At 69.5% G+C, this 113,687-nt stretch carries 100 protein-coding genes, 1 other RNA gene and 1 pseudogene (2 of these 102 cut by a window edge); 50 read left to right on the top strand and 52 right to left on the bottom strand.

Going from position 1 to position 113,687, the window contains the following annotated elements; all coding sequences use genetic code 11:
• Positions 1-2,712, bottom strand: the 5' portion of a protein-coding gene (locus CEK65_RS05700) for a DUF2339 domain-containing protein (protein WP_152181050.1). 36 nt of this gene lie to the left of the window's left edge; 2,712 of the gene's 2,748 nt are visible here — the first part of the coding sequence; its start codon is at positions 2,710-2,712; the stop codon falls past the left edge of the window.
• Between the two features lie 258 nt (positions 2,713-2,970).
• Here CEK65_RS05700 and CEK65_RS05695 point away from each other — a divergent pair, with 258 nt between their 5' ends.
• From CEK65_RS05695 to CEK65_RS05685, 3 genes are all read left to right on the top strand, one after another.
• Entirely contained in the window at positions 2,971-4,047 is a 1,077-nt protein-coding gene (locus tag CEK65_RS05695; protein ID WP_017917380.1) for a cache domain-containing protein, read from the top strand.
• 137 nt (positions 4,048-4,184) lie between these two features.
• On the top strand, positions 4,185-4,670 hold the full coding sequence (locus CEK65_RS05690; protein WP_026143952.1) for a hypothetical protein: 486 nt from the start codon (positions 4,185-4,187) through the stop codon (positions 4,668-4,670).
• Between the two features lie 112 nt (positions 4,671-4,782).
• Entirely contained in the window at positions 4,783-5,184 is a 402-nt protein-coding gene (locus CEK65_RS05685; RefSeq protein WP_017917378.1) for a hypothetical protein, read from the top strand.
• 95 nt (positions 5,185-5,279) lie between these two features.
• On the opposite strand, the gene gap is transcribed toward CEK65_RS05685, so the two are convergent.
• Positions 5,280-6,281 (bottom strand): type I glyceraldehyde-3-phosphate dehydrogenase, encoded by a 1,002-nt coding sequence (gene gap / locus CEK65_RS05680; RefSeq protein ID WP_017911669.1) that lies wholly within the window; start codon positions 6,279-6,281, stop codon positions 5,280-5,282.
• Between the two features lie 160 nt (positions 6,282-6,441).
• Between gap and CEK65_RS05675 the strand changes: the two genes are divergently transcribed.
• The 3 genes from CEK65_RS05675 (at position 6,442) to CEK65_RS05665 (ending at position 8,905) form a co-directional block, all read left to right on the top strand.
• Positions 6,442-7,071: an OmpW family outer membrane protein gene (locus tag CEK65_RS05675; protein WP_017917377.1), complete on the top strand. Its 630-nt coding sequence runs from the start codon at positions 6,442-6,444 to the stop codon at positions 7,069-7,071.
• A gap of 257 nt (positions 7,072-7,328) precedes the next feature.
• On the top strand, positions 7,329-7,949 hold the full coding sequence (locus CEK65_RS05670; protein ID WP_152181049.1) for an OmpW family outer membrane protein: 621 nt from the start codon (positions 7,329-7,331) through the stop codon (positions 7,947-7,949).
• Between the two features lie 143 nt (positions 7,950-8,092).
• Positions 8,093-8,905: a S1/P1 nuclease gene (locus CEK65_RS05665; protein ID WP_152181048.1), complete on the top strand. Its 813-nt coding sequence runs from the start codon at positions 8,093-8,095 to the stop codon at positions 8,903-8,905.
• Positions 8,906-8,992: 87 nt separating this feature from the next.
• On the opposite strand, the gene trxC is transcribed toward CEK65_RS05665, so the two are convergent.
• The 4 genes from trxC to CEK65_RS05645 form a co-directional block, all read right to left on the bottom strand.
• Positions 8,993-9,436: a thioredoxin TrxC gene (gene trxC, locus CEK65_RS05660; protein ID WP_152181047.1), complete on the bottom strand. Its 444-nt coding sequence runs from the start codon at positions 9,434-9,436 to the stop codon at positions 8,993-8,995.
• Positions 9,433-9,912: an OsmC family protein gene (locus tag CEK65_RS05655; RefSeq protein ID WP_152181046.1), complete on the bottom strand. Its 480-nt coding sequence runs from the start codon at positions 9,910-9,912 to the stop codon at positions 9,433-9,435. Before CEK65_RS05655 ends, trxC begins: the two co-directional genes overlap by 4 nt.
• Positions 9,913-9,991: 79 nt before the next feature.
• Entirely contained in the window at positions 9,992-13,207 is a 3,216-nt protein-coding gene (locus tag CEK65_RS05650; RefSeq protein WP_152181045.1) for an efflux RND transporter permease subunit, read from the bottom strand.
• 1 nt (position 13,208) lies between these two features.
• A complete protein-coding gene (locus tag CEK65_RS05645; RefSeq protein WP_193314699.1) occupies positions 13,209-14,159 on the bottom strand; it encodes an efflux RND transporter periplasmic adaptor subunit in 951 nt (316 codons plus the stop codon).
• A 397-nt stretch (positions 14,160-14,556) separates the two neighbouring features.
• Between CEK65_RS05645 and CEK65_RS05640 the strand changes: the two genes are divergently transcribed.
• The 7 genes from CEK65_RS05640 to CEK65_RS05610 all read left to right on the top strand — a co-directional run bounded on the left by CEK65_RS05640 (position 14,557) and on the right by CEK65_RS05610 (position 18,971).
• Positions 14,557-14,925, top strand: coding sequence for a rhodanese-like domain-containing protein (locus CEK65_RS05640; protein ID WP_152181043.1), 369 nt, complete (start codon positions 14,557-14,559; stop codon positions 14,923-14,925).
• 4 nt (positions 14,926-14,929) lie between these two features.
• Positions 14,930-15,280: a metalloregulator ArsR/SmtB family transcription factor gene (locus tag CEK65_RS05635; protein WP_152181042.1), complete on the top strand. Its 351-nt coding sequence runs from the start codon at positions 14,930-14,932 to the stop codon at positions 15,278-15,280.
• Positions 15,277-16,107: an MBL fold metallo-hydrolase gene (locus tag CEK65_RS05630; RefSeq protein ID WP_152181041.1), complete on the top strand. Its 831-nt coding sequence runs from the start codon at positions 15,277-15,279 to the stop codon at positions 16,105-16,107. The genes CEK65_RS05635 and CEK65_RS05630 overlap by 4 nt, the downstream gene beginning before the upstream one ends.
• A 115-nt stretch (positions 16,108-16,222) precedes the next feature.
• Entirely contained in the window at positions 16,223-17,002 is a 780-nt protein-coding gene (gene modA, locus CEK65_RS05625; protein ID WP_152181040.1) for a molybdate ABC transporter substrate-binding protein, read from the top strand.
• Positions 17,003-17,011: 9 nt separating this feature from the next.
• Positions 17,012-17,707, top strand: a complete 696-nt coding sequence (modB, locus tag CEK65_RS05620) for a molybdate ABC transporter permease subunit (RefSeq protein ID WP_152181039.1) — start codon at positions 17,012-17,014, stop codon at positions 17,705-17,707.
• 28 nt (positions 17,708-17,735) lie between these two features.
• A complete protein-coding gene (locus tag CEK65_RS05615) occupies positions 17,736-18,353 on the top strand; it encodes an ATP-binding cassette domain-containing protein (protein WP_152181038.1) in 618 nt (205 codons plus the stop codon).
• 60 nt (positions 18,354-18,413) lie between these two features.
• Positions 18,414-18,971 (top strand): flavin reductase family protein, encoded by a 558-nt coding sequence (locus tag CEK65_RS05610; protein ID WP_152181037.1) that lies wholly within the window; start codon positions 18,414-18,416, stop codon positions 18,969-18,971.
• A gap of 45 nt (positions 18,972-19,016) precedes the next feature.
• Here the strand turns inward: CEK65_RS05610 and CEK65_RS05605 are convergent, their stop codons facing one another.
• Genes CEK65_RS05605 through CEK65_RS05595 form a run of 3 tightly spaced genes read right to left on the bottom strand, consistent with a single transcriptional unit; the run spans position 19,017 to position 21,413 of the window.
• The gene (locus CEK65_RS05605) at positions 19,017-19,613 is read right to left on the bottom strand and encodes a hypothetical protein (protein WP_152181036.1); all 597 of its coding nucleotides are present in this window, start codon (positions 19,611-19,613) and stop codon (positions 19,017-19,019) included.
• The gene (locus CEK65_RS05600) at positions 19,610-21,055 is read right to left on the bottom strand and encodes a TonB family protein (protein WP_152181035.1); all 1,446 of its coding nucleotides are present in this window, start codon (positions 21,053-21,055) and stop codon (positions 19,610-19,612) included. Before CEK65_RS05600 ends, CEK65_RS05605 begins: the two co-directional genes overlap by 4 nt.
• Entirely contained in the window at positions 21,045-21,413 is a 369-nt protein-coding gene (locus tag CEK65_RS05595; RefSeq protein ID WP_010340889.1) for a BlaI/MecI/CopY family transcriptional regulator, read from the bottom strand. Before CEK65_RS05595 ends, CEK65_RS05600 begins: the two co-directional genes overlap by 11 nt.
• 200 nt (positions 21,414-21,613) lie before the next feature.
• Here CEK65_RS05595 and CEK65_RS05590 point away from each other — a divergent pair, with 200 nt between their 5' ends.
• The 8 genes from CEK65_RS05590 (at position 21,614) to CEK65_RS05555 (ending at position 33,363) form a co-directional block, all read left to right on the top strand.
• Positions 21,614-23,569, top strand: coding sequence for an acetyl-CoA hydrolase/transferase C-terminal domain-containing protein (locus CEK65_RS05590; RefSeq protein WP_152181034.1), 1,956 nt, complete (start codon positions 21,614-21,616; stop codon positions 23,567-23,569).
• A gap of 363 nt (positions 23,570-23,932) precedes the next feature.
• Positions 23,933-25,054: a phosphatidylinositol-specific phospholipase C1-like protein gene (locus CEK65_RS05585; RefSeq protein WP_152181033.1), complete on the top strand. Its 1,122-nt coding sequence runs from the start codon at positions 23,933-23,935 to the stop codon at positions 25,052-25,054.
• A 132-nt stretch (positions 25,055-25,186) separates the two neighbouring features.
• Complete coding sequence (locus CEK65_RS05580; RefSeq protein WP_152181032.1) at positions 25,187-27,916, top strand: TonB-dependent receptor; 2,730 nt, start codon at positions 25,187-25,189, stop codon at positions 27,914-27,916.
• 250 nt (positions 27,917-28,166) lie between these two features.
• The gene (locus tag CEK65_RS05575; protein ID WP_226980478.1) at positions 28,167-28,652 is read left to right on the top strand and encodes a hypothetical protein; all 486 of its coding nucleotides are present in this window, start codon (positions 28,167-28,169) and stop codon (positions 28,650-28,652) included.
• A 126-nt stretch (positions 28,653-28,778) separates the two neighbouring features.
• Positions 28,779-29,513, top strand: a complete 735-nt coding sequence (locus CEK65_RS05570) for a DUF3348 domain-containing protein (protein WP_152181030.1) — start codon at positions 28,779-28,781, stop codon at positions 29,511-29,513.
• Between the two features lie 10 nt (positions 29,514-29,523).
• Complete coding sequence (locus CEK65_RS05565) at positions 29,524-31,980, top strand: DUF802 domain-containing protein (RefSeq protein WP_152181029.1); 2,457 nt, start codon at positions 29,524-29,526, stop codon at positions 31,978-31,980.
• The gene (locus CEK65_RS05560) at positions 31,977-32,627 is read left to right on the top strand and encodes an OmpA family protein (RefSeq protein WP_017909860.1); all 651 of its coding nucleotides are present in this window, start codon (positions 31,977-31,979) and stop codon (positions 32,625-32,627) included. The genes CEK65_RS05565 and CEK65_RS05560 overlap by 4 nt, the downstream gene beginning before the upstream one ends.
• Positions 32,617-33,363: a DUF2894 domain-containing protein gene (locus tag CEK65_RS05555; RefSeq protein ID WP_152181028.1), complete on the top strand. Its 747-nt coding sequence runs from the start codon at positions 32,617-32,619 to the stop codon at positions 33,361-33,363. Before CEK65_RS05560 ends, CEK65_RS05555 begins: the two co-directional genes overlap by 11 nt.
• A 118-nt stretch (positions 33,364-33,481) precedes the next feature.
• Here the strand turns inward: CEK65_RS05555 and tkt are convergent, their stop codons facing one another.
• The 14 genes from tkt to CEK65_RS05485 all read right to left on the bottom strand — a co-directional run bounded on the left by tkt (position 33,482) and on the right by CEK65_RS05485 (position 50,343).
• The gene (gene tkt / locus CEK65_RS05550) at positions 33,482-35,482 is read right to left on the bottom strand and encodes a transketolase (RefSeq protein ID WP_152181027.1); all 2,001 of its coding nucleotides are present in this window, start codon (positions 35,480-35,482) and stop codon (positions 33,482-33,484) included.
• Between the two features lie 166 nt (positions 35,483-35,648).
• Positions 35,649-36,962 carry a dicarboxylate/amino acid:cation symporter gene (locus CEK65_RS05545; RefSeq protein WP_152181026.1) on the bottom strand — a complete coding sequence of 438 codons (1,314 nt, stop codon included), beginning with the start codon at positions 36,960-36,962 and terminating at the stop codon, positions 35,649-35,651.
• Positions 36,963-37,221: 259 nt separating this feature from the next.
• Positions 37,222-37,992, bottom strand: a complete 771-nt coding sequence (locus CEK65_RS05540) for a hypothetical protein (protein WP_152181025.1) — start codon at positions 37,990-37,992, stop codon at positions 37,222-37,224.
• A gap of 145 nt (positions 37,993-38,137) precedes the next feature.
• On the bottom strand, positions 38,138-39,850 hold the full coding sequence (locus CEK65_RS05535) for a BatD family protein (RefSeq protein WP_152181079.1): 1,713 nt from the start codon (positions 39,848-39,850) through the stop codon (positions 38,138-38,140).
• Positions 39,851-39,891: 41 nt separating this feature from the next.
• The gene (locus CEK65_RS05530; protein WP_152181024.1) at positions 39,892-41,754 is read right to left on the bottom strand and encodes a tetratricopeptide repeat protein; all 1,863 of its coding nucleotides are present in this window, start codon (positions 41,752-41,754) and stop codon (positions 39,892-39,894) included.
• On the bottom strand, positions 41,751-42,773 hold the full coding sequence (locus CEK65_RS05525; RefSeq protein WP_152181023.1) for a VWA domain-containing protein: 1,023 nt from the start codon (positions 42,771-42,773) through the stop codon (positions 41,751-41,753). The genes CEK65_RS05530 and CEK65_RS05525 overlap by 4 nt, the downstream gene beginning before the upstream one ends.
• Positions 42,770-43,237 (bottom strand): DUF4381 domain-containing protein, encoded by a 468-nt coding sequence (locus CEK65_RS05520; RefSeq protein ID WP_152181022.1) that lies wholly within the window; start codon positions 43,235-43,237, stop codon positions 42,770-42,772. The genes CEK65_RS05525 and CEK65_RS05520 overlap by 4 nt, the downstream gene beginning before the upstream one ends.
• Positions 43,234-44,172, bottom strand: a complete 939-nt coding sequence (locus CEK65_RS05515) for a DUF58 domain-containing protein (RefSeq protein ID WP_152181021.1) — start codon at positions 44,170-44,172, stop codon at positions 43,234-43,236. The genes CEK65_RS05520 and CEK65_RS05515 overlap by 4 nt, the downstream gene beginning before the upstream one ends.
• A gap of 58 nt (positions 44,173-44,230) precedes the next feature.
• On the bottom strand, positions 44,231-45,250 hold the full coding sequence (locus CEK65_RS05510; RefSeq protein ID WP_017914104.1) for a MoxR family ATPase: 1,020 nt from the start codon (positions 45,248-45,250) through the stop codon (positions 44,231-44,233).
• 153 nt (positions 45,251-45,403) lie between these two features.
• On the bottom strand, positions 45,404-47,296 hold the full coding sequence (locus tag CEK65_RS05505; RefSeq protein ID WP_152181020.1) for a type IV pilus secretin PilQ family protein: 1,893 nt from the start codon (positions 47,294-47,296) through the stop codon (positions 45,404-45,406).
• 20 nt (positions 47,297-47,316) lie between these two features.
• Positions 47,317-47,856, bottom strand: coding sequence for a pilus assembly protein PilP (locus CEK65_RS05500; protein WP_152181019.1), 540 nt, complete (start codon positions 47,854-47,856; stop codon positions 47,317-47,319).
• Positions 47,853-48,527 carry a type 4a pilus biogenesis protein PilO gene (locus CEK65_RS05495; protein ID WP_017914107.1) on the bottom strand — a complete coding sequence of 225 codons (675 nt, stop codon included), beginning with the start codon at positions 48,525-48,527 and terminating at the stop codon, positions 47,853-47,855. The genes CEK65_RS05500 and CEK65_RS05495 overlap by 4 nt, the downstream gene beginning before the upstream one ends.
• Positions 48,524-49,315 carry a PilN domain-containing protein gene (locus tag CEK65_RS05490; protein ID WP_152181018.1) on the bottom strand — a complete coding sequence of 264 codons (792 nt, stop codon included), beginning with the start codon at positions 49,313-49,315 and terminating at the stop codon, positions 48,524-48,526. The genes CEK65_RS05495 and CEK65_RS05490 overlap by 4 nt, the downstream gene beginning before the upstream one ends.
• Complete coding sequence (locus tag CEK65_RS05485; protein ID WP_152181017.1) at positions 49,315-50,343, bottom strand: pilus assembly protein PilM; 1,029 nt, start codon at positions 50,341-50,343, stop codon at positions 49,315-49,317. Before CEK65_RS05485 ends, CEK65_RS05490 begins: the two co-directional genes overlap by 1 nt.
• A gap of 249 nt (positions 50,344-50,592) precedes the next feature.
• Here CEK65_RS05485 and CEK65_RS05480 point away from each other — a divergent pair, with 249 nt between their 5' ends.
• Entirely contained in the window at positions 50,593-53,019 is a 2,427-nt protein-coding gene (locus CEK65_RS05480) for a penicillin-binding protein 1A (protein ID WP_148830004.1), read from the top strand.
• A gap of 153 nt (positions 53,020-53,172) precedes the next feature.
• Positions 53,173-53,817, top strand: a complete 645-nt coding sequence (locus CEK65_RS05475; protein ID WP_017909856.1) for a hypothetical protein — start codon at positions 53,173-53,175, stop codon at positions 53,815-53,817.
• 172 nt (positions 53,818-53,989) lie between these two features.
• On the opposite strand, the gene CEK65_RS05470 is transcribed toward CEK65_RS05475, so the two are convergent.
• The 9 genes from CEK65_RS05470 to CEK65_RS05430 form a co-directional block, all read right to left on the bottom strand.
• Entirely contained in the window at positions 53,990-55,279 is a 1,290-nt protein-coding gene (locus tag CEK65_RS05470; protein ID WP_026143410.1) for a citrate synthase, read from the bottom strand.
• 290 nt (positions 55,280-55,569) lie between these two features.
• Positions 55,570-55,812 carry a type B 50S ribosomal protein L31 gene (locus tag CEK65_RS05465; protein WP_010341537.1) on the bottom strand — a complete coding sequence of 81 codons (243 nt, stop codon included), beginning with the start codon at positions 55,810-55,812 and terminating at the stop codon, positions 55,570-55,572.
• 151 nt (positions 55,813-55,963) lie between these two features.
• Positions 55,964-56,902, bottom strand: coding sequence for a nucleoside hydrolase (locus CEK65_RS05460; protein ID WP_152181016.1), 939 nt, complete (start codon positions 56,900-56,902; stop codon positions 55,964-55,966).
• Positions 56,903-57,102: 200 nt separating this feature from the next.
• Positions 57,103-59,253 carry an ATP-dependent DNA helicase RecG gene (gene recG / locus CEK65_RS05455; protein WP_152181015.1) on the bottom strand — a complete coding sequence of 717 codons (2,151 nt, stop codon included), beginning with the start codon at positions 59,251-59,253 and terminating at the stop codon, positions 57,103-57,105.
• A gap of 9 nt (positions 59,254-59,262) precedes the next feature.
• Positions 59,263-59,646 (bottom strand): RidA family protein, encoded by a 384-nt coding sequence (locus CEK65_RS05450; protein WP_010341827.1) that lies wholly within the window; start codon positions 59,644-59,646, stop codon positions 59,263-59,265.
• 308 nt (positions 59,647-59,954) lie between these two features.
• The gene (locus CEK65_RS05445) at positions 59,955-62,126 is read right to left on the bottom strand and encodes a bifunctional (p)ppGpp synthetase/guanosine-3',5'-bis(diphosphate) 3'-pyrophosphohydrolase (protein ID WP_017909851.1); all 2,172 of its coding nucleotides are present in this window, start codon (positions 62,124-62,126) and stop codon (positions 59,955-59,957) included.
• 100 nt (positions 62,127-62,226) lie between these two features.
• On the bottom strand, positions 62,227-62,526 hold the full coding sequence (rpoZ, locus tag CEK65_RS05440; protein WP_010343101.1) for a DNA-directed RNA polymerase subunit omega: 300 nt from the start codon (positions 62,524-62,526) through the stop codon (positions 62,227-62,229).
• Between the two features lie 112 nt (positions 62,527-62,638).
• Complete coding sequence (gmk, locus tag CEK65_RS05435; protein ID WP_017909850.1) at positions 62,639-63,265, bottom strand: guanylate kinase; 627 nt, start codon at positions 63,263-63,265, stop codon at positions 62,639-62,641.
• 110 nt (positions 63,266-63,375) lie between these two features.
• A complete protein-coding gene (locus CEK65_RS05430; protein WP_043094881.1) occupies positions 63,376-64,236 on the bottom strand; it encodes a YicC/YloC family endoribonuclease in 861 nt (286 codons plus the stop codon).
• Between the two features lie 107 nt (positions 64,237-64,343).
• Between CEK65_RS05430 and rph the strand changes: the two genes are divergently transcribed.
• The 7 genes from rph to pepQ all read left to right on the top strand — a co-directional run bounded on the left by rph (position 64,344) and on the right by pepQ (position 71,842).
• Positions 64,344-65,069 (top strand): ribonuclease PH, encoded by a 726-nt coding sequence (gene rph / locus CEK65_RS05425; protein WP_017907632.1) that lies wholly within the window; start codon positions 64,344-64,346, stop codon positions 65,067-65,069.
• Positions 65,066-65,455: a VOC family protein gene (locus CEK65_RS05420; protein ID WP_017915364.1), complete on the top strand. Its 390-nt coding sequence runs from the start codon at positions 65,066-65,068 to the stop codon at positions 65,453-65,455. The genes rph and CEK65_RS05420 overlap by 4 nt, the downstream gene beginning before the upstream one ends.
• Positions 65,452-66,063, top strand: a complete 612-nt coding sequence (gene rdgB, locus CEK65_RS05415; RefSeq protein ID WP_152181014.1) for an RdgB/HAM1 family non-canonical purine NTP pyrophosphatase — start codon at positions 65,452-65,454, stop codon at positions 66,061-66,063. Before CEK65_RS05420 ends, rdgB begins: the two co-directional genes overlap by 4 nt.
• A 140-nt stretch (positions 66,064-66,203) precedes the next feature.
• Entirely contained in the window at positions 66,204-67,433 is a 1,230-nt protein-coding gene (hemW, locus tag CEK65_RS05410) for a radical SAM family heme chaperone HemW (RefSeq protein WP_152181013.1), read from the top strand.
• Between the two features lie 75 nt (positions 67,434-67,508).
• The gene (locus CEK65_RS05405; RefSeq protein WP_152181012.1) at positions 67,509-69,890 is read left to right on the top strand and encodes a DUF1631 domain-containing protein; all 2,382 of its coding nucleotides are present in this window, start codon (positions 67,509-67,511) and stop codon (positions 69,888-69,890) included.
• Positions 69,887-70,228 carry a PilZ domain-containing protein gene (locus tag CEK65_RS05400; RefSeq protein WP_152181011.1) on the top strand — a complete coding sequence of 114 codons (342 nt, stop codon included), beginning with the start codon at positions 69,887-69,889 and terminating at the stop codon, positions 70,226-70,228. The genes CEK65_RS05405 and CEK65_RS05400 overlap by 4 nt, the downstream gene beginning before the upstream one ends.
• Positions 70,229-70,516: 288 nt before the next feature.
• Complete coding sequence (gene pepQ / locus CEK65_RS05395) at positions 70,517-71,842, top strand: Xaa-Pro dipeptidase (protein ID WP_152181010.1); 1,326 nt, start codon at positions 70,517-70,519, stop codon at positions 71,840-71,842.
• Between the two features lie 136 nt (positions 71,843-71,978).
• Here pepQ and CEK65_RS05390 read toward each other — a convergent pair whose 3' ends face one another.
• Positions 71,979-73,331, bottom strand: coding sequence for an aminopeptidase P N-terminal domain-containing protein (locus CEK65_RS05390; RefSeq protein ID WP_152181009.1), 1,353 nt, complete (start codon positions 73,329-73,331; stop codon positions 71,979-71,981).
• Positions 73,331-73,876, bottom strand: coding sequence for a YecA family protein (locus tag CEK65_RS05385; protein ID WP_043094872.1), 546 nt, complete (start codon positions 73,874-73,876; stop codon positions 73,331-73,333). Before CEK65_RS05385 ends, CEK65_RS05390 begins: the two co-directional genes overlap by 1 nt.
• A gap of 209 nt (positions 73,877-74,085) precedes the next feature.
• On the opposite strand from CEK65_RS05385, the gene CEK65_RS05380 reads away from it, so the two are divergent.
• From CEK65_RS05380 to CEK65_RS05335, 10 genes are all read left to right on the top strand, one after another.
• A complete protein-coding gene (locus tag CEK65_RS05380; RefSeq protein WP_173003364.1) occupies positions 74,086-76,269 on the top strand; it encodes a GGDEF and EAL domain-containing protein in 2,184 nt (727 codons plus the stop codon).
• 67 nt (positions 76,270-76,336) lie between these two features.
• A complete protein-coding gene (locus CEK65_RS05375) occupies positions 76,337-76,558 on the top strand; it encodes a TIGR02449 family protein (RefSeq protein ID WP_017910437.1) in 222 nt (73 codons plus the stop codon).
• Positions 76,555-76,848, top strand: a complete 294-nt coding sequence (locus CEK65_RS05370; RefSeq protein ID WP_017910438.1) for a cell division protein ZapA — start codon at positions 76,555-76,557, stop codon at positions 76,846-76,848. The genes CEK65_RS05375 and CEK65_RS05370 overlap by 4 nt, the downstream gene beginning before the upstream one ends.
• 98 nt (positions 76,849-76,946) lie before the next feature.
• Positions 76,947-77,131, top strand: a non-coding RNA gene (ssrS, locus tag CEK65_RS05365) — 6S RNA.
• Between the two features lie 159 nt (positions 77,132-77,290).
• Entirely contained in the window at positions 77,291-78,070 is a 780-nt protein-coding gene (locus tag CEK65_RS05360) for a thioesterase family protein (protein WP_152181007.1), read from the top strand.
• 73 nt (positions 78,071-78,143) lie between these two features.
• Positions 78,144-78,737, top strand: a complete 594-nt coding sequence (locus CEK65_RS05355) for a 5-formyltetrahydrofolate cyclo-ligase (RefSeq protein WP_043094869.1) — start codon at positions 78,144-78,146, stop codon at positions 78,735-78,737.
• Positions 78,734-79,204: an EVE domain-containing protein gene (locus CEK65_RS05350; RefSeq protein WP_017915860.1), complete on the top strand. Its 471-nt coding sequence runs from the start codon at positions 78,734-78,736 to the stop codon at positions 79,202-79,204. Before CEK65_RS05355 ends, CEK65_RS05350 begins: the two co-directional genes overlap by 4 nt.
• A 100-nt stretch (positions 79,205-79,304) precedes the next feature.
• Positions 79,305-79,952 (top strand): ribose-5-phosphate isomerase RpiA, encoded by a 648-nt coding sequence (gene rpiA / locus CEK65_RS05345; protein WP_048491766.1) that lies wholly within the window; start codon positions 79,305-79,307, stop codon positions 79,950-79,952.
• A 160-nt stretch (positions 79,953-80,112) separates the two neighbouring features.
• Entirely contained in the window at positions 80,113-80,565 is a 453-nt protein-coding gene (locus CEK65_RS05340; RefSeq protein ID WP_017910443.1) for a DUF192 domain-containing protein, read from the top strand.
• Between the two features lie 118 nt (positions 80,566-80,683).
• On the top strand, positions 80,684-81,529 hold the full coding sequence (locus tag CEK65_RS05335; protein ID WP_152181006.1) for a SirB1 family protein: 846 nt from the start codon (positions 80,684-80,686) through the stop codon (positions 81,527-81,529).
• 272 nt (positions 81,530-81,801) lie between these two features.
• Here CEK65_RS05335 and CEK65_RS05330 read toward each other — a convergent pair whose 3' ends face one another.
• Positions 81,802-82,047, bottom strand: coding sequence for a rubredoxin (locus CEK65_RS05330; RefSeq protein WP_223875626.1), 246 nt, complete (start codon positions 82,045-82,047; stop codon positions 81,802-81,804).
• A 14-nt stretch (positions 82,048-82,061) separates the two neighbouring features.
• Here CEK65_RS05330 and thiE point away from each other — a divergent pair, with 14 nt between their 5' ends.
• Together thiE and hemL are read left to right on the top strand one after the other, a co-directional pair.
• Positions 82,062-82,685: a thiamine phosphate synthase gene (thiE, locus tag CEK65_RS05325; RefSeq protein WP_152181005.1), complete on the top strand. Its 624-nt coding sequence runs from the start codon at positions 82,062-82,064 to the stop codon at positions 82,683-82,685.
• 582 nt (positions 82,686-83,267) lie between these two features.
• Positions 83,268-84,560, top strand: coding sequence for a glutamate-1-semialdehyde 2,1-aminomutase (gene hemL, locus CEK65_RS05320; RefSeq protein WP_152181004.1), 1,293 nt, complete (start codon positions 83,268-83,270; stop codon positions 84,558-84,560).
• A gap of 73 nt (positions 84,561-84,633) precedes the next feature.
• Here the strand turns inward: hemL and azu are convergent, their stop codons facing one another.
• Complete coding sequence (gene azu / locus CEK65_RS05315) at positions 84,634-85,089, bottom strand: azurin (protein WP_017910448.1); 456 nt, start codon at positions 85,087-85,089, stop codon at positions 84,634-84,636.
• A 163-nt stretch (positions 85,090-85,252) separates the two neighbouring features.
• Between azu and CEK65_RS05310 the strand changes: the two are divergent.
• Positions 85,253-85,922: pseudogene (locus tag CEK65_RS05310) on the top strand (HAD-IA family hydrolase).
• A gap of 9 nt (positions 85,923-85,931) precedes the next feature.
• Here CEK65_RS05310 and CEK65_RS05305 read toward each other — a convergent pair.
• Positions 85,932-87,164, bottom strand: coding sequence for an acetylornithine transaminase (locus CEK65_RS05305; RefSeq protein WP_152181003.1), 1,233 nt, complete (start codon positions 87,162-87,164; stop codon positions 85,932-85,934).
• Between the two features lie 321 nt (positions 87,165-87,485).
• Between CEK65_RS05305 and CEK65_RS05300 the strand changes: the two genes are divergently transcribed.
• On the top strand, positions 87,486-88,355 hold the full coding sequence (locus CEK65_RS05300; RefSeq protein WP_017913432.1) for an ion transporter: 870 nt from the start codon (positions 87,486-87,488) through the stop codon (positions 88,353-88,355).
• 4 nt (positions 88,356-88,359) lie between these two features.
• Here CEK65_RS05300 and CEK65_RS05295 read toward each other — a convergent pair whose 3' ends face one another.
• The 4 genes from CEK65_RS05295 to CEK65_RS05280 form a co-directional block, all read right to left on the bottom strand.
• Positions 88,360-88,782, bottom strand: coding sequence for a VOC family protein (locus CEK65_RS05295; protein ID WP_017910492.1), 423 nt, complete (start codon positions 88,780-88,782; stop codon positions 88,360-88,362).
• 115 nt (positions 88,783-88,897) lie between these two features.
• Entirely contained in the window at positions 88,898-90,058 is a 1,161-nt protein-coding gene (locus CEK65_RS05290; protein ID WP_026144674.1) for an ROK family transcriptional regulator, read from the bottom strand.
• Positions 90,059-90,251: 193 nt separating this feature from the next.
• Complete coding sequence (locus tag CEK65_RS05285) at positions 90,252-91,067, bottom strand: NAD(P)-dependent oxidoreductase (RefSeq protein WP_152181002.1); 816 nt, start codon at positions 91,065-91,067, stop codon at positions 90,252-90,254.
• Between the two features lie 133 nt (positions 91,068-91,200).
• Positions 91,201-91,863, bottom strand: coding sequence for a serine/threonine-protein kinase (locus CEK65_RS05280; protein WP_017913428.1), 663 nt, complete (start codon positions 91,861-91,863; stop codon positions 91,201-91,203).
• Between the two features lie 330 nt (positions 91,864-92,193).
• Here CEK65_RS05280 and CEK65_RS05275 point away from each other — a divergent pair, with 330 nt between their 5' ends.
• Positions 92,194-94,206, top strand: a complete 2,013-nt coding sequence (locus CEK65_RS05275) for a bifunctional DedA family/phosphatase PAP2 family protein (protein WP_152181001.1) — start codon at positions 92,194-92,196, stop codon at positions 94,204-94,206.
• Positions 94,207-94,300: 94 nt separating this feature from the next.
• Here CEK65_RS05275 and CEK65_RS05270 read toward each other — a convergent pair whose 3' ends face one another.
• From CEK65_RS05270 to CEK65_RS05255, 4 genes are all read right to left on the bottom strand, one after another.
• On the bottom strand, positions 94,301-94,783 hold the full coding sequence (locus tag CEK65_RS05270) for a protease inhibitor I42 family protein (RefSeq protein WP_152181000.1): 483 nt from the start codon (positions 94,781-94,783) through the stop codon (positions 94,301-94,303).
• 277 nt (positions 94,784-95,060) lie between these two features.
• A complete protein-coding gene (locus CEK65_RS05265) occupies positions 95,061-95,642 on the bottom strand; it encodes an LON peptidase substrate-binding domain-containing protein (protein ID WP_152180999.1) in 582 nt (193 codons plus the stop codon).
• A gap of 28 nt (positions 95,643-95,670) precedes the next feature.
• Positions 95,671-97,110 (bottom strand): UDP-N-acetylmuramate:L-alanyl-gamma-D-glutamyl-meso-diaminopimelate ligase, encoded by a 1,440-nt coding sequence (mpl, locus tag CEK65_RS05260; protein WP_152180998.1) that lies wholly within the window; start codon positions 97,108-97,110, stop codon positions 95,671-95,673.
• A gap of 547 nt (positions 97,111-97,657) precedes the next feature.
• On the bottom strand, positions 97,658-98,221 hold the full coding sequence (locus CEK65_RS05255; protein ID WP_010343370.1) for an adenylate kinase: 564 nt from the start codon (positions 98,219-98,221) through the stop codon (positions 97,658-97,660).
• Between the two features lie 145 nt (positions 98,222-98,366).
• Between CEK65_RS05255 and CEK65_RS05250 the strand changes: the two genes are divergently transcribed.
• Together CEK65_RS05250 and CEK65_RS05245 are read left to right on the top strand one after the other, a co-directional pair.
• Positions 98,367-99,623: a 6-phosphofructokinase gene (locus CEK65_RS05250; protein ID WP_152180997.1), complete on the top strand. Its 1,257-nt coding sequence runs from the start codon at positions 98,367-98,369 to the stop codon at positions 99,621-99,623.
• A gap of 192 nt (positions 99,624-99,815) precedes the next feature.
• Complete coding sequence (locus tag CEK65_RS05245; RefSeq protein WP_152180996.1) at positions 99,816-100,079, top strand: DUF6434 domain-containing protein; 264 nt, start codon at positions 99,816-99,818, stop codon at positions 100,077-100,079.
• 97 nt (positions 100,080-100,176) lie between these two features.
• Here CEK65_RS05245 and CEK65_RS05240 read toward each other — a convergent pair whose 3' ends face one another.
• Positions 100,177-100,659 carry a hypothetical protein gene (locus CEK65_RS05240; protein ID WP_026143977.1) on the bottom strand — a complete coding sequence of 161 codons (483 nt, stop codon included), beginning with the start codon at positions 100,657-100,659 and terminating at the stop codon, positions 100,177-100,179.
• Between the two features lie 314 nt (positions 100,660-100,973).
• On the opposite strand from CEK65_RS05240, the gene CEK65_RS05235 reads away from it, so the two are divergent.
• Positions 100,974-103,001: a sodium-translocating pyrophosphatase gene (locus tag CEK65_RS05235; RefSeq protein WP_152180994.1), complete on the top strand. Its 2,028-nt coding sequence runs from the start codon at positions 100,974-100,976 to the stop codon at positions 102,999-103,001.
• Positions 103,002-103,057: 56 nt separating this feature from the next.
• Here the strand turns inward: CEK65_RS05235 and CEK65_RS05230 are convergent, their stop codons facing one another.
• Positions 103,058-103,564 carry a hypothetical protein gene (locus CEK65_RS05230; protein ID WP_152180993.1) on the bottom strand — a complete coding sequence of 169 codons (507 nt, stop codon included), beginning with the start codon at positions 103,562-103,564 and terminating at the stop codon, positions 103,058-103,060.
• Between the two features lie 198 nt (positions 103,565-103,762).
• Between CEK65_RS05230 and ppa the strand changes: the two genes are divergently transcribed.
• Together ppa and CEK65_RS05220 are read left to right on the top strand one after the other, a co-directional pair.
• Positions 103,763-104,296, top strand: a complete 534-nt coding sequence (ppa, locus tag CEK65_RS05225) for an inorganic diphosphatase (RefSeq protein ID WP_017917485.1) — start codon at positions 103,763-103,765, stop codon at positions 104,294-104,296.
• A gap of 158 nt (positions 104,297-104,454) precedes the next feature.
• Positions 104,455-105,570, top strand: a complete 1,116-nt coding sequence (locus tag CEK65_RS05220; protein WP_148829581.1) for an HDOD domain-containing protein — start codon at positions 104,455-104,457, stop codon at positions 105,568-105,570.
• Between the two features lie 97 nt (positions 105,571-105,667).
• On the opposite strand, the gene CEK65_RS21130 is transcribed toward CEK65_RS05220, so the two are convergent.
• The 5 genes from CEK65_RS21130 to CEK65_RS05195 all read right to left on the bottom strand — a co-directional run.
• On the bottom strand, positions 105,668-106,543 hold the full coding sequence (locus CEK65_RS21130) for a hypothetical protein (protein WP_223875541.1): 876 nt from the start codon (positions 106,541-106,543) through the stop codon (positions 105,668-105,670).
• 66 nt (positions 106,544-106,609) lie between these two features.
• Positions 106,610-109,465 carry a TonB-dependent receptor gene (locus CEK65_RS05210; RefSeq protein ID WP_152180992.1) on the bottom strand — a complete coding sequence of 952 codons (2,856 nt, stop codon included), beginning with the start codon at positions 109,463-109,465 and terminating at the stop codon, positions 106,610-106,612.
• 49 nt (positions 109,466-109,514) lie between these two features.
• A complete protein-coding gene (locus tag CEK65_RS05205; protein ID WP_026144680.1) occupies positions 109,515-110,411 on the bottom strand; it encodes a helix-turn-helix transcriptional regulator in 897 nt (298 codons plus the stop codon).
• A gap of 120 nt (positions 110,412-110,531) precedes the next feature.
• Entirely contained in the window at positions 110,532-112,784 is a 2,253-nt protein-coding gene (locus CEK65_RS05200; RefSeq protein WP_226980477.1) for a winged helix-turn-helix domain-containing protein, read from the bottom strand.
• A gap of 329 nt (positions 112,785-113,113) precedes the next feature.
• Positions 113,114-113,687 carry the 3' portion of an ion channel gene (locus CEK65_RS05195; protein WP_152180990.1) on the bottom strand. The gene runs 92 nt beyond the window's last position, so the window shows 574 of its 666 coding nt (coding positions 93-666); its start codon lies beyond the right edge, outside the window — the gene reads right to left on this strand; it ends in the stop codon at positions 113,114-113,116.

Below are 113,687 nucleotides of genomic sequence, written 5' to 3'. Positions count from 1 at the left end.
CGGCGGCGCCGGCGCCAGATAGCCGACCACCGTACACAACAACCCGTACGCGATGAACGAGGCGATGCCGGCGACGTTGCCGAGGTTGCCGCGGTCCACCAGCAACAGCTTGCCCAGCACCACCGCCATCAGTACCGCGCCGGCCAGCCACAGGCCGCGCTGGCCGCGCCGCGAGCCCAGCACCCAGCCGAGCACGCCCAGCACGCTCCAGACCACGGTCAGGCTGGTCTGCGCCACGCCATTGCCGAGCACGCCGGGCCACGGCACCGCCGCCCAGTAATGCACCGCATGCAGGGTGACGCTGGTGATCCACAGGAAGCCGGCACCGGCCAACAGCTGGGTGCGCCAGGGCCGCAGCAGCGCCGGCAGCTCCGCGGTGCGGGTCCAGCGCACGCCCAGGACCAGCAGCGCCAGTTGGGTCAGTTCCAACGGATTGAGCACCGGCACCCAGGGCAGCGGCGCGCTGCTGCCGGGCAGGCTCAGGCTGTACAGCCAGGCCACCGCCAGCAGGCCGAAGTAGGTGCTCTGCAGCGCGCTGCGGCACGGCGCGAATGCCGCACCCAGCGGGGCCGCCAACCAGTTCCAGCGCCACAGCGACAGCGCCGTCGCCAGCAACCAGGGCGCCAGCAACAGCATCCAGCGCCAGCCGGCGGCGAGCTCGCTGTGCAGCGCGATCCAAGTGCACAGCAGCCCGACCACGCTGGGCCACACCAGCCACCACACGAACTGCGCCGCACGCGCGACGCCGCCACCGCTGTCGCGCAGGCACAGCAGGCTGCGCACGCCGAGCACCGCGAACAGCGCCCAGGCCCAGGCGCCATGCCCGGCGAACGGCTGCCCGTGCACATCGGCCTGCCAGACCGCCAGCGGCAAGGCCAGGGCCAGGCCACCCAGCGTGGTCGCGGCCAGCGCCAGTGCCGGCCAGCGCCGCTGCGCCTCGGCGGCGAGCCAGCCGCTGACCGCGACCCAGGCGAGCAGCACGTCGGCACGCGCGTCGGCGTCGACGAATCGCACGATCTCGGTGACCCCGATCCCGCACCACCAGAACAGCCCCCACACGTAGTAGCCAAGCGCCGGCACGGCGGCCCGCCCACGGCGGTAGCACCAGGCGCTGGCGAAGCCGGCCAGCGCCAGCAGCAGCCCGCTCATGAAGGTGGCGTTGGCCACCGCCTGGGTGTCCTGGGCGATGTCCTCCACGCCCACCAAGAAGCCGAACGACGCCGCCAGTTGCAGGCCGGCGCCGCTGAACTGCGGCAGCCAGCGCCGCTGGCGCAGGCCCAGCCACGCCAACGCCGCCCCCTCCAGCGCGAACACGCTGGCGGTCGCGCGCGCGGACAGCGCCAGCGGCACCGCCAACGTGGCGAACCCCACCGCCAGCACCGCATACGCCTGCCCCAGCACCGCGAAGCTCGCGCGCCGGATCAGCGCCGCCGCCAGCAGGGCATAGATCGCCGCCAGTCCCAGCGCACACAGCGCCAACGGCAGGCCGTCGCCGCGCAGCAGCCCCGCCTGCAGCGAAAACGCGATCAGCGGCGTGCCGAACACCAGGCTGCCGTCGATCAGCGTGCTGCGCGCTGCCTGGCGCCGCGCGTACAGGATCGGGATCAGCAGGTAGAAGGCGAAGAACAGCAGCAGGAACGGCTCGGTGCTGGCGAACTTCTCGGGCCGGTACTGCAACACGCCCCACAGCGTGCCGATGCCGAAGGTGAAGCCGAACCCGAGCAGGTTCAGCACCCGCCACGGCCGGTACCAGGCGATCGCGAACACCGCCGCGTTGAGCAGCGCGTAGTAGGAGAACAGCGCCACATGGTTGCCGCTGCCGGTGGACAGCCACAGCGGCGCGAGGAAGCCGGCCAGCGTGCCCAGCACCGCCAGCGTGCGCGATTCCTGCGCCACCGCCAGCACGCACATGCCCGCGACCAGGGCGATGCTCAGCGCCAGCGCCGCGCCGGCGGGGATCAGCCCGGACAGCTTGAAGGCGGCGAACACGGTCAGCAGCAGCACGCCGATCGCCCCACCCTGCAGGGCCAGCGCGAAGCTGCGCTTGCGCGTGCGCTGGCGCCAGCCGAAGGCCAGGCCGGCCAGCGACGCGGCGGCGATGCCGGCGTAGCGCAGCTCGATCGGCATGCGCAGCCAGCCTTGGTCGCCGGCGTACTTCAGCAGCGCGGCGACGCCGGCCAGCAGCACCAGCATGCCGATCTTGACCGGGACATTGCCCTCGGTGAACCAGCGTTTGATCCCGCCCAACAGCCGTTCGATCGGATCCGGCCCACGCGGCGCGGCGGGCTGGGCCGCCGCGGCGGTGCGCGCCTGGGCTTGCTGCTGCTCGGCGCGTTCGACCGCGGCGGCCAGCGTCGCGAAATCCTCGCCCCTGGGAGGCACCGGCAAGGGCGGCGGCAGCGGCGGCGGCGCCGCTGCGCGCTCGGCGAACGGGTCTGGACGCGGAAGGTCGAGGCCTGCAGCGAACGGCATGTCCTCCGCCTCGACCTCGGACTCGGCGACGGCGGCCTGGCCCTCTGCGACAGCGGCCGCGACATCGGCGCGATCCGTTGCGGCGGCAGGCGTGGCGGCGGCCATCCGCGCCACCTGCGCCTCCAGTGCGGCGAGCCGCTGGCGCAGGCGCGACTGCCCGACCAACGCCACGATCGACAGCAGTGGCAACGCCAGCACCACCAGCGCCGCAAACACCACCAGCACGACCAACTTGTCCATTCGTCTCACATCTCCAAAGGCGGTGGCGCGGCGCCCGTGGCGCGCACCGGGAGCCCGGCGGCGCCGGACCTGGCGCAGATGGTAGACGAGTTCGGCGCCGACATCGGCCCACGGACGGGGCCGCAGCCCAGTCAGCGCAAGGCCCGGCGTTCCGACAAACGGTTTTCACACCACCCTCAAGCCCAGTGCACCGGCGGCCGCTACACCCCTTATCGCGTCGTCCGTCTGCTGTTTTCTCCCACCCCGCAGGCAGCATGAATGAACCTACCCGCCCACCCCGCCGACGCGGGGATCGATGACCATATTCGCGCCGTCGTCGGCTTGTCCGACCAGTTGCTCGGCCAGTTGCGCCGCTCGCTGCAGGGGATCGACGCGATCAACCGCACCACCCACATGATCTCCATGAACGCGCGCATCGAGTCGGCGCGGATCGGCGCCGCCGGACGCGGCTTCAGCGTGATCGCGCAGGAAATGGACGGGCTGTCGCGACGCGTGGCCGAGGCCACCCAGGACCTGGACAAGGTCGCCGCGCGCACCAGCGCGGAGATGCGGCAGACACTGGGCCGCCTGCAGGACGACGTGCGTCGCACGCGGCTCAGCGAGCTGGCCCTGAGCAACATCGACCTGATCGACCGCAACCTCTACGAGCGCAGTTGCGACGTGCGCTGGTGGGCCACCGACGCGGCGGTGGTCGCCGCGGCGCGTGCCGACAGCGATGCCGAGGCGCTGGCCTACGCCTCGCGGCGCATGGGCCAGATCCTGGATTCGTACACGGTCTACTTCGACCTGATCCTGGCCGGAAGCGATGGCCGCATCCGCGCCAACGGCCGGCCGCGGCAGTTCGGCTCGGTCGGCAGCGACGTCTCCGCGCAGCCATGGTTCGAACACGCGATGCGCACGCGCAGCGGCGAGGAATTCGGCTTTCAGGACGTGCATGCCAGCGCGCTGGCCGACGGCGAGCGCGTGCTGGTATACGCATGCACGGTGCGCGACGGCGGTCGCGTCGATGGCCGCGTGCTGGGTGTGCTGGGCATCGTGTTCCGCTGGGACGCGCTGGCGCAGACGATCGTGCAGCGCACGCCGCTGTCCGAATCCGAATGGGGCCGCAGCCGCGTCTGCATCGTCGATGCGCAGGGCCGGGTGCTGGCCGACTCGGCCGGGCGCATGCTGCAGGACCGGATCGACTTCGACGGCCGCGACGCCTTGTTCAAGCAGCCGCGCGGCGCCGTGCTGATCGATCTCGACGGCCGGCCGCACTGCATCGCGCACGCCGCCTCTCCCGGCTACGAAACCTACCGCACCGGCTGGCACTCGCTGATCCTGCAGGCGCTGTAGGAAATATTATTGGAAGGTCAGCCAAGGAAGCATCCAAGGGCGCTTGTCGGCGTCACCTGAGCGTGATAGAAATCGCGCAATCGCGCTCGATACGCTCGTCCATGGATCCAGCACCACTAGAGCAAGGATGTACCGCAATGCACAGGTTTCGTCGCTCCTGCGTTATGCGCTTTCTGTGCGCTTTTGCGCTATTAGGCGTGTCGCCACTCTCTTCTGCCGACATGTTCGGCAAACCCGAAGATATCGCCCGCAGCTGGGTCGGTCACGACGCCGGCGAATTGATGATGCAGTGGCCGGTAGACCGTGGCCTGTACACCTCTGAAAACCCCGAGACTCACGAAACCGCCTATACATACAACTTCGGTGTCGATGCGCACTACCGCACCGACTACTGGACCACGCAGGGCGCAGTCGTCGGCATGACCCCGGGCGGCGGGGGCATGGCGCCCACACCGATCTTCGAACAGAACGAGCACAGCCAGCAGGTGTATGTGCCGGCCGAACATCACTGCGAAGTCACCTTCATCGCAAATGCCGAGGGCATCATCACCCGCTACGACTTCGCCGGCAGCAAATGCGATCCTTACTTCCGAAGCTGGGGCCGGCCAAAGAAAAGCAAGTAAGCACAGCGCAGGTAAGCCAGCGCTTCATCATACCTACAGGGGCAGATCAATGACCGCAAAGAAACCGCTCGTCCGCTTCGCTTGGTCGGCTATCGCATTCACACTACTGGCGATGGCCGCATCCGCGATGGCCTCAGAAGTACGGCACGGCGAGATCGTGGCGCTGGAGCCGATCGAGAACAAGAATACGGACGTGCCTGAGCGCACTAAGAAGATCACGGATGTCGCGTCCAAGCTCGGCGGCATGGCTGGCAGCATTTTGGGTTTGAAAGCCAGCAATGCCAACGTCGGCGCAACGGCAGTGGCCGCTGGCGCCGGCGAAGCCGCAGGCAAGACCGTCGGCGCCAAGATCGCCGGCAATGGCCCGGCGGCGCACTATATGGTTAAAGTCCGCTTCGACAACAAGACGCAAGTGGTGGTCTCCAAGCCCAGTGCCGAGGTGTCCGGGCTGGCGGTCGGCAGCCGGGTCAAAGTGACCGGTAGCGGAGAGGACATGCGCATCGAAGCCGAGTAAGCGCAGCGCCAACGGCAGCCCGGTTCACAACGGCGATAGGATAGACACAAAAAAAGCGCCGCAAGGCGCTTTCTTTGTGGACGACGCCAGGCGGCTTACTTCGCCACCACCTTGACCATTTCCAGGCACTTGTTGGAGTAGCCCCACTCGTTGTCGTACCAGGACACCAGCTTGACGAAGGTGCCGTCCAGGGCGATGCCGGCATCGGCGTCGAAGATGGAGGTGCGCGCGTCGCCGCGGAAATCGGTGGCCACCACCTTGTCCTCGGTGTAGCCGAGGATGCCCTTCAGCGCGCCTTCGCTCTGCGCCTTCACCTCAGCGCAGATCTCGGCGTAGGTGGCCGGCTTCTCCAGTTCCACGGTCAGGTCGACCACCGACACGTCCGAGGTCGGCACGCGGAAGCTCATGCCGGTGAGCTTCTTGTTCAACTCCGGGATCACCACGCCGACCGCCTTGGCCGCACCGGTGCTGGACGGAATGATGTTCTCCAGGATGCCGCGGCCGCCGCGCCAATCCTTGTTGCTCGGCCCGTCCACGGTCTTCTGGGTGGCGGTGGCCGCGTGCACGGTGGTCATCAGGCCGCGCTTGATGCCCCACTTGTCGTTGATCACCTTGGCCAGCGGCGCCAGGCAGTTGGTGGTGCAGCTGGCGTTGGAGACGATGGCCTGGCCCGCGTAGGTGCTGTCGTTGACGCCATACACGAACATCGGCGTGTCGTCCTTCGACGGCGCCGACAGGATCACCTTCTTGGCGCCGGCGTCCAGATGCTTCTGCGCGGTTTCCTTGGTCAGGAACAGGCCGGTGGACTCGATCACCACGTCCACGCCGACCTCGCCCCACTTCAGCGCCGCCGGATCGCGTTCCTGAGTCAGGCGGATCTTCTTGCCGTTGACCAGCAGATGATTGCCGTCGACCGACACCTCCGCCTGGAAGCGGCCGTGCACGGAGTCGTACTGCAGCATGTAAGCCAGATAATCCGGCTCGAGCAGGTCGTTGATGGCGACGATCTCGATGTCGCTGCCGAAATTCTGCACCGCCGAGCGCAGCACGTTGCGCCCGATGCGACCGAAACCGTTGATGCCGACCTTGATTGCCATTTCAGTAGCTCCTGCGGCCGCGCCTGGCGCGGCGGATGGAAGGGGAAATCCCATTCTAGCAGGCCGGCCGCGCCACGCCGGACACGCCGGTTTGATCAGGATCAAGGCGGCATGGGGCGGCGCGCCGGACACTGCGCCCACACCCAACCGAGACTCCACCATGCGCACCACCTCCCCCCTCCTGCTCGCCGGCCTGGCCGCCGCCCTGACCCTGTGCGCCCTGCCGGCGCTGGCGCAATCGCAAGGCGACTGGACCATCGGCATCGGCGCCCACCAGGTCAACCCGAAGTCCGACAACGGCACGCTCGCCGGCGGCACCCTGCCGCTGCGCATCGACAGCAACATCCGGCCGACGGTGACCTTCGAGTACTTCGTGCACCAGGACCTGGGCGTGGAAGTACTGGCCGCGCTGCCGTTCGAGCACGACATCAGCGTCAAGGGCGTGGGCAAGGTCGGCAGCACCAAGCACCTGCCGCCGGTGGTGTCGCTGCAGTACCATTTCAACAGCGCCGGCAAGGTCTCGCCGTTCGTCGGCGCCGGCCTCAACTACACCACCTTCTTCAGCGAGAAGACCACCGGCGCGCTGGCCGGCAGCAAGCTCAAGCTGGACGACTCCTGGGGCCTGGCCGCGCATGCCGGCGTGGACATCGCGCTCACCGACAAGTCGGCGCTGCGCGTGGACATGCGCTGGATCGACATCGACAGCAAGGTCAAGGTCAACGGCAGCGACCTGGGCACCGCGCACATCGATCCGCTGGTGTACGGCCTGGCCTACGTGATGAAGTTCTGAGACGGGCGCCGGCGCCGCTGCGACCTGCGGCGCCGGCGGCGCCGGCGGCAACAGGATCGGCGCCGCTCGCGGCAGCGGCGCCATTCCGGAGCATGGCCGTACCGGATCGACACGCGGGCCGCACACGCGGCCTTTCCGGAGCGCAGCGCGTCCGCCCCGCTTCTCTGGCAGACTACGCGCCACACGGATGTGGATCGGTGCCCGCCGGGCCGACACGGGGTTCGCATCCGCCCACTCGTCGTCCACCGGGGTCTCCCATGCCGCCACGCCTGTTCCGTCGCCTTGCCGTCGCCGCCCTCGCCAGCATCGCCCTGCCCGCCGCGGCGCAGTCGGCCGGCCACTTCACCACCAGCTATGGTCTGCACGGCATGGTGCCGGGGTCGTCCAACGGCACGCTGCGCGGCAGCGACCAGCGCTTCGACGCCGACGTCGCGCCGGCCGTATCGTTCAGTTACGAATACTTCTTCCGCGGCAACCTCGGCGTGGAGATCCAGGGCCTGGTCGGCCAGCAGAAGATCGGCGTTGACCGCGGCGGCGATATTGGCAGCGCCTGGATGCTGTCGCCCACCATCTCGCTGCAGTACCACTTCAACGGCAACGGCGACATCTCCCCGTTCGTCGGCGCCGGCCTCAACTACACCGCTTTCCTCGGCAGCGACGGCAAGGGCGCGTTCGCGTCCAACGACGTGAAGTTCAAGGACACCATTGGTCCGGCGCTGCATGCCGGCGTGGACTTCGCCGTCGGCGAGCGCAGCGCCATCCGCGTGGACGCACGCTGGACCGGCATGCGCAGCGACGTGAAAGTGGACGGCAGCACGCTCGGCAAGGCCAAGCTCGATCCGGTCACCTACGGCGTCGCCTACCTGATGTATTTCTGAGCCTGCAGCCGGGTCGTGTCCTCGGACGCGGCTCGGCGCGGTCGGCGACGCGGTCTGGCACCGGCGTCCGCCGTGCTGAGCGGCAACGCAACAGACCTGACGCGCGTCATGGCCGCGTCGTCGGCGCCGGCTAGAATCGGCGCATGAAAATCTCTCCCTTCGTTTGCGCCGCGCTCGCCGCGGCCCTCGCCGCCGCACCGTCCGCCGCCTTCGCCTGGGGCCCGCTGGGTCACCGCCTGGTCGCCGATCTCGCCGACACCCAACTTACCCCGCAAGCCCGCGCGCAGGTCCGCACCCTGCTGCAGGGCGAACCCGACCCGACCCTGGCCGGTGTGGCCAACTGGGCCGACCAGCTCCGCGAACACGATCCCGACCTGGGCAAGCGCAGCGCGCGCTGGCACTACGTCAACCTGGCCGAGAACGACTGCCACTACGAACAAACCCGCGACTGCCCGGACGGCAACTGCGCGGTCGAGGCGCTGCGCCGCCAGGCCGCGATCCTCGCCGACCGCAGCCAGCCGCAGGCCGCGCGTGCGCAGGCGCTGAAGTTCGTGGTGCATTTCGCCGGCGACGTGCAGCAGCCGCTGCATGCCGGCTACGCCCGCGACAAGGGCGCCAACACCGTGCAGATCCAGTTCGAGGGCAAGGGCAGCAATCTGCATTCGCTGTGGGACAGCGGCCTGCTGCGCAGCCGCGGACTGGACGAACAGGCCTACCTGGCCGAACTGGAAAAGCAGCCGTTGCCGGCGCCCTCGCCGGCGGGCAGCGCGCTGCCGCCGCCGGCCGCGGAGTGGGCCGAGGCCTCCTGCAAGATCATGCTGCGTCCGGGCTTCTATCCGCCCGGCGCCACGCTGCCGGCCGATTACGTGACGACCTGGCGCCCGGTCGCCGAGGCGCAGTTGCGCCAGGCCGGTGCCGACCTGGCGGCAACCTTGAACGCGGCGCTGGGCAAGTAAGCCCGGCGCACCGTATAGGAGCGGCTTCAGCCGCGATGGGCTTTCCTGAGCAAACCCATCGCGGCTGAAGCCGCTGCTACGAGAGCGTCACGCAGAATTCAACTGTGCCCGCGTCCAGCGCACGATCTCCGCGGTGCCGATGGCGCCGCTGTGTCGGCCGAGCTCGCGGCCCTGGCGCAGCAGAAGCAGGGTCGGGATGCTGCGGATGCCGAAGCGCCCAGCCAGCGCCGGCTGCGCGTCGCTGTCCAGCTTGCCCAGGCGCAGCCGCGGCTCGAGCTGCGCGGCCGCGGCGGCGAAGTGCGGGGCCATGGTCCGGCATGGGCCGCACCACGGCGCCCACACGTCCACCAGCAGCGGTAGCTCGCTGCGCTCGGCATGCGCGGCAAACGTCTCGGCGGTCAGTGTGACCGGTGTGGCGTCGAACAAGCCACGATGGCAGCGTCCGCATTGCGGCGCGTCCGCCAGTTTCGCCTCCGGCACCCGGTTGAGCGCGGCGCAGTGTGGGCAGGCGACATGCAGCGGCGCGGTCACGCGCCGGCCTCGATGCTCTTGTCGCCCAGCAGCACGGTGCCTTGCGCATCCTTGACCGTGACCTGCACGTCGATGCCCTGGCGCACGCTCTGGGTGACCACGCAGAACTGCTCGAACTGGGCCAGGATCCGTTCCAGCTGCGCGTAGTCCTGGTTGGCGCCGGGCAGCTGCAGTTCCACCGAGGCCTGCGGAATGCGCCAGAACCCTTCCGGATTGCGCATCGGCGTGGCGGTGATGTGCGCGACCACCCCGGCCGGATCGTTCTTGTACTTGCGCATCGCGAACAGCAGGCTGGCCGCCAGGCAATTGGCGATGCCGGCCAGCAGGATGCGCGTGGGATTGGGGCCGCGCTCCTGGCCCAGTGGCGCGGTTTCGTCGCTCAGCCAGGGCACCAGCGCGGTTTCGTCGAAGCGAATGCGGAACGCGAAGTCCGTGTCCTGCTCCAGGGTGACGCGGATCGGATCGCCGATGGGCATCGTGAAAACTCCACTTCGCAGAAAAGGATTTCCGACTCTACGCCGGCACCGGTAACGGCGTGTGGACGCAGCGTTGTGCTCACGCCGCCGCTTCGCGCCGTGCCAGCGGGTAGTACAGCAACGGGATGACAAGTAGGGTCAGCGCCGTGCTGACCAGGATGCCGAACAGCAACGCCACCGCCAGGCCGTTGAAGATGGGATCGTCAAGGATGAACAGCGCACCCAGCATCGCCGCCAGGCCGGTCAGCACGATCGGCGGTGCGCGCACCGCACAGGCCTCGATCACCGCCTGTTCGGCGCTGCGCCCGTGCGCCAGGGCATGACGGATGAAGTCCACCAGCAGGATCGAATTGCGCACGATGATGCCGGCCAGGGCGATCATGCCGATCATGCTGGTCGCGGTGAACTGCGCGCCGAGCAGGGCATGACCCGGCATCACCCCGATCACCGTCAGCGGAATCGGCGCCATGATCACCAGCGGCAGCAGATAGCTGCGGAACTGCGCCACCACCAGCAGATAGATCAGCAACAGACCCACCGCGTAGGCAATGCCCATGTCGCGGAAGGTCTCGTAGGTGATCTGCCATTCGCCGTCCCATTTCACCGCGAAGTCGGCGGTGTCGGTCGGCGGTGCGATGAAATACTGCTGCAGCGTCTGCCCATCGAGCCGGTGGCCGCGCAGTTGCCCGACCAGGTCGAACATGCCGTACAGCGGGCTGTCCAGGCGCCCGGCTTCGTCGCCGGTGACATACACCACCGGCCGCAGGTCCTTGTGCGCGATGCTGTCGTCCCAGGGCAGGCGCTGCACCGTGACCAGTTCCGACAGCGGCACCAGTTGCCCATCGCCGCCGCGCACGCGCAGCGCCAGCAGGCGGGTACTGGCGGCCTGTGCGGCGCCCGGCAGGCGCAGCCGCACCGGCTGTGCCACCTTGGATGTGCCATCGTGCAGCCAGGTGACGTCCAGCCCCTGCACCGCCGTGGCCAGGGCATCGGCGATGGCCACCTGGCTCACGCCCAGGCGCGCGGCGCGCACGCGGTCGACCACCAGCGTTTCGCGGGTGGCCGCACTCTCCACGCTGGTGTCGACATCGACCACGTTCGGCGTGCGCAGGAAGCGCCGCTCCAGCGCCAGGGCGAGCTGGCGGCGGCGAGGGTGGTCCGGCCCGTACACCTCGGCCACCAGCGGCGCCAGCACCGGCGGCCCCGGCGGCACCTCCACCACCTTCAGCGAGGCCCCATACCGGCGTGCGATCGCCGCCAGCGGCGGCCGCAGCGCGCGGACGATGGTATGGCTGTGGCGTGTGCGCTGGTGTTTGTCGATCAGATTCACCTGCAGGTCGCCGACGTTGTTGCCGCTGCGCAGGAAGTACTGCCGCACCAGGCCATTGAAGTTGACCGGCGCCGAGGTCCCGGCATAGCCCTGGTAGTCGTGCACCTCGGGCGTGCGGTCGAGCACGCCGGCCAGATCCACCAGCAACGCATCGGTGTCCTGCAGGGCGCTGCCTTCGGGCAGGTCGACCACGATCTGCAGTTCCGACTTGTCGTCGAACGGCAGCATCTTCAGCACCACCCACTGCAGCCCGACCAGGCCCACCGCGGCCAGCAGCAGGGCGGCGATGCCGGCGAACAGCCAGCCGCGCCGGCGCGCGCCGCGGACAGGATCCAGGAATGGGTGCAGCAAGCGCCCGAACAGGCGCTGCAGGCGCGGTGGCGCGTCGCCCCGCGCGTGTGCCTGCGCGGCTTGCGCCGGCACATGCCGCTTCAGCAGCTTCAGCGCCAGCCAGGGCGTCACCACCAGCGCGATCGCCAGCGACAGCAGCATGCCGACCGAGGCATTGATCGGGATCGGCCGCATGTACGGCCCCATCAGGCCGCTGACGAAGGCCATCGGCATCAGCGCCGCGATCACGGTGAAGGTGGCGAGGATGGTCGGGCCGCCGACCTCGTCCACCGCCGGCGGAATCGCCTCGCGCAAGGTCTTGCCGCCGGCGCGCAGATGGCGGTGGATGTTCTCCACCACCACGATGGCGTCGTCGACCAGGATGCCGATGGAGAAGATCAGCGCGAACAGCGACACGCGATTGAGGGTGAAGCCCATCGCCCACGAGGCGAACAGCGTGAGCGCCAGGGTCAGCACCACGGCGCTGCCGACTACGATGGCCTCGCGCCAGCCCAGCGCGAACAGCACCAGCAGCACCACCGAGGCGGTGGCGAACACCAGCTTGTGGATCAGCTTTGCGGCCTTGGCCGCCGCGCTGGCGCCGTAGTCGCGGGTGACCTCGGCATGCACGCCCTGCGGCAGCAGTTCGCCGCGCAAGGCCTGCAGGCGCGCGCTCACCGTGCGAGTGAGCGCCGAGGCGTCGCTGCCCGGCTTCTTGGCGATGGCCAGGGTCACCGCCGGCGCGCGCCCCTGCGCCGGGCCGCCGCGCGTGGGCGGCGTGCCGTACCACACGTAGGCCGTGGGCAGGTCGGCACCGGCCTGGATCTGTGCCACATCGCGCAACTGCAGCGGCCGACCGTCGTGCACGCCGATCACCAGCTCGCGCACGGCGTCGGCATCGGCCAGGAACCGCCCGGCACTGAGCGGCACCGCACGGCCGCCGCCGATGCGGTCGCCGAGCGGACGCACCACGTTCGCCCCCTGCAGCGCCTGGCCGAGGTCGGCCACGGTGAGGTCGTAGGCGGCCAGCCGCGCCGGATCCAGCGTCACCGTGACCACCCGCGGCGGCGCGCCGATGCTGTAGATATCGCGCGTTCCCGGCAGGCGCTTGAGGTCGGTCTCCAGGGTGCGCGCGATCGCGCCCAGATCGGCGGGGCTGCGCTGCGGATCGTCGCTCCACAGGGTCACGCTCATCACCGGCACGTCGTCGATGCCTTTGGGCTTGACCAGCGGCGCGCTGGCGCCCATCTGCGTCGGCAGTACGTCCAGATTGGAATACACCTGGTTGTACAGGCGCACCAGCGCGGTCTGCCGCGGCACCCCGACCTGGAATTCGACGGTCAACACCGCCTGCCCGGGGCGGCTCACCGAGTACACGTGCTTGATGCCCTCGATCTCGTCGAGCTTCTGTTCCAGCGGCGTGCTCAGCAGTTGTTCGACCTCGCGCGCATCGGCACCCGGCAGCGACACGAACACGTTGGCCATGGTCACGTCGATCTGCGGTTCTTCCTCGCGCGGGGTGATCGCCACCGCCGCCAGGCCGAGCAGCAGGCCGAGCAGGGCCAGCAGCGGCGTAAGCGGATTGGCCTGGAAGAACGCCGCCAGGCGGCCGGACATCCCGAAACCGGCAGCCATCTCAACGCTCCGCCAGCGCGCGCCGCTGCGCCGCCAGCGCCTGCCCGGCAGCGACCGGATCGCGCACCACCCGCTCGCCCGCGCGCAGCCCGGCCAGCACTTCCACGCGCTGCGCATCGCGCTGCCCGATCCGCAGCTGCCGCAGGCTGAGCCGACCGTCGGCCAGCACATAGGCGGCGCTGAGTTCGCCCCGCTGCAGCAGCGCCGACAGCGGAATGCGCAACGGCGCCGCCTCCGCGGCATCGCCGGCAGCCAGCGGCACCTCGACCTTGGCCGTGGTACCGGGTGCCGGGGCCGGTTGCAGCGCCGGCAATGGCACCCGCACCGTGACGCTGTGGCTGCGCGGATCGGCGGTAGGGAACACCGTCACCTGCGGAATCTGCAGGAGGCGTCCATCGTCCAGCCGCACCTGCGCGCGACGCGCGGCGCGGACCGCGTCCGCATCCGACTGCGGCACCTGCACCTCGATGCGCTGCGCGCCGGGCACGTACAGCGACAGCAAGGCCTGCCCGGCCGCCACCGCCTCGCCCGGTTGCACCTGACGCGCGCTGATGACGCCCGCAAACGGCGCGCGCACCACGGTGTAGTCGGCCGGCTGCTGCGCCTGCGCCAGTTGCGCGACGGCGGCAGCGCGTGCGGCGTTCGCCGCATCGCGGGTGGCGCGCGCCTGGTCCAGTTGCGCGCGCGACACGTATTGCGCCCCGGCCAGGGACGCATAGCGGCGATAGCTGGCCTCGGCCTCGTCGGCGCTGGCCGTGGCGGCACGCACTTGCGCCTGCGCGCTGGTCACGCCGGCGCGCTGTTCCACCGCGCTGAGTTGCAGCAGCACCTGGCCGGCGGCGACCCGGTCGCCCACGTCCACCGCGACGCTGCGCACGCGCCCGCTGGTCTGCGCGCTGAGATCGGCGTACTCCACCGCGGTCACGAGGCCGTCCCAGGAGCGCGACGCCATGGCCGCGGGCTCCGCCGGCACGGTCGCCAGCGCCGGCAATGGCGGTGGCGCGAGGCTTTCGGCTTCATGGCGACAGCCAGCGAGCGCCAGCGCCGCGAGCGCCACGAGCGCGCCCACCAGGGGCGCGCGACCGCTGCCGCGGACCGGCGCAGCGGCAGGTGCGGCAGGTGCGGCAAGCGTTCCGCGCCGCCGTCCAGCACGCCAGGCACAGCGGATCGCCCAACGAAGCACACGCATGATCGAACTCCAGAGGAAAGGGCGCATCCGCGCCGTCGGTGGGCACCCCACCGCGGCAGATCGGGCGCGGCCGCCCGAGGCTGGCCGCGAGATAAATTAGAATTTTCTTATATTAGAGTCAACTGATATGATGGGCGCACTTTCCCGCCGAGCACCCCCAATGCCCGCCTCCTCCGCCCAAGTCCTGGTCGACCGCGCACGCGCGCAGATCCACGAAATCCCTGCCCACACCGATGCCGCCGCCACGCCGCTGCCCGGCGAGTGGATCATCGACGTGCGCGAACCCGGCGAGTTCGCCATGGGCCATCTGCCCAACGCCATCAACATCCCGCGCGGCATCCTCGAATTCCGTCTCGACGCCGATCCGGCGCTGGCCCGACGCGACCAGCCGATCCTGCTGTACTGCGCCAGCGGCGGCCGCTCCACGCTGGCGGCGCTGAGCCTGCAGCACCTGGGCTACACCGCGGTGCGCTCGCTGACCGGCGGCTTCCTGGGCTGGACCGCGGCCGGTGGCCCGGTCGATTTCTGAGCCCATGCCGCGCCGCGCCGCAACCGCCCTGGATCCTGCCGCGATGCGCGCGCACGCCAGCGAGGCGGCGCGTTTGCTGAAGGCGCTCGGCAACGAGAAGCGCCTGCTGCTGCTGTGCCTGCTGGTGGACCACGAGCAATCGGTCGGCGAGCTCAACGCGCGCGTGGAGCTGAGCCAGTCGGCGCTGTCGCAACACCTGGCGCTGCTGCGCGAGGATGGACTGGTGCAGACCCGCCGCGAGGGTCAGACCATCTATTATTCGCTGGTGCCCGGCCCGGTGCAGCACATTCTTGAGGTACTGCACGGCATCTACTGCAGCGCCGCGCCACCTGCCGCCACCAGGAGCGATCGATGAGCCAGCATCCGCACGTCCACGCCTTCCACCATGCCGGTTCCGGCACCTGGAGCTACGTGGTCGAGGATGGGTACGACGCCGCGGTGATCGACCCGGTGGTGGGCTACGACCCGCAGACCGGCGCACTGGACGACGCGCCGGCGCAGGCGCTTGCGTCGTGCCTGGACGCGCGCGGACTGCACCTGCGCTGGATCCTCGAGACCCACGCCCACGCCGATCATGTCTCCGCCGCGCAGTGGTTCAAGCAGCGATGGCCGCAGGCGACGCTGGCGATCGGCGACGGCATCCGCGAAGTGCGCGCCCGTTTCGCGCCGCAGTACGGCCTGGACGCGGACGCGCAGGCGCGCTGCGGCTTCGATCACCTGTTCGCCGATGGCGAGCGTTTCGCGATCGGCAGTGTACAGGCGCAGGTCATCGCCGTGCCAGGCCACACCGGCGACAGCGTCGCCTACCTGATCGGCGATGCGCTGTTCCCGGGCGATTCGCTGTTCATGCCCGACAGCGGCACCGCGCGCTGCGACTTCCCCGGCGGCGACGCGGCCACGCTGTACCGTTCGATCCAGCGGCTGTACGCGCTGCCGGAGGCGACGCGCGTGTTCGTGTGCCACGACTACGGCGCAGGCGGCCGCGCGGTGACCTGCCAGACCAGCATCGGCGAACAGCGCCGCAGCAACATCCATGTGCGCGATGGCATCGACGAAGCGGCCTTCGTGGCCTTGCGCCAGGCGCGCGATGCGACGCTGGCCGAGCCGCGGCTGATGCAGCCGTCGGTGCGCGCCAACATCCAGGCCGGTCGCACCGACGACCTGGTGCCGCCGGCGGCGTGAGCAGGCAGCGCGCCGCCGGCGCGCTAGGATGCGGAGTCGCGACAGCGCTGCGCGACCGTACGCGCGCGCCGCCGCGCCCTGCCGCATCGCCTACCTGCCCTCGCTGGAGTGACCCATGACCCGACCGCTGCGCCGCCTGCTGTGCCTGTGCACCTTGATCGTCGCCACCGCGATCGCGCCGGTCTCGGCGCAGACGCCGCTGACCGTGTTCGCCGCCGCCAGCCTCAAGGAATCGCTGGACGAGGCCGCCAGCGCCTACCAGCGCACCCATGGCACCCCCGTGCAGGTGTCCTACGCCGCCAGCTCCACGCTGGCCCGGCAGGTGGAACAGGGCGCGCCGGCGGACGTGTTCGTGTCCGCCGACCAGGAGTGGATGGACTACCTGCAGCAGCGCAAGTTGATCGATCCGGCACTGCGCCGCGACCTGCTCGGCAACACCCTGGTGCTGGTGGCGCCGGCCGCCAGCAAGGCGCAGGTCGACCTGCGCACACCGGGCGCACTGCTCGCCGCCCTCGGCGCGCAGGGGCGCCTGGCGGTCGGCCAGACCGCCAGTGTGCCGGCCGGCAAGTACGCACGCGCCGCACTGCAGGCGCTGGGTCAGTGGGACAGCGTGCAGCCGCGCCTGGCCGAGAGCGAGAGCGTGCGCAGCGCGCTGATGCTGGTGGCGCGCGGCGAAGCGCCGCTGGGCATCGTCTACGGGTCCGACGCCCAGGCCGAGCCCAAGGTGCGGGTGGTGGCGACCTTTCCGGCCGACAGCCACGCGCCGATCGTGTATCCGGTGGCGCCGCTGCGGGCGAGCGCGCAGGCGAAGAGCGCTGCCGATTTCGTGCGTTGGCTGGGCACGCCGCCGGCACAGGCGATCTTCCGTCGCCACGGTTTCTCGCTCGTCCGTTGAGGCCTGGCGTTGTTCGATTTCACCGCGCAGGAACTGACCGCGATCGCGCTGAGCGTCAAGGTCGCGCTGGTCGCGGCGCTGGCCAGCCTGCCGTTCGCCGTGGCCTGCGGCTGGCTGCTGGCGCGGCGCCGCTTCTTCGGCAAATCGTTGCTGGACGCGCTGCTGCACCTGCCGCTGGTGATGCCGCCGATCGTCACCGGCTACGCGCTGCTGCAACTGTTCGGCCTGCAGGGGCCGATCGGCGGCTGGCTGTTCGAGCACCTGGGCGTGCAGTTCGCGTTCCGCTGGACCGGCGCGGCGCTGGCCAGCGCGGTGATGGGCTTTCCGCTGATGGTGCGGGCGATCCGCCTGGCCCTGGAATCCACTGACCGCCGCCTGGAAGCGGCCGCCGCCACACTCGGCGCCGGCCCTTGGCGGGTGTTCTTCACCGTCACCCTGCCGCTGGCGTGGCCGGGCGTGGTCGCCGGCGGCGTGCTCGGCTTCGCCAAGGCGTTGGGCGAGTTCGGCGCCACCATCACCTTCGTCTCCAATATCCCCGGACAGACCCAGACCCTGGCCTCGGCGATCTACAGCCTGCTGCAGGTGCCCGGCGCCGAAGCCGGCATCTGGCGGCTGGCGGCGGTGGCGCTGGCGATCTCGCTGGGCGCGCTGCTGGCTTCCGAGTGGCTGGTGCGACGCCAGCGCGGCACCGCGGTGGACGCATGAGCAGCGCAACCGCCCGGAGCCGACGCCGATGCTGAGCATCGACCTGCACCTGCAGCGAGGCCGTTTCGCGCGCCACGTGCGCATCGAGGAACAGGCGCGCGTGGTCGCCCTGGTCGGCCCGTCCGGCGCCGGCAAGACCAGCCTGCTCAACGCCATCGCCGGCGTGCTGCCGCCGCGCAGCGGGCGCATCGCTATCGATGGCCGGGTGCTGTACGACAGCGCGACCGGCATCGACCTGCCGGCGCATCGCCGTGGCATCGGCTACGTATTCCAAGACGCGCGCCTGTTCCCGCACATGGACGTGCGCCGCAACCTTGGCTACGGCCGCCACGGCCGCGGCCGGCCGGCGCGCTTTGCACTGGACGCGGTGGTCGAGCTGCTCGGCATCGGCGCGTTGCTCGGGCGGCGCCCCGACACGCTCTCCGGCGGCGAAGCGCAGCGCGTGGCGATCGGCCGCGCGCTGCTGTCGCAACCGTCGCTGCTGCTGTTCGACGAACCGCTGTCGGCGCTGGACGCGGACCGCCGCAGCGAACTGATCCCCTACCTGCAGCGCGTGCGCGACGACGTGCGCCTGCCGATGCTCTACGTCAGCCACCAGGCCGAGGAAGTGGCACGCATCGCCGACGCGGTGCATCGGCTGGACTGACGCCGACATCGCGTTCACCCGGGCCGGCGAGACTGAAGGCCCCGCCACGGCAGACTGCGCATGCGCCGCTACCGCAAGCTCGACTTCCCCACCCAGGACGTGCGCCGCTTCCTCGAGCCGGGCCCGGTGGTGCTGGTCAGTTCGGCGTGGAAGCAGCAACGCGACATCATGACCCTGGGCTGGCACATGGTGCTGGAGTTCTCGCCCTCGCTGCTGGCCTGCTGCATTTCCAGCGCCAACCACAGCTTCGCGCTGCTCCGGCGCAGCAAGCAATGCGTGATCAACCTGCCCACCGCCGACCTGGTCGACACCGTGGTCGGCATCGGCAATACCAGCGGTGCGGACCTGGACAAGTTCGCGCACTTCGGCCTCACCGCGGTGCCCGCCACGCACCTGGCGGCGCCACTGATCGCCGAGTGCTACGCCAGCTTCGAATGCCGCCTGCACGATGGCAGCCAGATCGGCAAACACGGCCTGTTCGTATGGGAGGTGGTCAAGGCGCACGTCGCCGCCTCGCCGAAGCGGCCGCGCACCCTGCACTACCGGGGCGACGGCCGCTTCATGCTGTCCGGCCCGGAGATCTCGCGGCGGCGCCTGTTCAAGCCGGAGATGCTGTAGTTCCCGGCAACGGACGAGGCAGACCGCACACTGCGATCGCGGCGCTCAGCGCGCGCCGCCGACGCGTCCCGACTGCACGCTGGCCTTGCCCTGTCGGACCTCGAAGGTGAACGCGTAGGCCAGCGTCACCGGCACCTCCTGCACCGACTGCGCATCGTCGCAGCGCCCCTCCTGCGCCGGCCGCTGCGCCGGATCGGCATAGGTGCAGATCGCCGCCGGCACGAAGCGCCAGTGCGCGACCGCGTCCTGCACCGCCTGCAGCAGATCGGCCATCTCCGGCTGCGCGCCCGCGCTGCAGTCCGGGCGATCGTTCAACAGGGCGCTGCGCTCCACCATGCCTTGCGCGGACAGGATCACCCGCACGCACACCGTGGTCGGGGCCAACGTGCGGCGCAGCGACGCGCCTGGCAACTGCGGCGTCGGCGCCTGCAGCGGTTGCGGCATGCGGAACACTTCCTGCGGCTGCATCCGATACGACTGCACCGCCGCTGCACCGGGCGCCGCGCCGAATCCTGTTTCCAGCATGCGCTGATCCACCGAGTCGATGCGCTGGGTCGGTTGCGGCGCGTCTTTCGGCACGTGGCTGGCGCAGCCGGAAAGGACCAACGCCAGCAGCATGCCGGTCCGCAAGTGCGCACTCATCGCACGGTCCGCGCCATGCCGCACAGCGGCGCGGCGCCGCCCTTGCCGGAGAACACCTTGTCGCACAAGCTCGCCAAAGTGTCGCCGGCATCCTCGCCCAGGCGATACCAGCGGTAATTCGCAGCATCGGCGACGCCAGCCGGCGCCTCCTCGGGGTACATTTCCACGTCGAACGCGACCGGGATCTTCACGCGGCTGGCCACAGCGCGTCCGTGCGCAGTCGCCGGCGAGAAGCGCCACTTCCAGGCGGCGGTGACCGCGGCAGCATCCAAGACTGCGCTACCGCTGCCATGATCCAGCACGCGCACGCCGCTCGGCGCCCCGTGCGCATCCACGTCGACCAGCAGGACCAGCTTGCCGGAGACGCCGGCACGCACCGCTTCATGCGGGTATTTCGGGGGCGGCATGTCGATCACCTTGGCAGGCCGCGCTCCGGTCCGCGCGGCGACCACCGACGCCTGCTGCACCGATCGTGCCGACGTGCCATCCACCTCGCTCGCGGCAAGATCGCGCGCCACGCCCGTGGCATCTGTTCCAGTTGGCAACGCCAGTGCCATCGCACTCCCGCTCAACGCGGCCAGCGTCACCGCCGCGAGGCCCAGACGACGCCGCCAACCACGCACCGCCGGGCGCCGCAGCAAGGCAATGCGCTGGCACAGGACGCTGCCCGCCTGCCAATGGCAGCCCACCGGCAAGGCCAACGCGTCCAACTGGGTCTGCAGCATCGCCTCGGCGTAGTGCCGGCGCGTGCCGGGATGGCGAACCAGCACTGCGGCATCGCAGGCCAGTTCCTGATCCAGCCGGAAACGCGTGGCGGCCCAGTGCAGCAGCGGATTGAACCAGTACACGCAGCGCAGCACGGCGAGCAGCAGATTGCTGCGGGTGTCGCCGCGGGCGATATGCATGCGTTCGTGCGCCAGCACCAGTTGCGCCTGCGGCGGCGGATAGCGCGCGGCGAAGTCCATCGGCACCACCACTTGCGGCCGCCACGCACCCAGCACCAGCGGCCCATGCAGCGCATGCTCGGCGACCAGCACGCCATCCTCGCCAGGCTGCAAGCGACCCAGGCTGCGCCGGTAGCGGCGCTGCTGCCGCCACAATACGGCCGCCGAGGCCAGCGCACCCGCCAGCCACAACGACAGCAACCAGACCGTGGCATGCCCGCTCGCCGACACGCCGTCGCCTGCCGACATCTGCGCCCGTGTCACGCCGACCAGCACCGCCGGCATGTCCAGCGCCAAGCCCGCCGGCAACGCTGGACGCCAGCCGCTGGGCAACAGTGCCGCCAGCAGCGCCAATGGCACCGCGATCCATAGCGCGTAGGCGATGCCGGCGCCGAACGCGCGCCGCATCGGCACGCGCAATGCCAGCACCGCCGCGATGGCCACGCTGACGACCAGCGCGGTACTCCCGAGGTCCTTCACGATCCCGTCAATGCTCATCGTCCAGCTCCTGGATCAGTCGTTTGAGTTCGGCGATATCGGCATCGCTGAGCTTGCCGCGTTCGCTGAAGTGCGCCACCAACGGCGCGATACGGCCGCCGAACAGGCGGTCGAGCAGGCCTTCGCTCTGTTGCTGCACCCACTGCGCGCGCTGCAGCAGGGGCGTGTACAGATAGCGGCGGCCTTGTTTGTCGGCGCGGATCGCGCCCTTGTTGAGCAAGCGGTTGAGCAGGGTCTTGACCGTGGGTTCGGCCCAGCCGCCATGCCCGGACAAGGCGGCGAACACCTCCTCGGCGCTGAGCGGGTGCCGCTCCCACAGCACCTCCATGACCACGGCTTCCGCATCGCTGATCGACATTTCGTTTACGCCCGTAAATTTTCAATGATTACGCGCGTAAACAAAACGCATGTCAAGCGTTTTTTGCGCAACGACCGATGCCCTGGCGATCGGCATGCCCCCACGCCCGGAGGTCGTCGCCGCCAATCGCGTACGCCGCGGCACCGCGCGTATCGGTCGCGCATCACGATCGACGCAATCGCCGGCACACCCTCTAAGCTATGCCGATGACCGATCACCTCGACGACCTCGACGCCGCTGCCGACCTGATCCTGCAGCGCATCGCCGGCCCGCTGCGCGTGGGCGCACCGCTGGGCCTGGGCAAACCGCATCGCCTGCTCAACGCGCTGTACGAGCGCATCGAACACGATCCGACGCGGCCGCTGCAGATCTACACCGCGCTGTCGCTCAATCCGCCGGCGCCCGGCGGCGGGCTGCAGGGCCGTTTCGCGCGGCCGTTCGTGCAGCGCCACTTCGGCGAGGACTTCCCGCGCCTGCGCTACGTGCAGGCGATGCAGCGCGATGCGCTGCCGGCACACATCCAGGTCGAAGAGTTCTACATGCAGTCCGGCGCGTTGCTGCGCTCGACCCAGGCGCAGCGCAGCTACACCAGCCTCAACTACACGCATGCCGCCGATGCGGTGGCGCAGCGTGCGCCGAACCTGATCGTGCAGAAGGTGGCGCGCGAACCCGACGGCACCCGGCTGTCGTTCTCGTGCAACAACGACATCACCCAGGACACCCTGGCCGCAGTGCAGCGGCGCGGCCTGCCGCGGCCGCTGCTGGTGGCCGAAGTCGATCCGCAGTTGCCGTGGATCGGCGGCTGCGCGGCGGTGGAGCCGAGCTTCTTCGACGTGGTGGTGACGCCGCCGGGGCCGTATCCGCGCCTGTTCGGGCTGCCACGGCAGCCGGTCGCCGATGCCGATTACGCCATAGGCCTGTACGCCAGCACGCTGGTGCGCGACGGCGGCACCCTGCAGATCGGCATCGGCACCCTGGCCGATGCGCTGTGCCACGCGCTGGTGCTGCGGCATACCGACAACGCGCGCTACCGGCAGGTGCTGGCGGCGCTGGATCCGGAACTGGAGCGGCATCCGGCGGTACGCGAATGCGGCGGCCTGGAGCCGTTCGCGGTCGGCCTGTTCGGCTGCAGCGAGATGCTCAACGAGGGCTTCAGGCAGTTGGTCCAGTGCGGGGTGATCCGGCGCAAGGTGCTCGACGACGCGCCGCTGCTGCAGCGCGTGGCCGACGGCACTGCCGATGCGCAGGACCTGCGGCGCCTGGAGCGCGAGGGCGAATACCTGCAGGGCGCGTTCTACCTGGGTTCGCCGGAGTTCTACGCCTGGCTGCGCGACATGGCTCCGCAGGCGCGCGCGGCGATCGGCATGCGCCGCATCAGCGAGATCAACCAGCTCTACGGCGACGAGGCATTGCGCCGGGTACAGCGGCGCGAGGCGCGCTTCTTCAACTCGTGCATGATGGCCACCGCGCTCGGCGCGGCGGTGTCCGATGCATTGGACGATGGCCGCGTGGTGTCCGGCGTCGGCGGCCAGTACAACTTCGTGTCCATGGCGCACGCGCTGGACGACGCGCGCAGCGTGTTGATGTTCCGCGCCGTCCGCAGCGATGCCGGCGCAACGCAATCGAACGTGCGCTGGAACTACGGCCACACCACCATCCCGCGGCACCTGCGCGACCTCTACGTCAACGAGTACGGCATCGCCGACCTGCGCGGCCTGACCGACGAGGACTGCATCGCAGCGATGGTCGGGATCGCCGACGTGCAGGCGCAACTTGCGTTGCTGGAGACGGCGAAGGCCAACGGCAAGCTGGCCGCCGACTTCGCAGCACCCACGCACTGGCAACGCAATCAGGCTGCGCGCGTGCGCGACGCGCTGGCGCCGTTCCGCCGCGACGGCACCCTACCCGACTATCCGCTGGGCAGCGATTTCACCGAGGTCGAGCAGCGCCTGCTGCGCGCCCTGTCCTGGCTGCAGCAGCACACTGCCAGCACCGGCGCCAAGCTGAAGACGGTGGCCAGCGCGGTGCTGGCGCGTCCCGCGGCGGATGCCGCCTGCATGCAGCGCATGGGGCTGGACGCGCCGCGCAGCCTCGGCGAACGGCTGGAAGCGACGTTGCTGGCATTCGGCCTGCAGCGCACGCGCACGCCGCAATGACGCACGCGCGGCAACGGCAGGCAGCCACCCGGCGACGCAGGGTTTACGTGTAGAAACGGCTCGACGCGCCCTGGGCCAATAGCCGCAACGCGCGCGATCGGAAACACCAGTCGCGGCTAAGCCGCTCTCGCAATAACGACAACACTTCGCGCTGAGTTGCGGCAAAACCGCGTCGCCGGCGGTGCTTGTCCAACCAGCCGCAACAACGTGACGAGGGTCATGCACGCATGGGACACCGCACACGATCGTGGCACAGCGCGGTCCATGACACGATTTGGCAACACCCGCGTCAACTCCACTCGGGATGCTGTCGAGATATCGTTACCAAGCGTAGCCACGATGCTCCCCCAACGTTCTGTCCCGATGTCGTCGAAACTCCGCAGCGCGCCAGCTGCGCTGCGCGCCCTGCTGGCGGTGTTGGCGCTGTTGCCATCTGCGCTGTGCGCCGCACCCAGACTTAGCGACCTGCAGTACATCGGCAGCCACAACAGCTACCACGCCGGCTTCGCGCCCAGCGAAGCGGCGCTGTGGAAACGCCTGGATCCAGCGACGTTCGCGGTGCTGGACTACCGGCATCCGCCGTTGACGCAGCAACTGGACGACGGCGTGCGCCAGATCGAACTGGACATCTACGCCGACGCCAAGGGCGGACGCTACGCGCACCCGGCGATGATCGACCAGCTCGCCAAGGCCGGGCTGCCGCCGGCTCCGCCGATCGCCGCGCCGGGCGTGATGCAGCGGCCGGGCTTCAAGGTCATGCACATCCAGGACCTCGACCAGCGCAGCACCTGCCAGCCGCTGCTGGCCTGCCTGCGCGAGGTGCGGGCGTGGTCGCAACGGCACCCCGGGCATCTGCCGATCTTCATCCTGCTGGAAACCAAGCAATCCACCGTGCCGGCGGCCTTCCCCACGGTGCAGCCGGAGCCGTTCGACGGCAAGGCGCTGGATGCACTGGATGCCGAACTGCGCTCGGTGTTCGCCGCGAACGACTACATCAGCCCCGACCAGGTACGCGGCAGCGCGGCCACGCTCAACGCCGCCGTGCTCGCGCAGGGCTGGCCTGCGCTCTCCGCGGCGCGCGGCAAGGTGGTGTTCCTGCTCGACCAGCGTGCGGTCGGCCCAGCCTATCTCGCCGGCCATCCGTCCTTGCGCGGCCGCGTGTGCTTCACCAACGCCGATCCCGGCGCCGACGACGCCGCCTTCGTCGAGCGCAACGACGGCAGCGCCGACGAGATCGCGACGCTGGTGAAGGCCGGCTACCTGGTGCGCACCCGCACCGACGCGGACCTCAAGGAAGCCCTGCGCAACGACACTGCGCGACGCGACGCCATGCTCGCCAGCGGCGCGCAACTGCTCAGCACCGACTTTCCCGATCACGAACCGGCCGCCTCCGGCTACGTGGTGCGCTTCCCCGACGACGCCGTCGCCCGCTGCAATCCGCAGCGTCCGCAGGCCGACTGCCACGGCGTCGACCTGCGCCACTGAACGCCATTGGCCGCGCGACGTCGCGGCCACGCCCCACACGTACGCAATGGAAGGCCTGGGCGATCCGCGCGCCGGCATCGGCGTGTCCGGACTTCGGATCGCAACCGCTGTTTCCCCCAACGAGCCACCCCCATGCTCCCGTTTCATCGCCCCTGCCCCCTGTGCTGTGCCATCGCCCTCGCGCTTGCGCTCTCGCCAACCGCCCGCGCCAGCGACGCCGATGACGCCAGCGCACGCACCACCACCCTGGACTCGGTCAACGTGCAGGCCACGCAGGCCACCGTGCCGGGCTCATTGGACGAACAGCGCCTGTCCAACGGCGTCAACAGCGTGATGAGCAAGCAGCAGATCGATGCGATTCCCTCCGCCGGCATCGCCGACGTGGTCGCGCACCTGCCCGGGCTGTCGGCCTACAGCGACATGCACCTGGGCCAGGCCACCACCGGCGAGAACGCCTACGTCAGCATCCGCGGCCTGGATGCCAGCTACAACAGCTACCGTCTCAACGGCTTCGGCATGCCCGAGACCGATTCGTCCACGCGTGCGATCTCGCTGAACATGCTCGCGCCGTTCGGCATCCAGTCGGTCAAGGTCTCCAAGTCGCCGACCCCGGACCTGCCGGGCGACGCGATCGGCGGCGCGATCGACATGCGCACGCCCAGCGCGTTCGACTTCGATGGCGACTTCTACGGCAAGACCACCGCGCAAGGCCAGTTCAACGCGCTCGCTTCCGACCTCGGCGGCAAGCACACCGGCGGCACGCTGCAACAGGAGCTGGCCTGGAAGTTCGGCGACGACCACGCGTTCGGCGTCTATGCCTCGGCCTACTACGGCAAGAACAACAACATGGCGCAGGCGCCGGCGCCCAACAGCGCGTACTTCCCGGCGGATCCGGCGCAGGCCAAGGCAGTGGATCTGCGCGATGTCGGCCCGCTGCTCAGCGCCCGCTACAAGTACAGCGTCTACACCAGCCAGATCGAGCGCTACGGCGGCAACCTCGCCTTCGACTGGCAGGGCGAGCACACCACCCTTTTCGCGCGCGCCATCTACGGCAGCTACAACGTCACCGGCCAGCAGGACCAATCCAGCGCACGCCTGGAAACCGTCAACAACCAGCCGACGGCGGTGCGTGGCGGCTACTTCAACACTCACGACATCAAGGAAACCCTGGCCACGCTGCAGTTGGGCGGGCAGACCACGCTGGATCGTCTGCGCTTCGATTACGGCAGTTCCTTCGGACGCGGCACGCGCAGCCGCCCGGACTACGTCGCCGCAAGCCTGTACGGCTTCACCCCGGGCAGCTTTGCGTTCGACCTGAGCGACCCGACCTATCCGAGCATCGCCCCGAGCTCGCCGGCCCTGAAAAACTTCTTCTACAGCCTGGATTCGGCGCTGTTCTGGAAGACCCAGGGCCACGATGCCGGCAGCCACGACAACCGCGCCAGCGCGCATGCCGACATCAGCTACCGCGTGGACGGCGACGTGCTCGACGAGGTCAAGACCGGCCTGTCGCTCGATCACGCCGACCGCGGCTCCTACGATCACCCGTTCTTCCACAAGGACGGCAATTTCGTCTACAACGGCCCCTACTTCGGCGGCAGCAACTACGTGTTCCCCAACGCCGGCGGCCCGCCGCTGAGCGCCCTGCCCGGCCGCCTCACCTACGCCGCCTTCGATGGCCACTACGCCGGCCCGTTCAAGATCCTCGACCGCGACTGGGTGCGTGCGCAGGCGGTGCCGTACAAGTACGTCAACGATCCCAATGGCGCCGGCATCTATACCGCCAACGACTACAACGCCAACACCACCTCCAGTACCGAGGCGATCTACGCTGGCTACGCGATGGCCACGCTGCATGTCGGCGCGGTGACCATCCTGCCCGGCGTGCGCTACGAACTGACCCGCTACTCCGCCGATGCCTGGCAATCGAACGGCGACGGCATCAACGGCCGCTTCGTCGGCAGCGGCCGCAGCTACGGCGAGTTGTTGCCGGGCATCAGCCTCAACTATCGCCCGGACGAGCTGACCGTCTACCGCGCCTCGCTGCGGCGCAGCTTCAGCCGCCCGGCGTTCGGGCTGATCTCCGGCGAGACGGTGTACACGGTCGACCCCACCCAGAAGGTCATCGGCATCTCCAAACCCAATCCCGACCTGCAGCCGAGCAAGGCCGACAATGCAGACCTGTCCGCGGAGTTCTACGACCGCAACGGCGGCGTGCTCAGCGCCTCGACCTACTACAAGCGCATCACCGGCTTCATCTACACCTCGCAGTCGGCGACCAGCAACGACAACACGCTCGGCGGCCTGGTCCCGACCGGCACCACCTTCGAGGACGGCGTGCCGGTGACCATGCCGCAGAACGGCGGCACCGCGACGCTGTACGGCGTGGAACTGGCCGGCAGCAAGCGCCTGCAGGATCTGCCTGGGTTCTGGAGCAACTTCGGCGTTGCCGCCAACCTGACCCTGCAACACAGTTCCGCCGACAGCAAGCGCACCGACCAGCCCGAAAAGACCTGGCTGCCGCGTGCGCCCGAGCGCATCTACAACCTGGACCTGTTCTACGACGACAGCCGCCTGCGCGCGGACCTGAGCTACAACTACACCGGCCTGCAACTGCTCGGCCTGACCAGCGACCGGCTCAACTACTACCTGCAGCCGGTCAAGTCGCTGGACTTCACCGCCACCTACCACCTGCCGCACGGCATCGACGTCGGCATCGCTGCCAAGAACCTGCTGAATTCGGCCACGTTCTACGAGACCCAGGGCAAGTCCACCCGCTACATGGCCTACGACCCCGGTGCCGATGGCGCCTACGTGGAAACCGGGCGCGTGTACATGCTCACGCTGAGCTATACCTACTGACGCTGCCCTGCCTCCGCCGCTGCGGCGAGTGCCTTGCGTGCAGACTGCACGCAAGGCATTGGGCAGGATGCACCAGCGCCGCGCCCCGCCCTCAGAGGCCACTCCTGGCGCCGAAGCATCGAGGGGTGCGGCAATCCTCCGCAAGCTGCATCGCGCTTCCTCGGGCTGAAGACCCGGGCATCTAGGGACATTTCCCGATCCCGCACATATCGGCACGCAGCGACAGTGGCTGCGCGACGACCATGTCTGCATGGCGCGCAAGCCGACCATCCATCCCATTGCGAACCAAGGATTCCCTTTTATGAACATGCGCCCATCGCTCTGCGTTCTCCTGCTCGTGCTGTCGACACTGCTGCCCTTTGCTGCGCTGGCCGCTCCGCCCGCCACCGTCGCCAGTTGCGCGGGCATCGCCGCCGCCTATCCGACGGACCTCGGTCCGCGTTGCAACAGCAACTACGCGAAGATCAATCACCAGCCGCAAGACGCCGCACAGCGCCTGCAGACCTACTATGCGCGCGTGGAAGTGCTGAAGATCTTCAGGAAAGCCCTGTTGTGCAATGGCCTGTATGGCGCCGGGGCATCGGCGCAGCAGAGCTTCGGCAGCGGCGAAAACGGCCATCTGCAGGCACTGGCCAATCTCTACCAGAACATGCAGAACGACCCGAACCGCCCCGCGGCGCTGTATACGGCTGCCGATCTGAAAGACATCAAGATGAACAAGCCGCAGTGCAAATGAGGCAACGCATTCGCACCGAACGCCAGGCGCGCTGAGGTCGCTGGCGTCCCCTTGCGGTTCGGCATCGGCCGCCTCCGGGCAGCCGATGTCATTCGCGTGTAAAATTGCGGGTTTTTGACCACTCACATGGCGAAAGCCCCTCCACGGGCGCCCGTCCCGGGCCCGGCCTTCATTCGCCTGCTGGCGCGCCTGAGCGATGCGTCGATGCCCGCGTCCAGCCCTGCGCTGGCCGACCGGCTCGGCCAATGGATCGACTGGAACCGCGCGGTGGCGGTGTCGCGGGCGCTGGACGGCAAACTGCCCGAGCCTGCCGAGGACGCCCCCGAGGCGCCGGAACCGTCGGCCCTGGAGGCCGAATGCGGCCGCGTGCGCGCTGCGCTGGAAGAGAGCATCGCCCTGGACATCGCCAAGGAGACCGGCAAGCCCGTGGGCAAGCGCCAGCACGACCCCGACGCACCGATCGACTACGCGCCGTTCCGCCAGCGCTACCTGGCGCTGCAGCGCGCGATGCTCACCGCCACCGGGCGCCTGCGCGGGCTGCTGCGCGATGCCCTGGTTCCGCTCTCGCCGGACATGGCGCGGCTGGCCGAGGTCGATGCGGTGATGGAACTGACCCTGAGCCCGCGCGAGCAGACCCTGCTGGCGACGGTGCCCAACCTGCTGGAAGCGCATTTCCAGCGCCTGCGCGCCGCCGCGGCGACGCCCGCCCCCGATCCATCCCTCACCGACGTTCCGCCGGCGCCTGCCGACACGGCCTGGCTGGACCTGTTCCGCCAGGACCTGCACAGCGTGTTGCGCGCCGAGCTGGACGTCCGTTTCCATCCCATCGAAGCGCTGCTCGCCGCGCTTCGCAGCCGTTGATCCGATCCTCATGCCCAAGACCCTGCTCCATTCCGTCCTGTTCCTCGCCGGCCTTGCCGTGGTCTGCTGGATCGGCGTCGGCTATCTCGGTTCCAACCCGCTGGGCGCCAGCTTCGCCGCGCTGATCGGCCTGTGCTACCTGGCCGGCATCGCGGAGCTGTACCGCTACCGCCAGGCCACGGCGACGTTGCAGACCGCGCTGATCGAGGTCGAGTCCGCGCGCCACGACCTGGGCGGCTGGCTGCAACGGCTGCACCCGAGCCTGCGCAACGCGGTGCGCCTGCGCATCGAAGGCGAACGCGCGGCCCTGCCGGTGCCGGCGCTGACCCCGTACCTGGTCGGCCTGCTGGTGCTGCTGGGCATGCTCGGCACCTTCCTGGGCATGATGGCCACCCTGCGCGGCACCGGCCTGGCACTGGACAGCGCCACCGATCTGAATGCCATCCGCGCTTCGCTGGCGGCGCCGCTGAAGGGCCTGGGCTTCGCCTTCGGCACCTCCATCGCCGGCGTCGCCGCCTCGGCGATGCTCGGCCTGCTCGCCGCGCTGTGCCGGCGCGAGCGCCTGCAGGCGGTGCAGCACCTGGACCTGCACGCGGCGACCGCGCTGCGCACGCATTCGCTGGCCTACCAGCGCAACGAGGCCTTCAAGCTGCTGCAGACCCAGGCCACGCTGATGCCGAGCCTGATCGAGCGCATGCAGACGATGATGGCGGCGCTGGAACAGCACAGCGCGGTCAGCGGCGAACGCCTGGCCAGCAGCCAGGACGCCTTCCACAGCCGCACCGAGGCCGCCTACACGCGCCTGGCCGGGGCAGTCGAACACGCCCTGCAGGCCGGTGTGGCCGCGCACGCGCGGGCGTTCGGCGACGCGCTGGAACCGGTGGTGCAACGCACGCTGGACGGCGTGGCGCGCGAGACCGCCGCGCTGCAGGGCACCGTCGGCCAGGCGGTGCAGCGGCAACTGGACGGCTTGGCCAGTGGCTTCGCCCAGGCCGCCGAGCAGGCCACGCAGCGCTGGGACAGCGCGCTGGCCGAACAGCAACGCGTCAACGGCGCACTGCTGCAGGAACTGGGCAGCGCGCTGCAACGCGCCGGCGACGGCCTGGAGCAACGTGCCACCACGCTGGTGGAGGCGACCGCGGCACGCCTGCAAGCCGCCAGCGACGACGCCAGGCAGGCCTGGAGCGAGGCGATGGCGCAGCAACGCGAAGCGAACGACGGCCTCGCCGCGCGCCAGGCACAGGCACTGGACGCGGTGGCCAGCCGCCTGGATGCCACCGCCGAAGCTGCCCAGCAAGCCTGGAGCACGGCACTGGAACAGCAGCGCGAGGCCAACGCCGCACTGGTCGCACGCAACGCGCAGGCACTGGACACCGTGGCGACGCGGCTGGACGCCACCGCCGAGGCCGCACAGCAGGGCTGGGACGCTGCGCTGGCCCAGCAGCGCGCGATCAACGACACCCTCGCCACGCACACGACGCAGGCGCTGGAGACCGTGGCGACCCGGCTGGACGCCACCGTCGAGGCCGTGCAACAGGCATGGAGCGCGGCGCTGGCGCAGCAACGCGAGGTCAACGAGGTCCTGGCCGCGCGCAACGCGCAGGCGTTGGACACCGCCACGGCCAGCCTGGAACACCGTGCCGCCGCCCTCGCCGAGACGCTGCAGCAGGCCCATGCCGACCTGCAGGACGCACTGGAAGCGCGCGACCAGGCGCGCCTGCAGGCCTGGACCGACAGCTTCACCGGCATGGCCGCGACACTCGGCGCGCAATGGGAACAGCACGGCGAGCGCATCGCGCAGCGCCAGCAGGAGATCTGCAGCACCCTGCAGGAAACCGCGGCGGCGATGTCCGAGCAGGGCCAGGCACAGGCGCGCGACACCATCGCCGAGATCGAGCGGCTGGTGCAGGTCGCCTCGGAAGCGCCGAAGGCCGCGGCCGACGTGGTCGCGGAACTGCGCCAGAAACTCTCCGACAGCATGGTCCGCGACACCGCCATGCTCGACGAGCGCAACCGCCTGCTGGCCACGCTGCAGACCCTGCTGGAGGCGGTCAACCACGCGTCCACCGAACAGCGCAGCGCGGTGGACGCCCTGGTCGCGACCTCGGCCGATCTACTGGAGCGCGTCGGCAGCCGCTTCACCGACCAGATCGACGCCCAGACCGGCAAGCTCGACGACGCTGCAGCGCAGGTCGTCGCCGGCGTCACCGAGGTGGTCAGCCTGAGCGACGCATTCTCCGGCGCGGTGCAGGCCTTCGGCGAATCCAACGCCGCCCTGCTGGAACGCCTGCAGGGCATCGAGCAGGCGCTGGACAAGTCGCTGACGCGCAGCGACGAGCAACTGGCCTACTACGTGGCGCAGGCGCGTGAGGTGATCGACCTGAGCATGCTCTCGCAGCAGCAGATCACCGAGGAATTGCGTCAGCTCGCCGCGCGCCAGGCGCCCGACCAGGCCGACGCGGCATGAGCGACGAGCTGGAACTCGAGGCCGACAACGGCGCACCGGTCTGGGCGGTGTTCGGCGACCTGATGTCGGTGCTGCTCGGCGCCTTCGTGCTGATCCTGATCGGGGTGATCGGCGTGCAGTTGCAGCTGTCGAACAAGCTGGATGCGGAAATGCGCCAGCGCCAGCGTGAAGCGCAGCAGCGCAAGACCCTGGAACAGGCGCTGGCCGCGCCGCTGGCGGCCGGCCGGGTGACCCTGGTCGACGGCCGCATCGGCATCCGCGGCAACGTGCTGTTCGCACTGAACTCCGATCAGTTGCAGCCGGAAGGCCGCGACCTGCTGAAGAGCCTGGCCGCGCCGCTGGCCGGCTACCTCAAGGCGCGCGACGAGATCCTGATGGTCAGCGGCTTCACCGACGATCGCCAGGTGCGCGAGAGCAATCGCCAATTCGCCGACAACTGGGAACTGTCGGCCGAGCGCGCATTGACCGTGACCCGCGCGCTGATCGAGGCTGGCGTCCCCGCCGATGCGGTCTTCGCCGCCGCCTTCGGCGCGCAGCAGCCGGTGGCGCCGAACGTGGACGAGGCCGGACGCGCCAGCAACCGCCGCGTGGAGATGGCGCCGCTGCCGCGCATGCGCAAGAGCGCCGCGACGCCGCATGCGCCCTGATCGGATCGCCGCCACCGATCGCCTCGCCGCCTGGCGTGCTGAGCATGCCGAGCGGCTGGACCCGCTGCGCTTCCGCTTCCTCGAAGCGCTGGCGCGCCGCACCGAGGCGCAGCAGGGCAAGGCGCGGGAACTGCTGGAGCAGAAACTGTCCGCGTTGCTCGACGCGTACGCCGCGGCACTGGACGCGGCGCCGCAAAGCGCTGGCGATGCCGAGGCCGCAGTGCGAGCGATGCAACCCGGCCCGCTCGGCGCCTTGCTGGCGCAGTTCCGCGCCGCGGCGGTTGCGATCCGCGCCGGCAACGACCACGGCGCCAACCTGGAGGCCAACGACGAAGCCCCCACGGCGACCGATGCCATCGACACAGAACTCCCCGCACCATCGCCCTTGCCCACCGCAGCGGCCGCAGCGGCGCGACTTACCGCACCGCAACTGCCCGCGGTCGAAGACGCGCGCCGGCTGTGGACAGAACTGCGCAGCCGCAGCCAATTGCGGCAGTCGCTGCAACCGGCCCCCGCCGACGCCGGCCCGCTCAACTCCGGCGTGCTGGTGCATCGCGCATTGGCGTTGATGCGCACGCTCTCGCCCGGCTACCTGCAGCACTTCCTGTCCTACGTCGACGCGCTGTCCTGGTTGCAGCAACTGCAGGAGGCGGGCGCACTGGCGACGCCACAGAAATCCGGCAGCGCTGCCGGCAAGCCTGCGACGCCGCGCGGCAAGCCGCGCAAGCGCGGTTGACCCCATCACCGATGCGCATCGCGCCGATTGCGTGGTCGTAGGGGCGGCCCTTTCCTCGCACAGGCAAGAAAAAGGCCGGCATGCGCCGGCCTTTTTCGTCACCTGTCGTGGAACCGGCTTACAGCGCCTTCGCCGCCGCCACCACGTGCTCGGCGGTGATCTGGAAGTGCTTGTACAGCACGTTCGCCGGCGCCGAGGCGCCGAAGCTGTCGATGCCGACCACGGCGCCGTCCAGGCCCACGTAGGCGCGCCAGAACGCGGTGACACCGGCTTCCACCGCCACGCGCTTGCGCACCGCCGACGGCAGCACCGACTCGCGGTAGGCGGCGTCCTGGCGATCGAACACGTCGGTGCAGGGCATCGACACCACGCGGGTCTTCAGGCCCGCGGCATCCAGCGCCTGCTTGGCTTCCACCGCCAGGCCCACCTCCGAACCAGTACCGATCAGGATCACGTCGGGCGTGCCGCCCTCGGCATCGGCCAGCACGTAACCGCCGCGCTCGATCAGCTTGATCTGCGCCTCGGTGCGAGCCTGGAACGGCAGGTTCTGGCGGCTGAACACCAGGCAGCTCGGGCCGTCCTTGCGGGTGATCGCGGCCTTCCAGCTCACCGCCGACTCCACCGTGTCGCAGGGGCGCCACACGTCGTTGTTGGGGATATAGCGCAGCGACGCCAGGTGCTCCACCGGCTGATGGGTCGGGCCGTCCTCGCCCAGGCCGATCGAGTCGTGGGTGTAGACGTGGATCGCATGCGCCGGGATCAGCGCGCTCATGCGCACACCGTTGCGCGCGTAGTCGCTGAACACCAGGAAGGTGGCGTCGAACGGAATGAAGCCGCCATGCAGCGCCAGGCCGTTGGCGATGGCGGTCATGCCGAACTCGCGCACGCCGTAGTACACGTAGTTGGCGTTCGGATCGTCCGTGGCGACCGACTTGCTGGCCTTCCACAGGGTCAGGTTGGAATGCGCCAGGTCGGCCGACCCGCCGACCAGTTCAGGCAGCAGCGGCGCGAACGCCTCGATCGCCATCTGCGAGGCCTTGCGCGAGGCGATGGTCTGGCCTTCGGCGGCCTGCTTGGCGATGTAGGCGTCGGCCTGGGCGAGGAAGTCTTCCGGCAGCTCGCCATGCGAGCGGCGGGTCAGTTCCGCGGCTTCGGCCGGGTACTGCTTGGCGTACTTGTCGAAGGCCAACTCCCACTCGGCCTGGCGCAACGTACCGGCACCGCCGGCGCGCCAGCCGTCGTAGATTTCCTGCGGGATCTCGAACGGCGCATACGGCCAATTCAGCGCCTTGCGCGCGCCTTCCAGTTCTTCCTTGCCCAGCGCGGCGCCGTGCGAGGATTCCTTGCCGGCCTTGGTCGGCGCACCGAAGCCAATCGTGGTGCGACAGCACAGCAGGGTCGGCTTCTCGCTCTCGGCGATCGCCGCCTCGATCGCGGCCTTGACCGCATCGGCGTCCTGGCCGTCGACATCACGGATCACATGCCAACCGTAGGCCTCGAACCGGGCCGGGGTGTCGTCGCTGAACCAGCCGGCGGTGTTGCCGTCGATGGAGATATGGTTGTTGTCCCAGAACGCGACCAGCTTGCCCAGGCCCCAGGTGCCGGCCAGCGAGGCGGCTTCGTGGGACACGCCTTCCATCATGCAGCCGTCGCCCATGAACACCCAGGTGCGGTGGTCGACGATCTGGTGCTCGGGGCGGTTGTAGCGCTGCGCCAGCAACTTCTCGGCCAGCGCGAAACCGACCGCGTTGGCGAAGCCCTGGCCGAGCGGACCGGTGGTGGTCTCCACCCCGGGGGTCTCGCTGCGCTCCGGGTGGCCGGCAGTCTTGCTGTGCAACTGGCGGAAGCGCTTGAGCTCCTCGATCGGCAGGTCGTAGCCGGACAGGTGCAGCAGCGCGTACTGCAGCATCGAACCATGGCCATTGGACAGCACGAAGCGGTCGCGGTTGAACCAGTGCGGGTTGTTCGGGTTGTGGCTGAGGAAGTCGTTCCACAGCACTTCAGCGATGTCGGCCATGCCCATCGGCATGCCGGGATGGCCGGAATTGGCGGCCTCGACCGCATCGGCGGCAAGGAAACGGATCGCGTTGGCGAGTTCGCGGCGGGTAGGCGTCGTCATGAGGGATCTGTCGGAAGCGGGCGCGTGGCGTCGGGCCCACTATTGTCCCACAGGCGGGGATTGGGGATTGGGGATTGGTAGCGTCACCGGCTGGACGCCCGAGATGGCGCAGGAGCGGCTTCGGCCGGTCCAACGCGTGGCCCGTCAGGCCGCGACGCTGCCGCCTCTACGAATCCCCAATCCCGACTCCCGAATCCCCGCCATCCTCCCCCTTGGCCACCATCGTGGTCAGGGCCAGATCGCCGGTCACGTTCAGTGCGGTGCGGCACATGTCCAGGAAATGGTTGACGCCCAGGATCATGCCGATGCCGACCGGGTCCACCCCGACCATCGCGCAGATCAGCGCCACCACCGGCAGCGAGCCGGACGGGACACCGGCGGTGCCGATGCCGCCGAGAATACAGACCAGCATCACCATGCACTGCTGCGCGATGCTCAGCTCCACGCCGAAGAACTGCGCCAGGAAGATCACCGTCACGCCCTCGAACAGCGCGGTGCCGTTCTGGTTGGCGGTGGCGCCGACGGTGAGCACGAAACGCGAGACCTTGTGCGGCAGCCCCATCTGGTCGGCCACGCGCAGCGCGGTCGGCAGGGTGGCGTTGCTGGAGGCGGTGGAGAAGGCCATCACCGTCGCTTCGCGGGTGGCGCGGAAGAACCACAACGGCGAGCGCCCGGCCAGGCGCACCGCCACGCCGTAGCTCACCACCATGTGCAGGCCCAGCGCCAGCACCACCACGCCCACGTAGGCGCCCAGCCGCACCAGCAGCTCGAAGCCGAACAGCGCCGCCAGGTTGAACATGAAGCAGGCCACCGCATACGGCGCCAGGCGGATCACCAGCCCGATCAGGGTCATCGAGATCTCGAATACACCCTCGATGCCGCGGCGCAGCGTCGCCACCTTGGCGTCTTCGCTGAGCACCATGCCCACGCCGAACATCACCGCGAAGAACATCAGCGACAGGATCGCGCCGTTGCTGGACGCGGCTTCGACCACGTTGTCGGGCACGATCGACAGCAGCATGTCCATGCCGTGCGGCTGGTGCTTGCTCTGGTCGACGATCTGCGCGGTGCGCTCCACGTTCTGCTGCAGCAGTTGCTGCGCCAGCTCGCGATCCACGCCGATGCCCGGCTTGAGCACGTTCACCAGCACCAGACCCAGCAGCACCGCCACACCCGACAGCACCACCGTGTAGCCCAGCGTCTTCCAGCCGATCCGGCCGAGCGCGCGGATGTCGCCCATCTCCGAAATGCCCATCACCAGCGCCGAGAACAGCAGCGGCACGATCAGCATGAAGATCAGATTGAGGAACAGCTTGGAGAACGGCGTGGTGAGGTACTTGGTCAGCGCCTGCACCCAGGCCGCATCGCCGCCTACGCTCATGTGCACCGCCAGGCCCAGCACCAGCCCCAGGACGAAGCCGATCGCCATTTTCCAATGCAACGGCATGCCGGTTTCGGCCTTCACGGGGGTGTCGGTCATGGTGTGCGCCTTGCAAGGAGGAACTCCCAGCTTAACAAACCATGAGCAAGCATCGAACAAACGGGCCTAGTGCGATTGCATGGCAAGGCCGCCTTCTATCGGCGCCGTCGCGACAACAGGCTTAGCAACCACGCTCCGCCAGCCACAGCTGCGCTCGCACACAAACGCAGGAGTTGCGAAGCGGCTCCCCACGCTCACTGAAGACGCGAATGGCGCGAAGCTGGGTCACGCCATTCGCATCATTCACGTTATCGAGGCCTTACTGGGACTGTGCCTGCATCAATGCATCCCTACCTGCCGAGGTCAGCGTACTTCCATAGCCCACGACCGCCCGCCCCGTATTTGAGCAGGTGAAAGTGACCTCAAAGATGACGCCATTGAGGCGGATCGAACCAGATGTCGTGCGGCATACGCGCTTGACTGATGCCGCCAACTCGGCGAAGCCCCTGGCATTTTGGGCCGCTTCCGTTGAAGTAGATCCAATGCCACTGATAGTATCCGACCTTCCCAACCCACCACCCGTATTCGGGTAAGCACACGAGAAATCGGTAATGAACCCACCATTCAACAGCTGGATTTGCGCGGACGAACATTGGTAGCCCGATGAGGCCGCATACAACTTCGCAAAGTCCAGCACGTTATTCCCAGCGTCGGTTGCCGTGGTACCGATACCAGCAATCTGCCCCGATCTCCCGAGCCCTCCACCGGCATTTTTCAGGGAACAGTTGAAGTTGGTATTGAATGCACCTGGAGTGGCCTGAAAACTCCCGTATGAACAACTCAATCCTTGATCCAGCAACTTCGAGAACTCATTAACATTGCTTACGGCGTCGTCCAGCGTCGTCCCGAAGCCGCTTATGTTCGAACCATCACATGTGCGATTGACAACGTACCCACCTGCGAACACTTGGCTGCTAATTCCTCCGCACGTTGCCAGGGGACCGATCGAAGAGTTGGCGGCCCTTACCTCCGACGGCGCGGCACCTAAACAGCAGGCAGTCAATACAGCCAATGTGAAAACCCTTTTCATGTTGCGATCCTCCTAAGTGGCGCTGCTTCCGGCAGCGCCACCAAATCTATCGCGCTTCACTGGACAAGGCACGACAGCGATCACACCACGACGTTTTCGTCACACTGCATCGCTGCAAGTGCTCGCAGAAGGCACAACGATGGATTCAGGCGTCGCGCGGATACAGCGGCGGCAGCTCGTCCTTGCCTTGCTTGCGCGACGTAGCGCGCCAGCGCGGTCCGGCCCAGAACGCCTGACGCAACGCGGCGCGCGCACCGGTCACATCGCCGCCACCGCCCCAGCGTGCGTGCTGCATGCGCAGCACCGCGTCGCGCTGCGCCGGATCGTCCAGACGCTGCACCACCGTATCCAGGTCGGCGACGCCGGCCTGCGCGCACAGGATCGCCGCGACCTCGTCCAGACCGCCGCTGTCCAGGGCCTTGCGCAATTCCGGCAATGCGGCGCGCGCCGTCGCGGGTGCCGATGTCGCACCCGGCGCAGCGTTGGCTGCCGAGCCCGGCAGCGCTGCAACGCCGCGTGCACGGCGCAAGCGGCGCCAGGCCCAGACCAGGGTCGCCAGCCACAGCACCGCAAAGCCCGCGGCCAGCGCCATCCACAGCGGCGACGAGGCGAGCCATCCCCGCAGGGTATGCGTCGGCGCCACCGCGGTGTCGGCGGGAACCACGCTCAGCGTCGGCGCCGCGGGGGTGACCGGGGCGGGGGCCGGCGCGGGCACGCCCTGCCCGGGCTGCACCTGCAGGGTCAGGTCCGGCAGGCTGGCCTCGCGCGCGGCGCCGGCGCCGACGTCCCACCAGGGCATGCGCAGGCCACGCACCAGTAACGGGCCGGCCGCCTGCGGCACGATCGAGTAACGGCGGGTGACGGTCACCTGCGGCCCGCCATCGACGAAGCGTTCCTGCACCTGCGGCGGCTCGGCGAACACCTGCGCGCCATCGACGCTGGGCGTGGGCAGTTCGGGGAACTGCGCCTGGGTCGCGCCGCGTGCCGTGGCCTCGACCACGATGTCGGCAGCCTCGCCGGCCTTGGCACGCTGCGGCGTGGCGGTGTAGCGCAGGCGCAGTTCGTGCAGCGGCAGCCACGGCTGCGGCGCATTGGCCGGCTGCGCGCGCACCTGCAGGGTCTGCGCGGTACCGCGCGCATTGAGTTCGCCGCCGCGGCCGAAGTAGTCGTCGAAGAAGCCGGTGGGGCCGCGGCCGCTGAAACGCGCGCCCGGCAACAGCAGCGAGCCGCTGCGCTCGGGCACCAGCAGGTAGTGCCGCTCGACCACCGTGTACATGCGCCCGTCGATCTGACGGCGGTTCTGGATGTCGTCGCCGACGCGCTGCAGCGACGCGCCGGCCGGCGCGTCCAGGTCCAGCTCGCCCGAGCTCAGCGGCACACCGAGATACAGCCGCACCACCACGCCCACGCTCTGCTGCACGTAGGGCCGCGCGTCGTCGACGACGGTCTGCACGAAGACGTCGGCGTTGCCCACCTGCGCGGGCACGTCGGCATTGGCGGTGGCCGGCACCGCGGCGCTGGCCGCGGCCACCTCCAGCCGCAAGGGCGCGGTGCGTTCGTTGCCGACCTGCAGCGACGGAATCTCCAGCGTGCCGGTGCTGCGCGGCGTCAGCATCACCCCGAACAAGGACTTCGACGAGACCGCGCCGTTGACGATCTGCATCTGCCGGCTCTTGACCTCGTTGCTGAGCGTGAAATCCGCGCGCAGCGGCGCGTAGTCCGGCGTGGCCGCCGCCTGGTCGGTCTCGATGTTGAGGGTCACGCCCTCGCCGGCGCCGACGTTGTCGCGATCCAGCCACGCGCGCGTGGCGGCAGCCGCCGGCAGCGCCAGCAGCAGCGCGGCCAACACCATCAGCATCGCGCAGGCGCGGGCCCCCTGGCCGAGTCGCTTGAAGTGGATCATGGTTCTTGTTCCCGCTGCCTGCGTTCGTGTTCCAGCCTGAATTTGGCGCGCAGCAGATTGCCCGGATCGTCCGGCACCCGCCGTAGCCACGCCTCGACCGCCTGACGCTGCTCGCGTTGCTGCGGCGTCTCGTTCGCGGCGGCAGCGGCGCGCTCGGCGACCTGTTTGTCGGTGCCGCCCTGCTGTGCCATCGCCTGCCGCATTTGCTGGCGCTGCGCCGCATCGGCCTGCTGTTGCGCCTGTGCATCGCCCGGCTTCGGCGGCGCCTGTTGCGCGTCCTTGGCGCCATCGCGTCCCTGCTGGCCGTCGCGCTGCTGGCCGTTTTGCTGCTGGTTCTTCTGCTGCGGGTTCTGCTGGGCGCCGTTCTGCTGCTGACCCGCCTGCTGCTGACCCGCCTGCTGTTGACCGTTTTGCTGTTGACCGTTCTGTTGCTGGCCGTTCTGCGACTGTCCGCTCTTCTGCTGCTTGCCGTCCTTGCCCTGCTGGCCGGACTTGGAGTCCTGCGACGACTGGCGCTTGCGCGCGGCCTCCACCGCGGCGCGGTTGGCGATCGCATCGGCCATGCGCGGATGCAGTTTCAGCGCCTTGTCGTAGGCGTCGATCGCCTCGTCGTAACGGCCCTGCCGTGCCAGCGCATTGCCGAGGTTGTACCAGCCGGCGTCGCTGTCGATGCCTTCGAACTGCTGTTGCGCGGCGGCGAAATCGCCCTTGCGGTAGGCCTGCACGCCTGCATCGAGCCGTTGCTGGCGGACCTGGTCGGCACGTTCCCACCACCCGCCTGCGACAGGACCGAGTGTCGGCGTCTGTGCTGGCGCTGGCGCCTGAGCCTGCGCATGCACCGGTAGCGGCATCGCCAGCGGCGCCAACACCAGCAACAGCACCGCGGCGCCACCGCGACGGCGGAACGCGAGCAGGGCCAGCAGCATCAGCGGCGGCAGCAACCAATAGCCTTGATCGAGCCACACGCGGCCATGGCTTTCGTCGGCCGCCGTGGCGTCCGCTTCCTGCGGCCGCAGCACGCCCAGCGCGCGCAGATCCGTATCGTCTGGCGTCAACGCCGCGTAGCGGCCCGCGCCCGCTTCCGCCAGCGCGCGCAGCGCCCCCGCATCCAGTTGCGCGTGCGACAGCCGGCCCTGGTTGTCGCGGTAGGCCGCGCCCTGCGCCGTGCCCAGCCCCAGCGCGGACACGTGATAGCCCTGCCTGGCCGCGCGCGCCGCGGCCTGCTGCGCCTGCGCGTCGGCCTGGTCGCTGAGCACCAGGATGTCGCCGCGGGAGAAGCCGGCCTGGCGCAGCAACTGCGCCGCCCAATCGATCGCCAGGTCGGTGCGCTGCCCCGCCACCGGCATCACCTGCGGCGACAGCGCGTCGAGGAACAGGCCCACGTTCGCCGCATCGTCGGTCAGCGGCGCCACCGTGTACGGCTCGCCAGCGTAGGCCACCAGCGCCACTTCGCCGCCGGCGCGTTCGTGCAGCAGCCGCGCCAGCTTGGCCCGCGCCTGCAGCAGCCGCGACGGCGGCAGGTCGCGCGCGTCGATCTGCGCGGACAGATCCAGCGCGATCACCAGGGGCGTACGCGCCTGCCACAGCGGCTGCTGTTCCTGGCGCCAGCTCGGTCCGGCCAGCGCCAGCACCGCCAGCGCATAGCCCAGCGCGCCCAGCAACAGGCCAGCACTGCCCTTGGCATCGCCACGCGCGAGCAGATGCGGCAGCAGATGTGGGTCCACCGTGCGCCGCCAGATGTCATGGCGCCGCCGCCGGCGCCACCAGCTCCAGCCGAGCAACGGCAGCAACAGCAGCGCCCACAGCCATTCGGGACGCAACAGATGCAATGCCTGGAGGAACTCCATCGCGCGGGTCATTGCCGCCTCCAGGGCCAGATGAAGGACAGCAACGCCAGCACCAGCGCCGCGGCCAGTGGCCAGGCGTAGCGCTCGATCCGCGGCCGAACCGCCGGACCGGCCGAACGTACCGGCTCGAGCCGGTCCAGTTCGGCATAGATCGAGGCCAGCTCGGCGGTGTCGCGGGCGCGGAAGAAGCGCCCGCCGGTGTCCTGCGCGATCTTGCGCAGCGTGTCCTCGTCGACCTGGTCGTCGCCGCCGCTGCCGGGGATCGGCAGACCGAACAGCGACATGCCGCCATCGCCACCGAAGGCGATGGTGTACACGCGCACGTGTTCGGCCTTGGCCAGTTCGGCGGCCTTCAGCGGATCGAGCACGCCGGCGGTGTTGACGCCGTCGGTGAGCACGATCAGCACCCGCTCGCCCTGCTTCTGCTCGCGCAGGCGCTTGACCGCCAGCGCGATCGCGTCGCCCAGCGCGGTCTCGCGCCCGGCCAGGCCGACCACGCTGTCGCGCAACTGGTCGCGCACCGTGGCCAGATCCGCAGTCAACGGAGTCAGCGCATACGCCTGCTGGCCGAACACTAGCAGGCCGATGCGGTCGCCATCGCGGCGATCGAGAAAGTCGGCCAGCACCGCCTTGGCCGCGGTCAGACGATCGACCACGCGCCCGCCCAGGGTCATGTCGGGCTCGCTCATGCTGCCGGACAGATCCACCGCCAGCATCAGCTGCCGCGCCTGCTGCGGTGGCGCGATGGGTTCGCCCAGTTGCAGCGGCCGCGCCGCCGCCGCGCACAGGCAGAACCAGGCCAACCAGGCCAGCCACACGCTGGCGCGCCACAGCCCGCCGCGTGCCGGCGCGGCGGCCACGGCCTGCAGGCGCTCGCCATAGGGCACGCGCAAGGCCGGCGCATTGCCGCGCCGTGCCGGCAGCAGCAGATTGGCCAGCAGGGGCAGCGGCATCGCCAGCCACATCCACGGCCAGGCGAAGCCGGCCAGCAGGTCGCTGAGGCTCTGCCACGACGACGACACCAGGCTCATCGCCGTCCTCCACGCCGCGCCGCCATCAACGCCAGGAAGCGGCGCCGCGCCAGCGGCAGGAGCGCCTGCACCTGCGCCGGGTCCACGCTGGGCCGGTAGCCGCCATCGAGCAGCACACGGCCAGGGCCGGTGGAGAAATCCTGACGCTTGTCACCACCGTCCAGGAAGCGCAGCCAGTCCTCGCCCTGCAGCGTCGCAGCGGCCGGATCGCGGCGTTGCGCCGCACGCCGCAACAACTCAGAGACCGCGGCCACCTGCGCCGGCGGTTCGCCCGTACGCGTCGCCGCATCGAACTGACGCTGCCAGCGCTGCTCGCGCCGGCGCCGGCGCATCCATACCAACAGCGCCACGCCGAGCGTCAGCAGCAGCACCGCCGCCAGCATCCACCAGCCCGGTGCGGGCGGCCACCAGGCCGGTGCCGGCGGCAGATGCACATCGCGCAGGGGCAATTGCTGCGGGCTCATGCCGACGCCCCCCGTTGCACCGGCAGCAACCACGACTCGCTGGGTGCGTCGCTCAGCAACACCCGCACCTGCACGCCGCGGCCCGGCAGTTCCGCCGCCAGGGTTTCCAACGGCTGCACGAATTGCGCACGCCAGCGCTGTTGCGCGGTACTCGCCAGCAGATCCACCTCCACGCGGCGGCCGCTTGCCCAGAACGGCAGGGCGGCACGTGGCGGATGCACTTCCAGCGGATCGGCGAGCAGCAGCAACTCCACTTCGTTGTGCAGCGCCAGCCCGGCCCAGCGCGCTGCGGGCACGGCCTGCGCACTGGCCGGATCGGCCAGCACGGTCAGGCGCGATCCCGGGCGCAGCAGCTTGGCCGCGTGATCCAGCGCCATGCTCAGGCCCACATCGTCCTGCGGCGGCTGCGCATACCAGCGCGCCAGCGCATCGAGCACGCGCAGCACGCCGCGCGGCCCGGCGGCGGGCGGCACCGGCGCTTCGCTGCGGCTGCCGCGCAAGGCGGCCAGGCGATCGCCCTGGCGCTGCGCCGCCCATGCCGCCACCGCCCCGGCACGCGCCGCCTGCACCGATTTGAAGCGCACGCGCGTGCCGAAGTACAGCGATGGCGCGGTGTCGGCGACGATCAGGCTGAGCCGTTCGCGCTCGGCCTGGAACAATTTGGTGTGGGTGCGGCCGCTGCGCGCGGTGAGCCGCCAGTCGATGTGCCGCACGTCGTCGCCGGCCACGTACTCGCGCGACTCGGCGTACTCCATGCCGCGCCCGCGCATCGGCGACGGGGCGGCGCCACTGAGGCCATGGCGGCCTCGGCGCGGCGGCGGCATGCGTGCGACCGCGGCACGCAGGGCCACCAGCTCGGCCAGGCTGGGACGGATCCCCGCCTCGGCCGGCGCGGCAGCGTGCGGCATGCCCGGCGCAGTCGGCTGCGGTGCCATCGTCGTTACTCCGCGCGGAGGCGGGCGGCGGGCAGCAGCCGTACCTGGCGGCGTCCGGTCACGGCGGCGGCACCTTGTCCAGCAGGGCGGCGACCAGACGATCGCCGTCCCAGCCTTCGGCGGTGGCTTCGTAGCTGGGCAGCACGCGGTGGCGCAGCACATCGGCGGCGACCGCGCGCACGTCGTCGGGCGTGACGAAGTCGCGTCCGGCCAGCCAGGCGCGGGCGCGGGCGCACCGCTCCAATGCGATCGAACCGCGCGGACTCGCGCCCCAGGCGATGCGCCGCGCCAATGCGGCGTCGTAGCCGCTGGCATCGCGCGAGGCCAGCACCAGTTCGATCAGATAGCGCTCCAGCGGCGGTGCCATGTGCAGCGCCAGCACCGCGCGGCGCGCCGCGAATACGTCTTCCAGCGGCATGCGTGGCGGCGGCGCCTCGCCGGCCTCCAGCGTCTCGCGGGCGCGCTCGCGCGCCAGGCGCAGGATCTCCGCTTCCGCCGCCGCTTCCGGGTAGCCGATCCGCACATGCATCAGGAAGCGGTCCAGCTGCGCCTCCGGCAGCGGGAAGGTGCCCTCCTGCTCGATCGGGTTCTGTGTCGCCATCACCAGGAACAGCTTCGGCAGCGCATAGGTGTGCCGGCCGACGGTGACCTGGCGCTCGCCCATCGCCTCGAGCAGGGCCGATTGCACCTTGGCCGGCGCACGGTTGATTTCGTCGGCGAGCAGGATCGGATGGAAGATCGGCCCGGGCAGGAACTCGAAGCGACTCTCCTGCGGGCGCCACACCTCGGTACCGGTGAGGTCGGCCGGGAGCAGGTCGGGAGTGAACTGCACACGGGCGAAATCCGCTTCCAGGCGCGAGGCCAGGGCGCGGATCGCGGTGGTCTTGGCCAGGCCGGGCGCGCCTTCGACCAGCAGATGGCCATCGGCAAGCAGCGCGATCAGCAGGCGCTCCACCAGCGCCGACTGGCCGACGATGGTCTGGGACAGGCCGTCGCGCAGGGCGACGAACGCGGCGTGCAGGCGCTGCTGCTCGGGCGCGGCCGGCGGGGAATCGAGGGTCGGGGATGGAGTGTTCATTTGCGCAGTCTGACCGATCGCCGGTGAAAATGGTTCCGCGCACGGCAGAGGCCGCGTGCTGCGAATTCAGGATTTCCTCATCGATGGGCGCAAACGCCGACGGGAGAGGCTTGCGCCTCTCCCGTCGAAGGTTTCCCGCATTGTCCGCGGCATTTAGGCCGGCGGACGCTTGGCCACGTGCATCACCTTCGGGGTCACGAAGATCAGCAATTCGGCCTTGGTCTTGTTGCGGCCACGCTTCTTGAACAGGTTGCCCAGGAACGGGACATCCCCCAGGAACGGCACCTTGGAGACGCTGCTACGGTCGTTGAACTCGTAGACACCGCCGATCACCACCGTCTGCCCATCGTCGACCAGCACCGCGGTATTGATCTCGCGGCGGTTGATTTCCGGTACGGTGCCGTAGTTCTGCAAGACCACGAAGCGCTCGACTTCGTCCTTCTTGACGTTCATGTTCAAGAACACACGATTATCGTCGGTGATTGTCGGGGTGACCTTCAGCTCCAGCAGCACTTCCTTGAACTGTACGTTGGGCGTCGCCGCAGTTCCGGCGGTTCCACCGGTAATGGTGACATAGCCGATTTCCTTACCTTGCCGAATCACGGCCTCGCGCTGGTTGGAGGTCACGATGCGCGGATTGGAAATGACTTCGCCCCGCCCTTCTTCCTGCAATGCCGACAGCTGCAGATCCAGATTGAAGTTCTTGCCGAGCAGGGTGTAGGCAAGACTGGGCAGGGTCTGCGCGCTGGTGAAGGTCGGACCGCTCAGATCGACGTTGAGACCACGCGTATTGACGCCGCCGCCAGCCGCGTTGCTTCCGACCGTAGCGACATTGTCCCCATAGGTGCGCGTCGCGCCGACACCGAACTTGGCACCCAGATCGCGGGCGAAGGTATCGGTGGCGATGACGATGCGGCCCTCGATCAGCACCTGGTCGACCGGGCGGTCGATCACGTTGATCAGCTCGCGCATCTGCGCGACCTTCTTCGGGATGTCGCTGATCATCAGCGTGTTGGTGCGCTCGTCGGCGACGAGGCGCCCGCGCGGCGACAGGAAGCCATTGTCGTTCTGGCTGTTGCCGCTGCCACCACCACTTCCGCCACCACCACCGCTGCCGCCGATGCCCTTGGCCTCGGTCAGCGCCTTGAAGATCGCCGTGGCGCTGTGATAGTTGATCTGCACGTAGTCGGTGATCAGGTCCTCGCGGTTCTCGATCGCGATGCGCGCGTCCTCCTTGTCCTGCTCGAACTTGGCCAACTCCTGCTGCGGCGCGACCCAGATCACCTTGCCGTCGCGGCGCTTGTCCAGGCCCTTGGCGCGCAGCACGATGTCCAGCGCCTGGTCCCAGGGCACATTGACCAGGCGCAGGGTGACGCTGCCCTGCACGGTGTCGGAGGCGACGATATTGAGATTGGACTCCTCGGCGATCAACTGCAGCACCGTGCGCACCGGCACGTCCTGGAAGTTGAAGGTCACCGGCTTGCCGCTGTAGCCGCGGGCCGCCACCTGCGCGGCGGCCTGGCTGACCGTGGTCGCGGTGACCGCGCCCACCGCCGGCGCGGCGGCGCGCGGAGTGATCTCGACCACGTACTCGTTGCCCGACTGGTAGGCCAGCGATTCGAACGCGCCATTGGTGTTCAGCACCAGCTCGGCACCGCCCGCGTAGGGCTTGGCATCGATGCGCTGCACCGGCGTGGCGAAGTCGGTGACGTTGAGCGGACGCTGCAATTCCGGCGGCAGCGTGGCGTTGCCGACATCAACCACCACGCTGTTGCCCTGGGTGCGCAGGTCCGGGCTGGCGCCGGTGCCGCTGAAGGACAGGATCAGCCGCCCCGCACCGCCGTCGCCGCGCTTGAAGTCGATCTTCGACACCGTGAGCTTGGCCGGCGCCGCCGCAGGTGCGGGAGACGCGGCAACAGGCGCGGCGGGCGGCGCCGCGCTGGCGACGACCGCATTCCCGAGCATCGCCGCCAACCCCAAGGCGCATAGCCGCATCGTCGCGTGGCGCCGGATGGGGCGCAGGCTCAGGGCTTTGGAAAAAGTCATCGTGCTATCCCCATAATCAATCATTGATCGTCCAGCGCGACGGAGGCGGGACGTTCCAGCCAGCCGCCGGCGCCATCCGGCACCAGTTCAATCAAATCGATGCGATCCTCGTGCACTCCGGTCACGCGGCCATCGCTCTGCCCCATGTACACGCCCGGACGCACGCGGTAGGTCACCTTGTCCGGCGCCATCACCAGCGCCACCTGGCCCGCGCCGCTGCCCAGCGTGCCGACCATGTTGAGGCTGTCCAGCGGGAACTGCTCCAGCGGTTCCTTGCGGCGGTTCGGATCCGGGCGCAGGCCGCTGCTACCGTCGGGACTGGCCCAGGCATCGCTGAACGGATCGCGCAGGCCCTGCGCCGCATACTCGAAGGTTTCGAACTGCTGCATCACCGGCAACGGCTCCAGCGGCTGCGCCGGTCGCGCGCGCACTTCCTTCACCCAGTTTTCCAGGTTCGGCGCATCGCCCGGCGTGCTGGTGATGGTGCGGCCGCAAGCGCCAAGCACCAGCGCCAGCGCGCCCGCAACGAGAATCCTGACCACCCGATGCCGCCGGCTCATGCGCCACCGCCTTGCTTGCCTGCCTTCTTCGCGGCCGCCGCGGCCTGTTCCTGGTCGGCCATTTCCTTGTCGTCCAGGTAGCGATAGGTCTTGACCGTACCGGACAGCTCCAGCTCGCCGCGCGCGGTGATGCCGTTGCTCTTGTCGCGCGGCTTCAGGTTGATGTCGTGCATGGTCAGGATCACCACCCGCGGCAGCGAGGCCACGCCACTGACGAAGGCGCCGAACTGGTGGTAGCTGCCGACCATGCGCAGGGCGATCGGCTTCTCCGCGTAGAACTCCTTCGGCGACTCCGGGCCCGGCTGGAACAACTCGTTGGTCAGGCCGCTGGACAGCGCGGTCTGCGAGATGTCGATGATCAGATCGGGCATCTCGGTCTTGCTCGGCAGCTGCCGCAGCATCTGCTGCAGCACCTGCTCCATCTGCACCAGTTGCTGCTTCAGCGGCTGCAGGTTGACCGCACGGCTCTGCTCCTTCTCGAAGGAGGCGCGCAGTTCGGTTTCCTTCTGCTCCAGCGCCTGCAACTCGTCGCTCTTGCTGCTGATCAGCAGGAACCAGGACAGGGTCAGGATGAACAGGGTCACCAGCACGCAGAACACGATCTTGGCCTGCTGCGGCCAATTGCCGATGTTGTTGAAATCCAGCTCTTTGATGTTGAATTTCTTGCTCATGACGCCGGTCCCTGTTTCGCTGGCGTGGCGGCGGGTGCCGGCGCGGTGGCCGGCGCCGGTGCGGCAGGGCTGCCCGCGGCAGGTGCAGGCGCAGGAGCGCCCGGCGCCTGCGCAGGCGGCGTGCCAGGCGCGCCGCCCGCGGGCGCTGCGCCAGGTGTTCCGGGCGCAGCGGAACCCGCAGGTGTCGTCCCGGCGGCGGCCGGATCGGTGCTCTCGCCCGGCACCGGCAGCTTGACCCGCAGCGTGAACACGTACGGCAGCGCCTTGGTATCGACGATCGGACCCTTGGCTTCCTTCTCCTGGGCCTTGGCCTCGATCACCGTCAGCTCCGGATTGGTCATCCAGCCAGAGCCCTCGAGGTTGCGCATGTAGGTACTGACCCGCGCGTTGGACTGCGAGCGGCCCTCCAGGGTCAGCATGTCGCCTTCCTGCTTCACCGAGGTCAGCACCACGCCGTCGGGAATGGTCCGCACCAGCGAGTCGAACAGGTGCACCATCTGCGAGCGCTTGGCCTGCAGTTCCTCGATCACCTGCTTGCGCGCCAGCAGGCGGCGCTTCTTCTCGTCGAGGGTGTCGATTTCCTTGTTCTGCGCCTGGACCTTCTCGATCTCGGCCTGCAGATACGCGTTGCGCTCGTTCTGGCCGCTGATCTGCAGGTCGTAGTAGAACCAGATCAGCCCCGCCAGCAGCACCCCGGCGAACGCGGCCAGGCCAAGCATCGAATAGAACTCGCGTTCGCGCTGCTTGCGCCGTTCCGCCCGCCAGGGCAGCAGATTGATCTTCGCCATCAGTCGAAGCTCCTCAGCGCCAGGCCGGTGGCGATCATCAGCGCCGGCGCGTCCTGGGCCAGCGCATGCGCCTGCACCTTCGGCCCCAGGGTCATCTGCGCCAACGGGTTGGCGACCACCGTGGCCACGCCCAGTTGCTCCTCCACCATCTCCGGCAATCCGGCCAGGGCGGCGCAGCCGCCGGCCAGCACGATATGGTCGACGCGGTTGAATTCGCTGCCGGCATAGAAGAACTGCAGCAGGCGGCTGATCTGCTGCACCGTGGCTTCCTTGAACGGCTCCAGCACCTCGACCTCGTAACTTTCCGGCAGTCCGCCCTGGCGCTTGGCCATGCCGGCTTCCTCGTAGGTCAGGCCGTAGCGGCGCATCACTTCGTCGGTCAGCTGCTTGCCGCCGAACACCTGCTCGCGGCTGTACAGGCTGCGCCCGCCACGCAGGACATTGAGGGTGGTCATGGTGGCGCCGATGTCGACCAGGGCGACGATGCCGTCGGCGGCCACCGGCAGCTCGCTGGCCACCAGCGCGAAGGCGTTCTCGACCGCGAAGGCCTCCACGTCCATCACCTTGGCCACCAGCCCGCCCAGTTCCAGGGCCGACTGGCGCAGTTCCACGTTCTCCGAGCGCGAGGCGGCCAGCAGTACCTGCACCATCTCGGGGTTGTTGGGGATGACGCCCAGCACCTCGAAATCCAGGTTCACTTCGTCGATCGGGTACGGGATGTAGTTCACCGCCTCCAACTCGACCTGGGCTTCCAGCTCGCTCTCGTCCAGCTCGGCCGGCATCGGGATCACCTTGGTGATCACCGCCGAACCGGCCACGGCGGCCGCGGCATGCTTGGCGCGGGTACCGGAACGGGTCACGGCGCGGCGGATCGCCTCGCCCACCGCCTCGACCTCGACGATGTTCTTCTCGACCACGGCATTGGGCGGCAAGGGTTCGACGGCGTAATGCTCGACCCGGAACCGGTTGCCGTTACGCGAAAGCTGCAGCAGCTTGACCGCGGTCGAGCTGATGTCGATGCCGATCAGCGGCTGCTGACTCTATTGGGATAAGCCCCACGGATTTTCCCCTGCCGGCGGGCACTTGGACGCCAATGTTGCGCCAGCGCATTAATAACAAATTTTTTGCAATTGGCAACCGCCCGGTTGCATGTCGCGATCCGTGTCACGGCATGACCTGCGGCAGCAAACCCGTCGCATCCCCGGAACCGGCCCCAGCCGTTCCCCGGCGTACTCTATACTCTGCGCCCAAGAAATCTGCAATCGGAATCTCTCGCGATGCCCCGTTTTCGTCGTTGGCTGCGCTGGGCGCTGGTCTTGTTCGTCCTCCTTGGCCTGGTCGGCGCCGCCGTGGCAGGCGGGCTGTACTACGTCGTCTCCTCCAAGCTCCCGGACGTGCAGACCCTGCGCAAGGTCGAACTGCAGGAGCCGATGTACGTCTACTCCAGCGACGGCAAGCTGATGGCGCTGTTCGGCGAGACCCGGCGCTACCCCATCACCATGAAAGACGTGCCGGAGCGGCTGAAGCAGGCCTTCCTGGCCACCGAGGACGCCCGGTTCTACGAGCATGGCGGGGTCGACTACAAGGGCATCGCCCGCGCGGTGTGGCTGCTGGCCACCACCAACGACAAGCGCGTGCCGGGCGGCTCCACCATCACCCAGCAGGTGGCCCGCCAGTTCTTCCTGAGCTCGGAATACAGCTACACCCGCAAGCTGGCGGAGATCCTGCTGGCGCGCAAGATCGAGGCCGAGCTGACCAAGGACGAGATCTTCGAGCTGTATCTCAACAAGAGCTTCTTCGGCAACCGCGCCTACGGCGTCGCCGCCGCCGCCGAGTACTACTACGGCAAGAAGCTCAACGAGCTGAGCCTGGACGAGATGGCCTCGCTGGCCGGCATCCCCAAGTTCCCCTCCAGCGGCAACCCGATCAGCAACCCCGAGCGCGCCAAGCAGCGCCGCGACAACTATGTGCTCAGCCGCATGGCCGCGCTGGGCTTCATCACCCCGGCCGAGGCCGAGGCGGCCAAGGCGGTGCCGATGCACGCCGCGCCGCACGAGCGCCCGGTCGAGGTCGAGGCCCCGTACGTGGCCGAGCTGGTGCGCCAGGAAATGATCGCGCGCTTCGGCGGCGACGTGCTGGACAAGGGCTACCACGTCTACACCAGCATCGATGCGACCCTGCAGGCCGCCGCCAACCATGCCGTGCGCCAGGGCCTGGTCGTCTACGATCGCCGCCACGGCTGGCATGGAGTGGAAAAGCATTTCGACGTCCCGGCCACCGCCGATGCGGCGGCGCTGGCCAGCCATCTGAGCGGCGTCTACGCGCAAGGCGGGATGCTGCCCAGCATCGTCGCCGGCACCGGCAGCGACGGCAGCGCCACCGTGGTGCTCGCCAACAAGACCGAGCTGGTGCTGCCGGTGGCCGCCAGCCGCTGGACCGGGCGCAGCCCCGCCACCCTGCTCAAGCGCGGCGACCTGGTGCGCATCCAGGAAGGCGACAAGCCGGGCGAATGGGAGATCACCCAGATCCCGCGCGGCCAGGCCGCGCTGGTGTCGCTGGACGCCAACAACGGCGCGCTGCGCGCCATGGTCGGCGGCTTCAGCTACGCCGGCAACAAGTTCAACCGCGCCACCCAGGCGCGCCGCCAGCCCGGCTCCAGCTTCAAGCCGTTCCTGTACGCGGCCTCGTTCGAGAAGGGCTTCAACCCGGCCTCGATCGTGCTCGACGCACCGGTGGTGTTCCGCGACCGCCGCGGCAAGACCTGGTCGCCGCAGAACGACGGCGGCGGCTTCCGCGGCCCGATGCGCCTGCGCGAGGCGCTGGTGCAGTCGCGCAACCTGGTCTCGGTACGCCTGCTGGACGCCATCGGCGTGGACTTCGCGCGCAAGTACATCAGCCAGTTCGGCTTCCAGGAAGCCGAGTTGCCGCCGAACCTGTCGATGTCGCTGGGCACCGCCTCGCTGACCCCGCTGTCGGTGGCGCGCGGTTATACCGTGTTCGCCAACGGCGGCTCGCTGGTCAACACCTGGATCATCGACAAGGTCACCGACCGCGACGGCAATGTCCTGTTCCAGGAACATCCGCTGACCGCCTGCCGCAGTTGCGGCAGCGTCGGCGGCAACGCCGCACCGGTCAGCCAGGTGGTGGACGGCTTCAACTTCGGCGCGGCCACGCCGCCGCCGGCGGCCAAGCCTGCGGAGCCCGCAGCCACGGCGGCTGCAGCCGAGAAGCCCGCCGACCCCGAGGCCAAGGTGGCGCCGCGCGCGATCGACGAGCGCACCGCCTATCAATTGGTGTCGATGATGCGCGACGTGGTCCAGCGCGGCACCGGCACCGCCGCCAAGGTGCTCGGCCGCGAGGACGTGGGCGGCAAGACCGGCTCGACCAACGACCATCGCGACGCCTGGTTCTCCGGCTTCGGCGGCCCGTACGTGACCACCGTGTGGGTCGGTCGCGACGACTACCGCTCGCTCGGCTACCGCGAATACGGCGGCAAGGCGGCGCTGCCGATCTGGATCGACTACATGCGGGTCGCGCTGAAGGATCAGCCGATCGCCCGCAACGATCCGCCGGGCGGCATGGTCCAGGTCAGCCTCAACGGCGCCACGGAATGGGTCAAGACCGAGGACATGGACCGCATCCAGCAGTTCGACGAAAGCCTGCAGGACCAGAAGACCGACGACGCGGCATTCGACATCTTCTGATCGCGTCGCGTTCCCCCGCCCCGGCGCTCGCCGGGGCAGTTCCCGCCGGGCGTGCCTCGCCCGGCGGACGCCGCCTCAGGCAGGGACGGCTGCTACACCCGAATTTCGCAAGGCTGCGGTACAGTCGGGGCAGGCTTTGAGGGGAGGCGCACCATGCACCACGCTCGGCAACACGCCCGGACCCGCACGCACGAACGCCGCCGCCGGCTGGCGCATGAAGCCGCCCGGCTGATGGCCGAAGGCGGCATCCGCGATTTCCACCAGGCCAAGCTCAAGGCCGCCGACCGGCTCGGCATCCACGACGACGCCTCGCTGCCGCGCAACAGCGAGATCGAGGACGCCCTGCGCGAATACCAGCGGCTGTTCGCCGGTCCCGACCATGCCGGCGAACTGCGCCGGCGCCGCGAGGCGGCGCTGCGCGCGATGGACTTCCTGCACGCCTTCGCGCCACGCCTGGCCGGACCGGTGCACGACGGTACCGCCGACGCCAACAGTCCGGTGCAGTTGCACCTGCACAGCGACGACACCGAGGCGGTGGCACGTTTTCTCGAAGAACACCGGATCCCGGCCGAACTGCGCAGCCGCCGCCTGCGCCTGGACCGCGAGCGTAGCGAGGACTTCCCGGTGTGGCTGTTCACCGCCGAGGAGCTGACCTTCGACCTGACCGTGCTGCCCTACGACGCGCTGCGCCAGGCGCCGCTGTCGCAGGTGGACGAAAAGCCGATGCGCCGCGCCTCGATGCCGCAACTGCGGCAACTGCTGACCGAGCAGGACATCGCCGACTACCAGTCCGGCTGAGCGGACCGCCGCGCCAGGATGCCGCGGGCGCCGCACAGCTGGCTGGCGCCCCGTGTCGCGGCCTGCAGTGGCGCGACAGGCTGCTGCCAATGTGCATCCCCGCTTCGGCCCCGCCATAAACGAAAAACGCCCCGCGAGGCGGGGCGTTCCGGACAGCCTTGACGGCGATCGATCAGCGCTTGTCGGCGCTGGTGTAGTCGCGCTTGTCGTAGCCGGTGTAGATCTGGCGCGGACGGCCGATCTTCATTTCCGGGTCGACCTGCTGCTCCAGCCAATGCGAGACCCAGCCGGCGGTACGGGCAATGGCGAACATCACGGTGAACATCTCCACCGGAATGTTCAGCGCCTTGTAGATGATGCCCGAGTAGAAGTCGACGTTCGGGTACAGCTTGCGCTGCACGAAGTAGTCGTCCTTCAGCGCGGCCTCTTCCAGCTTCAGCGCCACTTCCAGCAGCGGGTCGTTGACGCCCAGCTCGCCCAGCACCTTGTGGGTCATCTCGCGGATGATCTTCGCGCGCGGGTCGAAGTTCTTGTACACGCGGTGGCCGAAGCCCATCAGGCGGAAGCTCGAGTTCTTGTCCTTGGCCTTGGCCACGGCGCTCTCGACGTTGTCGGCGGTGCCGATCTCTTCCAGCATCTTCAGCACGGCTTCGTTGGCGCCGCCGTGCGCCGGGCCCCACAGCGCGGTGATGCCCGCGGCGACCGAGGCGTACGGATTGGCGCCGGTGGAACCGACCAGACGCACGGTCGAGGTCGAGGCGTTCTGCTCGTGGTCGGCGTGCAGGATGAACAGCAGGTCCAGGGCCTTGGCCACGACCGGGTTCATCTGCAGCTGCTCGCTCGGCACCTCGAACATCATGTGCAGGAAGCGCTCGACGTAGCCGAGGTTGTTGCGCGGATAGCGGATCGGCCAGCCGATCGAGTAGCGGTAGGCGGCGGCGGCGATCGTCGGCACCTTGGCGATCAGGCGGATCGCGGCCAGGCGGCGCTGCTCCGGATCGTTCAGGTCGAGGGTGTCGTGGTAGAACGCCGACAGCGAGGCCACGGTGCCGGCCATCATCGCCATCGGGTGCGCGTCGTGGCGGAAGCCGCCGAGGAAGTTCTTCAGCGACTCGTGCATCATCGTGTGATGCGTCACTTCGTGGTCGAACTTCTTGAATTCGTCGGCGGTGGGCAGCTCGCCGTTCATCAGCAGATAGGCCACTTCGAGGAAGTTGGACTTCTCGGCCAGCTGCTCGATCGGGTAGCCGCGGTACAGCAGCACGCCGTTGTCGCCGTCGATGTAGGTGATCGCCGACTTGCAGCTGGCGGTCGCGGTGAAGCCCGAGTCGTAGGTGAAGAGACCGGTCTCCTTGGTCAACTTGGAAATGTCGACGCAATCGTTGCCCAGGGTGGGCTTGAGTACCGGAAGAACGACCGACTTGTCGCCGGCGTTCAACGTGACCTGATCAAGATCGGACACAGTGTGCGCTCCTCGATGGAAGGCGCCTGTCCGATTACGTTGCGAACAGACGCGTGAAGGAAGTCCACGGCAATCGCCACGGATCGCGCCATTATCGCACAGCAGCATTTGCGTCGTCGCTCACCCCTCATGCTGCACGATGGCGGCAGGAAAGCGACACAGCGTTGCATCCTCGCCGCACTTTCACGGAAGGATGACACCGGCGCGTCAACGCCGGGAAGACAGAATGTGGCGGATAGCAAAACGGCCGCGCAGGCGGCCGTCGCTTTACATCCGTTCGACGGTTCCGATCAGCGCGCGTAGCGCTTCTGGAACTTGTCGATGCGGCCGCTGGTGTCGATGACCTTGTGCTTGCCCGTGTAGAACGGGTGCGAAGCCGAGGAGATTTCGACCTTGATCAGCGGATACTCTTCGCCGTCCTCCCACTTGACCGTCTCTTTCGAGGACATGGTCGAACGGGTCAGGATCTTGAAATCGGAGGTGACATCGTGGAACACGACGTCGCGGTACTGGGGATGGATGTCGGCCTTCATGGGCTCGCACCGTAGGTGGCTGCTGGACAAGAGGGAAACTATAACAGCCCTGCCGCCCTGCACGCAACGTTTACGTGATGGCAAGTGAGGTGACGGCTCGCGGCTGTTCTACCACTGGGGCCCCGCCCGGAACCGGGCGGGACCGCCAGGCTCAGCCGGCGCCGACCGCCGCGCGGGCCAGGCCCAGGAACCGCGCGTGGTCGTAGCGGATGAGCATGGTCGCGTTGTCCGGCAGGCCCAGCTGGCGGTTCCAGTCGACCAGGGTGGCGCCGCGGGTATGCACCCCGGACAGCTCGATCTGCATCGGCCGCGCCTGCACCTCCTCGGCGCCGTCGGGCTGCAGCGCCCAGGCCATCGCCAGCGCGTCGGCGGCGTACCAGTGCTCGCCGCGGGCGTCTTCCGACCACAGCCGGGTCTTGCGCGAGATCAGTTCGTAGAAGCGCGCCTTGGGCGTATCCACCGCCAGCCACTGCTCGACCTCGCGGTGCGGCAGTCCGTGCGCCACGGTCGCCTCCCAATCCGCCACTTCGATGTGCGGGAACGCCTTGAACACGATGTGCGCGGCTTCCGGGTCGAAGGCGATGTTGAACTCGGCGGCCGGGGTGATGTTGCCGTGGCAGGTGATCGCCCCGCCCATCACCAGGAAGCGGCCGACGCGCTGCGGCAGGGTCGGGTCCAGCTTCAGCGCCAGCGCGATGTTGGTCAGCGGCCCCAGCGCGACCAGCAGCAGGCGCCCGGCGTACTGGTGCGACAGGCGCAGGATCGCCAGCGCGGCATGCTCGGCCTCGGCGCCGCGCGCGGCCGGCGGCAGGTCGACGTCGCCGAAACCGTCCTGACCGTGCACGTGCCCGGCGTCCACCGACGGGTGCAGCAGCGGATCGGCGCAGCCGGCGAACACCGGCACATCCTCGCGCCCGGCCACTTCGCACAGTTTCAGCGCGTTGCGCACGGTGTGGCGCAGGCCGACGTTGCCGGCGGCGATGGTCAGCCCGACCACCTCGTGGCGCGGATCGGCGAACGCCATCAGCAGCGCCAGCGCATCGTCCACGCCGGGGTCGGTATCGATCAACAGGGGAATCTTGTCGCTCATGCGTCGCTTCGCTCGTCCATTCGGCCGCCGAGTCTGGCACTGCGGCGCAGGCATGGGAAGAAGACGGGATTGGGGAGTCGGGATTAGGGATTCGCAAAAGCAACGCCACCGCTGTTTGTCGTAGGGGCGGCCGCTTTTTTACGAATCCCCGCTTTCAACAGCCGAATGGCTGGTCATCCCCAATGCCGAATCCCCGCCCCTCAGGCCCCGGCAAACCGCACCGCCCCACCGACCCAGCGCGCGACGATGCGGTCGGCCAGGACCGGCGCCTCCTCCAGCAGCCGGTCGGCCAGGGCGTGCACGCGCGGCAGCAGGCCGGCGTCGCGGGCCAGGTCGGCCACGCGGAACGCGGCCAGACCGGTCTGACGGGTGCCGAGCAGTTCGCCGGGACCACGCAGTTCCAGGTCCTTCTCGGCGATGACGAAGCCGTCGTTGGTCTGGCGCATGGTTTCCAGGCGCTGCCGCGCCATCGCCGACAGCGGCGCCTGGTACATGAGCACGCAGCTCGACGCCGCCGCGCCGCGCCCGACCCGCCCGCGCAACTGGTGCAGCTGCGCCAGCCCCAGGCGTTCGGCGTTCTCGATGATCATCAGCGAGGCATTGGGCACGTCCACGCCGACCTCGATGACGGTGGTGGCGACCAGCAGGTCGATCTCGCCCTGCTTGAACGCGCGCATCGCCGCCTGCTTCTCCGCAGGCTTCATGCGCCCGTGGACCAAGCCCACGCGCAGTTCCGGCAACTGCGCCGACAACGCTTCGAAGGTGGCCTGCGCGGCGCTGGCCTCGAGCCGGTTGCCGGCACCGCCGCCCTGCGCGGACTTCTCGTTGTCCTCGGCCTCTTCGATCAGGGTGCAGACCCAGTAGGCCTGGCGGCCTTCGGCGCAGGCCACGCGGATGCGCTGCACCAGCTCGGGACGGCGCTCGGCGTTGAGCACGATGGTCTGCACCGGGGTGCGCCCCGGCGGCAGTTCGTCGATCGAGGAAACGTCCAGATCGGCATAGGCGGCCATCGCCAGGGTGCGCGGGATCGGCGTGGCGGTCATCACCAGTTGATGCGGCACGCCTGCGCCGGAAGCGCCCTTGTCGCGCAGCGCCAGGCGCTGGTGCACGCCGAAGCGGTGCTGCTCGTCGACGATGGCCAGGGCCAGGTCGTGGAAGCGCACCGCCTCCTGCATCAGCGCGTGCGTGCCGACCACCACCTGCGCCTCGCCCGAGGCGATCTGCGCCAGGGTCGCGCTGCGCGCCTTGCCGGTGACCTTGCCGGCCAGCCAGGCCACGCGCACGCCCAGCGGCTCCAGCCAACCGCGCAGGTTGGCCAGATGCTGTTCGGCGAGCAGTTCGGTGGGCGCGGCCAGCGCCGCCTGCTTGCGCTTGTCCACCGCCAGCATCGCCGCCAGCGCGGCGACCACGGTCTTGCCGCTGCCGACGTCGCCCTGCACCAGCCGCAGCATCGGCGCCGGCCGCTCCAGGTCGGTGCGGATCTGCGCGAACACGCGTTGCTGTGCGCCGGTCAGTTGGAACGGCAGCGACTGCTGCAGGCGCTTGGCCAGCAGCCCGCGGCCGCGCAGCGACGGTGCCGGCTGGCACTGCATGGCGATGCGCTGGCGGCGCAGGCTCAGGTGATGCGCGAGCAGTTCCTCCAGCGCCAGGCGCTGCTGCGCCGGATGCAGGCCGGCGGCGAGCGCGGCCAGGTCGGCCTGCGGCGGCGGCCGATGCGCCACCAGCAACGCGCTGCGCAGCGACGGCAGGCCAAGTTCGCTCAGCAGCGACGCCGGCAGCAGTTCCAGTGCCGCCTCCTCCGGTAGCCGGTCCAGCGCCTGGCCGATCAGCCGGCGCACGGTCGCCGGACCGACGCCCTCCACCGCCGGGTACACCGGATCCAGGCGATCGCCCAGCGCCGCATCGTCGCCCTCGCCGAGGATCTGGTAGCTGGGATGCACGAACTCCAGCCCGTGCTGGCCCGGCTTGGGCGTGCCGAAGGCGCGCAAGCGCGCGCCGACCGCGAACTGCGCCGCCTGCGCAGCACGGAACTGGAAGAAGCGCAGCACCAGGGTGCCGCGCGACTCGTCGGCCACGGCCACGCGCAGCATCGGCCGGTAGCGGAAGCCGCGGTCCACCGCCTGCACCCGCCCCTCGACCTGCGCCGGCACGCCCGGCTGCAGTGCCGCCACCGTGGTCAGGCGGGTGCGATCCTCATAGCGCAGCGGCAGGTGCAGCCACAGGTCCTGCAGATTGGACAGGCCGCGCGCGGCGAATTTATCCGCCAGCTTGGGACCGACGCCGGGCAGCGTGGTCAGCGGCGCCTCGCCTGCCGCCGACAGCGCCGGCGCCGGAACCTGCACGCGCGGCACGGCGGGGGATCAGTCCAGCACCATCACCGCGTCCACTTCGAAGCCCGCGCCCTTGGGCAGCGCCGAGACTTCGATGGTGGAGCGCGCGGGGAACGGCGCCTGGAAGTAGTCCTGCATGACCGCATTGACCTGCGCGAACTGCGCCAGGTCGGTGAGGTACAGCCCCAGGCGCACGATGCGGTCCAGCGAGCCGCCGGCCGCCTCGGCCACCGCCTGCAGGTTGTCGAACGCGCGCCGCGCCTGCGCGGCGATGTCGCCGGCGACGATCTCGCCGGTGGCCGGATCCAGCGGGATCTGCCCGGAGAAGTACACGGTGTTGCCGGCGCGCACGGCCTGCGAATACGGGCCGATCGCGGCCGGTGCACGGTCGGTATGGATGATCTGGCGGGACATGGCGACTCCGTTGGAAGAATGTCCGCCTAGTTTAGCTGGCGTGCGCGGTTGGGGATTGGGGATTGGGGAGCATGACCGTGACAGGATCGCGACCAAGCGTTCTTTCGCAGGCGTCGACTGTCATGCAGCCGCGTTGGCAGGCGGCGCGGACGATGCCCGATCACGTGCACTGGCACGAAGCCCCAGTCCATTCCTTGTGGGAGCGGCTTCAGCCACGACGAGTGAAGCAGAAAGCCGCCTGACACCATCACGCGTCGGGACTGAAGTCCCTCCCACAAGAACTCCCGACCCATTCCGCCCGGCACCGCCTACTGGCGGCGCACGCTCTGCACCGCGTTCAAGCGCCGCAGCCGACGCATCACTTCGGCCAGGTGGTTACGGTCGCGCACCTGGATGTTGAAGCGCAGCACCGCGGCGTTGAAGTCGCGGTCCAGGTAGTCGACACGCTCGATGTTGGACTGGCTCTGCGCGATCGCCGCGGCCAGCTGCGCGAGCACGCCGGTGCGGTTCTCCACGTCCACCACCAGCGCGGTGTCGTAGTCGCCGATGACGCTGGTATCCCAGCCGATCGGCACCCAGCGCTCGGGCGACTTGCGCAGTTCGGCCAGGTTCGGACAGTCCAGCCGATGCACCACGATGCCTTTGCCGGCGGTGTGGTAGCCCATGATCTCGTCGCCGGGAATCGGCTGGCAGCAGTTGGCGAAGCTGACCACGCCGCGCTCGGTGCCGTTGATCAGGATCTTTTCCTGCGAGTGCTTGGAATGCCCGCCGCCGCGCAGTTCGGCATACGCCATCAGCGCCTGCGCGGCCTGGTTGGGCATCCAGTTGCCCAGCGCCACGTCGGCCAGCAGCGCCTCCAGGCGCGGGTAGCGGTGCTCGCTGAGGAACGAATCCAGGCGCCCCTTGGGCAGCCGCTCCAGCGAGCTGTCCATCGCCTCCAGTGCGCGATCGAGCATGCGATGACCGAGCTGCACCGCGTCCTCGTGTTCGAGCTGCTTGAGCTGGTGGCGGATCGCGGTGCGCGCCTTGCTGCTGACCACGAACTCCAGCCACTGCGGCTTGGGCGTGGCCGAGCGCGCGGTGATCACTTCCACCGTCTGTCCGCTGACCAGCTTGGTGCGCAGCGGCACCAGCTTCTTGTCCACGCGCGAGGCCACCGCGCGGTTGCCGACGTCGGTGTGCACCGCATAGGCGAAGTCCAGCGCGGTGGAATTGCGGGGCAGCGCCAGGATCTTGCCCTTGGGCGTGAACAGGTAGACCTCGTCCGGGAACAGGTCGACCTTGACGTTGTCCAGGAACTCCAGCGACGAGCCGGCGGCGCGCTGCGATTCGATCAGTTCGACGATCCACGCATGCGCGCGGCTCTGCGCGCTGTTAGGCGAATCGCCGCCGAACTTGTAGGTCCAATGCGCGGCGACGCCGCGTTCGGCGATCAGGTCCATTTCCTCGGTGCGGATCTGCACCTCGATCGGCGAGCCGTAGGGCCCGAACAGCACCGTGTGCAGCGACTGGTAGCCGTTGGCCTTGGGAATGGCGATGAAGTCGCGGAAGCGCGCGTCCAGCGGCTTGAAGGTGGCGTGCACCGCGCCGAGGGCGTGGTAGCAGTCGGGCACGCCGCGCACCACCAGACGGAAGCCGAACACATCCATCACCTGGTCGAAGGATTTGTTCTCGTCGCGCATCTTGTTGTAGATGCTCCACGGCGTCTTGATCCGGCTCACCAGCCGGTGCTCCAGTCCTTCCTTGGCCAGACGCTGCGACAACTGCACTTCCACCTGCGCCATCGACTCGCGGCGCACCACCGGCTGGCTGCGGATGTGTTTTTCGATGATCGCGTGCCGCCACGGATGCAGCGCGCGGAAGCCGAGGTTCTGCAGCTCGGACTTCATCAGGCTCATGCCCAGGCGCTGGGCGATCGGCGCGTAGATCTCCAGGGTCTCGCGGGCGATGCGGCTGCGCGCCTCGGCGCTCTGCGCGCCCAGCGTGCGCATGTTGTGCAGGCGGTCGGCGAGCTTGATCATGATCACGCGCAGGTCGCGCGACATCGCCAGCAGCATCTTGCGGAAGCTCTCGGCGGCCGCTTCCTGACGGTCGCGGAACTTGAGCTTGTCCAGCTTGGTGACGCCGTCGACCAGTTCCGCCACCGCCTCGCCGAACTCGGCGGCCAGCTCGGCGCGGGTCAGCGGCGTGTCTTCGATGGTGTCGTGCAGGATCGCGGCGATCAGTGCCTCCACGTCCAGGCCCAGTTCGGCCAGTACACCGGCCACCGCCACCGGATGGGTGATGTAGGGCTCGCCGGACTTGCGGGTCTGCCCCGCGTGCGCGGCCGCACCGACCTCCCAGGCGCGGCGCAGCAGCGGGATCTGCTCGGGCGGCAGATAGCTGGCGCTGCGTTCGAGCTGCAGGACGTAGTCGGGGACCGCCTCGTCGGCCGACGATGGCGCGGCGTGGGCGACCTGGGCAGAAGGGCCTGGGTTCATGCGGAAAGACTATGCCAGCGGCGCGTGGACGGCAAACCCGCAAAACGAAACAGCCCGCGGATGCGGGCTGTTCGCAGGACGATCGCGACGCGGGACGCGATCAGTCGTCGTTCTTGGACATGTCCTCGTCGGCCACCACTTCGGCCGCGGCCCATTCCAGGGCTTCGCGCTCGGCGCGCTCGCGTTCGGCCTTCTCGACCTCGTCGATCAGCGCGTTGTCGATCTTGCGCGCGGCGATCTCGCGCAGCGCCAGCACGGTCGGCTTGTCGGCCGACTCGGTGTTGTCGAGGGTGGCCTGCACGCCGTTGGCGAGCTGGCGGGCGCGCTTGGACGCCATCATGACCAGTTCGAAACGGTTGTTAACGACTTCCAGGCAATCTTCTACGGTGATGCGGGCCATGCGGGCTCCCGGCGGGCCGGCGGCGGCCACGCGTTCGAATGAGGGAAAGGGCGGGGATTGTAGGGCGGCAGCCGCCCGAGATCAACCCCACCCCATTCAGTTCCCTTTGGAATCAGCCAGTTGGCTGTTCCTGCAGGAGGGTGTCGATCAACGCGGCATGGCGCTGCTGCTGCTGCGGCCGGCGCAGGCGGCTGGCGACGAAGATCGCGCACATCTCGTCCACCGCGGTGTCGAAATGCTCGTTGACGATCACGTAGTCGAAGTCGGCGTAGTGCGACATCTCCTCGCGCGCGGCGGCCAGCCGCTGCGCGATCACCGCCTCGCTGTCCTGGCCGCGCTTGCGCATGCGCTGCTCCAGGGCCTCGCGCGACGGCGGCAGGATGAACACGCTGACCGCATCCGGCACCTTGGCCCGCACCTGGCGCGCGCCCTGCCAGTCGATCTCCAGCAGCACGTCGTGGCCGGCGGCCAGCTGCGGCTCCACCGACTGCCGCGCGGTGCCTTTCCAGTCGCCGTGCACGCGGGCGTACTCGAAGAAGTCGCCGGCATCGATCATCCGCTGGAACTCGTCGGCGGAGACGAAATGGTAGTGCTCCGCATGGCGTTCGCCCGGCCGCGGCGCGCGCGAGGTGAACGAGATCGACAGCGCGATCTGCGGATCGCGCGCCAAGGTGGCGTTGACGATGCTGCTCTTGCCGGCGCCGGAAGGGGCCGCCACGATGTAGAGAGTGCCGCGCATGTTCTTGGGAATGGGGAGTCGGGAATGGGGAATGGGAACAGCGCCGAGCCGGGCTGGGGGTGAATCGTACCCGCTTTGACGATTCCCCATTCCCGATCGCCCATTCCCGGCTACTCGAGGTTCTGCACCTGCTCGCGGATCTGGTCGATCAGCACCTTCAGTTCCACCGCGGCGTTGGAGGTGCGGCTGTCCACCGACTTCGAGCCCAGGGTGTTGGCCTCGCGGTTGAACTCCTGCAGCAGGAAGTCCAGGCGCCGGCCCGCCGGTTCCGGCTGGCGCAGGACGCGGCGCAGTTCCTTGATATGGCTGCCGAGCCGGTCCAGTTCCTCGTCCACATCGAGCTTCTGCAGCCACAGCACCAGTTCCTGCTCGGCGCGGCCGGGATCGACCGGATGCGGCAGATCGGCCAGGCGCGCCGCCAGCTTGGCGCGCTGGCCGTCGCGGATGGCGGGGATCAGCGTGCGCACCTCGCCGGCGATGCGTTCCACCGCATCGACGCGCTCGACGATGGCCGCGGCCAGCTTGCCGCCCTCGCGCTCGCGCGCGGCGACGAACTCGGCCAACACCTCGTCCAGCAGTTCCAGCGCCTGCGCCTGCAGCGCCGCCGGATCGGCCGTCTGCCCCTGCAGCACGCCGGGCAGCTGCAGCAGGTCGACGAACTGCACCTGCATCTGCGGGAAACGCACTCCCAGCCGTTGCGCAAGCACACCCAGCTGCTCGACCAGGGCCTCGTTCACCGCCAGGGTCTGCGCTGCCTCCGGCGCGCGCAGGCGCAGCATCAGGTCGAGCTTGCCGCGGCTGATCCGCGCGGCGACGCGTTCGCGCAGTTGCGGCTCCAACGCGCGCAGTTCTTCCGGCAGGCGGACGCCGACTTCCAGGAAACGGTGGTTGACCGAGCGCAGCTCGCATCCCAGCGTGCCCCAGGGAGTGATGCGCTCGGCGCCGGCATAGGCGGTCATGCTGCGGATCATGCGGTGTTCCGGTGCGGACAGGGGGCGAATGTTAACCTAGCGCCCTTTCCTGCCTCACCGACGCGGTCACAGGCCGCGCACGGCCCCGCCCTTCCCGGAACCCCTGCATGTCCTTCTCCCGTCCCAGCGGCCGCACGGCCGATCAGTTGCGCCCGGTCCGCATCGAACGCGCCTTCACCCGCCATGCCGAAGGCTCGGTCCTGGTCAGCTTCGGCGACACCCGCGTGCTGTGCAACGCCAGCGTCGAGAACCGCGTGCCGGGCTTCCTGCGCGGCAAGGGCGAAGGCTGGGTCACCGCCGAATACGGCATGCTGCCGCGCGCCACCCACTCGCGTTCCGATCGCGAGGCCGCGCGCGGCAAGCAGGGCGGACGCACGCTGGAGATCCAGCGTCTGATCGGCCGCGCGCTGCGCGCCTGCGTCGACCGTACCGCGCTGGGCGAGCGCACCATCACCCTGGACTGCGACGTGCTGCAGGCCGACGGCGGCACCCGCACCGCCGCCATCACCGGCGCCTACGTGGCGCTGGTGGATGCGGTGAACTGGCTGCAGAAGCGCGGCGACCTGAAGAAGCCGGTGGTGCTGGGCGCGGTCGCCGCGGTCTCGGTCGGCGTGTACCGCGGCATGCCGGTGCTGGACCTGGACTACGCCGAGGACAGCGACTGCGACACCGACATGAACGTGGTGATGAACGATGGCGGCGGCTTCATCGAGCTGCAGGGCACCGCCGAGGGCCACGCCTTCCGCCGCGACGAACTGGACGCGCTGCTCGGCCTGGCCGAGCGCGGCATCGGCGAACTGCTGGCGGCACAGCGCGCCGCCCTGGCGCAATGAACCGGCGCCTGGCCCTGGTCACCCTGGTGGTGGCCGACTACGACGAGGCCATCGCCTGGTACACCGGCAAGCTGGGCTTCCAGGTGCTGGAGGACGTGGACCAGGGCCACAAGCGCTGGGTCGTGGTCGGGCCCGGCGATGCGCGCGGCGCGGCGCTGCTGCTGGCGCGCGCCAGCGACGACGCGCAGCGCAGCCGCATCGGCGACCAGACCGGCGGCCGCGTCGGCTTCTTCCTGCACACCGACGACTTCCAGCGCGACCATGCGGCGATGCTGGCCGCCGGTGTGGAATTCCTGGAAGTCCCTCGCCACGAACCCTACGCCACGGTCGCGGTGTTCCGCGATCTGTACGGCAACACCTGGGATCTGCTGGAGCCCATCGCATGAAACTGGTCCTGGCCAGCAGCAACGCCGGCAAGCTCGAAGAACTGAAGGCCTTGCTCGACGACGTGGGGGTCGAGTTGATCGCGCAATCCACGCTCGGCGTCAGCGATGCCGACGAGACCGGCCTGACCTTCGTCGAGAACGCGCTGCTCAAGGCGCGCCACGCCGCCCGCGTCACCGGCCTGCCAGCGCTGGCCGACGACTCCGGCATCTGCGTGGACGCGCTGCATGGCGCACCGGGGCTGTACTCGGCGCGTTACGCCGGCGAGCACGGCAACGCGCAGGCCAACATCGACAAGCTGCTGGACGCGCTGCGCGATGTGCCCGATGCGCAGCGCGGCGCGCATTTCTACTGCGTGCTGGTGCTGCTGCGGCATGCCGAGGATCCGCAGCCGCTGCTGGTGGAAGGCCACTGGCGCGGCCGCATCGCGCATGCGCGTGCCGGCACCGGCGGGCATGGTTACGACCCGGTGTTCCTGGATCCGGACCACGGCCAGACCGCCGCCGAGATGCCGCTGGCGCTGAAGAACCGCATCAGCCACCGCGCCCTCGCCCTGCAGCAGCTCAAGCAGCGCCTGGCGGACCATCTTGCGGCGCATCCCGCCGAGTGACCGCGCCGCGCGCAGGCACCGGGCCAGTCAGGACACCGCGGCGCGCGCAGACTGCCCTGCGCCGCTGCGCCGCTGCGCCAAGCCCTGAACCCTCCAGCGCCCGCACCGCCCGCATCTCCGTTTCCAGATTCCCGCCCGCCATGCCGCACGCCCACGACCATTGCCAGCATCCGCCCGGCACCGCCTGCCCGGATCCGTCCGCGCACGCCAACACCCCGGCGCTGGTGCCGCCACCGCTGTCGCTCTACGTGCACCTGCCGTGGTGCGTGCGCAAATGCCCGTACTGCGATTTCAACTCGCACGCGGCCAAGGGCGCGCTGCCGTTCGACGCCTACGTGGATGCGCTGATCCGCGACCTGGACCAGGACCTGCCGCTCGTCTGGGGCCGCGTGGTCAACAGCGTGTTCTTCGGCGGCGGCACGCCCAGCCTGTTTCCGCCAGAGGCGATCGATCGTTTCCTGCAGGCGGCCAGCGCCCGGCTGCGCTTCGCGCCGAGCCTGGAGATCACCCTGGAGACCAACCCCGGTACCGCCGAGCACGGCCGCTTCGACCGCTACCTGGCGGCCGGGGTGAATCGTCTGAGCTTCGGCATCCAGAGCTTCGACGACGCGGCCCTGCAGCGGCTGGGCCGCATCCACGACGGCGCCGAGGCCGAGCGTGCGGTGAAGCTGGCGCAGGACGCCGGCTACGCCAATGTCAACCTGGACCTGATGTACGCGCTGCCGCAGCAGACCCTGGCCGAGGCCGAGCGCGACATCGTGCAGGCGCTGGCGCTGCAGCCGACCCACATGAGCCACTACCAGCTCACCCTGGAACCCAACACCGTGTTCGCCGCGCGGCCGCCGCAGGGCATCCCCGAGGACGACGACGCCTGGGACATGCAGGAGCGCTGCCAGGCGCTGCTGGCCGAGGCCGGCTACGCGCAGTACGAGGTCAGCGCCTACGCGCGCGCCGGCTACCGCTGCGCGCACAACCTCAACTACTGGACCTTCGGCGACTATCTCGGCATCGGTGCCGGCGCGCACGGCAAGATCAGCTCCGGCGCCGAACAGAACATCCTGCGGCGCTGGAAGCACAAGCATCCGCAGGCGTTCCTGGACGCGGCGGGGATGCCGGCGGCGATCGGCGGCGACGAGTGGATCGCGCCGGAGCGGCGCCCGTTCGAGTACATGCTCAACGCCCTGCGCCTCAACGACGGCTTCGCGCTGCGCGACTTCAGCGCGCGCACCGGCCTGCCGCTGCAGGCGATCGCCCCGGCCCTGGCCACCGCACAGGCCCGCGACTGGCTGCGGGTGGACGCCGGCCACGCCGTGCCGACCGAGCTGGGACGGCGGTTCACCAACGACGTGATCGCCCTGTTCCTGCCCTGAGCCGCGCCGCCCGCCTTGGTTGCGGCGGCGGATCGTGCTACATACCGCGCAGAAAAGTATAACGGCGATCACAGGATGCCCCTGTCTGCGACCATGTCGGCCCCACCAGCGACGCTTGCCAGCGCCGCCCTGCCGGCGCGCGTGCGCGACATCCTGCTGGCCTTGAACAGCCTGCTGTGGCAGGCCCTGGAACTGCCGCTGCAGGCGACCCTGGACGAGCTGGAGCAGGACCTGCTCGAGCAGGCCGGGCGCGCCCGCAATGGCCAGGTGCAACAGGACCTGTTCCAGGAGGCGCAACGCGCGCGCGCGCAATGCGGGCGCTTGGCGCCGTTCTACCAGGCGCAGCTGGAAGCCGGGCTGGCCAGGATCCGCAGCCCCTTGGCGACGGCCGCTGCGCCGCGCGCAGCCAAGGCAGGTGCCGCGCAGATGCTGACCCTGGTCGCCGACGTGGATATCGACCGCGACATCGTGCTGCACGAGATCGCCCGCCGCGAGGCGATCCGCTGCAATATCCCGCTGCAGTTGCTCGGCCAGCGCTTCGGCGTGCTGGCGGCGCGGCCCGCCTTCGAGATCGAGCAACTGCCGCTGGGACCGCACGCGCTGTGCCGGCTGCTGCGCACCGCCGGCGAAGCGTTGGGCCTTGGCCTGGACACGCAATTGGCGCTGTATCGCGCCTTCGAACGGCAGGTGCTGGCGCGCTACGGCGAGATGGTGGAACGGGCCAATGTCCTGCTGACCCACGCCGGGGTGCTGCCCGGCCTGATCTATCTGCCCTACGTGGCGCGCAGCACCAATGTCGACCCGGGCACGCGGCGCGCGGCGCGCATGCCCGGCGCCGCGGTGCCGCCCGCTGCCGGCAGCGGCCCCCGCGGGAACGCCAGCGCTCCTGGTCAAGCCGCACCCGCCATGGGCGTGCCGCCGGGGCCTGCCGCGACGGCACCGCTGCCGCCAGCGGGCGCGGCAGCCGGCGCCGCGGAATCGGCCGCCAGCGGCCCGGACCTGGCCACCCTGCGCCAGTTGCTGACCGCGGCGCGCGCCAAGGCCGTGCCCGCCGCGGCGGCGCCCACGACTGAGACCGCCGGTGCCGCCGCGCTTCCGGCGCGGCCGGCGAGCGCCGCCGGTGCGGCCCCGGTGCCGACCGCCAGCCTGTTGGAGGCCCTCGGCGAACTGCAGGCGCAGCCGCCGGCCCACAGCACCCTGGGCGGGCTGCGCGGACGCCGCCACCTGCGCGACGTGCAGACCGCCTTGTTGCAGGCGCTGCGCGCCACCCACGGCGCGCAGGCGACCCTGGCAGCACAGCAGGCCGACACCTTCGACCTGCTCGGCCTGCTGTACGGCGAGATCGAGCGCGAGGTACGCCCCGACGCGCCGGCCGCGGCGCTACTGGAACGCCTGCAGGTGCCGCTGGTGCGCGCCGCGCTGCAGGATCCGGCGTTCTTCGCGCGCAGCCGGCACCCGGCGCGGGAACTGCTCAATGCCGTCGCCGAATCCGGCGCCACCTGGCTGGGCGAAGAGGACAGCGATCCGACGCTGCTGCTCAAGCTCAACCAGGCCGTGGACCGCGTGATCGAGGAGTACGAAGGCGACGAGACCGTCTTCGAGCAGGCCCACCAGGAGATCCAGGCGCAGCAGCGCAGCCTGGCGCACAAGGCCGAGATCGCCGAGCGCCGGCACGTCGAGGCCGCGCGCGGCAAGGAACGGCTGGAGCTGGCCAAGCAGACCGCGACCGCCACCCTGGAGGCGCTGTGCAGCGCCCAGCAACCGCCGGGTTTCGTGCAGACCCTGCTGCAGCAGGCCTGGTCCGACGTGCTGGTGCTGACCCTGCTGCGTCAGGGCGAGGACTCGGAGACCTGGCGCGAGCGCATCGGCCTGGCCGAGCGCATCGCCGAGGTCACCTGCCGCAGCGAGGGCGCCTCCGATGCCGCCCTGGCCGAGCGCGTGGGCCAGGCGCTGCTGCAGGTGGGCTACCACCAGCAGGAAGCCGAGGCCATCGCCCGCCGCCTGTCCACGCCCGGCGGCACCGACGCCACCACCTCGCGCACCGAACTCAGCGTGCGGCTGAAGGCGCGCACCCGCCTCGGCGAGCAGGGCGAGGACGGCGAGCGCCCCTCGCTGCCGCCGCGCAACGAGGCCGAACAGGCCGCGTATGCGCGGTTGCGCACGCTGCCGTTCGGCACCTGGTTCGAATTCGTCGTCAACCAGCAAGGCGACCTGAAGCGGCAACGCCTGTCCTGGTACAGCCCGATCACCGAGCGCGCGTTGTTCGTCAACCAGCGCGGGCAGAAGGCCGCCGAACACACGCTCGACGGATTGGCGCGGCTGCTGGCGCAGGGACAGGCGCGCATCGTCAGCGAGGACCGCGCCCGCCTGATCGACCGCGCCTGGCAGGCCGCGGTGCGCGCGCTGCGCACCCTGGCCGGCGTTCACGCCGCCGACGACGCCATGGAGGGCGCATGAGCGCAGACGCTCGCCGATCGCCGCGCCTCCAGGTTCCGGACATGGTGCCGGTGCTGGACCTGATGGAAGACGCCGTGGTCGGCCGCCTCGGCAACGTCTCCGAACACGGCATGCTGCTGCTCGCCTCGGCACCGCTGCACGAGGACGCGCTGTACCAGTTGCGCTTCGCGATACCGCACGCCGACCGCGACGTGCAGATCGATATCGGCGCGCACCTGTTGTGGAGCGAACCCTCGCACGCACCGGGCCAGGCCTGGGCCGGCTTCCGCTTCCTGACCATTTCCCCCGCGCATCGCGACCTGTTGCGGCAGTGGATCGACGCTGCGACCGGCGGCTAGCGGGATCAACCTCGCAGGTGCCGCTACTGATCCCTGTGACGGGATCAGCCGCGACCGGCATTCCCGGGAACGCCTAGGTCGCGGTTGAAGCCGCTCCTGCGACGGCCATTCGCGACCGTTGCGCGATCGGCCGCAAAGAGTCTCCGGCGGATCGACAAAGCCCCGCATCGCCGGCGTAGCTTCAGCATCGCATGCCATGCATAGACCATCCGTGCACGTCCACACGCCTGCATCGTTTCCGGCACACTTGGCGCCCCCGTTTCCGCATCGCCGAACGAGTCCGCCGCCATGCCCCAGCACGATCCAAGCGCCCTGTATCCCGACCACCTGCGCACCCTGACCCGACGCGCCGACGAAGCGCTGGCGCGCGGTGGCTTCGACCACCTGCTGGTCCCGAGCGGCACCCTGCACTACCAGGTATTCGACGATCGCGACTATCCGTTCGCGGTGAACCCGCAGTTCAAGGCCTGGCTGCCGCTGACGCGGGTGCCGCACAGTTGGCTGGTGTACACGCCGGGGCGCCGTCCGCAGGTGATCTTCCACCAGCCGCGCGACTACTGGCACGTGGTGCCGGATGCGCCCAGCGGCTGGTGGGTGGACCACTGCGACATCCATCTGATCCGCACCCCGGACGAGGCGCTGGCGCTGCTGCCGGATGCCGCGCGCAGCGCGATCCTCGGCGAGCCACAGAGCGCGCTGGGCGCCTACGTGCCGAACAACCCGCCGGCGGTGCTGGACTACCTGGAATACCACCGCGCCTACAAGACGCCGTACGAGCTGGCACTGATGCGCCAGGCGCAGCACTCGGCGGTGCGCGGCCATCGCGCCGCCGAGGCCGCGTTCCGCGACGGCCGCAGCGAGTTCGAGATCCACATGGCCTACTGCGCCGCGGTCGGCCAGGACGCGAACGAACTGCCGTACGGCAACATCGTGGCGTTGAACGAACACGGCGCCGTGCTGCACTACACCGAACTGCAGCGGCAGGCGCCGACGCCGCTACGCAGCTTCCTGATCGACGCCGGCGCCTCGGCACACGGCTACGCCAGCGACATCACCCGCACCTACGCAGCCGATTGCGACAGCGAGTTCCAGGCGCTGATCGACGCGGTGGACGCCGCGCAGCAGCGCATGGGCCAGCACGTTCGCGCCGGCGTCGACTACCGGCAACTGCACCTGGACGCGCACCTGGCGCTGATGGGCGTGCTGAAGGACGCCGGCGTGCTCACCGTGTCGCCGGAAACCGCGGTGGCCACCGGCGTCAGCGCCGCATTCTTCCCGCACGGCCTGGGACACCCGATCGGCCTGCAGGTGCACGACGTCGCCGGTTTCGCCGCCAGCGACCGCGGCGGCCGCATCGAACGCCCCGACGGCCATCCCTACCTGCGCATGACCCGCACCCTGGAACCAGGCATGGTGGTGACGATCGAGCCGGGCCTGTACTTCATCGACATGCTGCTCGACGACCTCAAGCAGGCCGGCCATGGCGGCAGCGTCGACTGGGCGCGGGTGGAGCAGTTCAAGCCCTACGGCGGCATCCGCATCGAGGACGAAGTGGTGTGCACCGAGGACGCACCCGAGAACCTGACGCGGCCGGTGTTTGCGGCGGCGGCCTGAGCCGCCGCCGCGGGATTGGGGATTCGGGATTGGGGATTGGCTAAAGCGGGCGGCGCCACGCCGGCAAGAAACGCCAGGGATCCGGCCCGCTCTGCGTCCAGGATGATAGGTCCGCGCTCTGGCCGCCGCGGTTACCTCATCCCGAATCCCGAATCCCCAATCCCGGCTCCCCAGCCATCCACGCCTCGATCTCCTCGGCGCTGCGCGCCAGGGCATCGGTGAGCACGCGATGGCCGTCGTCGGTGATCAGCACGTCGTCCTCGGTGCGGATGCCGATGCCCCGCCACTTCGGGTCCACGTCCTTGTCGTCCGGCGACACGTACAGGCCGGGTTCGATGGTGAACACCATGCCCGGTTCGAGCAGGCGCGATTCGCCGGCCAGCCGGTAGTCGCCGACGTCGTGCACGTCCAGGCCCAGCCAGTGCCCGGTCTTGTGCCGGTAGAAGCGCCGGTAGTCGCCGCTGGCCAGGTTCTGCTCGACGCTGCCCTTGAGCAGGCCCAGCCGCAGCAGGCCTTCGGTCAGGGTCTGCACCGCGGCCAGGTGTCCGGCCTCGTAGGCCACGCCCGGGCGCGCCTGCGCCAGCGCGGCGGCATGCGCGGCACCGACCAGGTCGTGCAGCGCGCGTTGTTCGGCGCTGAAGCGGCCGTTGGCCGGGAAAGTACGGGTGATGTCGGCGGCATAGCCGCGGTATTCGGCGCCCGCATCGACCAGCACCAGGTCGCCGTCGCGCAGGCGCGCGGCGTTGGCGCGGTAATGCAGCACGCAGGCGTTGTGGCCACTGCCGACGATGCTGCCGTAGGCCGGCCAGGCGTCGCCGGCGCGGAATTCGCGCTCGATCTCGGCCTGCAGTTGGTACTCGTGCACGCCCGGGCGCGCCAGCCGCATCGCCGCACGATGTCCGGCCACGCTGAGGTCGGCGGCCACCTGCATCAGCGCGATCTCGTCGCGCGACTTGAACAGGCGCTGCTCGTGCAGCAGATGGCCCAGTTCCAGGAACTCGTGCGGCGGCTGCGCGCCGTGCCGCACCTGCTCGCGCACACGCTTGACCCAGCCGATCAGCTTCAGGTCGAAATCGACGTCGCGGCCGAAGTGGTAATACACCCGCGAGCGGCCTTCCAGCAGCCCGGGCAGGATCTCGTCGAGGTCGTCGATCGGATAGGCATCGTCCATGCCGTAGCGCTCGACCGCGCCTTCCTGGCCCGCCCGCGGGCCGTCCCAGGCTTCGCGCTCGGGGTCGCGTTCGCGACAGAACAGCAGCGCCTCGCCGTGGCGGCGACCCGGCACCAGCACCAGCACCGCGTCCGGCTCGGCGAACCCGCACAGATACCAGAAGTCCGAATCCTGCCGGTACGGGTAGTGCGTGTCGTGGCTGCGCACCCGCTCCGGTGCGCTGGGCAGCACCAGGATGGCCTGCTCGCCGGCCATGTCCATCAAATGACGGCGCCGGCGCACGTACTCGCCGGAGGAAATCCCGGTGAGCCGCTTCATCAGTTCAGGCGCTGCCGGTGGCGCGGGCCGAGCACGCAGTCGCTGTGCAGCAGCAGCACCGCCACGCGCACGAACTCCTCGATCTCGGCCAGCGCGTCCTCGTCCTCGTCGCCGCTGTCGAAATCGTCGGCGCTGGCCTGGGCCAGGCGCGCCACGTCCTGCAGCGCCTCCTGCCCTTCCTCGGACAGTGGCGGCGCAGCCCCTGCGGCCAGGCCGAAGCCGCCGAGAAAGCCGCGGCACCAGTCGAACAGCGCGTCGGCGCGCTCGGGCAGCGGCGCGCCTGCATCGGCCAGCACCAGGTCGAAGCCGAAATCGCGGTCGTTCAGTTGCGCGGTCGTGGCCTCGCGCAGGCGGTCCAGCGCATCGCCGGGGCGCGGCGCGGCGAGGCTGGCGTCGGCGAGCACGGCCGCCGGCCATGCCGGCAATTCGGCGCCGCCGCCGGCCAGCCAGCCGCACAGGCCGCCGTGCAGTTCGGCTGCCGACGCAGCCAGGCCAAGCGTCCGGCTGGCATCGGCGATCTGGTCGGCAGTGGGAAGTTCGGTCATGGAGCAAGCCTGTCGGGCGCTGGCCGCGGGCCTGTCGAGGCCTGCGGCGGAATCGGGACTGCGCAGTGTAGCAACCGCGTATGCGCCGCCGCTTGTGGTGGCTTCCGGCACGCGCCTACACTCCACCACCCGTTCTTTGACAGAAGTCACTTTCCGCCATGCCATTGGAGCACGTTGCTGCAGGAGCTGCGGAAAGAACCGGCCTCGCCTTGTTCGGCGAGACCTTGCTGGCCGCATGGCCGCTGGTCGCGCTCGCCGCGCTGGCGGCCGGCGGGGTGGCGGCGCTGTTCGCGCTGCGTTCGCGTCGGCGCCTGCGCGAGCAACTGCAACGGCACGCGCAACTGCAGCAGCGCGACCAGCACCTGAAGCTGGCGCTGTGGGCCTCGGGCGAACACTTCTGGGATTACGACCTGCAACAGCGCAGGTTGCGGCTGATGCGCGCCGACGAGGCCACGCCGCACGCGCAGGACATCGGCCTGGTGATCCGCGAGAACGAGCCGCTGCGGATCCATCCCGACGACGTGCAGCAGGCGCGGCAGGTGCTGCAGGAACACCTGCAGGGCCTGACCGCGATCTACACCGCCGAGTACCGGGTGGACCTGGCCGGCGACGGGGTCTGGCACTGGGCGCGGGTGCGCGGCCGCGTGGTCGACTACGACGCCAGCGGCGCGCCGCGCCGCCTCGCCGGCACCGCACGCGACATCACCTCGCACCGCCAGGCCGACCTGGAACGGCGCATCGCCGCCGAAGTGCTGCGCAGCATGGGCGAGGCGGTCGCCGTGCTCGACGAGGACCGCCGCTTCATCTCGGTCAACCCGGCCTTCACCCGCATCACCGGCTACAGCGAGCGCGAGGTACTAGGCCAGCCGATGGCGCTGATCGACCACGCGCCGGAAACGCCGGCGGCCCCGGTGGCCGACCACGGCCGGCACTGGCGCGGCGAGGCCTGGAAGCGGCGCAAGGACGGCCAGGAGATCCTCTGCCACCTGCGCCGCAATACCGTGGTCGACGCCGACGGCCGCCAGAGCTTCCAGGTGGTGGTACTGGAAGACATCACCGAGCAGAAGCGCGCCGAGCAGGAACTGCGCTATCTGGCCAACTACGACACGCTGACCAGCCTGCCCAACCGTGCGCTGCTGTCCGAACGCCTGGCGCGGGCGATCGTGCGGGCGCGGCGCCAGGCCGGCTCGGTGGCGGTGCTGTTCCTGGACCTGGACCGCTTCAAGGACATCAACGATTCGCTCGGCCACGCGGTCGGCGATCGCGTGCTGCGCGCGGTGGCTGAACGCCTGCAGCAGGCGGTGGGACCGCAGCACACGGTGGCGCGCCTGGCCGGCGACGAATTCACCGTGGTGGTCGAGGACATCGTCAGCCAGGGCGAGGCCGAGGCGGTGGCCGCCCGCGTGCTGGCCGCGTTCGAGGCGCCGCTGCGGCTGGACGAACGCCGCGAGGTCGCGGTCTCCACCTCCATCGGCATCTCCCTGTTCCCGCAGCACGCGCTGCTGCCGAGCGAGTTGCTCAAGCACGCCGATACCGCGATGTACCAGGCCAAGGCCGCCGGGCGCCGCAACGCGCAGGTGTACTCGGCGCGCATGGACGAGGCCACCCGTCACCGCGCCACCCTGGCCAGCACGCTGCGCAAGATCCCGCTGGATCAGGAACTGAAGCTGGTCTACCAGCCGCGCTACTCGCTGCGCACGCAGCGGGTGGTCGGCGTGGAAGCGCTGCTGCGCTGGCACAGCGCCGATTTCGGGCCGGTCTCGCCGAGCCAGTTCATCCCGCTGGCCGAGGAGACCGGGCTGATCCTGGAGATCGGCGAATGGGTGCTGCGCCAGGCCTGCGGCGCGCTGCGCGACTGGCGGCGGATGGGGCTGACCGACCTGTGCATGTCGGTGAACGTCTCGGCGATCCAGCTCGAGCGCGGCAACCTGCCGGAACTGATGGCCGGGATCCTCGCCGAAACCGGCGTGCCGGCCGCCAACATCGAACTGGAACTGACCGAGAGCGTGGTGATGTCGCAGGTCGGCAAGAACGCCGAGCTGCTGCGCGCCTGCCGCAAGCTGGGGCTGACCCTGGCCATCGACGACTTCGGCACCGGCTATTCGTCGCTGGCCTACCTGAAGCGGCTGCCGATCAACACCCTGAAGATCGACCAGGAATTCATCGGCGACCTCACCCGCGACCCGGACGACGAGGCGATCACCAGCACCATCATCGCGATGGGCCACTCGCTGGCGCTGAAGGTGGTGGCCGAGGGCGTCGAGGACGCCGGGCAGCTGGCGTTCCTGCGCGCGCACGGCTGCGACGAGATCCAGGGCCACCTGGTGGCGCCGGCGCTGGAGCCGGACGCCTGCCTGCGCCTGCTGCAGCAACCGCTGCGGCTGCCTGCCTGAGCGCCGGCCATGGCGCCGCCGCGCGGCGTCTTGACCGCCCCTCGGGCGCATGCCTATCGTGAGCGCCATGGACAGTCCTGACGCCCTCGCCGAGCTTCGCGCCCTTGCCGCACGCGTGGAAACGCTGGTCGAGCGCTGTCAGCGCCTGTCCGACGAGAACCGCAGCCTGCGCCAGCAGCAGGAACACCTGATCGGCGAGCGCTCGCAGTTGCTGACCAAGAACGAACAGGCGCGTTCGCGCGTGGAAGCGATGATCGCCCGGCTGAAGTCCCTGGAGCAGCACACGTGAGCGAGCCGGTCAGCGTCCGCATCCTCGACCGCGAATACACCGTTGGCGTCGAGGCCGAAGAACGCGATGGCCTGCTCGCCGCCGCGCGCCTGCTCGATGCGAAGATGCGCGAGGTGCGCGGCAGCAACCGCATGGCCGCGGTGGACCGCGTCGCCGTGCTCGCGGCGTTGAACCTGGCGCACGAGTTGCAGCAACTGCGCGACGAACAGGGGCAGCGCGAACGCGAGATGGCGCGCACACTCGCCGATCTCAATCGGCGTCTGGACAGCGTGGTCGATACGACGCGCTGATCCGCACGTGGCGCTGCGATCATCAACGTGAATTGCAACGTACCGAACGACCGACGAACGGACTAGCCAAGCGCGATCACGGCGCTATACTCCACTTGCGTTCTCTGCTGTGAACGACAGCGTGTGCAAACATTCGCCTTGTCCCTTAATGACGACCACGGGGTGGCGACGGAATCGGGAGTGCAGGTCCGCCTCGTAGCGGGAAGCCCGATGATTCTCCAGCCATCCCACTTGAACCCCGGGTTCAAGGTCGTTTCGCACGCATCGTCACGGCGGAGAATGCAATTTTTCCAGGAAACGGCGCCGCAAGGCGCCGTTTCCTTTTGTGCGCCCGCAGCGTGCGCCTTCACCACGCCGTCGCCGCCGGCGCATTGCAGGTGCCACGCGTTCTCGCACCGACCGAAACCCGGGATACTGGTCGCCCCATCACGGAGATCCCGGATTGCCGACGCTCGCCCAGATCCTCGACCGCTTCGACCCCGCCGCGGGATTCGACGTCCCCGCCAGCTGGCGACAAGGCCGCACCGCCTTCGGCGGCCTGTCCGCGGCGCTGGCGCTGCAGACCGCGCTGCGCACGGCACCGTCCGCGTTGCCGCCGCTGAAGTCGGCGCACATCGGCTTCGTCGGCCCCGCCGACGGCAGCCTGCGCTTCGATGCGCAGGTGCTGCGCCATGGCAAGTCCGCCACCTCCGTGGGCGTCGATTGTCTGGCCGACGGGCAGGTCGCCCTGCGCGCGGCCTTGCTGTTCGCGCAGCCGCGGCCCAGCCGCATCGCCCATGACTTCCTGCCGGCGCGGCCGGCGGTCGTCGGTCCCGACGAAGCGACCCCGATCGCCGACAGCGCGGCGACCCCGGCCTTCGTCGCCAACTTCGACATGCGCCTGGCCGGCGGCGCGCTGCCGCTGTCCGCCGCGGCCGATCCGGAGTTGCTGGTCTGGGCGCGCCATCGCGACGCCGCCGGCGTGGACCCGAGCGTGGCCCTGGTCGCGCTAGGCGACTGCCTGCCGCCGGCCGCGATGACCTGCTTCAGCGCACCGGCGCCGGTCAGTTCGATGACCTGGAGCCTGGACTTCCCGCAACCGGCCAGCGCCGGCGACTGGTTCCTGCTGCGCTCGGCCAGCCGCCATGCCGAGGACGGCTACTCGCTGCAGGACATGCAGATCTGGGATACGGCCGGGCGGCTGGTGCTGTGGGGCCGGCAGACGGTGGCGCTCTACGCGTGATCGTCGCGGCGGCGCCCTGGTCAGTGCGCGCGCCGCCGCCGACAATAGCGGCCTCCCTCGCCACGCCCGCCCGATGACCGCCGACGACCGCGACTCCCTGCGCCAGGACCTGCGCGCGCGCCGCCGCGCGCTCACCGCGCCCGTGCGCCTGGCCGCCGCCGATGCCTTGGCACAGCGACTGCTGGACCTGCCGTTCGCGCCGCAGCACGGCCATGTCGGCGGCTACTGGGCGATGGACGGGGAGATCGCCCTGCACCGCTGGCAACTGTCGCTGCCGGAGGCGGTGCAGTATTGCCTGCCGGTGCTCAGCGGCGACACCCTGCGCTTCGCGCCGTGGCGCCCCGGGCAGCCGCTGCGCGCCAACCGCTATGGCATCCCCGAACCCGACGTCGACCCGGCCACAACCCTGGCGCCGGAGCAGATGGCGCTGGTGGTGACGCCGCTGGTCGGCTTCGACACCGCCGGCGGCCGCCTGGGCATGGGGGGCGGCTGGTATGATCGCAGCTTCGCTTTCCGCCAGCGGCAGGCTCCGCCGCCCTGGCTGGTCGGGGCCGCCTTCGACGCGCAACAGGTCGCGGCTTTGCCGCTGGCGGCCTGGGACGTGGCGCTGGACGCGGTCTGCACCGAATCCCTCACCCTGTCGACCGCGCCCGATTCCCCCGCATGACCGCACGCACCCGCTATTGGCTGATGAAGTCCGAACCGGACGCCTTCTCGATCGACGACCTGCAGCGGGTCGGCACCGAGCCCTGGAACGGCGTGCGCAACTACCAGGCGCGCAACTTCATGCGCGACGGCATGAAGGTCGGCGACGGCATCCTGTTCTACCACTCCAACTGCAAGGTGCCGGGCATCGTCGGCGTGGCGCGCGTGGCCAGCCAGGCCTATCCCGACGCCACCCAGTTCGACCCGTCTTCCGACTACCACGACCCCAAGGCCACCCCGGAGCAACCGCGCTGGTACCTGGTGGACGTGGCGTTCGAGCGCAAGCTGGCGCGCACCATCGCCCTGGACGAGATCAAGCAGCACGCCGACGCGCTGGGCGAGGGCTTCCCGCTGGTCGCCCGCGGCAACCGCCTGTCCGTGTTCCCGGTCAGCGCCGCGCAGTGGAAGCTGCTGCTTTCGCTCGAATAGCCGGGATTCGGGAGTGGGGATTGGGGATTCGCCCGGCCCCATCCGCCGACCCGCTTTTCACGAATCCCCAATCCCGAATCCCCACTCCCGAGCTCTCCAAATGTCAGAAGCCAAGCGTCTTGCCGCCGAGAAAGCCATCGACTACGTCCAGGACGGGATGATCGTCGGCGTCGGCACCGGTTCCACCGTCGCCTATTTCATCGACGCGCTCGGCCGCATCGGCCACCGCATCAAGGGCGCGGTGTCCAGTTCCGAGCAGAGCACCGCGCGCCTGCGCCAGCACGGCATCGAGGTGCTGGAGCTGAACCACACCGGCAACCTGTCGCTGTACGTGGACGGCGCCGACGAGTGCGATCCGAACAAGTGCCTGATCAAGGGCGGCGGCGCCGCGCTGACCCGCGAGAAGATCATCGCCGAGGCCAGCGAGCGCTTCATCTGCATCGTCGACCCGAGCAAGCAGGTGCAGACCCTGGGCGCGTTCCCGCTGCCGATCGAAGTGATCCCGATGGCGCGCAGCCTGGTCGCCCGCGAGATCCTGGCGCGCACCGGCGGCCAGCCGGTCTGGCGCGACGGCGTGATCACCGACAACGGCAACGTGGTGCTGGACGTGCACCACCTGTCGATCACCGACCCGGTGGCGCTCGAGCGCGAACTGAACCAGATCCCGGGCGTGGTCTGCGTCGGCCTGTTCGCACGCCGCCCGGCCGACGTGGTGATCGTCGGTGGCGAGCCGCCGCGCGTCCTGTAGGACGCGCGCTGTCGCGCGCGTGGGATTGGGGATTCGGGATTGGGGATTCACAAAAGCGAGAACCCCGGCTCTGGCGGATCCCCAATCCCGACTCCCCGCTCTTGACGCCACGCGCACCTTGCAACAAGGTGCGCGCTGTCCTCCCTGCCCTGGTCCGCCCATGTCCCTCTTCCGCGCGCTCTGCGTCCTTCTCCTGCTTGCCCTCAGCGGTTGCGCCAGCGCCGGTGGCGACCATTGGGTGGAATTGGGCGGACATCGCTACGAAGTGGAACTGGCGCAGAACGATGCGACGCGCGCGCGCGGGCTGATGTTCCGCGACCAGATGGAAACCGACCACGGCATGCTGTTCATCCACGACCGCGAGGAACCGCAGGCGTACTGGATGAAGAACACCAAGATCCCGCTGGACATCCTGTACTTCGACAACCAGCGCAAGCTGGTGGCGCAGCAGCGCGACGTGCCGCCGTGCTCGGCCGGCGACGCCTGCCCGCCCTACCCGAGCAACGCGCCGGCGCGCTACGTGCTCGAACTCAACGCCGGCCAGGCCGAGCAGTTGAAGCTGCAGGACGGCACCGAACTGCGTTTCGGCCCGGGAATTCCGCAGGGCCACTGACCCGTCAACGGTGCCGGCGGCGTCGGGAAAAGGCCCCGCGACCACGGCGCTGAACCCGACACCGCTGTCGGGAACGGCCGGACTTGATCGGACCCGGCTTTGCCGCCAGTCTTGGGCCATGGCCGCCCCATTGACATTGCCGAGCTGGAATACCCTGGCCGCACTGGATGACGATGCCCTGCCGCTGCTGGCGACCGCGCTGCTGATCGCCCGCGACGAATATCCGGAGCTGGACGCCACCCATTACGACACCCTGGCGCAGAGTCATGCCGACCACCTGCGGCACGAGGTGGCGATGATCGAGCAGTGGCCGCTGAAGATGGCGGCGATCAATCGCCACCTGTTCGAAGAACTGGGCTATAGCGGCAACCACGACGAGTATTACGACCCGCGCAACAGCTACATGAACCAGGTGTTCGAGCGCCGCCTGGGCAACCCGATCTCGCTGGCGCTGGTGCAGATGGACGTGGCACGGCGCCTGGACATCCCGCTCGACGGCGTGTCCTTCCCCGGGCATTTCCTGGTGCGCCTGCCGGTGGACGACGGCCTGCTGGTGATGGACCCGTTCAACGGCGGGCGCCCGCTGGCGGTGGAGGAACTGCGCGAGCGCGCGCGGCCGCACATGGGCGGCGAAAGCCCGGACGACCGCGCGCTGCTGCAGATCCTGGACCCGGCGCCGCACCGCGCGATCCTCGCCCGGGTCCTGCGCAACCTGCACGGCCTGTATGCCGAACGCGACGAGTGGGACCGCGCCGCACGCAGCGCCGACCGCGTGCTCAAGCTGATGCCGGACCAGCCCGAAGCCCTGCGCGACCGCGGCATGGCCTACCTGCAGATGGACTACGTCCCCGGCGCGCGCCGCGACCTGGGCCGCTATCTGCAACTGAACCCCGAGGCCTCCGACGCCTTGCCGATCCGCGAGCGCCTGGTGGAACTGAGCGCGCGAGCGCAGCGGATGCATTGACGCTGGGAATGGGGAGAGGGGAATCGGGAATGGGAAAAGCGCATGCCCTGAGGCTCAGAGGTTGCTGACCTGATCAAGCCGTCATGGATAACCGACCGAATCGATCATCGAACGTCGGCGGACATGCGGCTCTCCCGAGTATCGGCCTTGCGATCCGACCACCCGGCCTCGCGATGTCTGCCTGCCAGCCCTGAAACTGGCCGCCGCGTGAAGCCTGCAAGGCACGGGAGTCGCTGTCCCACTCCCGATTCCCCATTCTCCAATCCCAGCCGTCAATCCATCTCCACCATCTCGAAATCGTCCTTGGTCACGCCGCAGTCCGGGCAGGTCCAGGTGTCGGGCACGTCGTCCCAGCGGGTGCCGGGGGCGATGCCTTCTTCCGGCAGGCCGTCGGCCTCGTTGTAGATGAACCCGCAGACGACGCACATCCAAGTGCGATAGGTGGTGGCGCTGGCGTCGCTCATTGGATAATCGCAGGTCACAGTCGGAACGGCATTGTCCCATCGCCGCCGACGCATCGGAAGGCTTGGCCATGAACGCATCCCCGGCGCCGCGCGGCGTGTACCTGATCACCCCCGACGAGGCCGACGGCGCGCGTCTGCTGGCACGGGTGGCGCCGCTGCTGGACCAGGGCGTGACCTGGCTGCAATACCGCAACAAGCGCGCCGACGCGGCGCAACGGCGCGAGCAGGCCGCGGCGCTGCAAACGCTGTGCGCACAGGCCGGCGTGCCGCTGATCGTCAACGACGACGTCGCGCTGGCGCAGGCGGTGGGCGCGGCCGGCGTGCACCTGGGCGAGGACGACGGCGATCTGGCCGCCGCGCGCGCCGCGCTCGGGCCGCAGGCATTGATCGGCGCCTCCTGTTACGACGATCTGACCCTGGCCCGCAACGCCGCGGCGGCTGGCGCCAGCTATGTCGCCTTCGGCGCCTTCTTCCCCACCCGCAGCAAGGTCACCACGCGCCGCGCCACGCCTGACCTGCTGCGCAATGCGGCAGCGCTGGGCCTGCCGCGCGTGGCGATCGGCGGCCTCACGCCGGACAACGCGCGTCCGCTGGTGGCGGCCGGCGCCGATCTGCTGGCGGTGATCAGCGGCGTGTTCGATGCGCCCGATCCGCGCGCGGCACTGGCCGCGTACCGGGCGTGTTTCGACTGAGGCGCAAGCGCTTCCCTTCTCCCCTCGGGACCATGGCCCCCTTTTCGGGGGAAGGTGCCCCGAAGGGGCGGATGAGGGTACGGGCGCAGCCTCGTGCACCCAAACACCGCGCGTCGCTCCGCGCCGGACCCTCACCCCAACCCCTCTCCCGACGGGAGAGGGGCTAGCCGCTCCCTTCTCCCGCCGGGAGAAGGTGGCCCGAAGGGCCGGATGAGGGTACGGGCGCAGCCTCGTGCACCCAAACAGCGCGCGTCGCTGCGCGCCGCCCCCTCACCCCAACCCCTCTCCCGACGGGAGAGGGGCTTAACGCTGTTCCTTCTCCCTGTGGGAGAAGGTGCCCCGCGGGGGCGGATGAGGGCACGAGCGCAGCCTCATGCACCCAAACATCGCGCGTCGCTGCGCGCCGGACCCTCACCCCAACCCCTCTCACGGTGGGAGAGGGGCTTGAAGCAAATCCACGGCGCGGCGCCGGCTGCGGCAGGATCGACGACATGGCGCACACCGGCGGCAGCCGCGACAATAGACGGCCTCGCTCCGCGCCCGGCCGGTCGGCCCGGCCAGCATCGCCAAGGATTTCCGCTCATGTCCCATTCCCGCTCGCACGCCCTGTTCGCCCAAGCGCAATCGCTGATTCCCGGCGGCGTCAATTCGCCGGTGCGCGCCTTCAAGTCGGTGGGCGGCGAGCCGTTCTTCGTGCAGCGCGCCGATGGCCCGTACCTGTACGACGTCGACGGCAACCGCTACATCGACTACGTGGGCTCGTGGGGGCCGATGATCGCCGGGCACAACCATCCGGCGGTGCGTGAGGCAGTGCAGCGTGCGATCGGCGATGGGCTGTCGTTCGGCGCGCCATGCCCGGCCGAGGTGACGATGGCGCAGACCATCACCCGGCTGGTGCCGTCCTGCGAGATGGTGCGCATGGTCAACTCCGGCACCGAGGCCACGCTGTCGGCGGTGCGGCTGGCGCGCGGCGCCACCGGGCGCAACCGCATCGTCAAGTTCGAAGGCTGCTACCACGGCCACGGCGATTCGTTCCTGGTCAAGGCCGGCAGCGGCATGCTGACCCTGGGCGTGCCGACCTCGCCGGGCGTGCCGGCCGGCCTGAGCGAACTTACCGCCACCCTGGCCTACAACAATGCCGAGGATGCCACCGCGCTGTTCGAGGAGATCGGCCACGAGATCGCCGCGGTCATCATCGAGCCCGTGGTCGGCAACGCCAACTGCATCCCGCCGCGTCCGGGCTATCTGCAGCACCTGCGCGACCTGTGCACGCAGCACGGCGCGCTGCTGATCTTCGACGAGGTGATGACCGGGTTCCGCGTCGCCCTGGGCGGCGCGCAGGCGCACTACGGGGTCACGCCGGACCTGACCACCTTCGGCAAGATCATCGGTGGCGGCATGCCGGTGGGCGCCTATGGCGGGCGCGCCGAGCTGATGCGGCAGGTGGCGCCGTCCGGGCCGATCTACCAGGCCGGCACGCTCAGCGGCAATCCGGTGGCGATGGCCGCCGGGCTGGCGATGCTGGAACTGATCCAGGAACCGGGCTTCCACCAGCGCCTGGACGCGGCCACCGCGCAGCTGTGCGCCGGCCTGGAAGCCGCTGCGGCGGCGGCCGGCGTGGCGGTCACCACCAACCAGGTCGGCGCGATGTTCGGGCTGTTCTTCACCACCGAGAAGGTGGAGACCTATGCGCAGGCCACCGCCTGCGACACCGCCGCGTTCAACCGCTTCTTCCACGCGATGCTGGAGCGCGGTGTGTTCCTGGCGCCGTCGGCCTACGAGGCCGGCTTCGTCTCCAGTGCGCACGACCAGGACGTGCTGGAGGCCACCCTGGCCGCGGCGCGCGAGGCGTTCGCGGTGGTCGCCGCCGGCTGAGATGCCGGTGCCACGACCCTGGCATGACGACAACGCGCGGCGCCGATGGCCGGCGCCGCGCCGCTGCGCTGGATCAACCGAACACGAACTTGCCCTTCATCACCGCCCAGTGTCCCGGGAACGAGCAGAAGAAGGTGTAGTCCCCGCCCTTGCTGAGCTTGGCGGTGGAGAACTTGACCGTGTCCGACTGCCCGGCGCCGATCACCTTGGTGTGGGCGATGATCCGCGGATCGTTCTTGGGCAGGTAGTTGTCGGCCAGGCTGGAACTGGTGCCGGCATTGGCCACCGCCTGGAAATCCGGGGTCTTGGTCAGCACCCAGTTGTGGCCCATCACCGCGGCGGCGAGCTTGCCGCTGTGCTTGAGCGTCACCGCCACCTCGGTGCAATCGGCCGCGACCTTGATCTGGGTCTGGTCGTAGGACATCTGGTCGGTGCCGGTGATGGTCACCGCGCAGGTCTTGGCCCAGGCGGCAGGCGCGAACGCGAGGCCGGCAAGGACGAGCAGCAGGGATGGAAACTTGGTGTTCAAGGCGGGTTCCTCGGCAAGAAAGACAACACTGCGCCACGGCAGGTCGCGCGCGTGGCGGCGTGCCCCGACTGTCCGCCGGCCCGCGATGGCTTGTCAACGAGAAGCGATGGCGCATTGCATCATCGGCACGCGGCGGCGACCCCGCAGAGCGGCGTGAGCTTCGCTGCTCCCGCGCCACGCCAGCCGCCACTCACCCAGGCCTCCTCATGTCCGCAATGACCCGCGCGCGGCCGGCGCTGCTGCTGCTCGATTTCGACGGCGTGCTGGCGCGCTACACGCGTGCCGACCGCATCGCCACGCTGGCCGCGCACTACAGCTGCGAGGCCGCACAGGTCCGCGAGGTCCTGTTCGGTTCCGGACTGGAGACCGCCTACGACGGCGGCGAACTCGACACCGCCGCCTACCTGCAGCGATTGAGCGCGGGCCTGGGCGCCGTCGTGGACGCGGACGCGTGGATCGCCGCGCGGGTGGCGGCCAGCCGCGCCGACGCCGGTGTGGTCGCGCAGGTGCTGGCCGTCGCCGAGCGCGTGGCCATCGGCGTGCTGACCAACAACGGTGCGCTGATGGCGCAGGCGATGCCGCAGATCGTGCCCGCGCTGTTCCCGCTGCTGCACGGACGCGTGCTGTGCAGCGGCAGCCTGGGCGGGCGCAAGCCGGACGGGACGGTGTATCGGCACGCGCTGGCGCACTTCGATGTCGCCCCGCGGCAGGCGCTGTTCATCGACGACCTGTTCGTCAACGTGCGCGGCGCCCGCGCGATCGGCATGGCCGCGGAAACCGCCAGCGGCGCGCGCGCCCTGCGCCGCGCGCTGGCGCGGCACGGCCTGGGCTGAGTCGCCGGCTCAGCGCGCGGCGAGGTAGGCGCGCAGCGCGCTGCGCAAGCGCGCCAGGCCTTCGCTCAGTTCGGCATCGGTGAGGTTGAGCGCGGGCACGAAGCGCAGCACGTCCGGGCCCGCCTGCAGGATCAGCAAACCATGCGCGGCGGCGTGGTCGAGGATGGCGCCGGCCTGTCCGGCATGTGCCGGCGCCAGCACCGCACCCAGCATCAGCCCGCGGCCGCGAACCTGCGAGAACAACGCGAACTCGTCGTTGAGCGCCGCCAGGCCGGCACGCAGCGCCGCCGATTGCCGCGACACGTTGGCGGCGATCGCCGTCGAGGCCAGCTTGCGCAGCGCCACCCGCGCCACCGCCGCGGCCAGCGGGTTGCCGCCGAAGGTGGTACCGTGCGCGCCGAACTGCATGGTCTCGGCGACCTTCGGCCCGGCCAGCATCGCGCCGATCGGGAAGCCGCCGCCCAGCGCCTTGGCCAGGGTCACGATGTCGGGAGTGATCTGGTCCTGCCAGTGCGCGAACAGGGTGCCGGTGCGGCCCATGCCGCACTGGATCTCGTCCAGCACCAGCAGCGCGCCGTGGTGGTCGCACAGCGCCCGCACCTGCGCCAGGAAGCCCGGCGCCGCCGGCATCACCCCGCCCTCGCCCTGCACCGGCTCCAGCATCACCGCGGCCACATCGCCGGCGGCCATCGCCGTTTCCAGCTGCACGATGTCGTTGAAGTCGACGTAGCGGAAACCGCCGGGCAGCGGCTCGTAGCCTTCCTGGTACTTGGGCTGCGCGGTGGCGGTCACCGCGGCCAGGGTGCGGCCGTGGAAGCTGCCGCGGAAGGTGACGATCACCCGCCGCTGCGGCGGACGGCCCTGGGCGGTGGCCCACTTGCGCACCAGCTTGATCGCCGCCTCGTTGGCCTCGGCGCCGGAATTGCACAGATACGCCTTCTCCGCGAAGCGCGAGGCCACCACCAGTTCCTCGACCAGGCGCAGCGGCGGCTCGCTGTAGAACACGTTGCTGGTGTGCCACAGCTTGCCGGCCTGTTCGAGCAGCGCCGCCTGCAGGTCCGGATCGTTGTGGCCGAGCCCGCACACGGCGATGCCGGCGGACAGATCGATGTAGTCGCGTCCCTCGCTGTCCCACACCCGCGCGCCCTGGCCGCGCTCCAGCACCAGTTGGCGCGGACGGTAGATCGGCAGCGCGTAGCGTTGGCCGAGGGCGATCAGCTCCGCGGCGGAAGAAGCGGTCATCGAGGCAGTCCTGCGGGGAAAGCGCCGATTATAAGACCGCCGGCAGCGCTCGGCCGGGGACTGCCGGCCGCCGCCTGGACCGACGGGGCGGCAGGCTGCTGTGCCACACCGCCGCCGCCCGCGCGCGTGCCACAGCAACCCCGCCAGGCCGTTGCTCGACATGTGGTAGGGACTTCAGTCCCGACGCGTCAGCGCGACGGCGTCGGGGCGGAAGCCCCTCCCACAGGGGGCTCTCCGGCAGCCGCGTCGCATCCGATCAGGACGCCGCCTGCCGCGGCGCGCGCGCCCGCGACCGCAAGGCGGCTCGGGTAGCATGGGCGCATGCGATTTTTCCTCGATTCCCCGCTCGCCCCGGCGACCGAGCACGGCTGGCGGCGCCGCTGGTTCGACATCATCTATCGGCACGACACCACGCCTTCGCGCAACTTCGACCTGTTGCTGGTCGCGGCGATCCTGGCCAGCGTCGCGGTGATCCTGGTCGACAGCGTGCCGGCGCTGCACAGCCGTTACGCCGGCGCGCTGTACGTGCTGGAGTGGGGCTTCACCGTGCTGTTCACCGCCGAGTACGCCTTGCGCCTGGCCACGGTGCAGCGGCCGCTGCGCTACGCGCTGAGCTTCTGGGGCGTGATCGACCTGTTGTCGATCCTGCCCACCTACATCTCGTTTCTGCTGCCCGGTGCGCAGACCCTGCTGGTGGTGCGCGTGCTGCGGGTGCTGCGGCTGTTCCGCATCCTCAAGCTGACCCGCTACGTCGAGGAAAGCAGCCTGCTGGTCGATGCGTTGTGGCGCAGCCGGCGCAAGGTGTTCGTGTTCCTGTTCACGGTGATCACCCTGGTGGTGATCTTCGGCGCACTGATGTACGTGGTCGAAGGCCCGGCCAACGGCTTCACCAGCATCCCCACCGCGATGTATTGGGCGGTGGTGACGATGGCCACGGTCGGCTTCGGCGACATCGCCCCGCTCACCCCGCTGGGCCGCGCCATCACCTCGGTGCTGATCCTGATCGGCTACAGCATCATCGCCGTGCCCACCGGCATCTACACCGCGGAACTGGCCAACAGCCTGCGCGATGCCGACCGCAGCCGCGCGCCGGATCGGCGCACCTGCGCGCACTGCGGCCTGCACGGCCACGACCGCAACGCCGGCTATTGCCGGGGCTGCGGCCAGGCGTTGCCCGAGACGGTGCCCTGAGCCCTTACCAGACGCCCGTGTTCGGCATCGACGCCCACGGCTCGGCCGGCGCCAGCGCCTCGCCCTTCTGCAGCAGCTCGATCGAGATCAGGTCCGGGCTGCGCACGAAGGCCATGCGCCCGTCGCGCGGCGGACGGTTGATGGTCACGCCGAGCGACTGCAGGTGCGCGCAAAGGGCGTAGATGTCGTCGACCTCGAAGGCCAGGTGGCCGAAGTTGCGGGCGCTGCCGTAGTCCTCGTCCGAGCCCCAGTTGTAGGTCAGTTCGACCTCGGCTTCCGGGTTCTCCGGCGCGCCGAAGTACACCAGGGTGAACTTGCCGGCTTCGTTCTCGATGCGGCGGGTTTCGTGCAGGCCCAGGCCTTCGGTGAAGAACGTGCTGGTCTTCTCCAGGTCGTGGACGCGGATCATGGCGTGCAGGTATTTCATCGTGACAGCTCCGAGAGTGGGGGATGGGACGCGCCGTACCGCGATGGCGCGCGGAAAGGGCGCATAGGGTAGCGCCGGCGGCGTGCAGGCATGGCGACGCCGCGGCGGGACCGGTTCAGCGGAAATAGCAGGCCTTCAACGGCAGCGCCGCCGCGCCCACCGCGCTGGCATCGGCGGTGGCCGCGGCCGGCAGCAGCACCGGCAACGGCCGCGCCTGGCCGCGGCGCGGCTGGTTGTCGATGCGCACGTGCGGAATCAGCCGCGTCGCCAGCTCGCGCGGCATGCGCCCGCCGAACACCACCGCCTGCGGATCGAAGATCGCCACGATCGCCGACACGATCAGCGACAGGCCCGGCGCCACCCGCGCGATCCAGCGCTCGATCGCCGGCCACGCCGGATCGTAGGCGGCCAGCAGCGCGCGGATGTCGGGCAGCGCGATGCCGTCTTCGGCCAGCAGTTGCCGCAACAGTTCCAGCGTGCCGCGCTCCAGCCCCTGCTGCGGCAGCATGCCGGCGAATTCGCCGGCGTTGCCGTGCGCGCCGCGCAGGCAGGTGCCGTCGATCACCACGCCGCCGCCCAGGCCGTAATTGAAGTGCAGATAGGCGAAGTCGCGGTACTGGCGGCCGATGCCGAGCAGGCTCTCGCCCGCCGCCGCCACCGTGCCGTCGTTGTCCACCCACACCGGCAGGCCCAGTGCCTCGGCCAGCCAGTCGCCGATCGACAGCTCGCCCAGCGCGCGCAGCGGCTCGGGCGGATTCATGTGCACACCGTCCTCGACGAAGAAACCGGTCATCGCCACCCCCGCGCCCAGGCGCGGACCCAGCCCGGCGCCGGCCGCCGCGGTCAGCGCCGCATCGGCCTCGCGCAGTTGCGCCAGCAACGCGGCCGGCTCGGTCGAGCGCAGCGCATGCTCGGCGGTGCCGCGGATCTGCCCGCTGAAATCCAGCAACGCCAGCGACAGCGCGTCGGTCGCGATCGCATAGCCGACGGTATGGCCGTAGCCGGGATTGAGCGCGATGCCCGCGCCCGGCTTGCCGCGGCCCGCGTGCGCCAGCGAGGCGCCGATCGCGACCAGGCCGCGCTCGGCCAGCGCGTCGACCAGGCGCACCGCCGACTGCACGGTCAGCCCGGTGCTGCGGCTGAGATCGGCGCGGGTGGCGGTGCCGGCCAGGCGCAGGCGATCGAGCATGTGCCGCTCGTTGTCGCTGAGATCGGCGTGGATGGCGTGGCGGGACTCGGGAAGACGCGGCAGGGCGACGGCGACTGGAGCGGGCATGGGCGGCGGTGGCATCAAGACCCGGGCAGCATAGCCGCGCCACGCGTGGTCATCGCGGCAGCGAACGCGATCGGATGGAACAGAGCGTTTGTGCAACGCGTCGCCGCGCGTAGCCGGCGCGTTGCGATCGCGGCCTCGCAACGCCCGCAACGCGCGGCCGCGGCACACCCGGCACGCACGGCCACGCCGGGTCTCAGTCCAGGAACAGATCCGGCAGCATCGGCTGCGACGGATCCAGCGCGTAGCCGGACAGGTCGTGCACGCCCGCCTCGGCCAGCACCGCGTCGTCGATCAGGAACTGGCCATAGAAACCGGCCGCCGGCCGGGTCAGCACGGCGTGCGCGGCGTCGGCCATGATCTCCGGGCGGCGGCCGTTGCCGGCCTCGACGCCAGGGATCATGTTCAGCGCCTCGGTGGCGATCAACGTGCGCGGCCACAGCGCATTGACGGCAACGCCCTGCGGGCCGAACTCGCCGGCCAGGCCCAGGGTGACGAAGCTCATGCCCATCTTCGCCAGCGTGTAGCCGGTATGCGGCGCCCACCACTTCGGGTCCAGCGACGGCGGCGGCGCCAGGGTCAGGATGTGCGGGTTGGCGCTGCGCAGCAGGTGCGGCAGGCAGGCCTGGGCGCACAGGAAACTGCCGCGCGCGTTGACCTGCTGCATCAGGTCGAAGCGCTTCATCGGCGTGTCCAGCGCACCGCGCAGCCAGATCGCGCTGGCGTTGTTGACCAGGATATCGATGCCGCCGAAGGCCTCCACCGTCGCCGCCACAGCCGCACGCACCTGCTCCTCCTCGCGGATGTCGCACTTCAGCGCCAGCGCGCGCCCACCGGCCGCCTCCACCGCCGCCGCGGCGGTGTGGATGGTGCCGGGCAGCTTGGGATTGGGCACCGCCGACTTCGCTGCGATCGCCACATTGGCGCCATCGCGCGCCGCCCGCAGCGCGATCGCCAGCCCGATGCCGCGCGAGGCGCCGGTGATTAGGAGGGTTTTGCCTTTCAGGGTCATTGGAGTGGGAATGGAGAATGGGGAACCGGGAATGGGAAAAGCTTAGCGCCTTCTCGCCGCGTGCCCGTCAGACCAGACGCACGCGGATTCCGTTTTTTCCATTCCCCATTCTCCATTCCCCACTCCCGGCCCCTCAGGGCTTCGGCCCCTGCCCCTCGTTGTCTTCCCACTTGAGCAGGCGCCGGGTGACGAAGCGATAGACCGGCTTGCCGCTGGCGAACCACAGTTCACGCACCCAGGAATGGCGCTTGAGCAGGCGCCGCTCGACCGGGGTCAGCGCGTGCGCGCAGTACATGCGCTTGTGCTTGAGCAGATGGCGCAGGTCCTCGCGCGCCAGCAGGCGCATCCAGCGCGAACGCGGCGCGCCGCGCACGGCCAGTTGGAAATCGATCAGCGCCGGGCTGCCGTCGGCCAGCACCAGCCAGTTGGCCTCCTTGGCCAGGTCGTTGTGCGCCACCCCGCGCCGATGCACCTGCTGCAGCAGGCGCCGCGCGGCGCGGAAGTAGGCCAGGTCGCCGCGCGGCGGCCGCTGGTACATCGCCGCGCCGTCCAGATAACTGCGATCCAGGAAGGTGCCGTCCCAGCCGCGCAGCTGCGGCGTCGCCGCCATGCCGTTCAGCTGCCGCAGGGCGAGCGCCTCGCGCCGCGCCAGCCACCATGCGGGCAGCCGCAGCCACCACGGCGAGGCGGTGAGGTCGCGGCGGACGAAGCGCGCCTCGCCCTCGCCCAGCAGCAGGATGCGGCCGAAGCTGTCGGCCTTGAGGATCTGGACGGTGCGGGAGGCGGGGGCAGGCATCCGGCCAGTGTAGAGCGTGCGACGCGGTTTGACGGGTCTGCGCGGTCGCCCGCCACTTCCAGGCAGGCACCTGGTCCGGTGCTGCTCACCTGGGCGTCGTGCCAGGTGCCACCGCACGCCGCGCCTGCGTGATGCCGCCGCCCTGCGAAGCGACGGCGTCATGCACCGGCCCCGGCGCGGCGGCGCTGCCATCCCCGGCACGGGACGGCGACAACGACGCGCCCGACGGCGGACTAGGTCTGCCGGGCGGCCCGGTTGCGCAAGGCCGGTCGCCCGACACGGCACCCCGGCGCTAACGGACCGTCATCGTGCTCCCTCTATACTTGCCCGATGAATGCCTCATGGACCGATGCCACGCTGGAGTGGATCGCAGCACACCCCATCCTGGCCGGCGCGGTCATCTTCGCCATCGCGTTCTGCGATGCGGTCATCATCCTCGGCACTCTGGTGCCGGCGCTGCCGCTGCTGTTCGCGATCGGCGTGCTGATCGGCCTGGGCCAGATCTCCGGCCCGTACGCGGTGGTCAGCGCCGCGCTCGGCGCGCTGATCGGCGATGCGCTCAGCTACTGGGTCGGCTATCGCTGGGGCCATCAGCTGCGCAACTACTGGCCGTTCAAGCGCTATCCGCAGTTGCTCGACCGCGGCGAGGCGATGTTTCGCCGCAACGCCTTCAAGAGCATCCTGGTGGCGCGCTACGTCGGCGCCATCCGTCCGTTCGTGCCGGCGGTGGCGGGCATGATGAAGATGCCGCTGCGGAGCTATCTGCTGCCCAGCAGCGTGGCCGCGGTGACCTGGTCGCTGCTGTTCCTGGGACCGGGCTGGCTGCTGGGCCAGGCCTACGACGCGGTGGCCGCGGTCGCCGGGCGCCTGTTCCTGGTGCTGGGCCTGCTGGCGCTGGCGCTGGGCCTGGTGTGGGCCATCGTGCTGTACGGCTACCGCTGGTCGGCCGGGCACATGGACGCACTGCTGGCGCGCGGCCTGGACTGGTCGCGCCGGCATCCGGTGCTGGGCCGCTATTCGATCGCGGTGTTCGATCCGCAGCGCCGCGAATCGGTGCCGCTGGCGATGCTGGCGGTGATGCTGCTGGCGCTGGGCTGGGGCTGGTTCGCGCTGCTGATGGTGGTGGTGGCGCACGGCGAGCCGCTGCGCCTGGACCTGGCCGTGCACGACCTGATGCTGGCCCTGCGCAACCCGCTGGCCGACTATCCGATGACCGCACTGGCCTCGCTCGGCGACTGGCAGGTGCTGCTGCCGCCGACCGCGCTGGGCCTGCTCTACCTCGCCTGGCGCCGACGCTGGATGGCCGCGGCGCACTGGCTGGCGGCGCTGGCGTTCGGCCTGGCCCTGACCAAGCTGCTCGGCACCACCGTGCACGTGGTACGGCCGCCAGCGGCCAGCAGCGGTTTCGGCTTCCCCTCGGTGGCGGTGACCATGGCCACCATCAGCTTCGGCTTCTTCGCGGTGCTGATCGCGCGCGAGTTGCCCGGGCGCTCGCGGGTGTGGCCGTACCTGCTGTCCGGCGCGGTAGTGACCCTGATCGGCTTCGCCCGGCTGTACCTGGGCGCGCACTGGCTCAGCGACGTGGTCGGCGGCATGCTGTTCGGCATCTTCTGGCTGCTGGTGCTGGGCATCGCCTACCGCCGCCGCTTCAACCGCGGGTTCTGGATGAAGCCGCTGGCCTGGCTGTTCTACGGCGGCTTCGCGATCGCCGCGCTGTGGTACGCGCCGCGCCAGCTGGAACGCAAGCTGGCCAAGTTCGAACCGCCGCCGCCGCAGGTCACGCAACTGGCGGACGCGGCCTGGTGGCAGCACGACTGGCGCACCCTGCCGTCGCGGCGCAACGAGTTCGACGACGACCAACGCTGGCCGTTGGACATCCAGGTGGCCGGGCCACTGGCGCCGCTGCAGCGCCAGCTCGAAGCGGCCGGCTGGCGCGTGCAGCCGCAGGCCGGCTGGCAGCAGGCGCTGCAGTTGCTCGACTACAAGGCCACGCCGGCGCAGGTGCCGGTGCTGCCGGCGACGCTGGACACGCGGGTCGAATCGCTGCTGATGCTGCGCCCCGGCCCGAATCCGGACGAGCTGTACGCGCTGCGCCTGTGGCCGGCGCCGGCCCGCCTGCAGCCGGGCAACGTGCCGCTGTGGCTGGGCAGCGCGCAGAGCCTGCGCTACGAACGCCACTTCAACCTGATCGGGTTGTGGCGGCCGCTGCGCGGCGCCGATCCGGCGCTCAACGCCGTGACCGAGGCGCTGCACGCGCTGCCCACGCGCAAGGACATGCACCGCCGCAGCGAGATCCCGGTGCTGCTGGTACGCAGCGAAGGCGAAGCGCCGCCGTCGCCCTGAGCGGCGGCGGCGTTACGCCTCAACCCCTCTCGAACCGATCGGTGCCACACCGGCGCTGCGCCGCGCTGCAGGCGCCGGCGGCGGGCGATGGCGGCTACTTCACCTCGACACGGATCGAACGCGAGTCGGTGGCACGGTCCTCCCAATGCCGCGAGTAGACGAGATCGATCGCGCCGCTGCCGTGATCGGTGGCCTTGAAGGTGTAGGTGACAGTGCTGGGGCAACCCATGCGACCGGTGGCGCAGGCCGTGCCGGGTGCATGCTCGATGTCGAGCAGCGCCAGCGGCGCGGGCAAGCTGCGCAAGGCCCAGGCACTGCCGGTCGACCCGTTTTCGGAGAGGGTGACCGCGAACAGTTGCCCGCGCTGCAGGGCGAACGGCTTCATCGACGGCGCCAGGCAGGTCTTGGGCGACACCTGATCGGCATTGCCGGTGACCAGGGCGATGGAACCGCGCGGGCAGTCGGCCTGGCCCGCTGCGGCAGCGGGCGCGGGCGCGGGGGACGTCTCGGCGGCGATGGCGGGCAGGCTCGGACCGCCGCCGGCGGACAGCAACAACAGCAGGAAGGAACGCTTCATACGAAGTCCTCGATCGTGCGTGGATAGGACGTCAGGCCGCCAGGGCGGGATGCCGTTGCCGGCGGCCGGGCGCGGCCGCCGATCGCTGCCAAGCGTGGCCCGCGCCTGCTAGCGGCGCGCTGAATGCCGGCTGCGGCGCGCACGTGGCCCGCCTGTGGCATGACCCATCGAGAACAACGCGCGGCGATCGTGGCGATGATGGCGCAGCGCCGCACGGATGCCGGCCGCCGCGCTCCACGTCAGGCCAGGACGGCGACACCGCCCTCGCCTGCCTCGCTCAGGGAATCCAGGCCAGCAACTGGTCCAGTCGCGCGTGCGGGTCGTCTTCCTGCAGCAGCGACAGGCGCTGGCGCTCGTCCAGCGGCAGCAGTTCGGCCATGCGCCAGCCGACCCAGGCGGCCTGGTCGAGCTGGCGCGGGCCGGCCAGCGGATACACCGCGGCGGCCTGGTCGAGAATGCTGTCGAGCACGGTCGCCAACAGCGCATGCTGCGGACGCAGTTCGTCGTCGCCATCGGCCTCGCGCCATTCCACGTCGCCGACCACCAGGCCGTTGTCGCGGACCCGGCTGCGCAGCACGTGGAAGCGCCGCGCGCCGCGCAGGCTCAGCACCAGCACGCCATCGGCGCCGACATCGAAATCGACGATGCGCGCCTCGGTGCCGAACGCCGCCGGCACCGCCGGGGCGCCGGTCTCGCTGCCGTCCAGGATCAGGCAGACGCCGAAGCCGCTGTCGCTGCGCCCACATTCGCGGACCAGGTCCAGGTAGCGGCGCTCGAACACCCGCAGCTTGATCGAGGCGCCGGGCAGCAGCACCGCGTGCAGCGGGAACAGCGGCAGCGTGCTCCGCTGCGCGCTCACGCGCCGGCTCCGCCGTGCCCGACGACGCTCATTGCATCGCGGCCAGGAAGCGGCGCGGCGCGCCGTCGAAGCCGCCGTTGGACATGAACACCACATGGTCGCCCGCGCGCGCCTGTGCCTGCAGTGCGGCCAGCAGGGCGTCCACGTCGGGCGCCGCGCAGGCCTCGCCGCGTACCGCGGCGATCACCTTGCCCGCATCCCAGGCCAGTTCCGGCCGCTGCAGGAACACCACCGCGTCGGCGGCCTCCAGCGACGGCGCCAGCGCCTCGGCATGCGCGCCCAGCCGCATCGAATTGCTGCGCGGCTCCATCGCCACCACGATGCGCGCGGCACCGACCCTGGCGCGCAGGCCTTCGAGCGTGGTGCGGATGGCGGTGGGATGGTGGGCGAAGTCGTCGTACACGGTGATGCCCTGCGCCTGGCCGAGCACTTCCAGGCGCCGCTTGACGCTGCGGAAGCGCGCCAGCGCCGGCATCACCTGCGCCGGCACCACGCCCACCGCATGGGCGGCGGCCAGCGCGGCCAGCGCGTTCATCACGTTGTGGCGGCCGAGCAGCGGCCATTCCACCTCGCCCAGTTCGCGGCCCTGGTGCAGCACCGCGAAGCGGCTGCCGTCGGCGGCGATCAGGCGCGCGCTCCAGTCGAAGCCGGGATCGAAGCCGAAACGCTCCACCGGGGTCCAGCAGCCCATCGCCAGCACCTCGCGCAGGTGCGCGTCCTCGCCATTGACGATCAGCCGCCCGCGGCGCGGCACGGTCCGCACCAGATGGTGGAACTGGCGCTGGATCGCGGCGACGTCGGGGAAGATGTCGGCATGGTCGTACTCGAGGTTGTTGAGGATCGCCACCAGCGGCCGGTAGTGCACGAACTTGCTGCGCTTGTCGAAGAACGCGGTGTCGTACTCATCGGCCTCGACGACGAACAGCGGCCGCTCCGCCAGCTCGGCCCCCTGCTCCCCTTCTCCCCCCGGGAGACACTGGCGCGCAGCGCCGGATGAGGGTTGGGCGACCGGCAACCCCAGCCGCGCGGACACGCCGAAATCCTCGGCCACCCCGCCAATCAGGAAGCCCGGTTCGCGCCCCGCCGCCTGCAGCAGCCAGGTCAGGATGCTGGTGGTGGTGGTCTTGCCGTGGGTGCCGGCCACCGCGAGGGTGTCGCGTCCCGGCAGCACCTGCTCGCTCAACCATTGCGCACCCGAGGTGTAGGCGCGCCCGGCGTCGAGCACCGCCTCCACCGCCGCGTTGCCGCGCGACAGCGCGTTGCCGACGATCACCTGGTCGCAGTCCGCGGCGATGTGCTCGGGCAGGTAGCCCTGCTTCAGCGCGATGCCCAGGTGTTCCAGTTGTGTGGACATCGGCGGGTAGATCGCCTGGTCGCTGCCTTCGACCGCATGGCCGAGTTCGCGCGCCAGCGCGGCGACACCGCCCATGAACGTACCGGCGATGCCGAGAATATGGATCTTGCTCATGGCCCGATTGTCGCCGATCCCCCGGCGCACGCAAACCGGCGCAGGTGCGGCCGTTGGCCGTGGCAGGCAGGCCGTGGGACCGATCCGGGGCAATCGTGGCGCGGCGCCGTCAAGTAGGGAATCCCCCACATCCGCTGAGGAAAGTCCCCGATAGGCAAGTCGGGAGCCGACGCCGAGAATGAACGGGCCAGCCTCGACACCCTGTGGTTCTACTCCCCAAGAGACCATCCCCAAGGGAGCTCATGTCGTGGGGCTCTGAGCAAGCCCGTTCGCTGGCACCTTCTTTCCCCGATCCCTGCCCTCCATTGGCAGGCGGGATGCGCGCCCACGGTGGCCACTCGCTGTGCGCAGCGCAGCAGGACATGTCCTTACGTCGCTTTACCGCCGCAGGAGCGGTTTCAGCCGCGGCGTGCCTTACCGGGTATGCGTGTCGGGAAACCGCTCGTACGGGCGGGCGTGGCGCGTCGTGACGGGAGGCGCACCGCCACCGGTACGGCGCCGTCTGCACGACCGGCACCCGCGGCGGGCGCCGGCGTGCCGTGCCGCCTCAGCGGCCGATCGCCGCCAGGATGCGGGCGAGCACCTCGTCCAGCGAGCCGACGCCATCGACCCGCGCCAGCGTGCCGCGCTTGTCGTAGAAGCCGATCACCGGCGCGGTCGAATCGGTGTAGACCTGCAGGCGCTTGCGCACCGACTCGGGATTGTCGTCCTCGCGGCCTTCGGCCTTGGCGCGGCCGGCGATGCGCTCGACCAGCAGTTCGTTGGCCACGTCCAGCTGCACCACCGCGTCCAGCGGCTGGCCGAGCTTGGCCAGCAGTTCGTCCAGCGCGCCGGCCTGGGCCAGGTTGCGCGGGTAGCCGTCGAGGATGAAGCCGTTGCGCACGTCGTCGCGGCCGAGGCGCGATTCGAGCATGCCGAGCAGGATGTCGTCGGAGACCAGGTCGCCGCGCGCCATCACTTCCTTGGCCTGCACGCCCAGCGGGGTGCCGGCGGCGACTTCGGCGCGCAGCAGATCGCCGGTGGAGATGTGCGGGATCTGCAGCTTGTCCTTCAGGCGGGCCGCCTGCGTGCCCTTGCCCGATCCGGGCGGTCCCAACAGAACCAATCGCATCAACCTGACTCCTCGAGGAAAGTACCGTGCGCGGCCGGCGGCGTTAGACTCGGGGGCCACGCCTGCGCTGCACCGCAAGAGCCCCAGCTTACCGCATCCGGGCAATGTCCCGGCAATGTCCCCACCCCAGGAGCGAACCCCGACCATGGCCCAAGGCACCCTGCTGTACGCCCAGTCCGGCGGCGTCACCGCCGTCATCAACGCCAGCGCCGCCGCCGTCATCGGCGAAGCGCGGGCGCGCAAGGTCAAGGTGCTGGCCGCGCGCAACGGCATCCTCGGCGCGCTGCGCGAGGACCTGATCGACACCTCCAAGGAGTCGGCGGCGGCGATCGCCGCGCTGGCCCATACACCCGGCGGCGCGTTCGGCTCGTGCCGCTACAAGCTCAAGTCGCTGGAGGCCGACCGCGCCAAGTACGAGCGCCTGCTGCAGGTACTGCAGGCGCACGACGTGCGCTACTTCCTCTACAACGGCGGCAACGATTCGGCCGACACCGCGTGGAAGGTCTCGCAGCTGGCGCAGGCGTTCGGCTACCCGCTGCACTGCATCGGCGTGCCCAAGACCATCGACAACGACCTGGCGGTCACCGACACCTGCCCGGGCTTCGGCTCGGCGGCCAAGTACACCGCGGTGTCGGTGCGCGAGGCGGCGCTGGACGTGGCGGCGATGGCCGAAACCTCGACCAAGGTATTTGTCTACGAGGCCATGGGCCGCCATGCCGGCTGGCTGGCCGCCGCCGCCGGACTGGCCGCGCAATCGCCGGACGACGCGCCGCAGATCATCCTGTTCCCCGAACGCGCCTACGACGAGGCCGCCTTCCTGGCGCAGGTGCGCAAGGTGGTGGACAGGGTCGGCTGGTGCGTGGTGGTGGCCAGCGAAGGCATCCAGACCGCCGACGGCCGCTTCGTCGCCGATGCCGGCGGCGGCACCGATGCGTTCGGCCACAGCCAGCTCGGCGGCGTGGCGTCCTACCTGGCCGGCAGGGTCAAGGCCGAGCTCGGCTACAAGGTGCACTGGACCCTGCCCGACTACCTGCAGCGTTCGGCCCGCCACCTCGCCTCGCGCACCGACTGGGAGCAGGCGCAGGCGGTCGGCAAGGCCGCGGTGCAGTTTGCGCTGAAGGGCATGAACGCGGTGATGCCGGCCATCGTGCGCAGCAGCGATGCGCCGTACCGCTGGAAGATCGAGGCGGCGCCACTGCACAAGGTCGCCAACCACGAGAAGAAGATGCCCGCCGGTTTCCTGCGCAAGGATGGCTTCGGCATCACCGACAAGGCGCGCCGCTACCTGCAGCCGCTGATCCGCGGCGAGGCGCCGCTGCCCTACGGCACGGACGGCCTGCCCAAGTACGTGGCACTGAAGAACGTGGCGGTGAAGAAGAAGCTGCCGGCCTGGGAGGGCTGACAGCGCGGGCGCACGATCGGCATGACGTCATCGGTGCACGCCGTCGCGCGCGGGATGTCGCCGTCGGCGCCAGCCTCTGCAGGCGCTGCGCCGGACCGATCGGGGGATCGCGACAGGACGCTGCAGGGATCCTGGCGCATCCACCACAGATGTCGGATTGCCTGCAGCTTGAGAGAAGACGAGGCCACCAGGATGCGCGACACGCACGAAGACCCAAGCAGCGCGTCCGGCCCAGTGCGCTTCGATTGGCACAGCGACCCAATCACCCGTGCGACGCCGGTGGACGAGCACTATCGCAACACGCAGAACGTGCGCCGCTTCCTCGTGACCATGTGCGGCGACGGCTTCGCGTTCGACCGGGCGTTCATGGCCTGGATCAGGAACGGCGTCGCCAAGACCATGGGCGACGTCGCCGACGAATGGCGGCGACGGCACACCGGCACCGTGCCGACCTGAGGCACCGCGCGCGCCGCATGCGACGGATCGGCGATCGCAGCCGCCCTGCCTGCGCGATGCAGGCGTGACGGCCGAGGCGGCTCGACAATCCTCCCGCTCAGCGGCAGGCCTTGCCTTCCACCGTCATCTGCGCGGTGAACTGCGGCACCTGCGGGACCTTGCCGGCGGCCGCCTGCTGCTTGGCCTCTTCCAGATAGATCCGCGACTGGCCCTGACCATCGCGCTCGGTGTTCAGCGCCACCGGCTTGCGCCACACCCGCACCACCGCCTGCTGCGACGGACAGGCGGCGCTGGGCACGCGGATCAGATCGTTGAACTTCCAACCGGTGGCCTCGCTGGGCTTGGCCTGATCGAACTCGACCAGCCTGGCGCGCGGCTGGCAGGTCGGGCTGCTGCGCACCGCGGAGAAGCGGTAGGGCTGCGCCGCATCGCCGGTGTACTCGCCCTCGAAGCGCACGCAGGCCTCGGGGATCTGGCGGATGGTATGCACCACGCCCACCGCCTGCGGCGCGCTGGCCGGGCGCTGCAGTTCCGGGGTCGGGTCGGCGGCTGCAGCGGCCAGCGGCGCCAGCGCACACATGCCGAGGGCCAGGATCGAGGCGCGTGCGCGCAGCCTTGGGGAAATCGTCGATTGCATCGGAGGGCTCCTGGGAAGCGATGCGCCACGCTGCCACGCACAGACTGAACCGCACGCCAAAAGTGAGACGCCCTGCCTGGTCGCTGGCGGCATCACGGAGGCAGGCGCATACTCGCCCACGTTCAGGCCAGATGACATTGCGATACGCACCAGCGGCGCGCGTTGTGGCCGCGGAGTCGTTGCATGCTTCAGCTCCTACGGTGTGATCCCCCGGTATGTCCAGCGCTTGGGCGCCATCCACATCCTTGGGAGGGGTCATGCTGGAACGATATGCGGTCACCGTGGCACTGGCGTGCGCGGCTCTGGCGGTGCTCTACGGCATCGTCTCCACGCGCTGGATCCTGGCGCAGCCCGCCGGCAACGAACGCATGCGGCAGATCGCCGATGCGATCCAGGAAGGCGCCCGCGCCTACCTCAACCGACAGTACCTGACCATCGCCATCGCCGGCGCGGTCCTGCTGGTGCTGGTCGGGGTGTTCCTGAGCTGGTACACCGCCGGCGGCTTCGCGATCGGCGCGGTGCTGTCCGGGGTCGCCGGCTACATCGGCATGAACCTGTCGGTGCGCGCCAACGTGCGTACCGCCGAAGCGGCGCGGCGCGGGCTGGCGCCGGCGATGGCGGTCGCGTTCCGCGGCGGCGCGATCACCGGCATGCTGGTGGTCGGGCTGGGCCTGATCGGCGTGGCCGGCTACTACGGCCTGCTGCAATGGCTGGGACACAGCGTCGGCGACAGCCTGCATGCGCTGGTCGGCCTGGCCTTCGGCAGTTCGCTGATCTCGATCTTCGCGCGCCTGGGCGGCGGCATCTTCACCAAGGGCGCCGACGTCGGCGCGGACCTGGTCGGCAAGGTCGAGGCCGGCATTCCCGAGGACGATCCGCGCAATCCGGCGGTGATCGCCGACAACGTCGGCGACAACGTCGGCGACTGCGCCGGCATGGCCGCCGACCTGTTCGAGACCTACGCGGTCACGGTGATCGCGACGATGCTGCTGGGCGGGCTGATGGCCGCCGAGGCCGGGCGCAACGCGGTGCTGTATCCGCTGGTGCTGGGCGGGGTGTCGATCGTCGCCTCGATCGTCGGCACCTTCTTCGTGCGCGTGCGCCCGGGCGGCTCGATCATGGGCGCGCTGTACAAGGGCGTGGTGGTCTCGGCGGTGCTGGCGGCGCTGGCGTTCTGGCCGGTGACCCAGCAACTGATGGGCGACACCGCCGCCGGTGCCGGCAAGCTCTACGGCTGCGCGCTGATCGGGCTGGCGCTGACCGGGCTGATCGTGTGGATCACCGAGTACTACACCGGCACCCAGTACAAGCCGGTGCAGCACGTGGCGCAGGCCTCGACCACCGGCCATGGCACCAACATCATCGCCGGGCTCGGCATCTCGATGAAGTCCACTGCGCTGCCGGTGATCGCGGTGTGCGCCGCGATCTGGGGCGCGTTCGCGCTGTCGGGCCTGTACGGCATCGCCATCGCCGCCACCGCGATGCTGTCGATGGCCGGCATGATCGTGGCGCTGGACGCCTACGGCCCGATCACCGACAACGCCGGCGGCATCGCCGAGATGGCGGAACTGCCGCCGGAGGTACGCGCGGTCACCGACCCGCTGGACGCGGTCGGCAACACCACCAAGGCCGTGACCAAGGGTTATGCGATCGGCTCGGCGGCCCTGGCGGCGCTGGTGCTGTTCGCCGACTACACCCACAACCTGCGCGCCGCGCACCCCACCGAAACCTTCGCCTTCGATCTATCGGACCACACGGTGATCATCGGCCTGCTGATCGGCGGCCTGATCCCCTACCTGTTCGGCGCGATGGCAATGGAAGCGGTGGGCCGCGCCGCCGGCGCGGTGGTGGAGGAAGTCCGACGGCAGTTCCGCGAGATTCCCGGGATCATGCAGGGCACCGACAAGCCGCAGTACGACCGCGCGGTGGACATGCTGACCCGCTCGGCGATCGGCGAAATGATCGTGCCCTCGCTGCTGCCGGTGGCGGTGCCGATCGTGGTCGGCCTGTTGCTGGGCCCGCGCGCGCTCGGCGGCCTGCTGATCGGCACCATCGTCACCGGGCTGTTCGTGGCCATCTCCATGACCACCGGCGGCGGCGCCTGGGACAACGCCAAGAAGTACATCGAGGACGGCCATTTCGGCGGCAAGGGCAGCGAGGCGCACAAGGCCGCGGTCACCGGCGACACCGTCGGCGACCCGTACAAGGACACCGCCGGCCCGGCGATCAATCCGCTGATCAAGATCATCAACATCGTGGCGTTGCTGCTGGTGCCGCTGCTGTAGCCACACGCGCAGCGGGCGTCGGCGACATGCCGGTGCCTGCTGCGCGTCCTTTGCCGCTACAGGCAGTCGATCAGACCGTCGTTGATGCTGTGCTCGCTGTGCGGCAGCGGCGCGAACAGCGGCCGCTCGCCCGACAGCGCCGCGTACAGCGCGTGCAGCCGGGTCTGCGGCTGCAGCGGCGTGCGGCAGTGCCACAGCCTCGCATCGACCACGACCCGGCCGGTGTCCGGATCGACGCTGGCCTCGCTGGCGCCGAAGCTCCAGATGCACTCCCCGATCACCCCGTCGCGCTGGCGCACCGAGCAGCGATAGCGCAGCGGCCGGTAGTCGCTGTAGTCGCCTTCGCAGAAGGTGTCGCCGCAGAGCTGGTCGAAGTCGTGCGCCAGCCGTTGCTCCAGGTCGGAGAACGCCTCCCAGCCCTCGCCCGGGGCGGGATAGTCCATCGCATCCACGTAGGCCGGTTGCGCCTGCTGCGCCTGTCGCGCCTGCGCACCGCCGCAGGCCAGGACCAGCACCGCCAGCAGCGGCAGCAGCGGCAGCATCGATTGCCGGATTCCGTTCATCGTCTTGCTCCTTGGGTGGGGACAGTGGCCACAGGATCGCCGCCACCCGATTCCGGCACCATCGGAATGCGCCCCATGCGGGCCGGTATGGAGTCCGAAACCGCTGTAGGAATCCTCCGAACCGCCGTGCGCTGCATTGCAACAGCCAACCGACTAGAATGCCTGCCTCTTTAGAAGCCACTCCACTGGAGCTAGCGCATGGGTCTGGAACTGGTCACCTCCGGCAAGAACCTGCCGGAAGAAATCAACGTCGTCATCGAAATCCCGAAGGATTCCGAGCCGGTCAAGTACGAAGTGGACAAGGCCAGCGGCGCCATCTTCGTCGACCGCATTCTCTCCACCCCGATGCGCTACCCGTGCAACTACGGCTACGTGCCCAATACCCTGTGCGGCGACGGCGACCCGGCCGACGTGCTGGTGGTGCTGCCGCTGCCGCTGGTGCCCGGCTGCGTGGTGCGCTGCCGCCCGGTCGGCGTGCTGAAGATGAGCGACGAGGCCGGTAGCGACGAGAAGATCCTGGCGGTGCCGGTGGCCAAGGTGTTCCAGGGCTATGCGCACATCGAGGACATCACCCAGGTGTCCGGCCACTGGATGGAGCGCATCGGCCACTTCTTCGAGCACTACAAGGACCTGGAGAAGGGCAAGTGGGTCAAGCTCGACGGCTGGGGCAACGCCGAGGAAGCCAAGCGCATCCTGCGCGAGTCCGTGACCCGCTTCGAAGCCGGCGCCTGAGCCGCCGCCACGGCGGGGCGCTGCCGCCCCGCCGTGGCTGATCCGTTTCACGTTTTGCCGTTGCCGGGGCGCCGCCCTTCGGGGTTTGCGGTACATTGCGCCATGGCATCACCGAGCCCGGTCCGTCCGCGATCCGGCTCTTCTTGGGGGACAGTCTCTTGCGCATCCTGTTCGTCGGCGACGAAGCCAGCCTTCCGTCCGAAGTCACTGAATACATTCGCGATCTTGGCGACGACTGGCAGGTCCAGAGCGTTGCCGACGGCAATGCCGCGATCGCCGCGGCGGCCACGGTGCGCCTGGATGCGGTGATCGCCGCGCCGACGCTGCCGGACCTGACCACCGCCACCCTGCTCGGCCAGATCCGCACGCTGAGCCCGGAAACCATCCGCATCGCGCTGATCGAGGCCGAACAGAGCAATCGCGCGCCGCCGGCGCGGATCATCGGCGTGGCCCACCGGTTCCTGCCGCTGCCGCTGTCCCCCGAAATGCTGCTGGAGGCGGTCACCAGCCTGGAGGAACTGCAGGAACTGCTGGGCAACCCGCGCCTGCGTTCCAGCATCGGCCGCATCGAGAAGCTGCCCTCGCCGCCGCATCTGTACCTGAGCCTGATGCACGCGCTGGAGCAGGACGAAGGCAGCAACGCCGCCGACCTGGCCAAGCTAGTCTCGGCCGACCCGGCGATCGCGGCCAAGGTGCTGCAGCTGTGCAATTCGGCGTTCTTCTCCAACGGCCGCACCATTTCCGACCTGCGCACCGCCGTGACCCGGCTGGGCACCGCCACCCTGCGCGACTTGGTCCTGGCCAGCGAAGTGTTCTCGGTGCAGGCGCTGTCCAACACCGAGCGCAACGCGCTGCAGCAGCGCTCGCTACTGGCGTCCAAGCTGGCCGCGAAGATGCTGCCGGCTTCCAGCGTCGAACTCGGTTCGACCGCGGCGCTGCTGGCCGACATCGGCCTGCTGCTGCCGGGCGTGCGCGACGAGCGCGAGCCGCCCACCGATGCCAACGACACCCGGCCGGGCCACGCCGAAGCCGGTGCCTACCTGCTGGGCCTGTGGGGCCTGCCGATGCCGATCATCGAGGCGGTGGCCTTCCATCGCCAGCCGCAGCGTTCCAGCACCCGCAGCTTCTGGGTCACCGGCGCGGTGCACGTGGCGATGGCGCTGGCCAGCGGCTCGGAGGTCGACGAGGAGTACCTCTCCAAGACCGGCATGCTCAACAAGCTGCCGAGCTGGCGCGAGCATGCCGAGAACCTGATGGGACTGACCTCGGCGTAGGAATCATCATCCTATGCACGAAAAATTTGACCTCCGCGGAAAATAAACGCAAAAAAAACGGGCCACAAGGCCCGTCTTTTTTAACAGGGGACAAGACTTACTGCGTTCTATACTGAACGAGGCAAACTTGCTGCACGCCGGATCCGCTGCAACTGATGGCGCGAACCGAGCCACCTTGGGAGCCGACGACTTTGATTGTGGCGCCTAAACTTTGCATGTGCTCGGCCATGCGGTTCAAATTTTCACCACCATAATCCGTCCAATCCCCCTGAACCTCCTGGATATCACTGGGAATAAGCTGCCCAGCGCCGGTACGCGCACTACCGGGCTCCGTATTTCCATTCTGATTTTCAAGATTGACAATGATTGTCACATAAGACCCATCCTTGAAAACCACCTTGTACATTATCCGTGCCTGATCACGCAGCCCGGTGTAGTTGGATGCCAACTGCAACAAGTCAGTCATTGCCGTAAGGACATTGGCGCCAACGACTGAAGATATAACATTTACATTACCGGTCGCCGATTCGATCATCGCCCTCAAATTAGCGTCCCGAACGAATTCGTATGCGGTCTTGCTAGCAGCATCGGGGTTAAGTCCAAGCATGCTGACCGGAACATTGTAAGTAGGGCGTATTGTTCCACCACCGCTAACATAAAGTTCGTGAGCACGTCTCACTTCCTCGGAAGCACCCGGCGGCGGCGTCTGTTTACGAACGACCGGATTCGCCGCAGTTGTCGTGCGGAGCGGAACTCCACCACCGCCGCCACCAGATCCCACGTACCACTGCTGGATCTTGTTTCCACTCACGCTGTACACAATGTGCGTACCCGTGCCGCGATTTACGGCTTCTGCGCGAAAATCCCCATCATCCTGACAGCTTTCACATCGAATCGCAGCAGCTTCGGCCGAAGGACCGTAGAACGTTCCAGCACCAACAGCAACCACGCCAATCAGAAAATGTCTAATCACGATAAAATCCTTTTTTAAGAAAAAAGCATGGCGGGCCTTGGCCCGCCATGCGCTAGTTCAATCAAATCAGAAGCGCTGGGTGTACTTCATGTACACGTAGCGACCGATGTCGAAGCCGCCGTAGTAGGCGAAGCTGCTGTCCGGGGCCGAGTACATCAGCGGACCGCGGTGGTCGAACACATTGTTCGCACCGATGGCGATCGTCGCGTCCCACGGCGCCTTCCAGTTGACCTGCAGGTCGTGGAAGGTGTTGGAACCGGTGTGACGCAGCGGATCGGCTTCGCCATTGGCGAAGTGGTCCGGCGCATCGCAGTAGTCAGCAGCGCGCGAGATGCACTTTTCCTTCATGCCGGAGTAGTAGCGCAGGGTGTAATTCACACCGAAGTCGCCCAGCGTCCAGTTCACGCCCAGGTTGGAACGCACGCGGAAGATGCCCGGAGTACCGACACTGCCGATGGTGATGTTGTCGCCCGCAGCGTTCTGGCCGGCTTCGTCGTACTTGCTGACGTAGCTGGTCTGCCAGTCGATCATGATCTTGCCGAACGCCATTTCCGGCAGACGGTAGCGGATGCCCAGATCGTAGCCTTCGGTCTCCATCTGGCCGAGGTTGGCCACACCGTAGGTCATCGCAGAGATGTGGCCGTCGGCGGCGCGGGTCACGCCGGCGCAGCGCTCGGCATTGCCCAGCACGTAGCAGTCGCGCAGGATGCGATCGACGCTATCGGCGATGATCATGTCCTTGATCTCGTAGCGGTACCAATCCAGCGAGATGTCCAGGCCCTGTACCCAGCGCGGGCTCCACACCAGACCGGCGGTCTTGCTGGTGGAGGTTTCCGGACGCAGGTTCGGGTTGGAGCCGCTGATGAACTCGTCCGGGGTCTGGCAAGGAAGGGTCGAACACGGCACGTAGCCCTGGCCCAGCTGGGTGTAGCCGACCGGCACGCCGGCCGCGCCGCACGCCGCATTGCCGTTGACGCTGTTCGGCGCACCCACGCCGCACGGATCGATGTACGACTCGAAGCTGCTGTTCAGGCCGCCATACAGATCGCTGATCGTCGGGGCGCGGAAGCCCTCGGCGTAGGTGCCGCGGACCAGCAGCTCGTCGATCGGCTTCCAGGTGAAGCCGAACTTGGAGTTCACCGTGTCGCCGAAGTTGCTGTAGTCGGAGTAGCGGCTGGCCAGGTTCAGGGTCAGCTGCTTGGCGAACGCCATGTCGGCCAGGATCGGCACGTTCAACTCGAGGTAGAACTCGTCCAGATCGTAGTTGCCGGCGGTGGTCTTGGCGCCCAGGCCGGTGCTCTCACCCGACTGCGCGAAGGCGTCCGGCGAGAAGCGGCCTTCTTCCTTGCGGTGCTCGTAGCCGACCGCGATGCCGAGGTCGCCCGCCGGCAGCGTCGCCAGCGTGCCGCTCAGGTTGGCGGTGTAGCTGGTGGTCTTGGTCAGGCCGGTATCGGTGAAGTACGGGAACAGGAACGCCTGGGTGTCCGCATCGGCCAGCGAACCCGGGCCAGCCACGCCGTACGGCAGCAGCGGGTTCCACGGGCGGCAGGCGCTCAGCGGGACCGGCGCGGCGGCGGTACCGCACTGGGCGACGCCATTGGCGTTGATGAAGGACGAACCCAGCGCCTGGCGCGAGGCGATCAGGCTCATGTCGCCGTGACCGGTCTTGGTGCTCTCGTTGCGGTTCCACAGCGCACCGACGTCCCAGTCCCAGCTCTTGTCGGCGAACTCGAAGGAGCCGCTGATGGTCGGCGCGAAGCGCGTGGTCTTCAGCTTGCTCTCGGTGGTGCGCGGCACTTCCCACAGGCGGCGGCGGAAGTCGATGTCCTGGCCGATCGGGTTGAACGCGCTGTCGCCGGCCAGCGGGGTGCCGAACGCGGCGGACTGGTACGGATAGCCGGCGATCTGCTGATCGGTGGTGCGCTCGTTGTAGAGGATGTCGGCATTGAAGACAATCGCATCGGTCAGATCGTAGTTGGCGTTGGCGAACACCGACTTACGCTCGATGCCGGTCTGCACCATCATCTGCTGGTTGGAGTTGGCGTACTCGGCCGGGGTCAGCGGATGGTAGTCGGCCGGATTGTTCGGGTTGCCGCCCTGGTTCAGCGTCTGCCACACAGCGGCTTCCGGATCCGAGCAATCCACGGTCAGCGGGTTGCACCAGCTGCCGTTCTGGCTGATCGGACTCCAGCCGCTCGGCGTCGAGTTCGGGCCACGGCTGCCGTCGCGGCTGAACCAACGGTTCTTGGCGAACACCGGATCCTGCTTGGAATACTCGGCGGTCAGCGCCACGCCACCGCGCTCGCCCTGGGTGCCGATGGTGAAGGAGTACTGCGAGGTCTTGCCGTCGCCTTCGCCGAACTGGCCGAACTCGGCCGAGACTTCGGCGCCGTCGAAGCGCTTGCGGGTGATGACGTTGACCACGCCGGCAATGGCGTCGGAGCCGTAGATCGACGAGGCGCCGTCCTTCAGCACTTCGATGCGCTCGATCGCCGCCATCGGCACCTGGCTCAGGTCCTGCAGGCCGGAGGTGGTCGCACCCAGGCGCTTGCCGTTCAATAGCACCAGGGTACGCTCGGCACCGAGGTTGCGCAGGTCGACGTAGTAGCCGCCGACGTTTTCGCCGGACGCTAGCGCATCGGCGCGCGAGATCGCCGGGGAACCGGCCGAGGTCAGGTTCTGCAGCACGTCGGCGACCGAGGTGTAGCCCTGGCGCTCCAGCGCCTGGCGGTCCAGGGTCAGGATCGGCTGCTGGGTTTCGACGTCGGCGCTACGGATGCGCGAACCGGTGATTTCGATCCGGTCCAGCGTGGTGGTGGACGAGGCGGCGGCCTCTTGCGCGCCGGCAATCGCCGGCGTCAACGCGATCGCGATGCTGGCGGGCAGCAAGCCCAGCCGCACTGCGGGAGTGCGAAGGTTCATCAATCTCTCCAGGGTAACGTTAGGGGCGTGTTAAGACGCCCTCGGCACGTTACGTTCCGGTGAGCGCGGCTGCTTTGCCGCTGTCGCCTGCAGACTTTGCCGATTCTGGCGGCACGGTGCTGCCATGGCGATATTGCGAGGCGGAGACACCGAAGCGAGCGCGGAACGCCCGCGCGAAGCTGCAGCAGTTGTCGAATCCGCTGGCGGCGGCCACCTCGCCGATCATCATCGTGGTGTCGCGCAACAGGTCCGCCGCGCGCTCCAGGCGCAGGCGCGCCGACAACGCCTGCGGGCTTTCCTCGTACAGGCTCTGGAACGTCTTGGACAGGTACCAGCCGGAGAAGTTGGTCAGCTCGGCCAGTTCGCTGATCCGCACCACGCGGTCGCGATGGCCGTCCAGATACAGCCGCGCACGCTGCATGCGCCCGAACACTTGGCGCTTGCGCATCCGCGAGCGCCCGGGACAACGCTGCACGCGGCGCGACAACTCGCCCTGCATGGAGGCCAGATGCAGCAGCACCGGCCGCATCGCCAACGCATCGCCGGGCCGCGCCGCCGCCTGTCGCCACAGGCGCAGGGCGGTCCGCGTCTCGCGCAGCGACAACTCGCCGCGCCCCGCATACAAGGTCTCGTCGGCCATCCGGCCCAAGGCCTTCAGCGCCTCGCCATCCAGGCTCAGCCCGATGCACAGGCCGTCGCGGTCGGTCTGCAGCATCGGCCGCGAGTCGCGTTCGAAGGCCAGCCACTGGCCGCGGCGCAGGGCGAAACGCCCCTCCTTGGCCTCGATCCAGGCGCTGCCACGCAACTGCAGCCAGACCGTGAAGGCATTCGCCGAGGCCTGCACGCTGGCCAGGCGCGCCGCGCCCAGGCAGGCCGGACCCGCCGGCGCGTCGTCGGCGTCCAGCACCAGTTGTTGTCCATGATCGACCAGGAAAGATTGCCGCATCCGAGCACCTGCTTGACGTAAACCGGTGCGCAGTCTTTGCCGAATGTGGCGGCAGGTCAGGACGTCTTGGCGATAGTTGTCCGAAATCGCCACGACGCCCTTACGAACAACTTACGAAGCCTATTTTTCCTTCCGGATCAGCCAGTTGTGCGAGATGGTCGAGAACCATTCCGGCTGCTCGTGCACGCGCATGAAGCCAATCTCGCTGCCATCCTCGACCGCCAGTGCCACATAGGCGTCGCCACTGCGCGGATCGATGCTGAAGCCGTTGACCGCACTGAAGTGGTCGCGGTCCAGGCACACGCTCGCAGCGAGGCCACCGTCGATCCGCGCCATGCGGCTGGCGCATTCGCCGGTCTGGAACAGGTAATGCACCGCACCCTCGGGACCCAGCGCCCAGCTGCGGTAGCGCCACAGCGACGGCAGACTGTCGTCCACGACACGCACGCTGGCCAGATCCAGGCTGGCATCGACACGCCACAGGCCGCTGCGCGCGAGCCGGGTGAACAGGATCTCCCCAGTGGCAGGATCGGCACGGACCTGGGAAACATCCGGCAAGGTCGCCAAGGGCCGCCAGGGCACCGAGCGCCGGTCGTACAACTGCAGGCGGGTGCGGCCGTTCTCGCCCAGCAGGACCAGCAGTTGACCGGGTTCGGCGGTGTACAACGCCTGCAGCGGCTCGCCGGCCGGCACCGGCAAGGCCGCCACACTGCCGGATTGCGGCCGGACCTCATAGATCGCCGAATGCCCCTGCGCATCGCGGCCGCTGACCAGCAGGGCCTGGCTGTCGGCCGACCACGCCAGCGGCTGCCGGGTCTCCGGCCGCACGCCCTCGATCAGCCGCAACGAGGTCGGCTGGCGCACATCGCCCCACCACAGTGCATAGCTGCCGTCGCGATCGGAGGTGAAGGCGAGTTGGCGCCCGTCGGGCGCGATGCTCGGCTGGCCGTCGCGGCCGGTGGACGCGAACAGCCGCTGGCGCTCGCGCGGCACATCCGCCGCTCCCGCACGGATGCGGTACACGGCGAACTGCGGACGCCGGTGCACGAACGCCAGGCTGCCGCCGTCGCGCGCCAGCCGCGGCGCCTGCGCATCGCTCAGGCCCAGGTCGCGCAGGCGCCGGGTCTGGGTGTCCAGCCGGTACAGCCGGGTCTCGCCATCGACGCGGCGCCCGAACACGATGCCCTCCCCGTCGCGCGCCCAGTCCCAGCCGCGGATCTCGGCGAATTCATGGGTCAACGGCTCGGCGGTGCCGCCGGCCGCTGGCATCCGCCACAGCCCGCCCATCTGCGGATTGCGCACGAAGGCGATCCATTTGCCGTCCGGCGAGTAACGCGGCGCGTAATCGAAATCGCCGGCGGCGACCGGATAATCCAGCGCCGTCCAGCGCCCGCTGCCCAGATCCAGCACGCGGATGCCGCGCGCCGGCTGACGCCCGTTCATGCTGCCGAACACCAGGCCGCGGCCATCCGGCGTCCAGTCGAAGCTGAGCAATTCGCTGTCGTCGCAGCGAGCGACCTCGCGCGCGGGCGTGCGCCCGTCGGCCTGCACCAGCATCACCCGGCACTGGCGGTCGGCACCGAGTCGGGCGAAGGCGATGTGCGTGCCGTCGGGCGACCAGGCGGGCAGGCGGTCGGAGGCGCCGCGGGCCGGGACGCCCAGCGAGCGCGGGGGCGTACTGCCGGCAGCGCCGCTGGTCGGCTGGATGAGCAGCTGGGTGCCATCGCTGCCGGTGGCGCGTGCGGCATAGGCCACCTGCGCGCCATCCGGAGACAGCGCCGGCTCCAGCTTGAACCCGGACATGGCGGTGATCAGCCGGTACGGCCGCTTGGGGCTACCCAGCACGCGTTCCTGCTCGGCGCTGTCGGCGGGCACGGCCTCGGGGCGCGCGAACCACCACCAGCAGGCCAGCGCCAGCACCAGCATCGACGCCGCACCGGCGGCAGCGGCGAGCCATGACGGCGCGCGCCGCCGCGCCGCAGGGGCGATGGCCGGAACACGCGCCGCAGCCGTCTCCGTGGCGGCGTCCGTGTCCAGCGATGGAGCCGCCGCCGCGTCCGCCTCGGCCTCGACATCCGGCAAGGCCTGTACCGGTGCCACCAGGCGGTAGCCGGTCTTGGCCAGGGTCTCGATGTACACCGGCGCCTCGCCGCGCACGCCGGCCGCGAACGCCTTGCGCAACTGGGTGATGGCCTGCGTCACCACATCGTTGGTCGGCTGCGTGTCCGGCCAGACCTGCGCCAACAGCGCCTCGCGCTCCACCACCTGACCCGGTTGCGCCAGCAACACCCGCAGCACACCCATCGCCTTGGGCGTGAGCCGTTGCGGCCGGCGCGCGCGCGGCGCATGCACTTCCCGCAAGGACAGCAGCACCAGACAATCGCCGACCTGCATCCGTTGCGGAAGCGTCGATGTGGCGGACGATGAAGAAGACATGGTGTTGGACAACGAAGAAAACGCCGTGACGGAAGTGTCGCAGATGCGGCGGCGACGCAGCCACGTACGGCTCGCAGCGAGAGCCAACGAGCAAACTCGGCAAAGCGAGGCAGCGGATGCCGCCAAGCACTGCATGTCACTGGATTCTACTCTAGTCATCGCCGCCGCTAGCCGCGACGACGCATTCAGGCTCTCTCTCCGCCGACGAAATTCACATAATCGCTCCATGACTGCGCGCCCCTGGGCGCGCTTTTTTTACGCCACGTTCACGTCTTCATGTGGCGTGTGACGCTGAGCCCAATCAATCGCGACACCACCAAGGCGATGTACATCACGCCGGCGAACTGTTCGATCATCGCCAGCGCGCGGGCGAACGGCTGCACCGGCACGACATCGCTCAGGCCCACGCCCGAGAGCACGCTGAAGCTCAGATACAGCAATTCCATCCAGGTCCGCGGCGAGGCCGCGTCCACGGCCGCGGTGAAGCTGCCCGGCAGCCATTGCTGGCACACCGCGAAGACGAACGCGAAGGCCCAGGCCAGCAGCGTGAAGGTGGCGCCGGCCGCATAGAGCTCGTCGCGAGTGACCACGTGGTCCTGCAGCATGTAGGCGATCAGGCTGCCGGCGGTATAGAAGTACAGCAGGCTTTCCAGCAATTGCGCCCAGGCAGTCATCGCCGGATTGCCGAGCAGCGCCGCAGAGATCGACAGCGCCACCGACGGCAGCGCCAGGCAACAGGCGATCCACAGCGCCGAGGGTCCGCGGTTGACCACCCACAACGCCAGCGCCAGCACCACGATGCCGAAGGCGCCGAACAGCGCGCGCCCGGCCGCGGTGTCC

This window comes from Xanthomonas sp. LMG 12459 (assembly GCF_009192905.1).
Classification (GTDB): Bacteria; Pseudomonadota; Gammaproteobacteria; order Xanthomonadales; family Xanthomonadaceae; genus Xanthomonas_A; species Xanthomonas_A sontii.
This window is presented reverse-complemented; position numbering and strand designations above follow the sequence as displayed.

Bases quoted from the DNA above. Each gene is read 5' to 3' on its own strand.
- CEK65_RS05430 (WP_043094881.1), bottom strand. From the start codon at position 64,236: ATGATCCGCAGCATGACCGCCTATGCCGGCGCCGAGCGCATCACTCCC.
- CEK65_RS05400 (WP_152181011.1), top strand. From the start codon at position 69,887: ATGAGCGCAGACGCTCGCCGATCGCCGCGCCTCCAGGTTCCGGACATG.
- modA (WP_152181040.1), top strand. From the start codon at position 16,223: ATGACCCGACCGCTGCGCCGCCTGCTGTGCCTGTGCACCTTGATCGTC.
- CEK65_RS05250 (WP_152180997.1), top strand. From the start codon at position 98,367: ATGGCCCAAGGCACCCTGCTGTACGCCCAGTCCGGCGGCGTCACCGCC.
- tkt (WP_152181027.1), bottom strand. From the start codon at position 35,482: ATGACGACGCCTACCCGCCGCGAACTCGCCAACGCGATCCGTTTCCTT.
- CEK65_RS05610 (WP_152181037.1), top strand. From the start codon at position 18,414: ATGCGCCGCTACCGCAAGCTCGACTTCCCCACCCAGGACGTGCGCCGC.
- CEK65_RS05350 (WP_017915860.1), top strand. From the start codon at position 78,734: ATGACCGCACGCACCCGCTATTGGCTGATGAAGTCCGAACCGGACGCC.
- CEK65_RS05390 (WP_152181009.1), bottom strand. From the start codon at position 73,331: ATGAAGCGGCTCACCGGGATTTCCTCCGGCGAGTACGTGCGCCGGCGC.
- rdgB (WP_152181014.1), top strand. From the start codon at position 65,452: ATGAAACTGGTCCTGGCCAGCAGCAACGCCGGCAAGCTCGAAGAACTG.
- CEK65_RS05595 (WP_010340889.1), bottom strand. From the start codon at position 21,413: ATGTCGATCAGCGATGCGGAAGCCGTGGTCATGGAGGTGCTGTGGGAG.
- CEK65_RS05630 (WP_152181041.1), top strand. From the start codon at position 15,277: ATGAGCCAGCATCCGCACGTCCACGCCTTCCACCATGCCGGTTCCGGC.
- CEK65_RS05510 (WP_017914104.1), bottom strand. From the start codon at position 45,250: ATGAACACTCCATCCCCGACCCTCGATTCCCCGCCGGCCGCGCCCGAG.
- CEK65_RS05230 (WP_152180993.1), bottom strand. From the start codon at position 103,564: ATGAACGGAATCCGGCAATCGATGCTGCCGCTGCTGCCGCTGCTGGCG.
- CEK65_RS05405 (WP_152181012.1), top strand. From the start codon at position 67,509: ATGCCCCTGTCTGCGACCATGTCGGCCCCACCAGCGACGCTTGCCAGC.
- CEK65_RS05685 (WP_017917378.1), top strand. From the start codon at position 4,783: ATGGCCGCATCCGCGATGGCCTCAGAAGTACGGCACGGCGAGATCGTG.
- rpiA (WP_048491766.1), top strand. From the start codon at position 79,305: ATGTCAGAAGCCAAGCGTCTTGCCGCCGAGAAAGCCATCGACTACGTC.
- CEK65_RS05375 (WP_017910437.1), top strand. From the start codon at position 76,337: ATGGACAGTCCTGACGCCCTCGCCGAGCTTCGCGCCCTTGCCGCACGC.
- CEK65_RS05335 (WP_152181006.1), top strand. From the start codon at position 80,684: ATGGCCGCCCCATTGACATTGCCGAGCTGGAATACCCTGGCCGCACTG.
- CEK65_RS05490 (WP_152181018.1), bottom strand. From the start codon at position 49,315: ATGGCGAAGATCAATCTGCTGCCCTGGCGGGCGGAACGGCGCAAGCAG.
- CEK65_RS05300 (WP_017913432.1), top strand. From the start codon at position 87,486: ATGCGATTTTTCCTCGATTCCCCGCTCGCCCCGGCGACCGAGCACGGC.
- CEK65_RS05540 (WP_152181025.1), bottom strand. From the start codon at position 37,992: ATGAAAAGGGTTTTCACATTGGCTGTATTGACTGCCTGCTGTTTAGGT.
- hemL (WP_152181004.1), top strand. From the start codon at position 83,268: ATGTCCCATTCCCGCTCGCACGCCCTGTTCGCCCAAGCGCAATCGCTG.
- CEK65_RS05285 (WP_152181002.1), bottom strand. From the start codon at position 91,067: ATGACCCTGAAAGGCAAAACCCTCCTAATCACCGGCGCCTCGCGCGGC.
- pepQ (WP_152181010.1), top strand. From the start codon at position 70,517: ATGCCCCAGCACGATCCAAGCGCCCTGTATCCCGACCACCTGCGCACC.
- rpoZ (WP_010343101.1), bottom strand. From the start codon at position 62,526: ATGGCCCGCATCACCGTAGAAGATTGCCTGGAAGTCGTTAACAACCGT.
- CEK65_RS05305 (WP_152181003.1), bottom strand. From the start codon at position 87,164: ATGACCGCTTCTTCCGCCGCGGAGCTGATCGCCCTCGGCCAACGCTAC.
- CEK65_RS05245 (WP_152180996.1), top strand. From the start codon at position 99,816: ATGCGCGACACGCACGAAGACCCAAGCAGCGCGTCCGGCCCAGTGCGC.
- CEK65_RS05275 (WP_152181001.1), top strand. From the start codon at position 92,194: ATGAATGCCTCATGGACCGATGCCACGCTGGAGTGGATCGCAGCACAC.
- CEK65_RS05340 (WP_017910443.1), top strand. From the start codon at position 80,113: ATGTCCCTCTTCCGCGCGCTCTGCGTCCTTCTCCTGCTTGCCCTCAGC.
- CEK65_RS05240 (WP_026143977.1), bottom strand. From the start codon at position 100,659: ATGTGTGCGCTGGCGCCGCTGGCCGCTGCAGCCGCCGACCCGACCCCG.
- CEK65_RS05420 (WP_017915364.1), top strand. From the start codon at position 65,066: ATGAACCGGCGCCTGGCCCTGGTCACCCTGGTGGTGGCCGACTACGAC.
- CEK65_RS05670 (WP_152181049.1), top strand. From the start codon at position 7,329: ATGCCGCCACGCCTGTTCCGTCGCCTTGCCGTCGCCGCCCTCGCCAGC.
- CEK65_RS05495 (WP_017914107.1), bottom strand. From the start codon at position 48,527: ATGAGCAAGAAATTCAACATCAAAGAGCTGGATTTCAACAACATCGGC.
- CEK65_RS05505 (WP_152181020.1), bottom strand. From the start codon at position 47,296: ATGACTTTTTCCAAAGCCCTGAGCCTGCGCCCCATCCGGCGCCACGCG.
- CEK65_RS05385 (WP_043094872.1), bottom strand. From the start codon at position 73,876: ATGACCGAACTTCCCACTGCCGACCAGATCGCCGATGCCAGCCGGACG.
- CEK65_RS05530 (WP_152181024.1), bottom strand. From the start codon at position 41,754: ATGACCCGCGCGATGGAGTTCCTCCAGGCATTGCATCTGTTGCGTCCC.
- CEK65_RS05525 (WP_152181023.1), bottom strand. From the start codon at position 42,773: ATGAGCCTGGTGTCGTCGTCGTGGCAGAGCCTCAGCGACCTGCTGGCC.
- CEK65_RS05555 (WP_152181028.1), top strand. From the start codon at position 32,617: ATGCGCCCTGATCGGATCGCCGCCACCGATCGCCTCGCCGCCTGGCGT.
- CEK65_RS05690 (WP_026143952.1), top strand. From the start codon at position 4,185: ATGCACAGGTTTCGTCGCTCCTGCGTTATGCGCTTTCTGTGCGCTTTT.
- CEK65_RS05235 (WP_152180994.1), top strand. From the start codon at position 100,974: ATGCTGGAACGATATGCGGTCACCGTGGCACTGGCGTGCGCGGCTCTG.
- gap (WP_017911669.1), bottom strand. From the start codon at position 6,281: ATGGCAATCAAGGTCGGCATCAACGGTTTCGGTCGCATCGGGCGCAAC.
- CEK65_RS05535 (WP_152181079.1), bottom strand. From the start codon at position 39,850: ATGCTGATGGTGTTGGCCGCGCTGCTGCTGGCGCTGCCGGCGGCTGCC.
- CEK65_RS05650 (WP_152181045.1), bottom strand. From the start codon at position 13,207: ATGGCTGCCGGTTTCGGGATGTCCGGCCGCCTGGCGGCGTTCTTCCAG.
- CEK65_RS05695 (WP_017917380.1), top strand. From the start codon at position 2,971: ATGAACCTACCCGCCCACCCCGCCGACGCGGGGATCGATGACCATATT.
- CEK65_RS05280 (WP_017913428.1), bottom strand. From the start codon at position 91,863: ATGCCTGCCCCCGCCTCCCGCACCGTCCAGATCCTCAAGGCCGACAGC.
- gmk (WP_017909850.1), bottom strand. From the start codon at position 63,265: ATGCGCGGCACTCTCTACATCGTGGCGGCCCCTTCCGGCGCCGGCAAG.
- CEK65_RS05585 (WP_152181033.1), top strand. From the start codon at position 23,933: ATGTCGTCGAAACTCCGCAGCGCGCCAGCTGCGCTGCGCGCCCTGCTG.
- CEK65_RS05450 (WP_010341827.1), bottom strand. From the start codon at position 59,646: ATGTCCCGCCAGATCATCCATACCGACCGTGCACCGGCCGCGATCGGC.
- CEK65_RS05270 (WP_152181000.1), bottom strand. From the start codon at position 94,783: ATGAAGCGTTCCTTCCTGCTGTTGTTGCTGTCCGCCGGCGGCGGTCCG.
- CEK65_RS05645 (WP_193314699.1), bottom strand. From the start codon at position 14,159: ATGGCGTCGCGCTCCTGGGACGGCCTCGTGACCGCGGTGGAGTACGCC.
- CEK65_RS05560 (WP_017909860.1), top strand. From the start codon at position 31,977: ATGAGCGACGAGCTGGAACTCGAGGCCGACAACGGCGCACCGGTCTGG.
- CEK65_RS05460 (WP_152181016.1), bottom strand. From the start codon at position 56,902: ATGAGCGACAAGATTCCCCTGTTGATCGATACCGACCCCGGCGTGGAC.
- CEK65_RS05605 (WP_152181036.1), bottom strand. From the start codon at position 19,613: ATGAGTGCGCACTTGCGGACCGGCATGCTGCTGGCGTTGGTCCTTTCC.
- ppa (WP_017917485.1), top strand. From the start codon at position 103,763: ATGGGTCTGGAACTGGTCACCTCCGGCAAGAACCTGCCGGAAGAAATC.
- CEK65_RS05570 (WP_152181030.1), top strand. From the start codon at position 28,779: ATGGCGAAAGCCCCTCCACGGGCGCCCGTCCCGGGCCCGGCCTTCATT.
- CEK65_RS05520 (WP_152181022.1), bottom strand. From the start codon at position 43,237: ATGAGCCCGCAGCAATTGCCCCTGCGCGATGTGCATCTGCCGCCGGCA.
- CEK65_RS05330 (WP_223875626.1), bottom strand. From the start codon at position 82,047: ATGCGTCGGCGGCGATGGGACAATGCCGTTCCGACTGTGACCTGCGAT.
- CEK65_RS05475 (WP_017909856.1), top strand. From the start codon at position 53,173: ATGCACCACGCTCGGCAACACGCCCGGACCCGCACGCACGAACGCCGC.
- CEK65_RS05445 (WP_017909851.1), bottom strand. From the start codon at position 62,126: ATGAACCCAGGCCCTTCTGCCCAGGTCGCCCACGCCGCGCCATCGTCG.
- CEK65_RS05635 (WP_152181042.1), top strand. From the start codon at position 14,930: ATGCCGCGCCGCGCCGCAACCGCCCTGGATCCTGCCGCGATGCGCGCG.
- CEK65_RS05355 (WP_043094869.1), top strand. From the start codon at position 78,144: ATGACCGCCGACGACCGCGACTCCCTGCGCCAGGACCTGCGCGCGCGC.
- CEK65_RS05205 (WP_026144680.1), bottom strand. From the start codon at position 110,411: ATGCGGCAATCTTTCCTGGTCGATCATGGACAACAACTGGTGCTGGAC.
- CEK65_RS05480 (WP_148830004.1), top strand. From the start codon at position 50,593: ATGCCCCGTTTTCGTCGTTGGCTGCGCTGGGCGCTGGTCTTGTTCGTC.
- CEK65_RS05465 (WP_010341537.1), bottom strand. From the start codon at position 55,812: ATGAAGGCCGACATCCATCCCCAGTACCGCGACGTCGTGTTCCACGAT.
- CEK65_RS05600 (WP_152181035.1), bottom strand. From the start codon at position 21,055: ATGAGCATTGACGGGATCGTGAAGGACCTCGGGAGTACCGCGCTGGTC.
- CEK65_RS05255 (WP_010343370.1), bottom strand. From the start codon at position 98,221: ATGCGATTGGTTCTGTTGGGACCGCCCGGATCGGGCAAGGGCACGCAG.
- thiE (WP_152181005.1), top strand. From the start codon at position 82,062: ATGAACGCATCCCCGGCGCCGCGCGGCGTGTACCTGATCACCCCCGAC.
- CEK65_RS05210 (WP_152180992.1), bottom strand. From the start codon at position 109,465: ATGAACCTTCGCACTCCCGCAGTGCGGCTGGGCTTGCTGCCCGCCAGC.
- CEK65_RS05615 (WP_152181038.1), top strand. From the start codon at position 17,736: ATGCTGAGCATCGACCTGCACCTGCAGCGAGGCCGTTTCGCGCGCCAC.
- CEK65_RS05675 (WP_017917377.1), top strand. From the start codon at position 6,442: ATGCGCACCACCTCCCCCCTCCTGCTCGCCGGCCTGGCCGCCGCCCTG.
- rph (WP_017907632.1), top strand. From the start codon at position 64,344: ATGTCCTTCTCCCGTCCCAGCGGCCGCACGGCCGATCAGTTGCGCCCG.
- CEK65_RS05565 (WP_152181029.1), top strand. From the start codon at position 29,524: ATGCCCAAGACCCTGCTCCATTCCGTCCTGTTCCTCGCCGGCCTTGCC.
- CEK65_RS05515 (WP_152181021.1), bottom strand. From the start codon at position 44,172: ATGGCACCGCAGCCGACTGCGCCGGGCATGCCGCACGCTGCCGCGCCG.
- CEK65_RS05655 (WP_152181046.1), bottom strand. From the start codon at position 9,912: ATGCCCATCGGCGATCCGATCCGCGTCACCCTGGAGCAGGACACGGAC.
- CEK65_RS05575 (WP_226980478.1), top strand. From the start codon at position 28,167: ATGGCGCGCAAGCCGACCATCCATCCCATTGCGAACCAAGGATTCCCT.
- CEK65_RS05590 (WP_152181034.1), top strand. From the start codon at position 21,614: ATGCCGATGACCGATCACCTCGACGACCTCGACGCCGCTGCCGACCTG.
- CEK65_RS05665 (WP_152181048.1), top strand. From the start codon at position 8,093: ATGAAAATCTCTCCCTTCGTTTGCGCCGCGCTCGCCGCGGCCCTCGCC.
- hemW (WP_152181013.1), top strand. From the start codon at position 66,204: ATGCCGCACGCCCACGACCATTGCCAGCATCCGCCCGGCACCGCCTGC.
- CEK65_RS05290 (WP_026144674.1), bottom strand. From the start codon at position 90,058: ATGCCCGCTCCAGTCGCCGTCGCCCTGCCGCGTCTTCCCGAGTCCCGC.
- CEK65_RS05295 (WP_017910492.1), bottom strand. From the start codon at position 88,782: ATGAAATACCTGCACGCCATGATCCGCGTCCACGACCTGGAGAAGACC.
- mpl (WP_152180998.1), bottom strand. From the start codon at position 97,110: ATGAGCAAGATCCATATTCTCGGCATCGCCGGTACGTTCATGGGCGGT.
- CEK65_RS05545 (WP_152181026.1), bottom strand. From the start codon at position 36,962: ATGACCGACACCCCCGTGAAGGCCGAAACCGGCATGCCGTTGCATTGG.
- CEK65_RS05640 (WP_152181043.1), top strand. From the start codon at position 14,557: ATGCCCGCCTCCTCCGCCCAAGTCCTGGTCGACCGCGCACGCGCGCAG.
- CEK65_RS05580 (WP_152181032.1), top strand. From the start codon at position 25,187: ATGCTCCCGTTTCATCGCCCCTGCCCCCTGTGCTGTGCCATCGCCCTC.
- CEK65_RS05500 (WP_152181019.1), bottom strand. From the start codon at position 47,856: ATGAGCCGGCGGCATCGGGTGGTCAGGATTCTCGTTGCGGGCGCGCTG.